This is a genomic window from Janthinobacterium sp. 1L-D-8-B-C4, from assembly GCF_057291295.1.
Genome location: NZ_JBXAVX010000011.1, coordinates 56,596 through 171,938 on the forward strand (window position 1 = coordinate 56,596; position 115,343 = coordinate 171,938).

Consider the following 115,343-nt stretch of genomic DNA (forward strand, 5'->3'; position numbering starts at 1 on the left):
TCATGCAACCATTCCATGCGGACCGCCTTTCGTTTTGAAGGAATTGTTTTTGCGCGCGCACCGGGCCGACCGGGGACACGCTGAGCGGTCCCGGCAACGCCGGCTTTCCGGCATGGGCTGCCGCGCGGAGGGAGTGAAAAAATCTGGCGGGTGGCGATGGCGATCAGGCCAACGACGGACATGATGCGACAGGCGGTGACGACGGTGACCTTCTGTCCTGCGATGCTCGCCACAGCGCGCTGGTCGATATCCGGGAAGGGCCTGGCGCGCAGCACCAGCGCCAGGCACGAGGCGAACGACGGCGCCTGGCGCAACGCCAACGCGATTCTGATCGAGCATGAGCAAACTTTCGAAAAGAATCGGATGGCGACGCGTTCCGGGGCCGGCTGGCGCTGGCGTTAGAACAGGCGTACAGGGTCCCCTGACGCGCCTGCCTGATAGGGCGACGCTGGGGAAAAGTTGTTTCGTGGAATCATATTCGGTGATAATTTTATAACTGTCAACAGCTGTTTATTGAACTCGCTTTGCGTTCAGGCAAATATCCCTCGCACGATTAGATCAGCCGTTTGACAGCGATCAATAAAACCATTAGTAATTTTTTTAACGCTACCAAAATGCCTTGTTCACCAGCAGGATATGCTCGGGCCGGTCACTGGCACAGGTCATCGCAAGGGAACATGTGCCCGGAATAACAGCAGCTACTGGCCAAGCAGGACAGACCAAATTTAATCTGGATCAAGAAAACCGACAATAGAAAAGAAATCCTGCGTGCGGCTCTGGACGGCATGCGGGCGCCTCGCCTACGCTGTTTTTTTATCCGAAAAGCAAGAGGCAAGCGATGCAGACAGCGCGACTGACTATTACCGGCATGGACCACGAGGGCTGTGCCGATGCACTGACGCAGGTTTTGGAAAGCATCAAGGGGGTCGAAACGGTGTGCGTGTCACTGGCCCGCAACGACGCCACGGTACAATTCGACGAAACCGTGGCCACGCAGGAACGCCTGCTCGCTGCCGTGATCGACGCCGTCAATGGCGCCGGGTTTATCGGCGAAATGGAAGCGGCGCAGGCAGCGATTCCCTGCACCGGCGCCTGCGGCCACTGCCACCGCAGCTAGGTCTGGTCCGCTCGTCCGCACAGCTGCGCCAGCACGCGGCGCGGATGCAGCGACTGCATATCGAAGGGCGGCAATTCCAGCGCATCGAGGGTGTTCTTGAACAGCAGGCCCAGTTCCGTATCGCCCTCCAGCAGCAGGCGGCGGCTGAAGAACAAGGTATCCGGATCTTCCTGGCGCCGCGCCAGCAGCAGCAAATCATGCGCGCTGGCGCCGATGGTCAAATCAGGCGCCTGGGCATGGCGGGCCGGCGCAAACGCCGCCCCCTGCCAGCAAAAATCGACCGCCACACCCGCGTCAAGCACGCGCAGGCGCAGGCTGCGTCCGGCCAGCAGCGCGCGCACATCGTCGGGCAGTTGCGGCGCCAGCAGGCGGTTCAGGCCTTGCACGAAGGCCCAGGAAGCGGGGTACGGCGGCAGCCTGGCCAGCAGCGCGGCCAGGGACGGCGGCAGCCGGAATGGCGGCAGTGTTTCAATATGATTGAGCATGGTGATTCCTGTGGGGTTCAATGGCGTGCTTCGTGGAGCACATTCGCCTGGCTGTGCATGCCAGGCCGGCCATGCCAGTAGCCGTCGCACGTGCCCGCCGCATGGCAGGCGGCCAGCTGCGCCTGGGCCTCGCCGGCAGAGAGCAGTCCGCGGCGGGCCTGGTCGAAGATGCCGATCACTTCCAGCGTATTGTGTTCTTGCGGACTGAGGCGGACCACGCCCACGCCCTGCGCGGCCATCGCGTCCAGCTCACCGACCAGGTTGTAGACCAGCGCCGACTGCGTCTGCGTGCCGTTCAATACCAGGAAAGGCGCGCCATCGCGCGTGCGCAGCAACAGGCCATCGGGCTCTTGCAGGCAGCTGTACCCGCAATCGTCTTTCGGCAGGTTGCGGTTACGCGCCGTAAAGCAGCGCGCGGAAAACGCCAGCGGCATGCGGCCATACGAGAACACTTCCGTCTCGATGCCCTCGGGTATCTGGCGCCGCAGCTCGGCCAGCGCTTCCCGGCTCATTTCCAGCGGCATCACCCAGCGCCGCGCACCGAGCTGCGCCAGCAGCTGCAGGCTGGGGCCATTGAACAGATTCAGGTGCGGGCCGGCGATAAAGGCCGTGCCCTTTTCCAGGCAATGCACGGCGCCAAAATCGTTCGCCTCCACCGCGTAGCGGCCGTTGCCGGCGATACGGCGCAAGGTCGCCAGTTCCGCACCGGACTCGATCAGCGCCTGGGTCGACAGCACCACCTCCTTGCCGGCAGCCGCCAGCAGGTCGGCGATGTCGAGCCAATCGGTCAGGCGCAGCTCATGGCGGCGCGAGCAGACCGTCTCGCCCAGGTAGACGATATCGACGGCGGAGTCGGCGACCTGCTGGTAGAACTCGAAGACGGTGACGCGCGGCCAGTAGTACAGCAAGGGCCCCAATGAAAGCTTCAGCATGATTTTCCTTATTTCCATGACCTGTGATAGGCGCCTAATGTGTGCTGCTGCCCTTCCGCCAGTTTGTCCATCGCCGCCATCCAGCCCGGCTTGACGGCGTAGCGCTGCTGGCCGTCGCGGCAGGCGTCGATCGTGTCGATGGCCTCGCGCCATACGCGCGTGACCTGCGCCACATAGGCCGGGCTGCGCTGGCGCCCTTCGATTTTCACGGCTTTCACGCCCATGGCGACCAGCTGCGGCAGCAGCGCCAGGGTATTCAGGCTGGCCGGTTCCTCGATGGCGTAATACTGTTCGCCGTCGACGTCGAAGCGGCCCTTGCACAGGGTCGGGTAGCTGGCGTTTTCGCCGGGGCCGTAGCGGTCGATCAGCACGCCATTCAGGCGCGACTCCAGGCCGGCCGGCGTTTCCACCCAGCGCACGGCCTTGGCCGGCGAACATACGCCATGGGTGTTGGGCGCTTCGCCGGTCGCATACGATGACAGCGCGCAGCGCCCTTCGACCATCACGCACAGGCTGCCGAAACCGAACACTTCGATCTCGACCGGCGTGCTGGCGATCAGTTGCTCGACCTGCGTCATCGACAGCACGCGCGGCAGCACGGCACGCGAGATGCCGAAGTGTTCATGGTAAAAATTGATCGCTTCGTAGTTGGTGGCCGAGCCTTGTACCGACAGGTGCAAACGCAGTTGCGGATGATGCTTGCATGCATAGGCCATCAGACCCGGGTCGGCGACGATGATGGCGTCCAGCCCCGCATCGACGGCGCGGTCGATGGCGCTGCGCCACACGCTCCAGTTGTGCGGCTGGGGGTAGGTATTCAATGCCAGCAGCACCTTGCGGCCGTGCTGGTGGGCGTAGCGCACACCTTCGGCAATCGCCTTTTCGTCGAAATTGAGTCCGGCGAAATTGCGTGCGTTGGTGGCGTCGCGAAAGCCCAGGTAGACAGTGTCGGCGCCATTGTCGACGGCCGCTTTCAGGGCCGGCAAACTGCCTGCCGGGCAGACCAGTTCCAGCGGTCCGGCCGCGCGGTAGACGGTGGGGTTTTCAAGCTTCATGATGAATCGCTTTCTGTATCGGCTCAGGGTCGAGACTATAGCCCCGCGCCATGTGGCCAGTCCTTGACGCAGGTGAAGGAATGCATGCATGGCACCCCCTCCTTGCGCTGTAGAATGCGCCACTGCCATCGTGCCTAACTCGTATTCATTCCAGCCACCACCATGACCCGCAAACCACTGCTGATACTGCTACTGACCCTGTTCCTCACCGCGCTGCAAGTGCAATGGGCCTCGCCCGTCGAAGGCCATGACATCAACAGCACGCACATGTTTTCGCCCGAAATACTGGGCGTGTATCCGGGCGTGGTGCTGCTGTTCCTGCTGGCCGTGTTTGCCCGCCGCCAGGTGCCGCTGCTGCGCCAGAGCGCCATCTGCACGGCCCTGCTGGCCGTGTACTGGCTGCTGGCCAACTACATCACGTTTGATATTCGCGTGGCCAGCTGGAGCACGTTTTCGCCGATGGAAATCTGGACGCATGTGCTGCCCGCGTCGGTCATCAGCATCGTCGCCTGCGGCGGCGCATTCTTTGGCACCACCTGGATGATCCTGCGCGAGACGCGCTGGAACAAAAAGTGAAAGCAGCGCGATTTTCACCTGGATCAAGCTTCCGGCAATCGCTTGTACGCACCCTTTGACGGCACTACATTTAGTCGCTAACCTTTAATAAAACACCGCATGTTGTGGTTATTGGAGGTTTCATGTCAACTAGCGCACTACCCTTGGCGCCATCTAAAAATAGCGGCCAGGTCGATGTCGCCGCATCCATCAACGAGTACCTGGAGCGGCGCGACTGGCGGGTCAACGCCAACGCCAACCAGGGCTATTCGCTGGGCGGCCTGATACTTAATGTGTCGGGCAAGGTGATCGCCAACTACTGGCTCGACCAGGTCTATCCGCCGGCAGTGGGCGCGGCCCACCGCGAGGCGGCGCTGCATATCCACGACCTCGACATGCTGGCCGGCTATTGCGCCGGCTGGTCGCTGCGCACCCTGCTGCACGAAGGCCTGAACGGCGTGCCGGGCAAGGTCGAATCAAGCCCGCCGAAACACATGTCGTCGGCCATCGGCCAGATCGTCAATTTCCTCGGCACCCTGCAAAACGAATGGGCCGGCGCGCAGGCCTTCAGCTCTTTCGACACCTATATGGCGCCCTTTATCCGCAAGGACAGCCTGGCCTACACCGACGTGCTGCAGTATATGCAGGAGTTGATCTACAACCTCAACGTACCATCGCGCTGGGGCACGCAGACGCCATTTACCAACCTGACTTTCGACTGGGTCTGCCCGGAAGACCTGCGCGAACAGATACCCGTGATCGCCGGCGTGGAAATGCCGTTTGCCTACGGCGAGCTGCAGGCCGAGATGGACATGATCAACCGCGCCTATATCGAAATCATGATGGCCGGCGACGCCAAGGGCCGCGTGTTTACCTTCCCGATCCCGACCTATAACATCACCGAAGACTTCGACTGGCACAGCGAAAACGCCGAGCGCCTGTTCGAAATGACGGCGCGCTACGGCCTGCCCTACTTCCAGAACTTCATCAATTCGGAACTGAAGCCGAACATGATACGGTCGATGTGCTGCCGCCTGCAGCTGGACCTGCGCGAGCTGCTCAAGCGCGGCAATGGTCTCTTCGGCTCAGCCGAGCAGACCGGGTCGCTGGGCGTGGTGACGATCAACTGCGCGCGCCTCGGTTACCTGTGGCGCGGCGACGAAGCGGCCTTGCTGGCCGACCTGGACCGCCTGCTGGAACTGGGCAAGACCAGCCTGGAAATCAAGCGCGCCACCATTGAAAAGCTGATGCAAGAGGGGCTTTTCCCGTACACGAAACGCTATCTGGGCACCTTGCGCAACCACTTTTCCACCCTGGGCGTCAACGGCATCAACGAAATGATCCGCAATTTCAGCGGCAACGCATACGACATCACCAGCCTGGATGGCCATGCGCTGGCAATCCGTTTGCTTGACCATGTGCGCGCACGCATGATCGAATTCCAGGAACAGACCGGCCATATGTACAACCTGGAAGCGACGCCGGCCGAAGGCACCACCTACCGCTTCGCGCGCGAAGACCGCAAGCGCTATCCGGCCATCCTGCAGGCCGGCACGGTGGACAATCCGTATTACACCAATTCCTCGCAACTGCCGGTCGGCCATACGGACGACCCGTTCGAGGCACTGGAGTTGCAGGATGCGCTGCAGCGCAAATACACGGGCGGCACGGTGCTGCACCTGTATATGACCGAAGCGCTGTCGGACGCCAACGCCTGCCGCGCACTGGTGAAACGCGCGCTGTCGCGCTTCTCGCTGCCCTACATCACCGTCACGCCCACCTTTTCGATCTGTCCGCGCCATGGCTACCTGGCCGGAAAACACGAGTTTTGCCCCACCTGCGACGCGGAGCTGATCGCCCGCAAGCAGGCCAACTTGAACGCCATACTGGAGGAAACACCATGAACGCACGTCCCCAACTGAATCCGGTCATCACGCTTGACGACAGCGAACGCCAGCGCTGCGAAATCTGGACCCGCGTGATGGGCTACCATCGCCCCGTCGCCTCGTTCAATATCGGCAAGCAGGGTGAATTCCACGAGCGCCAGTACTTCAGCGAAGCGTGCGCCTCGGTGTCGGGACCGCTCGCTTGCCGCTGATGGCAAAGGAACTGCGGGTGGGCGGCGTCACGCCGTTTTCCGCCACCGACTACCCCGGCCAGCTGGCGGCCGTGGTGTTCGTGCAGGGCTGCCCCTGGCGCTGCGGCTATTGCCACAATCCGCATCTGCAGCCGCGCTCGAGCGACGCCCTGGTGCCGTGGGCCGATGTGCTGGCGCTGCTGCGCCGCCGCGTCGGCCTGATCGACGCGGTGGTCTTCAGTGGCGGCGAAGCATGCATGGACCCGGCCCTGGAAAACGCCATGCTCGATGTAAAAGCGCTGGGCTTTGGCGTGGGCCTGCACACGGCCTGCATCTACCCGCAGCGCTTGACGCAAGTGCTGCCGCTGGTCGACTGGGTGGGTTTCGATATCAAAGCCGCATTCACGGATTATCGGGCGATTACCGGCGTGGCCAACAGCGGCGACCCGGCGCGCGCCTGCCTGGACGCCATCCTGGCCAGCGGCGTGGCCCATGAATGCCGCACCACCATCCACCCCGCCCTGCTGCCCGACGCGGCGCTGCTGGAACTGGCCGCCATGCTGGCGAAAAAAGGCGTCACCAACTATGTTCTGCAGCAGTTCAGCGCCGATGGCTGCACCAACGGCAGCCTGCTCAACGCCACCTTGCATGGCTACCCGGCGGCGACCACGCTGGCACAGCTTGCCGCCCTATTTCCGCGTTTTACCTTCCGACATCCTCAGAACTGAACCGCTGCCTGCGCCACGCAGTTGTCGACCATGGCCCGCACCTGCTCGCGTGACACGGGAGTGGCGTTGAACAGAGCGCGATAGATGATGGGCGCCACGACGGCGTCCATCACCGCGTCCACCTCCGGCACCGGCTGTTGGCGGGCGATGCCACGCTCGAGTATGGTCCTGATTTGCGCGGCAACGTACAGGCTGCACTGACAACTCATGTCCGCTCGATTGCTGGCCAGCACATCGTGCATCATCGCCAGGCCGACCGGCGACGTCATTTCATCGAGGTATTGCTCGGCCCACGCCTGCAGATCATCGCGCACGCTACCGGTTTCCAGCGGTGCGGCGTCGGCGCGCAAACGGTCCAGCGCGACGTCGGACAATACGTCGGCAAGGCTGCCCCAGCGTCGATAGATGGTCGATGGCGTTACGCCGGCGCGCTCCGCAATGAGCGGCACCGTGAGGTCGGCCCGCCCGATTTCAGCGTCCAGTTCTTGCACGGCCCGGTGCACTGCCGCCTGCACGCGGGCGCTGCGCCCGCCCGGACGGGGAGTTATTCGTGAGTTCATGCCCACATTTTAAAGCAAACCATTTGCTTTAGCGGCCGATTTGGTGTCTACTCCCACAAAAGCTAATTTTTAGCTTTTGCATTGCATCGGATTGCCATGAACCCTATTTCTTCCCTCGGCCCTGCCTCGCCGGCGCGCCGGGAACTGAGTCCGCACGCCTCGCTGTGGCTGCTGGCCAGCATCCTGGTCGGCTTTCTGGCCGCGTCCAGCGCACCGTCGCCGCTGTATGCCATCTATCGCCAGGCGTGGGGTTTTTCCGCGCTGACCCTGACGATCGTGTTTGCCACCTACGCCGTCGCGCTGCTGGGTGCACTGCTGGTCTTCGGCGCACTGTCGGACTACCGCGGCAGGCGCGAAGTGATACTGCTGGCACTGGGCCTGGAGCTCGGCTCACTGCTGCTGTTCCTGGATGCCGATTCGGTCGCCGCGCTGATTGGCGCGCGCGCCCTGCAAGGCCTTGCCACGGGCCTGGTCACCAGCGCGCTCAGCGCAGCGCTGATCGACATCGATCGCGTGCATGGCGCACTGGTCAATAGTGTCGCGCCGATGGTCGGCATGGGTGTCGGCGCACTGGGTGCCAGCCTGCTGGCGCAGTTTGCGCCGGCGCCGACCAGGACGGTGTTCGTATTGCTGCTGCTGGTCTTTATGGTGCAGGTGGCCGCCGTCCGGTTCCTGCCAGAGACGGTCCTGCGCCGGCCGGGCGCATGGCGCTCGCTGTGGCCGCGGATCGCGATTCCCCACCAGGCCCGCGCCACGCTGTGGCAGGTGTTGCCAGTCAATACGGCGCTGTGGGCAGTCGGCGGGTTTTACCTGTCGCTCGGCCCTACGCTGGCGCGTATCGTCACCGGCGACCACTCCGCTCTGATGGGCGGCGCTGTGATCGCCACGCTGGTATTTACCAGCGCCGCAGCCATCCTGGCTGTGCGCACACATGCGCCGCGTTCGGTGCTGATCGGCGGTAGCGCGACGCTTGCTGCCGGCATGGTTGTCACGCTGGCCGGCATTGCCAGCTACTCGGCTGCGCTATATTTTATTGGCACGGCGATCATGGGCGCCGGTTTTGGCGCCGGCTTTAACGGCTCGCTACGCAGCCTGGTCGGGCTGGCGCGGCCCGAAGAGCGTGGCGAGCTGATGTCCGGCTTTTTCGCATTCAGTTATTTTGCGCTCAGCCTGCCGGCGATTCTGGCAGGGCTGGCAGCCGGTTACTTCGGCCTGTATGCCACCGCGCTGGGATTTTTGGCCGGCATACTGCTGCTGGTGCTGGCCGCGCTGGCGTGCATGTTCCGGCAAACCCGGCACACCGCCCTTGCACCGTGAGCGGATAACGCAAGGCAGCCATAAATGACCGCCATGTTTCCACGTTTTACATTCCGTAATCATGGCAATTGCCGCCAAACTCACGTAATTGCTTAAAAACTATTTAAATTCACCGTTCTGCAACGCTGAAATGTCTTGCTTGCTGTAATGTATCAAACTGCGCCACGCACCAAATTGGCGCAAGTTTGATCCCTCACCGAGCATCACAGATAAGCGTCATCATGAACGATTTCACCGCAGACAGCCCCACCCTCCATCCCGACATTCTGTATGGCCCGCCGCGAGCGGATTTGCTGCAAACCGAGGTGCTGGCCGACCTGCTGGAGGCGACCGCGCGGCGCTGCCCGTCACAGATCGCGCTGATCGACGGCGCACGGCGCATCAGCTATGCCGAACTCGATGCGATGGCCGGCCTGGCCGCCTCGCGCCTGGTGGCAGCCGGCGTGCGCCCTGGCGATATTGTCGGCCTGTGGCTGCCGCGCGGCGCGAACCTGCTGCTGATGCAGGCAGCGATCGCCAAGGCGGGCGCCGCCTGGCTGCCGGTCGACGAAGATACCCCCGTCGAGCGCTTGCAGGTGTGCCTCGATGACGCCAACGGCGCCGGCATTGTCAGCTGCGCTCAGTTTGCGCCGCGCCTGGTCGATGCCGGCGTGTCCCGCCCGGTCTGGACGGCGGAAAGCCTGCTGGCGCCGGCTGCCGCCGGCGAAGTGCTCAATGCCCGTCACGCCACACTGCCCGCACACCCCGCCTATGTGATCTACACCTCGGGTTCGACCGGCAAGCCGAAAGGCATATTGATCAACCAGCGCAGCATCTGCCACTTCCTGCGCAGCGAAAATGCGGTCCTGGGGGTGACGCAAAGCGACACCGTCTACCAGGGCTTTTCGGTCGCCTTCGACATGTCGTTCGAGGAAATCTGGATCGCCTACCTGGTCGGCGCCACCCTGTGGCTGGGACCGAAAGAGATCTCGGGCGACCCGGAAGCGCTGCCGCGCGCACTAGCCCTTAATCAGGTCACCGTGCTGCACGCCGTGCCGACCCTGCTGGCGCTGTTTGCCGAAGAAGTGCCGAGCCTGCGCCTGATCAACCTGGGCGGCGAGATGTGCCCGGAGTCGCTGGTCGAGCGCTGGTCGCGCCCGGGCCGCGCCATGTTCAATACCTATGGGCCGACCGAGGCGACCGTCTCGTGCAGCCTGGCGCGCCTGCTGCCGGGGCAGCCGGTCACCATCGGCACGCCGCTGCCCAACTATGGCCTGCTGGTGCTGCAGGTGGCGGAAGCGGGAGAAAACCGTCCGCTGGCCCTGCTTGCGCGCGGCGAAACGGGCGAATTGTGCATTATCGGCCCCGGCCTGGCCGAGGGCTACCTGGGCCGGCCCGACCTGACGGTGGAAAAATTCCTGCCCAACCCCTGGAGCACCGGGCACGATGATGCGCGCCTGTACCGTACCGGCGACCTGGCCCGCATTGATGCCGACGGCCAGGTGCTGTGCCTGGGCCGCGCCGACGACCAGGTGAAAATTCGCGGCTTTCGCGTCGAACTGGGCGAAATCGAAGCCGTGCTGGCGCAGCAGGCCGGCGTGGGTACGGTGGCCGTCCTGCTGCGCAAGGACGATGGCATCGACCAGCTGGTGGCGTATATCGTCGGCAGCGACGAGGCGCCGGACGACGCCCTGACAGCCAAAACACTGCGCGCCGCGCTGAACCTGCATTTGCCACCGTATATGGTGCCGGGCAGGTTCGAGCTGCTGCCGCTGATGCCGCGCCTCACTTCCGGCAAGATCGACAGGAAGGCCCTGAAAGCCATGCCTTTATCCGCGCCGCCGGCCGGTGAAGCGGGCGAATCGGATTTGCCCGAGACGCCAGCCGAAGCGGCGCTGTTCGCGGCGCTGGCGCAGCTGTTCCCGGGCCAGCCGATATTGCGCAAGGCGGACTTTTTCACTGACCTGGGTGGCCATTCTTTCCTGGCCGCGCGCCTGGCGTCGACCCTGCGCGCCGATCCCCGTTACGCGCATATGACGGTGCGCGACATCTACCACAACCGTGAAATCGGCAAGATCGCCGCCGTGCTGGCCGAAGCACCGGCGCTGGCCGTGCCGGAAGCCGAGTGGACGCCACCGTCGCGTATCAAGCGCTGGGCCTGCGGCGCGGCGCAAGCGGCCGCCGTGCCGGTACTGGTCACCCTGCGCATGGCGCAGTGGCTGGCGCCCTTCTTCACCTACCATTACTTTACGGGCGACCCGGGCGACACCGTGGCGCGCGCGGTGGCCGCCTCGATCGGCGTGTTCCTGCTTGCCACCCTGGGCGAATTTGCGATTGCGATTGGCGGCAAATGGCTGATCGCCGGACGCCTGAAAGCGGGCAGCTATCCGCTGTGGGGCGTGACCTATTACCGCTGGTGGCTGGCCGACCGCCTGGTCGAATCGGCGCCCACCTATCTGCTCAGTGGCTCGTCGCTCAATAGCTGGTGGCTGCGCGCGCTGGGCGCGAAAGTGGGCAAGGAAGTGGTAATCGGCTCGATGACCCTGCGTGCGCCCGAGCTGCTGGCCATCGGCGACAACGTCAGCGTCGGCAATGCCGTCAACTTTGAAAACGCCCGCGTCGAACGGGGCCGCCTGCTGCTGGGGCAGATCAGCATCGGCAACGACGCCTGCATCAGCTCTTACGCGATTTTGGAAGGCAATACCAGCGTGGGCGCGTTTGGCCACCTGGAAGGCCAGTCGGCGCTGGCCGATGGCGCGCAAGTGCCGGCCGGCCGCATCTGGACCGGGTCGCCGGCGCGCGACATAGGCGCTTTCGACCCGGCCAGCCAGCCGGCGCGGCCAAGCGTCAGCAAAGCCCGATTGAGCGGCGAGATGCTGTTCTTCTGCTTTGGCATGGTGCTGATCGCGGTGCTGTTCTTTATGCCCGTGTTCCCCAGCTTCGTGCTGATCGACTGGTTTGACGAGCGCGAAATGATGCCGTGGCTGCAGGGGCGCGACGCCACCACCCAGCTGGCGCGTTATTTCATTCTCGCCTTCCCCGCCAGCGCCGTGCTGATCGTGTTGACGGCCCTGCTGTCGGCCGCCATCCGCTGGGGCGCGCTGCCGCGCCTGAAACCGGGCACCTCGGCCGTGCACAGCAATATATACTGCGCCAAGTGGCTGGTCAGCCACATCCAGGAGTCGAGCCTGAACGTATTGCACGGCATTTACGCCACCGTGTTCGCGCCGTACTGGTATCGCCTGCTGGGAGCCAAGGTCGGCAAGGGCGCCGAGATTTCCACCGCGCTCGGCGTGGTACCCGACATGCTGACCCTGGGCGACGACACCTTTATCGCCGACGCCGTGATGCTGGGCGACGAGCAGATCGACGGCGGCTGGATGACCATGCGCCCCACCGTCATTTCGCATCGCAGCTTTGTCGGCAACGGCAGCTATGTCCCGGACGGCACCATCCTGCCCGAGCACGTGCTGATCGGCGTGCATACGCATGCGCCGCGCAATGAACAGATGCATGGCGGCGATACCTGGCTGGGATCTCCGCCGATGCACCTGCCGGCGCGCGAACAGGTCAGCGGCTTTGCCGAGCATCTGACGTTCAAGCCGTCGGCGGCGCGCCGCCTGGGCCGCACCCTGATCGAGGCGTTCCGCATCGTCGCGCCGCATGCGCTGGTGATCGCGGTCGGCTATACGCTGGTGCTGGACGTGATGCCGCTGGCCGGCGCCGGGCGCTGGGGCGAAGTGGTGGCCGACCTGGCCATGGCCGGCATCGCTTACGGCATCGGCAACTTCCTGCTGGTGGTGCTGCTCAAATGGCTGCTGCTGGGACGCTACCGCAAGCACGCGGCGCCGATGTGGACGCCGTTCGTGTGGCTGTCCGAAGGCGTGACGAACCTGTACGAAGGCATCGCCGTGCCCAACTTCATGCGCTACCTGCGCGGCACGCCGTGGCTGCCAATGGCTTTTCGCCTGTTCGGCTGCAAGATCGGCCGCGGCGTCTACATGGACACTACCGACATCACCGAATTCGACTGCGTGCATATCGGCGACCATAGCGAATTGAACGCGCTGACCTGCCCGCAGACGCATTTGTTCGAAGACCGCGTGATGAAGATCGACCACGTGGAAATCGGCGCGCGCGTCTACATGGGCCCGCGCAGTTCGGTGCTGTACAGCGCCAAGGTCGGCGACAACGCGCGCCTGGGCCCTTTGACCCTGGTGATGAAGGGAGAGCATATCCCGGCCGGCAGCAACTGGGCCGGCTGCCCGGCGGCGCCTTTGCGTACATGAGTTTTACCCAGCACCTGAAAGAGGACGGCTTGCTGGTAATCGGCATCGACGCGGCCATGACGCGTACCGAAGCGCGCTTGCGCATCCGCAGCGCCATCGTCGAGGCGGCGGCGCAGTGGATGAATATCGCCATCGATGGCATCAAAGTGGACTCGCAGCCTGGCCATGCGCCGCGCCTGCTGCTGGCTGGCCGCGAGGCCGGCCTGGCGATCAGCCATGACGACGGCATCTCGCTGGCCGCCATCCACCTGCATGGGCCGGTCGGTATCGATGTGATGCGGGTGCAGGAGATTGATGACTGGTTTGCCGTGGCGACGGATTACCTGGGCCCCCAAGTGGCGCAGGCGTTGGCTGCCTGTCCTGCCGGGCAACGGCCGCTGGCCCTGGCGCAGGCATGGACGGCACGCGAGGCGACACTCAAGTGTTTGGGGCGCGAACTGTCTGAATGGGATGGAAAAGTAGCAGAATGTTGTTTGCAAGCGGTGGCCGTACCGGCAGGCTACACCGCGACATTGGCATATTAATCCTCCGCTATGCCAGCGTGACACCCTAGCTGGACAAAAATCAGCTTGACGATAATACTGACGAGCACTCCCAGCACTCCGATAAATTCCAGCATGGCGTTTTCCTTGCAGTGATGGCGACCGGATCACTGTAACGTTTGCAGGCGGCGCTGGCCAATATCAAATAAGGCGCCCGGCGATCTCGAAAAGGCATCCATGATTTCCATCAAGCAGTTTCGCTACTTTGTCGAAGTGGTCGATGCGGGCAGCTATTCGCGCGCGGCGGAAAAGCTGTATATCGCGCAGTCGGCCCTGAGCCGGCAGATCAAGGAGCTGGAAAACGAGGTGCAGGCGCTGCTGCTCACGCGCGACGCGCGCCATGTCGAACTGACTGCCGCCGGCCAGGTCTTCTATGACCGCGCCAAGCGCATCCTCGACGATATCGAAGAAACCGTGCGCCAGACACGCCATGTAGGCCAGGGTTCGACCGGCATCATTCGCCTGCTCCATTCCAGTTCCGTGACGCTGACGCCGGCCATCGGCGCGGTACTCAAGCGCCTGCTGGCGCAATTTCCGGGCGTGTCGCTCGATGTCTCGAAAGGCTCATCGGAAAACCAGGCGTTTGACATCGAAGAAGGCCGCGCCGACCTGGGCCTGGTGCGCCTGCCTACCCTGCGCAAGCACGCCAATATCGTCGTGCGCGAACTGTTCCGTGAAAAGCTGGTGGTGGCGGTATCAAAGAATTCCCCGCTGGCGGCGCAATCGCACACCACCATCGCCGCCCTGCGCGACGAAGCGTTCGTGTCGATTCCGCACAAGGATCGCGGCGGCCTGAGCTACCTGGTGGCGGGCCTGTGCCTGGCCCAGGGTTATTTCCCGAAAGCGGCGCGCGCGCTGTCGCGCAAGACCTCGCAATTGAACCTGATCGAAGCGAACCTCGGCATTGCGATTGTCCCCGACAGCATGCGCCTGGCGGCACCACCGGGCGTGCATTTTCTCGGCTTGCCTGATGAAGAATCACAGTCCGTCGTCGGCCTGATCTCGCCGCGCGCCGCCAGCGGCATGGTGGCGGCGTTTGCGCAGGCGCTGGTGCGCGAGATGGCGGCGCTGTCTCAGCCTCAGCCTTCGGCGTAAAGCAGCGCATCGGCGTCGCGCACGGCCGACGTCAGGAGCGCCAGCTTGATGATATCGAGCCGGCCGTCGCTGCGCACGCTCGAACACAGGTCGATGCCGTAGGGGCGCACCTGGCGCAGCACGCTGGCCACATTGCTTTCATCGAGGCCACCGGCAAGAAATACCGGCACCGGGCTGGCGCGCACGAAGCGCGCGCAGGCGGCCCAGTCCTGGCTGCTGCCGGCGCTACCTGAATCAAGCAGGAAGGCATGCACATGGGGAGCATGGAGAAGGATCAGCTGCAGCGCCTGTTCGCCTTGCGCATCGATCACTTGCACGCGCCGCACTGACGGCAGCAATCGCGCCAGGCGCGCCACTTCCTGCGGCTCGACATGATGGGCAATCTGCACCGTGGTGGCCTGGGTGGCGGCAAGCTGTTCGGCGATGCGTTGCGCCGTGGTCTCGGCCGCAAGCAGGAAAGTGGAGACCGGCGGCGGCGCCCAGGCGGCGATTCGGGCGCCGGCCACCGCCAGGCCCAGCGCGTCGGCGCCGGCTGCAATGGCCAGTTGGGCTTCGTCGATGGAAGCGATGCAGCAGATCTTGATACGGGTTCGCATGATGGCCAACATTACAACACGCTGCGCGCCGCCAGGCCAGTCACGCGGTCAAGCCTGCGCAAGATCGTGCGCCCGATTGACAGGCGGCGGGCGGCGGCAGATACTGGTTCGCTCCATCTTGCACAGACAGGAAGCAGGCTCATGGCAGATTTCGAACTACGCAAGGAGTGCCCGCCACAGCTGTGCGACTGCGCGCGCGAACAGCTGCTGGACGATGCGCAGGCCAACCTGGCCATCCTGCGCCTGAACCTGACGGAAGAAAAACGGCTGCTGGCCCATATCGAAACCATCAGCACCCTGGAAGGCCTGCGCAAGCTGGAAAACAACCTGCAGAAAAACCTGGGCGTGGTGCTGCGCATCGCGCCGGGCAGCGGCGAAGTGCGCACCATGCGCGGCTTCCAGATTCAACTGCTGGAGCAGCCGGGCCTGTGCCGCAAGACGCGCGCGGCAATCCCGGCGGCAGTGCGGCGCTGCCTGGCCGCGCATCCGGAAATCGCGTTTGCGATTCTTGATGAAAATGATTTGCTGGGCGGGATTTAAACCAACAGCAACTGCCGGTGCTGCTCCACAAGCACACCCGCAGAATGTGTTAAAGCCCTGGTCGCCCGCACAGGCTCTCCGGGCCAAGCGAGCCTGAAAAATGTCGAGGGCAAGGCGCAGCGACGAAGACAGTACGACTAGTACGGCGAGGAGCTGCAACGCCGCCATCGGCATTTTCTCGGGCTCGCGACTCCGGTCCGCTTTACGTTTTTACTCTTTAAGCGGCCTTGATGGGAATTACCCTGCCCCTGGCGGCACGTGCCCGCAATTGCCCACACCCGCCCTCCACATCCTGCCCCGCCGAGTCGCGCAGCTTGGTCAGCACGCCACGTTCATGCAATCTGGCGGCGATGGCGCGCGCCTGCTCCCAGCTGGGGCGTTTGAACGGCAGGTCGTCGATGGTGTTATACGGGATCATGTTCAGCACCGCGTACTTGCCCTTCAACAGCGCCACGATGCCGTCCAGTTCATCGTCGCCATCGTTGACGCCTTCCATCAGCGTCCATTGATACTGCACCGGGTAGCCGGTCAGGCGTGCATACGATTCGCCGAACTCGACCAGTTCGCGCGGCGTGAGCTTGGGTGCACGCGGCAGCAGTTGCTCGCGCAGGTCCGGCTTGGTGGTATGCAGGGACAGCGCCAGCGCCGGTTTCACGCGGCCCTGCGGCAATCGCTCGAAGGCGCGCGGGTCGCCGACGGTGGAAAACACCAAGTTCTTGTGGCCGATATTGCCTTCCGTGCCCAGCAGCTCGATCGCTTCCATCACGTTATTCAGGTTATGCGCCGGCTCGCCCATGCCCATGAAGACGACTTTTTTCACCGGCCGCATGGTACGCGCCAGTACCACCTGCGCGACGATTTCGCCGCTGGTGACCTGCCGTACCAGGCCGTCGCGCCCCGTCATGCAGAACTGGCAGCCGACGGCGCAACCAACCTGGCTTGACACGCACAGGCCATCGCGCGGCAGCAGCACGCTTTCCACCGTCTGGCCGTCGTGCAGGCCGACCAGCAGGCGCGCCGAACCGTCCGCGCCCGGGTGCGTGCTGAGCAGCTTGAGCATGCCCTGCAATTGTGCGTCCAGCGCCGGCAAGGCCTCGCGCACCGGCAGTGGCAGAAAATCCTCGGCGCGGCGCCGGCCCTGGTCGTGCGGCTGCGCCTGTATCCAGTCGCGCAGTACGCGCTGTTCATGCAAGGGCTTGGCGCCCAGCGCGCGCAGGCGCTGGCGGATGGTCTCGATTTGCATGGTGGAGGAAACGGGCCGTCTTATACCTTCTTGACGAACTCGGTCTTCAGGCTCATCTGGCCGAAACCTTCGATCTTGCAGTCGATATCATGGTCGCTGTCGACCAGGCGGATGTTCTTGACCTTGGTGCCCATCTTGACGACGCCGCCGCCACCTTTCAGTTTCAGGTCCTTGATGACACTGACGGTGTCGCCGTCCTGCAGGATATTGCCGGCCGAGTCACGATATACCTTGGCGCCCTCTTCCACCGCTTCGCCGGCCGTGGCCGACCATTCATGCGCGCATTCAGGGCAGACGAGATTGCTGCCATCTTCGTACGTGTATTCGGATTGGCATTGCGGGCATGGTGGAAGTGTGCTCATTCGTTTCTCTGTCTGGTGAACGGCGCCTGGCCGTAAAAGCCGACATTATAAGGGCTACGCCCGCCATCGGCGGGCTTTTTCGCACAGCCCCTTCCAACCTTACTTGATATTTTTATCCAGGAAGGCGCGGATCACCGGCCCGATCTCGCGGGCATGCGTTTCAAGGGCGAAGTGGCCGGTGTCGTAGAACCGGATATCGGCGTTGGGCAAATCGCGTTTCCATGCCTGCGCACCGGCCGGCAGGAAAAACGGATCGTTCTTGCCCCAGACGGCCAGCAGTGGCGGCTGCTGCTGGCGGAAATAGGCGTGGAATTGCGGGTACATGCGCACGTTGGACGCGTAATCGAGGAGCAGGTCGAGCTGGATGTCGGCGTTGCCCGGACGCGCTACCCGCATGCCTTCCAGGGTATAGCCGTCGGGAGAAACGCTGCTCGGATCGGGCACGCCTTCCAGATACTGCCATTTCATCCCGGCCGGCGTCGGAAAGTCGGCCAGTGCCGCACGGTTTTGCGCCGTCGGCGCCTGCCAGTATTGCTTGATGCCGTCCCAGCCCTTGGACAGCCCCTCTTCATAGGCGTTGCCGTTCTGCGAGATGATGGCCGTGATGCGCGCAGGATGGGCCAGCGCCAGGCGCCAGCCAACTGGCGCGCCATAGTCGTGCACCATGATGGCGTAGCGGTCCAGCTTCAACTGCTCGGTAAAACGGTCCATGGTCCGGGTGATGTTGTCGAAGGTGTAGGCGTAGTGTTCGCGCGCCGGCGCTTCGGTGTAGCCGAAGGAAGGCAGGTCCGGCGCCACCACGTGATAGCGGTCGCTGAGTGCCGGGATCACGTCGCGGTACATGAAAGAAGACCCGGCAAAGCCATGCAGCAGCACGATGGTCGGCGCGGCAGGGTCGCCCGCCTCGCGGTAAAACACGTTCACGTCGCCGACCTTTTCAAACCGGTAATGTACTTGCGCCTTGTCGGCGGCCGACATGGGGACGGTGGCGGGAGCGGGAGCGGCGGCGGCGCTGGCGGCGATGGCCAGGGTGGTCGCTGCGGCGAGGGCTGTGGCTTTGCTGTTCATGGTTTTTCCTTGTAACCGTTAAATTGCGTATTTGAAGGTTACAGGCGTTTATGGTAACCTGTCAATATTATTTTCAAAGGTTACAAAAAGGTGACAACATGACGCAGCATCCTGAGCACGCCCCACATTTCATCGGCAACGACCTGGCGCTCGATTTCATCAACAGCGCCTTTGGCATGGGAAATGACAGCTGGGATTGTCTGGCCGACGACGCCGGCGCGCTGGCCTGGCTCAAGGCAGCTGGACTGCTGGCGCCCGATTTCAATGCTCCGGTGGCCGGACTGGCGACGCTGGCACAGGCGCTGCGCACGGCGGCGGGACGGCTGATCGATCTGAACAAGCCGCGTGAGCCAACCGACTTCGCGGTGGTGAACCGGATACTGGAGGCTGGCCGCCCTGTGCGCACGCTGGCGCAGGGCGAAGGCGACAACGTCGTATTATTGGAACGGCGCCGCGACGACAGCGCGGCCAGCTTGCTCGAACCGGTGGCAACGGCGCTGGTCCAACTGCTGGTGCAGGGCGACCTGGCGCAAGTGCGCCAGTGCGAGGCGCACGATTGCACGCTGCGTTTTCTCGACGTTACCAAGTCGGGCCGCCGGCGCTGGTGCAGCATGGCCGTGTGCGGCAACCGCATGAAGGTCGCCGCTTTCCGGGCGCGCAAGGACGCCAGATAGCGCCTGCCGGGCAAAGCGCCGGGCAGGCAACACCATGTATTTACACTGACAGGAGTTACCGCAATGACGACATCAAGCTACCCCGACACCCGCCTTCTGATCGCCAATGAATGGGTGGACGCCACCGGCGGCAAATCGATCCCCGTGCAGAACCCCGCCACCGGCCAGACCATCGGCACGGTGGCCCATGCCAGCATCGCCGACCTCGATCGCGCGCTCGCCGCCGCCCAGCAAGGCTTCGAAACATGGCGCGACGTGCCGGCCGCCGAACGCGCCGCCATCATGCGCCGCGCCGCCTCGCTGCTGCGCGAACGCGCCGTCGATATTGCCCACCAGATGACCCGGGAACAGGGCAAGCCGCTGGCCGAGGCGAAAGTTGAAATAATGGCCGGCGCCGACATCATCGACTGGTTTGCCGCCGAAGGCATGCGCGTGTATGGCCGCATCGTGCCGTCGCGCAACCCGGCCGCTCAGCAGCTGGTGCTCAAGGAACCGGTCGGACCGGTCGCCGCCTTCACGCCGTGGAACTTCCCGATCAACCAGATCGTGCGCAAGCTGTCGGCCGCACTGGCCACCGGCTGCTCGTTCCTGTGCAAGGCGCCGGAAGAAACGCCGGCCTCGCCGGCGGCGCTGATGCAGTGCTTCGTCGATGCCGGCCTGCCGCCGGGCGTGCTGGGCCTTGTATTCGGCGACCCGGCCGAAATCTCCGGCTACCTGATCCCGCATCCGATCATCCGCAAGGTGACGTTTACCGGCTCGACGCCGGTGGGCAAGCAACTGGCCGCGCTGGCCGGCGCCCACATGAAACGCGTGACGATGGAGCTGGGCGGCCACGCGCCGGTGATCATCGCCGAAGACGCCGATGTGGCGCTGGCCGTCAAGGCCGCCGGCGGTGCCAAGTTCCGCAATGCGGGCCAGGTCTGCATTTCACCAACCCGCTTCCTGGTGCACAACGCGGTCAAGGCTGAATTCACGCGCGCGCTGGTCGCGCACGCCGAAAAACTGAAGCTGGGCGACGGCCTGCAAGCCGGCACCACCTTGGGGCCGCTGGCCAATGCGCGGCGCCTGAGCGCCATGGCAAAGGTAGTCGAAGACGCCCAGGCCAAGGGTGCGACACTGGCCACCGGCGGCAGCCGCGTCGGCGATGCCGGCAACTTTTTTGCCCCGACCGTGATCTCCGACGTGCCGCTCGACGCGAGCATCTTCAACGACGAACCGTTCGGCCCGATCGCCGGCATCCGCGGCTTCGACCGTCTTGAAGAGGCCATCGCCGAAGCGAACCGCCTGCCGTACGGCCTGGCCGGCTATGCCTTCACGCGCTCGATCAAAAATGCCCACCTGCTGATGAACCGCATGGAAGTCGGCATGTTATGGATCAACCAGCCCGCCACCCCGAGCGCTGAAATGCCGTTCGGCGGCATCAAGGATTCGGGCTATGGCACCGAAGGCGGGCCCGAGGCGCTCGAATCGTACCTGAATACCAAGGCAGTATCGCTGGTCGGCGTGTAGGCTGGCAGTGCGGCAGCGGACTTTTCAGGTCCGCTGCACTATTTCAATGGTGCTGTGGACGATTTCCTCGTGGATGCCGATGCGTGCCCGCAGCCTGGCTGGCGTCAGTGCCGGGTCGCGGCTGACCACCGACAGCGCGCACGAATACAGCTGCTTGCCGACGCGCCAGACGTGCAGGTCGACGATGCGCGGCGTGTCGCCACCCTCCTCCACCTCGACCGCCTCGCGGATTTCCTGCACCACCGGATGATCCATCTCGCGGTCCAGCAAGACCTTGCCGGTCTCCTGCATCAATTTTTTCGCCCACAACGCCACCAGCACGGCGCCGGCCACGCCCATCACCGGGTCGAGCCAGTTCCAGCCTGCCAGCCAGGCGCCCACCAGCGCCAGCATGGCCAGCATCGAGGTGGCGGCGTCGGCCAGCACATGGATATAGGCGGCCTTCATGTTCAGGTCTTCGCCATGGCCATGGTGATGGTGTCCATGATGATCGTGGCCGTGATGGTCGTGCCCATGATCGTGATCGTGGTGGCCGCCCAGTATCAGCGCGCACACCAGGTTGACCGCCAGGCCGATGCCGGCCACCGCCAGCGCCTGCGGATAGTGAATTGCCTGCGGCGAGAACAGCCGCTCGACCGAGGCGACCACCATCAGCACGGCCACGCCGAGCAGCAGTATGGCGCTGGTATAGCCGGCCAGGATTTCGATCTTCCAGGTGCCGAAGGCAAAGCGCGGATCGCGCGCATAGCGGCGCGAGGCGGCATAGGCAAACGCGGCCAGGCCGATCGCCAGCGCGTGCGAACTCATATGCCAGCCGTCGGCCAGCAGCGCCATCGAGTTGTACCACCAGCCGGCCACGATCTCGAGCACCATGGTGGCCAGGGTGATCAACATGACGACGCGCGCGCGGCGCTCGGCCTTGCCGTCGCTGGTATCGAAGACATGTTCATGGGTCCAGGCCGACAGGTCGTCGGCGGCGTGCACTTGCGTCATGGTGGCTCTTTCGTTTATTTGAGGTAGGTGCGCAGGATGGCGACGATTTCATCGGCCCCCTGCGCCCGTTCGGCATCGCTGGCGATATCGGGGCTGGCCACGTGTTCGCGCAGATGCTCTTCGATCACTTCGGCCATCAGGCCATTGACGGCGCCGCGCACGGCAGCGATCAGCTGCAGCACGTCATTGCAATCACGCCCTTCCTGCAGGCCCCGTTCAATACCTTCGACCTGCCCCCTGATGCGCTTGACGCGGTTCAGCAACTTGTCCTTGTTCTTCGATGTATGTCCCATGCCGGCTCCGGATAAATACCATAGGGGGGTATACTATCAGACGCACATTACGTTAGCAAAGCGTGTTTTTCCGACACATATCGAAATTGATATTAAGCAATAAGAATTATTGATTGGATAAATATTCCGGCGCGCTCTACCATCAGCCAACTGCACGGGCATTGCCACCGCGCGGACCATAAAAATATCAGGAGACACGTCACATGAAATTCAATGATTTGAAAATCGGCCGCCGGCTGGGCGTCAGCTTTGGCGCCATTATCGCCCTGCTCCTGATCCTGGCACTTGTGGCAATTACCCGGGTCAGTGAGCTGGGCGGCGAAATTCGCCGCATGAACGACGACCATTATCCAAAAACCGTACTGGTGCACGCGATCAAGGACGATGTCAACGAAACCATGCTCGCCATGCGGAATATCTTCCTGACCGTCGACGTGGACCTGGCCGCCAAAGAGGTGCAGCATGTCGAGCAGATCGCGCGGCGCATCGATACGGTTGCCGGCAAGCTGGAACGGCTGCCGGCGTCCGCCGAGGGCCGCAGCCGCCTCGCCCGCCTGAACACGGCGCGCCAGCAATTTGACGCCGTCAGGAAGGACGTGATCAAGCTGATAGCGGAAGAGCGCAAATTTGAAGCCAAGTCCCTGATGCTCAAGCAGTTGCAGCCGCGCCAGCAAGCCTATTTTGCCGCACTCGAACAACTGGTCAGCTACCAGACCGGCCTGATGGAGTCTGCCGGCCAGGCCTCGGCACAACAGGCCGAGCAGACCCGTTTGATCATCCTGCTGCTGTCTGGCGCCGCGGCGCTGGCCGGCATTTTGCTGGCGGTCCAGGCCAGCAACAGCATCACGCGCCCGCTGCAGCAGGCGCTGGGGGTGGCGCGGCAGGTGGCGGCAGGCGACCTGACCAGCAAGGTGGTGGTTGGCACGCGCGACGAAACGGGCCAGCTGCTGCAAGCTCTCAACAGCATGAACACCAGCCTGCAGGACATCGTCGGCCAGGTACGCGGCGGCACCGACACCATCGCCGACGCCTCGCAGCGCATTGCCAGCGGCAATCTGGACCTGTCGGCCCGCACCGGCCAGCAGGCGGGGTCCTTGCGCCATACGGCCGACTCGATGGCGCAACTGACGTCCACCGTGAAACAGAACGCCGGCCACGCGCGCCAGGCCAACCAGATGGCGGCGCTGGCGTCGGAAGTGGCCGTGCGCGGCGGCGCCGTGGTGGCGCAAGTAGTCGGCACCATGGGTGCGATCAACACGTCTTCGAAAAAGATCGTCGACATCATCGCCGTGATCGACGGCATCGCCTTCCAGACCAATATCCTGGCGCTCAATGCGGCGGTGGAAGCGGCGCGCGCCGGTGAACAGGGGCGCGGCTTCGCGGTGGTGGCGTCCGAAGTGCGCAACCTGGCGCAGCGTTCCAGCCAGGCCGCGCGCGAAGTCAAGGCGCTGATCGACGATTCGGTCAGCCAGGTGGCGGCCGGCAGCAAACTGGTCAACGAGGCCGGCGCGACGATGGACCAGATCGTCGACAGCGTGCGCAGCGTAACCGACATCATGGGCGACATCAACGGCGCCAGCCAGGCCCAGGAAGCGGGCATCGAACAGATCAACCTGGCGATCGCCGAAATGGACAAGGTGACGCGCCAGAACGCCGCACTGGTCGAGCAGGCGGCGTCCGGCGCCGAGTCCTTGCAGGATGAAGCGAGCCGGCTGGCGCAGGTGGTCAGCCGCTTCCGGCTGGAACGCGGTGCGGTGATGCTGCGCGGCTGAGTCCATGCGACAATGCGATCTTACTTAATCAGAAAACAAGCATGCCCTGCCTGTCCGTTGAACTCGATGGAAACCACGTCACCATGATCAGCCTGGCGGGCATGGACGTGATCGATGTATCGGTCCATGGTGCGCTCGACCGCAATCCGAAAGCGACATTGCACGCCATGGGCGGCGACTACAAGGCAGGTGGATGCGGCAGCCTGATCTGGATAGTCGAACAGCCACTGCTGGCCGGGCAGGTGGTGCGCGTGACCTTGCTGGACGCTTGCGAGCAGCCTGACCGGGGCAAGACAATGGAAGAACTTTTTCCTGATGAGGAGCCTTGTACCCAAACCGACTTCACCATTAACAATGCGATGGCGGCGGAAATACGCTCCCGGCCACGGCTGCATCAGTCATTTTCCGTGCAGGCAAGCACCTCGCAAGGCCAGCAAGCAATGACCACAAGCGACGAGCAAAGCACGAGTTTCACGTTTGGTGTCGTGTGGGATTTTGCCGGCCCGAACCAGGCGCGCGTGCGCCTGACAACCCACTGCCTGGACGACGTGCTGGCACGACGGGCTGGTCCCTCTCACTTGGAGGTCATGCTGGCATTGGGCGACAGCGCGTCGTTCATGCTGGTCGCCTGAAAGGAGCTGGCCGCCAGCGTGCTTACAACTGGCCGGCCAGCGCTTCCTTGCGCACAAAATACATCGCCTGCGGCTGGTCGACCAGCACGCACTGCTTGCCGGTGCGCTTGCAATGGTCGTGCACGCGCCAGTAGGCGTCGTGGCTGACGCAGCCGGTCTGGCAGATCACCAGGTCGGCCGCCAGCAGGCTCGCTTCGAGTGCGGCCACATCGTCGACGCCATCGTCGCCACCCGCATGGTGCAGGAAGCGCCCGCCGGCCTGCTCGATGGCCTGGCCCGGAGCCCGACCCGCGACATGGCCGACATACAGCACGGATTTTTCGTGCACGCCGGCCAGCAGATCGGGCTGCAGCACCGGCCCAGGCACCGGTCGCCACTGCAGCCGCAGCAATTCACGCATCAGGTCCTGCACCCGTTCGCCGAGCCACTCGACCCGGCGCGCCAGTTTCACGCGTGTCGGCAAGCCGGGCGCCGCTGCAGCCAGTTCCGCCAGCTCCTCGCGCGCCAGCGCCAGCTTCGTGTCGCGGATGATCACCTGCGCCTGGGTGCGCATCAGCTGCGATTCGAGCTGCATGATGCGTGCCGCCTGCCCGGCCAGCTGTGCGCTGCAGCGCGCCTGCGCGCGTGCATAGGCGCCCAGCAGCACGCGATGCTCTTGCGCGATCATGTCTTCGGTACCCGCCTTATTCCCCATCATGCCTCCTTTACCATGCGCACCCTGCCACATTCCAGTGCATTATAAATGAGAATCATTACTATCCATGCATGGGCCGTGCTCGCGATAGGGGTATAGTGTGGCCTTCGCCATTCCGCGAGCACGTCCGATGCGATACTTTCCGCGCTTATTGTTCACCACCATGCTGGCACTGCCCTTGCAAGGAAACGCCATGTCCGACCAGCCACTGCAGGTCAGCGCCCGCTGTACTGACAACCCCGGGTGCATATTTACGGGCGAAGATCTGCGGATCACCATCCTGATCACCAATACCAGCGAACAGATGGCCGGCTATCCGCTGGCCTATATGAAAAAACGCGGCCCGACCATCATGCTGCGCGACCAGGCTAGCGGACGCAGCCAGCCGCAGCGCATCTCGCTGGCCGACCATGCTCTGCGCAGCGTATTGACGCCCATCGCGCCGGGCCAGTCGATCGCGCTGGGCGATGTAATCCGGGCCAGCCAGTTGCAACAGTTTGGCGAGCATATTGATGTGATGGCCGAGATCGGTGTGTCGGCCACCATCGCCGTGGGTGCGGACGGGGCAATACAGCCGTTCAAAGGGACGGTGAGCTTGCATATTGCCAGTCAGCCAGCCAGCCGCCCGCAAACCCCGCCTTGACCAATCCATCGCGCAAGTACAGGTTGCGCCGCATCAGCCGCCACGGAAAATCGTGCAGGTGGTTGTCGAGCATCAGCAGCACCGGCCCGTCATTGATGCCGAAGCGGTAAGGCGAGACCCAGCGCACGCCCTGCTCCGTGACAAACACCGTTGAACGGGCATGGAACACGTCATGCTGCTGCGCCAGGGCTGGCAGCACGACGTCGGGGGCGAACGGCAAGGACGCGGCCACCGCCCACGGCGCCAGCGTGCCATCGTCAAAGCCCCAGGGCGCGCCGCGGCCCACGTAGTCGCGAAAGCCGCGCCGCACGCCGTGCGCCTGCTGGATGGCGGGGCCGGGGCCATCGCTGGCGCTGATGCCCCAGCAGTGTTCGCCATAGCCGGGAAAGCCCAGCGGATTATCGATCGCATAGCGCTGCTGCACCAGGGTCGCGCGCCGGCTGTTTTCAACGTAATCGAGGCCGTGCGCGCGCATGAAGTCGTCCTGGATGCCGCGCAGGTCCAGCCAGCAGTGCGACATCTGGTGGATGAACAGCGAACCGGCGTACAGGTAGTCGATGCCGTAGATGGATTTCCATTCGAAGCTCGCGGTCCAGGCATCGTAGCTGGCGCGCTCGATGGGAAAGGTGGGCGAACCGAGCGCCAGTACATACAGGATCAGCGCCTCGTCATAGCCACGCCAGCATTTGCGCAGGAAACCCGTTTCCGGTTTCCAGCCATGGCGCAGCAACTGGCAGCGCGCGCGCATCCATTGCCAGTCGATCCGGCGGTACAGGAAGCCGGCCAGCGCGCCGATCTCCTGCTCGTCATCGCTATCGCCATCGAAATATTCGCCGGCGGCCAGCACGCCGGCGATCAGCAACGCCGTGTCGATGCTCGACAGCTCGCAATCCCAGGCGCGCCGGCCATTGTCCATGTCGAGGAAGTGATAGTAAAAACCCTTGTGACCGGTGGCGGCGGGCGAATCGCCCTGCTCGCTGGCGGCAAAAAAACGCAATGTCACCAGCGTGCGTTCGATCGCCTCGTTGCGCGCCAACCAGCCGCGTTCGACACCGACGCAATAGCTGGTGAGCGCCAGGCCGACAGCGGCGATGCTGGCCGGCCAGCCCTGTTTGTCCTTGTCGCGCACCAGGCCATTGGCGGGGTTGACCTGCGCCAGGAAATAGGCGAAAGCCTCGCGCTGCAGGGCCAGCAGCATGGTTTGCTCGTCAATGAGGCCGGAGGGGAGCGGAAAGCCGGGAGGTTTCATGGAAGCGCATGTGCAGCGGTTGGTGGTGACAAGGAACAGTATGGCAGCGGCGGCAAAAAAGCGCTTGGCGCCAGCCGAACAATTTATATCACGTTGTGATATATTTGCCGTCTTTCCATTTTCAGGAATCCTGCAATGCCCCTCTCCTCTGCCGCCTTGGGCAAGTCCGACTTCACGACCTTGTCGGAATTTCGTTACCAGATGCGCCGCTTCGAGCGCTTTTCCGACGATGTGATCCAGACCCACGGCATCACGCCGCTGCAATACCTGCTGCTGCTGCACATCAAGGGCTATCCGGGCCGCGACTGGGCTACCGTGGGCGAACTGGCCGAGCGCCTGCAAGCCAAGCCGCACGGCGTGGTCGCGCTGATCACGCGCTGCGAAGCGTCGCATCTGGTAGAGCGCCGCCACAGCAGCGCCGACCGGCGCCGCGTGGAGATTCATCTGCTGCCCGAGGGCGAGGCGCTGCTGGCCAAGCTGGCCCAACTGCACCGCACCGAACTGCTGTCGCTCGAAGGCATATTCACGATTCCCAAACTGGGCGCAGACAGCCATGAGTAAGCCCCATTACGACAGCCGGCGCGATTTCGACGGCCAGGCGCGGTTGATGCTGATCTCCAGTCTGGCCGCCGTGGTCGGCGCCCTGAGCACCGCCACCGCCTGGGCGCTTCTGCACGCCATCCATTTTTTCACCAACCTGTTTTTCTTCCAGAAGTTCTCGACTGCCTTCATGTCGCCGGCCGGCCACACGCTGGGCGCCTGGGTGATCGGCATCCCGGTGCTGGGCGGCCTGCTGATCGGCCTGATCGCGCGCTACGGCACCGAGCAGATACGCGGCCACGGCATTCCCGAAGCGATCGAAGCGATCCTGTTCAAGAAAAGCATGATGTCGCCCAAGGTGGCCGTGCTCAAGCCACTCGCTTCGGCCATCGCCATCGGCAGCGGCGGCCCGTTCGGCGCCGAAGGCCCGATCATCATGACCGGTGGCGCGGTCGGCTCCTTGCTGGCGCAGCATTTTCACCTGAGCGCGGGCGAGCGCAAGACCTTGCTGGTGGCCGGCGCCGTGGCCGGCATGACGGCCGTATTCGGCACGCCGGTGGCCGCATTGCTGCTGGCGGTGGAGCTGCTGCTGTTCGAACTGCGTCCGCGCAGCCTGGCGCCGGTGGCGATCGCCTGCGTGATCGCCGGCTTCTTGCGCCCCGCACTGATCGACAGCGGCCCCTTGTTCCCGCTGCACACGGCCGTGCTGCCGCCGTCGGCACTGCTGTCGTGCCTGGTCGCCGGCCTGCTGTGCGGCGCGATGGCGTGGATATTATCGACCTTGCTGTACAAGGTCGAAGACCTGTTCCACCGCCTGCCCGTGCACCGGATGTGGTGGCCGGCGATTGGCGGGCTGGCGGTCGGCATCGGCGGCTATTTGCAGCCGCGCGCGCTGGGCGTGGGCTATGACGTGATCGCCGACCTGCTGAACAACCATCTGGCCGCCGGCGCGCTGCTGGCGCTGTTGGCCGTGAAAGCCGTGATCTGGCTGCTGGCGCTCGGTTCGGGCACCTCGGGCGGGGTGCTGGCGCCCTTGCTGATGCTGGGCGCGGGCCTGGGCGCCCTGCTCGGCCCTTATTTGCCCGGCAACCAGCCGGCCATCTGGCCGCTGGTGTTCATGGCCGCCACCCTGGGCGGCATGATGCGCGCGCCGATCATGGCGGTGGCCTTTGCGTTCGAACTGACCCATGACGTCAATGCGCTGCTGCCCGTGATGGCCGCCTCGGCGGTGGCCTACGCGTTCACGGTGATGTTCATGCACCGCTCGATCCTGACCGAAAAAATCGCCCGCCGCGGCTATCACATCTACCGCGAATACGGCATCGACCCGCTGGAGCGCCACAGCGTGGCCGAAGTGATGACGGCGCAGCCGGCCAGCATCGACGCCGATACCACTGTCGCCGCCGCCATGGACAGCCACTTCGGCAGCAGCCAGCGCCACCGCGCCTTTCCCGTCACGCGCGACGGCGCGCTGGTCGGCATGCTGGATCGACCTGTCCTGGAACAGCAGCTGGCATCGCATCCCGGCATGACGGTGGGCCAGCTGTTCGGCGCGAACATGCCGGTGGTGGCGCTGGCTGACGAAACCTGCCGCACCCTGGCCACCCGCTTGGCCGTGCATGCGCTGGAACGGCTGCCGGTGGTGAGCGACGCAAAAACGCTGCGCCTGATCGGCATCGTCAGCCGCAGCGACCTGGTCAAGCCGGCGCTTGGCTTGCAGGCGGAGGAGTGGCAGCGGCAGACGGTGCGCAGTGTGTGGCCATTTACTGCACGCTGAACCTGCGGCTCAGGACTGCGCCCCGCATTTGGGGTTCATGTCCTGCATCGCCCCATCATTTTTTCTGCGTCAGGTCCTTGAGATTGACTGGGACTGGGCTGTTGGGGCTGGGGCTGGGGTTGCGTATGTGCTGGCCGCTACTGCCTGAAGTGAGGGGAGGCGTTGGCTGCTGCGCGGCCAACGGCCGCGCGAAGCGCGGTGGATGGGCGATTCGGGGAGCCTGCGCGGCCCTTAAGGGCGCGCAGTCTTCGAATCCCACCGGCTCCGTCCTCCACAAATAAAAAAGCCTCCCGCAGGGGAGGCTTTTTTATTTGATTCTGGCGGAGACGGTGTCCGTATAACATCCCTATGAAAAACCAAGCATACGTCGGCGCTACCCCCCTGCCTACCCCCATAGAACGACTGGGGTGGAAAGGTTGTTAGTCAATGGCAAAGTGAATCGCCAGGAGTCTGCCAGACAACCGCGAACCGTTCAAAATTGCTTCGTTAAAGCTCTGCTAGCGAGAGCCAGTCATCAGAACCGTGGCGGCAAATGGGATGTAGCACATTTCGATTTAGTCGACGATATCCAGCCTGGCGTCCTTCCTGTTTGGAGAGGTCTTCTGCGCGAAGGTTCTGTCTCACTGACCGAACGGCAGGCTGCTCGTGACGATCAGGCGGCTACGTTCGTACAGCGTCGCGATCACCGGGAAAAACAAGTTCGCCTGCAGGAGGTTCATCTGCAGATACCGACTGGATCGGAAGTCACGCGTTTCCTAATGATCCAATGTGGTATGCCAATTTGTGTGCAAGATGCGCAGTAGCAGGCTCCCCGTTCGGGACGCAGAGGCCGGAGGTTCGAATCTTCTCACCCCGACAAAAAAAACCTTTATAAATCAAGGAAATTTCAATTTTCGGCGCCTATGGTTTGACATTTTTTGCCGCATTAGTGACAAATTAGTGGCAAAGCTTGCGGTTTGACCGCAAAAAATATAAGCCGAAGTCATTAGACCTTGCTCCATAACTTAGGAGCATAGCCTCATGGCATCTATTGAAAGCCGCTCCCGCTTCATCGTCACTGTGAGTTGCCACGGGAGCTGGTGGTCAAGAGTTCCATCAAACACTATCGCGATTCGGACTAGAAAACCTGAAGGATGCTCCTGCCACCAAGCCATAGCTGACGTGGTGACGACTAAAGATTATTGAGGAGGCGCCTAAGGTCTTGGTTAGAGCCGAAATCAGATAATGCTTCGGTAACGAGACTCCGAATGGAGATGTCGGCCCCACCACCACCTTGGCTCAATAGGCGCAGAGCAGAATGCCAGGCCGCGCGGCCATTACTACCAAGTTTTAAGGTAGCAACGTTACCACCTGCCCGAGACCATATTTCCTGCTCCAAAGGTCCCTGCGGATACAGCGAAGCTAACAAGTCTTCGAGTTCACGTGGATTTGTCGAGATGGCAGGCGAAGATTCTGGTAATGGGTTTTCCGCAGACTTCAGCAGACCACCTTTGCGCAGCGAGACAGGAAAATTATCGTGCGTTCGCGTCGTCAATATAGGGTTCTGCTTAGGGTAAGCAGCAGGAACAGTTTCTGATAAATAGTGAAATAGGTCCAAGACTCGAATTAGCCCATCAGAACGGTCATCCACGGCTCCTTGAAGACCTTTGAGAAGGACTTCCGTAAAAAGGCTATTGCGATGATTTTGAAGGATAACGGAGCTTTCCTCAGATGCGCTAGCTGAGATGATGACTCTGCCTTTCCCTTGCGCCAGAGCGTCCAACCTTGGTCCGCCGAAGGCCCACTTAGTGATGTTTTCGGTGTCACCCTTGAGTCGCGCTGCGGCTCCCGAGTGGCAGGCGTCAACCAGGACCAAAAGGCGCTCTGCAGGAATTTGGTTCAGCAGCTCGGAAAGTTCCTCAGCTTCTATGCCGGTCTCGCGTGGCCGAAAAATGTCGAACTCAGGAGGGCACAGATACGTTCCTGGGTCTGCTCCAGTCGTCCATTGCGCACCGTGACCGGAGAAGTAGACGACAACTGTGTCACCAACCTGTGAACTTGCTGCTAGTTGTTTGAGTCCATCTAGGATGGCCGTACGAGTTGCTTCAGCGTTGCGAAGAACTTGCACGTTAGCGACCGGATAGCCGCAGTGCCTAGGACTATTCAGTAATTTCGCAACATCGTCTGCGTCAGATACAGGGGCAGAACCGAGCGGAGAAAGCAAGTCGTATTTACCAACCCCGATAACGAGGGCTCTACCATATTGAAATGTTTTGTTCATGATTTTATTCTAGCACGCAACTAACTTGCAGCATTTTCAGAACAAGGTTTCCACTGAAGTCCCGCAGGGCTGTACGCAGGAGGTCAGATGCTGACGGACCGAATCCCGCACGTACTTGCTTAATGCAGCGATGCCACTGTGCGAGTCCATTGCCTTCTGTAATTAGCTGATTATCTCTGCCTCCGCTGCGACTCCAAAATTCTTGGTCAGTGGGGCCATGGGGGTAAAGCTCTGCCAAGGAGTCTTCAAACATTTTCCAGGCATCGTCTGTGGGAATTTTAGCCGGCCGGCCGGTTCGAAAACGCACCGCCCAACTGTCCAAGACACCCATAACACCCACGCACTCTTTAGCGATTATTAAGAAGTCGTCGCGGAAGGAGCTATGGGTAGCCGCTCGCGATGCCGCCGATGTCCACTTCCTGGACTGAATCAGCTGTCCTATGGCAGCAGCAGGAGCTGATGGCAATCTATACGCGGGTGTATTCGCGAGTGAGTCCAGAAGGTTTGCGCATTCATTGTCATTTGCAGGATAAAGCGTATCGATGATTTTAATGAAATTTAAATGCGCATTTTTCGCAAGAGACGCCATGAAAGGCCCCGCCTTAAGAGCGGACCTGACTTCGCTGTGCAGTGGCTCCTCGATGGCCGCTGTGCTGACTTGGCCGTCTAACACTGCTGCAAGCCAAGCTTTGGCGGTTTGACCGACAACTTTTGCAACCAGCGAGTCGGGTATTAGCGTCCAGGCATGCTCTCTGTTGGGAACAATCAACAGGTCCGCAAGTGCAGCTCTAACTAATGGCCCCCAGATTCGTGCCGACCGCTCGCCGCGCTGGATGATGGTTTGAAGGCCCTGTGTTCTGTTTTCTATCTCGTTACCTGCATTCACGTTACTCGCAACTACTTTGTCCAAGATGTCAAACCACACCGGAAAATTCCATTTAAAGTTACGCAGAAGTCTCGGTTCGTTTTTTACGACGTCCGCTGCGAGGCTTGTAACCTCTTCAATATCTTCACGGATTGCAATTTCTATGCGCTCACTCGGCGCAGCCCTTGAGAGGGCGGACTCTACAGCGGTATGCCGAGCTGCCTTGGGTGGGCAGTATTTCAATACATCTAGCAGAGCCCGAGAAGCGTCGTAGCGGGTGGCTAACGCAGTTCCACATAGCTGCCACGCTCCACGCTTCGCGCTTTCTTCAGCGACCGCGTCTATTGTGACGGTGGATAGGCCTAAGAAAACAGTATTCGTCAATCCATTGAGATACCCTCTGGCATCAAAGAGATTTAGCACTGGCAAAAGGCTCTCTGGGTGCTTCTCGATAGTCTCCCATGCCAGACAGCCGATGCCTAAACTATCGGGTTTAATCGTGTCGGTGTAGGCGGCAAGTACGTCGGTACTCCACCACGCTTGTTGCGCTGCTCCGCGGACTGCCTGGTCAAAGAGCTTGCAATCGTCCTCAGTAACACTCACTTCGTCAACGCGGTTACGAATCCAGTCTTTCACGGTATTGCTCAGGCTATTTGCGTCAAAGCGCTCTAACTGTAAGTTACGCATTGAGAGGATGTCGGTCGGCTGCCATTTGAAAGACGTATTAATGAGCCTTTCTAAAGCAGACTGGCGCACTTCACTCGCTTGTTGCGAATCGCCCGACTTGGCAGCTAATAGACGGACCAGGCCTATAGCATCACTGACTCCGGACGGATTTTCCCAGAGGCGAAAGGCTTGCTCCAGCAAGATAAGGGAGGACGAAGACGGCAAATCGAAGGCAGCCGCTTCACCGAAGTCCAACAATGGGCGGCCTTCAGGCATATTTAAAAGCGCAGCAACGCCTGTGCTCAGAGGGTTGTCTGACGCTGAAAGTAACTGATTTTGAGGGTATCGCGAGACCAGCTCTGTCGGAATGGCGACTGCGGCACATGCCACCGAGTCTTCTACGGTGAAGCTCAAACTGAAAAGAATTTCGCGTCGCAGCAGACGAGGAACAACCTGCAGCAAGCTGAGCATGATGTCGTCGAACCCCGACTGCCCGACATGGATGGCTGGCCGTGACCTACTGGAGATTAGCGCACCTGCCAATTCTAGCAACAGCGGCTTCTTTATGTTCACTGACGGCTCGGAAGCTTCGGCAGTTGCCACAAAGGGTGTACGCTCGACAGAATCCTGGGATTCACGCAGATTGTTAGCCAACGCGGCAAAGTCAGGCAAAAGCGGCAGCTCGCTTAAAAGGATAAATGCAGCGACCGAATCGACCATCCCGGCTCTTGTCGTGTCGCGGCTGCTCCTGGTATGAATAAGGACAAAGTAACCCTCATGGATGGCTGTGCGAAAGTAAGGCTGCCATTGCAAACCTGTCGGAACAGTGCCAGGGAGGTCTGTGAGCCAAGCTGCTTGTCGAAAGACGGTTTGCAAACCAGGGTCCGTTGAGGAGAGGAGTGAGTGTCCGCCTTTGGGGCCATACCAAGCTTTATGGATAAGCATTAGTTGTGCACAGCATTTGCAAGTTCGGCGATAGGCATAGTGAGGTCTGTCGTTTGTGTTCCCTCATTAGAAATTGCCCACCCCATATGTTCCGCCCCCTTGTAAATGAAGTCTTTGTTTGGAGATTCTTTGGTAAGGGCGACTCCCGTTGCGGAGAGACCGAAGACTAGAATGTCGCTTTTCTCCCAATTGTTTTCCAAAAAACTTGCAAAGAGCGGTAGTTTTTCGCGTAGCACTTCTGCAGGCTTTGTTCCTTCTGGGAGTTTGAGCTCATCCCAGCACGTCAGAAGCACCGCAAGTGCTGGTTTCTCTTTGCCTGTCCGTGAGCGGCGTGTGTAAAGCAGCATTTGCAGCAGTTCGACAAGACGCGCTTGCGAAGAACGTTCAATCGAAAACCCTTCTGGACGAGAAGATTTCAGGTCACCGAGCGGTCTCGAGAATATGTCATCTGCTAACGGCGCACTCTTGGGCCGAACCAGCAATACCCATCCATCTGCAGCCTCGACGCGCTGATGCCATGAGGCCGGAACAAGCCGTTCGTCCAGGAGTGAGCTTACCTGCTCGCCTGCATAGTCTGGCCAGCTCAAGTCGATCGCCACATGCGCTTCGGTTACTACAGGCAGAATGGTTTCAGTGTAGCTTCCTGCCGCTGTGTGCGCTCCCGGAACTCCTCCGCTGAGTGACTGAACAACATCATCAAACGCTGTCAAATCAAGCGCTGCACCGCGCATCCGTAACATCCCTGTTTCGGCGTTCAAACGACCTATAAGTTGTGCCCCGTAGTGGCTCTTGCCAACATTGGATTCGCCAAAAACGGCAATGTTAAGTGGTTTATCAGGCATAGACTCCTCCCAGTTGACGTAACATATCCCGTTCGGGCTGTGCGCCGGACGCGCTTCGGAAACGCGCGTCCGGGACTGTCAGCATCCATTCGAAAAGCTCAACCAATCCCTGCCCGTTGTTGTAGGAGGCCTGTCCAGGAGCGGAATGCATGCTTACCCTGAACGTCTGATAGCTACCGAGGACCAAGTCCGCCGCTTGAGTCACTGCCTGCTGCATTTCTGGTTCGACGTCGACGTCTCCCTTTGTCCATACTAAAGCAACAGGTCGGCCACGCCGCTCAGCAGCTACACGCCGAAGTAGCGAAACCAAGTTAGACCTTGCAACACCTAACTTGGGCCCGGCAAGCGCCAGGGAATCCGCCACAACAATAAGGACATCTGATGCGTCGGAAAGCCAAAGTGCGCCAGTTGCATCATCCGCATCGCGTCGCACTGCCCAACGGCTGAACCATTCGCCAGGCGTGTCAGCGAAGAGGATATCGCGTCGGGTGCCATGAAGGTTCAAGTCCAGATGTAGGAGACCTGGATGCCGGCCCGCTCCACTCGATGTATGCGGTGGAAACGCAGGGCCGTGCGCTGAGTTCCAACGAAGGCTCCCTGCAATATTCTCCCAACCCTCCAAGGTTAATGAGCCGGCGAACGAGATGCCATCAGGGCAGATGCCACGCCCGACTAGCAGATACCAAGCTCCTAGCAGGGAAGTTTTCCCGCTATCAGAGGCACCAAATATACCTACAAGCCGTGTTCTGGCTCTACCTGCCAAGAACGCGGTGTCCATAGAGCCTAAAGCGTTACCAGTCCACGGCAACCTTGCTCCATCCTCCACCGCACCGGATGCTTCGCGCACTTCTGCGTCACTTTTCTTCTGCCAGTGCTTGCAAAGGTGAGGCGCGGATTCACCCTCGAGGCATCCAACCTCGTCTGGAGCGATACAGGCTAATTGAGCACAGAGCCCGTTCACGCTTCCTCCGAGGTTTCAGAAATCTCGTCTGGTATATTCAAAGACTCCAATACTTTGACTTCCCGTAAGAGCCAGATTGACCACTCAGCGAGTGTCATGCTCATTTCCGGTGCGACGCTCATCTGGGATAGCTCTGCTCTCCCAGATAGAGATGAGTTCGCTAGCGCTTGAATGAACAGACTTCTGGTCCCCAAAGGGATGCGCTGTTCTTGAAGCCATTCATGTCCACGAACGGCTGTAGACCTCATCATAGCTTCCAGCAAGTCCTTAGTATTGATTTGTTCTTCGTTTTTGCTGCCAGCAACTGCGAGCACTGCTTCTGTGACAAGCGATTCGACTGCCGGCGGATAGACCTCCGGCAGCAGGTCCGCAACGTCAAATGCCGCATAAAGTGCAACAAGCGGCAACTGCAATTGGCGATACGGTGTATCTGCGGTCTCAGAGTAAAGCGCCTGCCGCCACCATAGCAGCTTGTTTGAAATGTTCAGTTGATTGCTGCGGGATTGTTCCGAGCGGACGAACTCGTTTAGTTTCGCGACGACTGCTTCACCGAGAGCCTTAAATGCTTGGGCACTTGCCTTCAGCGCAGCGTTGGCTGCCTTATCATGGACATCGACAAGAATTGGGGCCATCCGGTCCGCGAAATCATACGACCAATTCGCCGGCTGATTAGTCCAGTGAGGATTAGGGTTTTGAAGAGATGTGCCGTCTCTCTGCTGTGGCCCGGCTGAAGCGGCCACTTCTTTGTGCCAGGCGGTGGAGTCCGTAGCTTTTATAGCAGGGATTGTCGGCGCCTTCAAGGCAGCGCTGGGTGCAGAGGTTGACTGCGTTGGCCACACGCGCGCTAAGCGTTCCGTTTTGATTTGACGCGCGCGGTCCAAAATCTTAGACAAAATCTTCTCTTCCAGACCCACATTCAAGTACGGTAACACGTTGGCGCCAATTAAGTCCACAGCAACCGCCAATGTACCTTGCTGCTCCATGGCTCCCTTAACCGCTTCGAGAATAATGGCGCGGTACAGAGTAAGTGGTTCGTCTTGGAACGCCGCCCGAAAAGTAGGCCAGTGTTTTTGCAGGAGCTCACCTATATCGAGAAGAGATTGATGGGAGCCCGCAGCGGGGTCCCACGCGGCAAGGAGTGATGCTACGGCGGCTTTAGGATTTCGCGCATACTGTTGAGCCAGTTCATGGGCTGCGTCAACCAATTTTTCAAGGCGAGAGTCTTCTGCTCCGATATTCAATAATCGCAGGGTTAGAAAGTCCTGCAGTATGCTTATTTGCATTTTTTGCTCCGAGTTCATAGCTGGCAATGTCATTGGTTTAGTATCATACAGGCAACTTCAATTTCTGTACGAGTTTTAGCACCGTTTCCCCTTGTTATCGAAGGGCGTAATATGCTTTGCATAGCGTCTGTTGGGGGCAACCGCCACAAGTGGTGTATTTTCCGCCTATCAAGGTGTTCTCGACGATTAGACCCCAGCACCCAACCGCTGTCGGGATTGTGTCCCTTCAGGCATCCTTCACACGTTGAGCACGAAGTGCGAATAAGCAGGTGTGAAGTTAGCTAACCGGCCCGCCGGTTAGCTAACTTCACCTATCCTGCCCCGCTTCGCGCAGCGACTGAACCACTAAAATCGTCGGACGCAACGTCAACCAAACCCCTTTTTTGGCACGGCTGAAAGCAAATAAGGCCTTATAAGGCCTTATTTGTGCCATATCTGCTTCAACCGTGTCAGATTTGTGATTCAACCGTGGCAGATTTGTGGTTTAACCGTGCATGTTCCGCACGACATGAGGGCGATTAAATACCATGAAGAATCCTGTGCAGAACAACTGCGTGCCTGGCTCAAACGCCACCACCAGCGAAGGGCGGCCAGAATTTCGTCGCATTTCTGGCCTTCAGCGACGATACCCGCAGCAACAATCAACTGGCTATGCAAGGATGGCGATCCGGTCTGCGCCATTGCCGTCGTGCTGGCACCGATCCCGCATCACCGCTGAAGAGAAGGGCCTCCCAAGTGACACCGCCCTCCACGCCACAGTACCTTGGCGCGCCAACGCTCAACGAGGCGCGCTTCAGCCGCCTGCCTGAAGTGTCGGCAAGCAGCGGAAAATAGGGTAGCAGGATCTAAGCAAGCGCCAAGGAAGACACCTTCCTGGCCTCCGTAAGACTCCAGGGCCGCTTGCAGGCCTGGTTCAGGAACGCGTGCCAGCACGGGATGCGGACAGTGGCTGCAAGGCGCCTGAACACGCATGCCAGTCCTCAGCCTGCGCAAGGATACTCCATGGGATATCCCATCACACGACAGGCGGTGCGGGATTGGTGCAAAAGTCAGACCATGCCTGCATCAGCACGATACGCTTGTCGAACAAGTCGCCGCGCCGGTAGGCCGCTTCCACCCTGTCCGGCAAGCGGTGCGCCAGCGCATGCTCGCATACCTCACGTGAAAAGGCGTTGGCTGCCGCCTCGGCGCACCAGTCACGGAAGGAAGAACGGAAACCGTGCACGGTGATATCCTCAAACTGCATGCGGCGCAAGACTGCCGTCAAACTCATGTCCGACAACTGCGCGCCATGCTTGCGACCTGAAAAGATGACGCCCCCCTGACGCGGCACTGCGCGCAGCAGCGCAAGCGCCTCACCAGACAGCGGCACGCGATGCTCCTTGCCGGCCTTCATACGCTGCGCTGGAATCGTCCACAGCGCCGCCTCCAAGTCAATCTCAGGCCACCGCGCCCCCCTGACCTCTCCTGAGCGGGCGGCCGTCAGAATCGCAAACGCCAGCGCCCTGGCAGCAATCCCTTCCTGACCCGCTAAGGCGGCCATGAATCTGCCGATCTCTTGCCACGGCAGGGCCGGCCGGTTCTTCACTGGAGAAACCTTGTTCGGATTGGCCAGCAGATTCTCCAGATGGCCTTTCCAGCGCGCCGGATTTTCCCCCTGACGAAAGCCACTGACCGTTGCCCAGTCGAGTATGCATTCGATTCTGCCGCGTATGCGCGTTGCCGTCTCCGTCTTCGACAACCAGATTGCACCGAGCACCTTGACGACCAGATCGGTGTTGATCGCCGCGACAGGCAGCGCCCCCACCACCGGGAACACATAAGCGGCCAGGGTGCTTTCCCACTGCGCCACATGTTTGGCATTTCTCCAGCCATGCCGGTGCGCAGAGATATAGGACGCCGCGCACTGCTCAAAGGTCATTTGACGCGCACGCGCCAGCATACCTGCCTGTTCTTCTTGGCGGCGCATTGCCAGCGGATCGTGCCCTTCGCTCAGCAGCAAACGGCATTGCCGAGCCTTTTTGCGCGCCTCGGCCAGATCGACTGCCAGACAGGAGCCCAGCCCCATTTCGCGACGCCTGCCAGCGATGCTATAGCGAAACAGCCAGCTCCTGGCGCCAGCGCCGGATACTTGCAGCACCAGGCCGCCGCCATCGCCGTAATACCCTGGCTCCCTGGCGCGACCTACGACCAGCGCCGACAGCTTGTTCATCCTGATTGTCATTACCCCACCCCCGCATTGCGAGAACCCGTACTAAATTTTAGCGCGCGATCAAGCGCGTGCTGGCAACGACACTTGATCCCGCGCAAGGCCAGTTGCGACAACAGGCGGGACATAACAGGACCGGCGACGTACGCTTGAAGGCAGCGCGCACAGCCATTCCTACCCCCCAGCCTACCCCCCAGCAGATGCTGGATTGACGCGGCAGGCAGCGGACGCTGGCGGATGGATTGACGTGGTTTCTCCTATGAGGAGCGGAAATGAAAAAACCCGCCGAAGCGGGTTTTTAAAAATACTGGCGGAGACGGTGGGATTCGAACCCACGATACAGGTATAAGCCGTATGCATCCTTAGCAGGGATGTGCCTTCGGCCACTCGGCCACGTCTCCTAGCTGATTACTCAACTATGTCGTTTCAGCTGACTGCGCTGCAGCGACGAACGTCATAATATCGATTGCACCCCCTTTGGTCAAGGGCGTGCGGTGATATTTTTACTTGTTTAAGCTTTTTCCAGCTCGAACGCCTTGTGCAGGGCGCGTACGGCCAGTTCCATGTATTTTTCGTCGATCAGAACCGAGATCTTGATTTCCGAGGTCGAGATCATCATGATGTTGATGCTCTCTTCCGACAGGGTGCGGAACATTTGCGAAGCGACGCCGACGTGGCTGCGCATGCCCACGCCGACCACTGACAGTTTCGACACCTTGGCGTCGCCGGTGATGCTGGCCGCGCCCAGTTGTTCGCGGTTTGCTTCCAGCACGGCCAGGGCGCGTGCGTATTCGCCGCGCGAGACGGTGAAGGTGAAATCCGTTTTACCGTCGACCGACTGATTCTGTATGATCATGTCGACTTCGATATTGGCCTCGGCCACCGGCCCCAGGATGTGGTAGGCCACGCCCGGGCGGTCAGGCACGCCGAGCACGGTGATTTTGGCTTCGTCGCGGTTGAAGGCGATGCCGGAGATAACTGCTTGTTCCATATTGGTGTCTTCCTCAAACGAAATCAGGGTGCCTGAATTGGCTTCTATTTCCAAAGGCAGCATCGGGTCGGTCAGCGACGACAGCACGCGCGTCGGCACGCGGTAGTTGCCGGCAAATTCCACCGAACGCGTTTGCAGCACTTTGGAGCCCAGCGAAGCCAGTTCCAGCATTTCTTCAAAGGTGATGGTCTTCAGGCGGCGCGCCTCGGAGACCACGCGCGGATCGGTCGTGTAGACGCCGTCCACATCGGTAAAGATCAGGCATTCCTGCGCCTTCATGGCGGCGGCGATCGCCACGGCCGAGGTGTCGGAACCGCCGCGGCCCAGGGTCGCGATATTGTCGTTCTCGTCGACGCCCTGGAAGCCGGTAATGATGACAATCTTGCCGGCATCGAGGTCGCGTTTGACTTTTTCGTCATCGATCGACTGGATGCGGGCCTTGGTAAAGGCGGAATCGGTTTTGATCGCGACTTGCCAGCCGGCGTAGGATACGGCTTGTTTGCCGATCGCCAGCAGTGCCATCGACAATAGGCCGACGGACACTTGTTCGCCTGTCGAGGCGATCATGTCAAGTTCACGCGGATCGGGTTGATCCATGATTTCCCTGGCCAGTCCAATCAGGCGGTTGGTCTCGCCCGACATGGCGGATGGCACCACCACGATTTGATGCCCAGCGTCGTGCCACTTGGCAACGCGCTTGGCGACATTCTTGATACGGTCAGTCGAGCCCATCGACGTACCGCCATATTTGTGGACGATTAAAGCCATAAGAGTGAAGTTTCCGCTCAAGAAGAATAAAAAAGAGGGCTTTACTCTACATGCCGCAATGCAAAATAACAAGCTATTAAGCGCATTAGCTCATACCGATTACGCATATGGAAATAACCGATCCATGCAGTGTGCACGCCAGTCCACACCGCATGGCAGGCCGCTCAGGCAGCGGCCCAGCGCAAGGTGACGCGTGGCGCATCGTCGGCGCCGAGGCAATGGCAATCGAGGCCGATGCCGGCGGCAAACAGCAATTGTTGCGCCGCACAGACAAGCGGCAGGCGCTCGCGCTCCCAGGCCGGCACGTCAAACGCCTGGTAATGGTATTTCAGGCTCTTGGTCGGGCGGTTCAGCGCCAGCTTCAAGCGCTCGCCACCCTGGCGGAAATCGATGGTCAGCAACTGCGACTTGAGCCAGCCGATATCGATGCCCTGCCCGCCCTGGCCCACCGGATCGAAATGCAGCACGCCGCCATAGGCGGGGAACGCCAGGCTCGCTTCGCCCTGCCAGTGAAAATCCTGGCCGGCTTTTTCCAGGCCCGGAATATTCGCGTCATCACGCTCGCGCATGCCGGCCAGGTCTTCCAGTTTCGGCGTCAGGTACAGCCGGTCGCGGTGGCGCCGCACATGGCATTCCGGATGCGTCACCAGCAACTGCGCATCGGGCCGCGCTTCGAGCAGCTGCGCCAGCATTTCCGCCAGCCACGCCGTCGACGGCATGCGCAGGTTGCGCGTGCCGAACCAATGGCGCAGCAGGTTGTAGCAGCGGTCCTGGCTCAATTCACGCAATTTCGCCAGCTCGATGCACTCGCCATCGAGGCAGTTGGCGAGATCCTGCGTCGCCAGTTCCGTCAGCAGGCGCTGCGCCGACTGCGCATGCTGGGCGCTGCGCGCAAAGCGTTCCTGGAAGCCGGGAAAGGCCTGCGCCAGCACCGGCATCACCTGGTGCCGCAGGGCATTGCGGGCAAAGCGCGCATCGTCGTTCGACTCGTCGTGGATATGCGCGATGCCATGTTTCGCCACGTAGCTTTCCAGCTGCTTGCGCGACACCGGCAGCAGCGGGCGCGCCATCACCAGGTCCGGATTGGCCAGCAGTTCGGGCGCGCTGTTGGCGCCATCCATGCCCGACAAGCCGGCCGTGCCCGAACCGCGCAGCAGCTGCAGCAGCACGGTTTCGGCCTGGTCGTCCTGGTGGTGGGCGGTCAGCAGCAAACGCACGCCGTGTTGCGCACACAAGGCACCCAGGGCAGCATAGCGGCGCTTGCGGGCCGCCTCTTCGGTACCCGTCTTCGGGTTGATCTCGATGCTGACGCGGGCGGCCTCGAACTGCACGTCCAGGCTGGCGCACAGCTGCTCGCAATGCACCAGCCAGGCGTCGGCGTTCGGACTGAGGCCATGGTGCACGTGGAAGGCGCGCAGCGCCACGCCGTGCTCCTGCGCCCAGGCATGGGCCAGGTGCAGCAGGGCCGAGGAGTCGAGGCCGCCACTGAGGGCGATACCGATCGTCTGGCCGGCTTGCGGCGCGCAGTCTTGCAAGGCGCGCGCAAAGATATCGGCGACGCTGGCGGTTTGTTGCTTTTTCATATGGGTTCCGGGAATGCAAAGAGGGACAGGCAGGTAGTCGAAGATGTTCGGCTACCTGCCTGTCCCTGGTGTTTTATGCTTGCTTTAGCCCAAGACCTTGAAGAGCTGGGGTCAGTCCCTGCGGGATTGGAATGCGCGCCATTGGCGCTCATTCCCCCTAAGGGTCTGACCCCGGATTCTGCCGTTGGGTTAAATAAATCTTACTCGCTCGGCGTGGTTTCCTTGAACTTGCCATAGCTCAGCAGCTTTTCATGGCGCGCTTGCAGCAGGTCCTTGGTTTTCATGCCGTGGAACTGGCGCAGGGTGTCGGCCAGGGCGCGTTTCAGCAAGGTCGCCATCTGTTTCGGATCGCGGTGGGCGCCGCCCAGCGGTTCGTTGATGATCTTGTCGATCAGGCCCATGGCTTTCAGGCGGTGCGCGGTCAGGCCCAGCGCTTCGGCCGCATCGGCGGCGCGCTCGGCGCTCTTCCACAGGATCGAGGCGCAGCCTTCCGGCGAGATCACGGCGTAGGTCGAGTATTGCAGCATCAGCACGGCGTCGCCGACGGCAATCGCCAGCGCGCCGCCGGAGCCGCCTTCACCGATGATGGTGGCGATCAAAGGCACTTTCAGTTCGGCCATCACGTACAGGTTGTGGCCGATGGCCTCGGACTGGCCGCGCTCTTCGGCGTCGATGCCGGGGAAAGCGCCTGGCGTGTCGACAAAGGTGAAGATCGGCAGGTTGAACTTTTCAGCCACTTTCATCAGGCGCATGGCCTTGCGGTAGCCTTCCGGTTTCGGCATGCCGAAGTTGCGCATCGCGCGCTCTTTCGTGTCGCGGCCTTTCTGGTGGCCGATGACCATGCAGGGCTGGCCGTTGAAGCGGGCCAGGCCGCCGACCACGGACAAGTCGTCGGCATAGCTGCGGTCGCCATGCAGTTCGTGGAAATCGGTAAAGATTTCGTTCACATAATCCATGGTGTAGGGGCGCTGCGGGTGGCGCGCGATCTGCGCCACTTGCCAGGGCGTCAGCTTGGCGTAGATATCCTTGGTCAGCTGCTGGCTCTTCTTGGCCAGGCGGTCGATCTCTTCCGAGATGTCGACGGCCGAATCGTCTTGCACGAAGCGCAACTCTTCGATCTTGGAATCGAGTTCCGCGATCGGCTGTTCAAAATTGAGGAAAGTCGTTTTAGTCATTGTACCTCCAGGGTTTTACCAGCCGCGTCGCCAGGGCGCGCGGCGTTATTGATGGTTATTTTACCGTACCGGCTCAGGCGCGGGGGCCTGTATCGCTGGCAGAAGCGGCCACGACGGCAGCGGCAGGATCAAGACTGCGCCATAAATACCAGGTTGCCACGGTGCGCCACGGTTCCCAATTGGCGGACACCTCGCGCGCATCGCTGCGTGAAACAGGTTCGCCGGAAAAGTAATTGACGCTGATGCCCTGGATCAAGCCGGGGTCATCGAGCGGCAGCACATTCGGCCGCAACAGGTTAAAGATCAGGAACATTTCGGCGGTCCAGCGGCCGATGCCGCGGATTTGCACCAGTTCGGCGATGACGGCTTCGTCGTCCATTTCGCCCCACTGGCTGGCGTGCACGCGCTTGGCCTTGAAATGGTCGGCCAGGTCCAGCAGGTATTCGGTCTTGCGCTTGGACAAACCACAGGCCGACAATTGCTCGGCGCCCGCCTTGAGCACTTGCGACGGCGTGCATTTCGGGCAGGCCAGCAGCAGCTTTTTCCAGGCCAGGTCGGCGGCCTTGGGCGTGATCTGCTGGCCCACCAGCGAGCGGGCCAGGGTGGTAAACGGGTCGCTATGGCCGACCAGGTGCAGGTCGCCAAATTGCGGGATCAGCTTTTTCATGATGCGGTCGCGCTTCATCAGCTCGATCTTCGCCTCTTCCCAGTAGGCCGGCACCTGTATTTGCGCCGGCGCCACGGCTTCGCCGTTTTCCCTGGTGTTGGACATCATGCGCGGCGCCAGTTGGTCGAGCCGTCAGGCTTGTCTTCCAGGATGATGCCGGCCTGCAGCAATTCGGCGCGGATCTTGTCGGACTCGGCAAAGTCACGCGCTTTTTTCGCGGCGCTGCGCGCGGCGATCGCGTGTTCGATGGCGGCTGTCTCGTCATTGCCGCCGGCGGCAGTGCCCACGGTGGCCTGCAGGAATTGCTGCGGCGTGCGTTCCAGCAAGCCCAATACGCCTGCCAGGCCCTTCAACTGACGCGCCAGCGCTGGTGACTTGCTCTTGTTCACTTCCGTGGCCAGGTCGAACAGGGCCGCCACCGCCAGCGGCGTGTTGAAGTCGTCGTCCATTGCCTCGCTGAAACGCACGGCGTGGGCTTCGCTCCAGTCGATTGCGCCCTCTTCCACGGCAACTTCGGCCAGCGCCGTGTACAAACGCGTCAGCGCCAGGCGCGCGTCGTCCAGGTGCACGTCGGAATAATTGAGCGGGCTGCGGTAGTGCGCGCGCAGGATGAAGAAGCGGATCACTTCGGCATCGAACTTTTGCAGCACTTCGCGGATGGTGAAGAAATTGCCCAGGGACTTGGACATTTTTTCATTATCCAGGCGCACGAAGCCGTTATGGATCCAGTAATTGACGCTGGCATGGCCAAACGCGCCTTCGGATTGGGCGATCTCGTTTTCATGGTGCGGGAACTGCAAGTCGGCGCCGCCGCCATGGATGTCGAACTGTTCGCCCAGCAAGGCGCAGGCCATGGCCGAGCATTCGATATGCCAGCCCGGGCGGCCCTTGCCCCATTTCGAATCCCATTTGACTTCTTCGGGTTCGGATTCCTTCGACGACTTCCACAGCACGAAGTCGAGCGGATCGCGCTTGCCGGTGTTCACATCGACGCGCTCGCCGGCGCGCAGGTCGTCGAGCGACTTGCCCGACAATTTGCCGTAGCCGGGGAAGTTGCGCACGGCGTAATTGACGTCGCCATCCTCGCCCTGGTAGGCCAGGCTATTCGTTTCCAGGCGCTCGATCAGGCGCAGCATGTGCGGCACGTAGTCGGTGGCGCGCGGCGAATGATCGGGCGCCAGGATGCCCAGCGCGGCCGTGTCTTCGTTCATGTACTGCGTAAAACGCGTGGTCAGCTGCGATATCGTTTCGCCATTTTCCACCGCGCGGCGGATGATCTTGTCATCGATATCGGTAATATTGCGCACATACGTGACGTCCAGCCCGGACGCCTTCAGCCAGCGATAGATCACGTCGAACGCCATCATCATGCGCGCATGGCCGATATGGCAGTAGTCGTAGATGGTCATGCCGCATACATACATGCGGACCTTGCCCGCTTCCATTGGAACGAAGACCTGCTTTTCGCGTGCCAGGGTGTTGTAAATCTTTAGATTGCTCATCGTGCTTTACTGGTAGAGCGGCAGCCAGCCCGGGGAAAACGACAGACAGGCGCGGACACCGTGGGTGCCGCGCCACTCTACTGCCGTGTGCGCCGAGACTGACCTACCCGCTGTATTGTTGTTCTTGTTTGTTAGAATTGGGCGTTAGCGGGCAAGTATAACATTGATAAAAACCAGACTGGCCCGATATGAATCAGGTTTTTACGAAGTTCAACCGAAGTTCAACACCTAGTTGATTTTTTTGCCATTCAAGCAAGTTTAAAGAAAAATAACGATCAAGGACACCTTATGCAAGCAACAAAATCCCCGCGCCTGCCGTTCCTGGCCCGCTTTTTCACGCTGTTTGCCGGCCTGGCCCTGGGTGGCGCGGTGGTGGCGGCTACCCCGGCGGCGCTCGATCCAACCCCGCACGTGGCCCTGAAAACCAGCATGGGCGAGATCGTGCTGGAACTGGACCAGGAAAAAGCGCCGAAAAGCGTGGCCAACTTTCTGCAGTATGTCAAAAGCGGCTACTACAAGGGCACCGTGTTCCACCGCGTGATCGACGGCTTCATGATACAGGGCGGCGGCTTCGACAAGAACATGAAGCAGAAAGCCACCAAGGCGCCGATCCAGAACGAAGCGCAGAACGGCTTGCAGAACGTCACCTACAGCATCGCCATGGCGCGCACCGGCGACCCGCATTCGGCCACCTCGCAATTTTTCATCAACGTCGGCAATAATGGCGCCCTCGACTATCTGGGCCGCGATGGCTTCGGCTATACGGTGTTCGGCAAGGTCGTCAGTGGCATGGATGTGGTCGACAAGATCAAGGCGGTGCCGGTAGCCGACAAGGGGCCGCACCAGAACGTGCCCGTTACGCCGGTGGTGATCGAATCGGCTACCTTGCTCAAACAAGCGCCCGCAAAACTGTAAAATAGCGTTTTTGCCGCCCCGGCCAGCCGCGCCGGCTAGCCGGGGCACGAAATATTTCACCTAATGTAAAGGACTATCATGACTTCCGTAATCATCACCACCAACCTGGGCAAGATCACCGCTGAACTGGACGCTGAAAAAGCGCCGAAAACGGTTGCCAACTTCCTGGCCTACATGGAAGCCGGCCACTACAACAACACGATTTTCCACCGCGTGATCGACGGCTTCATGATCCAGGGCGGCGGCTTCGAGCCAGGCATGAAACAAAAGCCGGCCGACACCACCGTTGAAAACGAAGCCAAGAACGGCCTGAAAAACGATACCTACACCCTGGCCATGGCCCGTACCTCGGATCCGCACTCGGCGTCGGCCCAGTTCTTCATCAACATCAAGAACAACAGTTTCCTCGACTACCCGGGCCAGGACGGCTGGGGCTACGCCGTGTTCGGTAAAGTTACCGATGGCAAGGAAGTGGTTGACGCCATCCGCGCCGTGAAAACCACGCGCGCCGGCATGTTTGCCGATGTGCCAGCGACGGACGTCATCATCGAAAAAGTCGAAGCAGCGTAATCCACGCAACATGAATCACAGGCATTGCCACGTTCTTCTTACTTCCATGCACAATCTTGATCAGGGGAGCGTTGAACGATGACAATGCCTGCCGCACTCTTTATTTCCGACCTGCATCTGCAGCGCTCGCACCCGCGCACCAGCGCCGCCTTTCTTTCCTTTCTTGAGCACCATGCGCAGCATGCGCACGCCCTGTACCTGCTGGGCGACCTGTTCGAATATTGGGCCGGCGACGATGATTTGGAAGACCCGTTCAATGCGCGCATGACGGCAGCCCTGCGCGCCCTCAGCGATGCGGGCGTGCATGTCTACTGGATCGCCGGCAACCGCGACTTCCTGGTCGGCTCAGGCTTTGCCGCCGCCGCCGGCGCCACCTTGCTGAGCGAACCGCACGTCACCACCATTGCCGGCCAGCGCATCGTGCTGCTGCATGGCGACGCCGAATGCACCAGGGATGTGGCCTATATGGATTTTCGTGCCATGGTGCGCCAACCGGCCTGGCAGCAGCAGTTCCTGGCCACGCCTTTGACGCAGCGCAAGGCCATTATCGACGGCTTGCGCAAGAACAGCCGCGAGCACAACGGCGAGAAGGCGATGGACATCATGGACGTAACGCCAGAAGCCGTCGCGCAGGTGTTTGCCGAACAGGCCGCAACCATCATGATCCACGGCCACACGCACCGCCCCGCCCTGCATGAAGTGAACGGCACCTTGCGCTACGTCCTGCCCGACTGGGAATGCGATGTGCAAGCCGGAGAAACGGCGCGCGGCGGCTGGATCGCCATCGCTGGCGACGGCAGCATTACGCGCCACGCGCTGGACGGCGCCATCATCGACTAGCCTGGCGCCGACGCCGCCACAAGGCGCTGTCTGACAAGCCTGCCTGTCTGGCTCTGCTGTAATGGTGGCATGTCCACACTGTATATCGGCACGGCCGGCTGGGGCATTTCCAGCGCGGCCTCGGCACATTTCCCCTCTGACGGCAGCCATCTGCAACGCTATGGCCGGGTGCTCGGCTGCGCCGAAATCAATACCTCGTTCTACCGACCTCATCAACCCACGACCTATGCGCGCTGGGCCGACAGCGTGCCCGAAGATTTTCGCTTCAGCGTCAAGCTGCCGCGCACCATCACGCACGAGCTGCGCCTGAAAGATTACGCGGAGCAACTGCAGCGCTTTGCCGGCGAGGTGGCGCACCTGAAGGAAAAACTGGGCTGCGTGCTGGTGCAACTGCCGCCCAACCTGCGTTTCGATACTGCCGTCGCCGAGGCATTTTTTGACAGCCTGCGTGGCTATTTCGCCGGCATGCTGGCCTTCGAAGCACGCCACGCCAGCTGGTTCGGCGAGGCCGCCACCGCCCTGCTGCGCGAACGCCAGATCACCCGCGTGCGCGCCGACCCGCCCGCCGGACAGCCGGGGCCGCATGAAGCGACCACCGAAGTGGCGTACATTCGCCTGCACGGCAGCCCGAAGATTTATTACTCGGATTATTCGGCCGAATTTCTGGACGCCCTCGCCACCGAGCTGCGCACACAGGTGGCGGCTGGCAGCTGGTGCATCTTCGACAATACGGCCTCCGGCGCGGCGCTGCTCAATGCGCTGGACTTGCAACAACGCCTGAAAGCATGAAGTTGTTGATTTTTTAAATCCTGGTGTTATAGTTAACTACAACACCAATTCATTAAATCACCCCAAGGAGCTTCGATGCCAGCCGCATGGTCCTCACGTCCCTCCCTGTCAACCTTGCCGGAGCGCATTCCATGAGCGCCGACTGGAACGACAACAGCCCGATCTACCGTCAGCTCAAGGCGAAAGTGGTCGGCATGATGCTCGATGGCGCGCTGCAGTCCGGCGACGCCCTGCCGTCGGTGCGCCAGGTGGCGGCCGACTATCAACTCAATCCCATTACCGTCTCGCGCGCCTACCAGGAACTGGTGGACGAGGCGCTGGTGGAAAAACGCAGAGGACTCGGTATGTATGTATTGCAAGGCGCCCGCGACAAATTGCTGGCCAGCGAACGCGAACGCTTCCTGCGCGAAGAATGGCCGGCCATGCTGGAACGCATCGCGCGCCTGGGCCTCGACGTGGAACAACTGCTGCAAACCCATAAAGGAGCGACCCCATGAGCGAACAACTCGACAAGGGCAGCGTGATCAGCGCGCGCGGCCTGCGCAAGCAATATGGCAGACAGGCGGCGCTCGACGGCCTCAGCTTCGATATCGCGCCGGGCCGCATCGTCGGCCTGATCGGGCCGAACGGCTCGGGCAAGACCACCACCCTGAAAGCCATCCTGGGCCTGACGGGCTTCGACGGTGAACTGTCGGTGCTGGGGCGCGATCCACGGCTTGCGCGCGACGCCCTGATGGAAGACGTGTGCTTTATCGCCGACGTGGCAATCTTGCCGGGCTGGCTGCGCGTGGCCGATGCGGTCGACTTCGTGGCGGGCGTGCATCCGCGCTTTGACCGCAGCAAGGCCGAGCGCTACCTGGCGCTGACCAAGCTGTCGCCGAAGATGAAGGTGAAAGCCATGTCCAAGGGCATGGTGGTGCAGTTGCACCTGGCGCTGGTGATGGCGATCGACGCGAAACTGCTGGTGCTCGACGAGCCGACCCTGGGCCTGGACATTCTTTACCGCAAGCAGTTTTACCAGAACCTGCTGGAAGACTATTTTGACGAAAACAAGACCATCGTCATCACCACCCACCAGATCGAGGAAGTCGAGCATATCCTCAGCGACCTGATGTTCATCCGCGACGGCAAGATCGTGCTGGCCGCCACCATGGAAGAAGTGGGCGAACGCTATATCGAGGTGATGGTCGGGCCGCAGCAGGTCAATGCCGCGCGCGCCCTGCAGCCGATCAGCGAACGCAGCGTGTTCGGCAAATCCGTGATGCTGTTCGACGGCGTCAACCGCGCGCAATTGGCCGTGCTGGGAGAACTGCACACGCCCAGCCTGGCCGACCTGTTTGTCGCCACCATGAAAGGAGCACAGCAATGAGCATCTCGCCTGTCAACAAGATGAAATGGCTGCTCCGGCGCGAACTGTGGGAGCACAAGGGCATGCTGCTGTGGACGCCTGCCGTGATCGGCATCGTATTGACGGTGCTCGGTACGCTGCTGACCATGACCACCATCGCCAGAACCAGGACGCGCACCGCGCTGACCATCAACGGCGAAGACGTGTCCTGGAGCGCCGTCTTCAACGCGCCGTCCTTCGCGCGGCAAAAGAACGAGGTCATCGATGCCGTCGCCAACAATTACGCCTACCTGGCCGCGCCGCTGTTTCTGGCGCTGGGCTTCCTGGTGTTTTTCTATTGCCTGAGCGCTTTGCACGATGACCGCCGCGACCGCAGCATCCTGTTCTGGAAGTCGCTGCCCGTATCGGACGGGCTGACAGTGCTTTCCAAGGCTGCCATCGCGCTGCTGGTGGCGCCGATGATCGTGCTGGCCGCAGCTTGCCTGACTTCGCTGGCATTGTTGCTGGGCCTGGCGGGGGTGCTGGAGCTGAACGGCATCCATGTGTTCGGCGAACTGGCCGCCAGGCCAGGCCTGTACTTCGCTCCGCTGCGCCTGTTCGGGCTGCTGCCCGTGTATTGCCTGTGGGCCTTGCCGACGGTCGGCTGGCTGCTGATGGTGTCGAGCTGGGCCCGCAGCAAGGTCTTCCTGTGGGCTGTCGGCGTGCCACTGCTGCTGGCCGTGCTGCTGGTGTGGGGCGGCGAACTGGCGCAATTGCAGGCGCAGGCCAACTGGATACAGTCGAAGGTAATCGCGCGCACCTTGCTCGGTACCTTGCCGGGCAGCTGGTACCTGTTCGAACCGGAGCTGCTGCCACAGTTGCGCGCCGCCGCAGGTGGTTCGCACATGGCGCAGATCGACGTATTCGGTAATTCCTGGTCCAGCCTGGGCCTGCCGGCCGCCTGGCTGGGTGCGGTAGCGGGCGCGGCCATGATCTGGGTTGCCATCCGGTTGCGCCGCTGGCGCGAGGAAGGCTGACAAACGGCTGACAAAGGGCTGAACCTGTTTGTTCCCGAATTGCCCAACGCCCCGCCAGCCGGGGCGTTTTTCATGGAAAATTGCCTTTTATTTTCACGCCCCGATAATAACTATTTTATCGATAGTTATTCACTCCAGACCATTTCACCAATCAGGCTATTAAATCAATACCCTGAATTGAATATCAAAATAATAAATAATTATTTCTATCGCACAGCCACTGCAATTAAATTAATCAATAACAAGACTGAAAAGCCACAACTACATTTTCGATAGTCGAATATTTTCATCCCGAAATACATGAAAATAGCTTCGTTAAGGCAAAAACGCATGACATTCTATTCATTCGGTGAGTATTGGTGCCTATTCCCGTGAAAGAACTTTGTCAGAATATAGTTATTGATTGTGATTAAAATGAAATTGAAAGTTTCAGATTTGAAACTACCATCATAGGGAAGACGGCGCCGCCAAGTGCGCGAAACCGCAGCTTCCCTGCGGCATGTGGCCCAAAAAACGCCCGTGCTTTCCGATCAGAATCGGCATACAAACAAACCAGGAACGGCATCGATCTTATAGATCGCACGCCTGATTCTTTTCAGTCAGCAACGCTTAAATAAATATGCTTTACTTGCACCACCCACAGCAGGGATACATCAGCATAAAAACACGGCCCAAGCCACGCCGGAGAAACCAGGGATGACGACTTACTCATCCATCAATGAATTCTGAGAAACAAGCAACACTCATAACCTATTCGGAGATCTTCAAATGGCCACCACCCCCACCCCAGCCCAAGTTCCTGCCAGCACCAGCGGTGCAGCAAACATTCTCGCCGCGCAAGCGGGCAATAGCGCTGCGGTGGCGCCTGCCAAAAATGCCGCCAGGGCGCAAAACAACAATCGCAAGCTGCTCGACGAAGACGAACTGGAGCAAGGCGCCGATGTGGCACAGTCCATGCCACCTGAAAGCGTGGTCGAAGTGCTCGGCGAAACGGGCATGGGCACGTCAGGCGCTGCGCTGGCGGGTACGGCCGCGGCCACTGCGGTCGCTGCCGGCGCCGGTGCGGGCGGTGCTGGCGAAGCCGGCGGCCAGGCAGGCGTCGATGGCGCGGGAGCAGGAGTGGGAGCAGGAGCAGCAGCAGGCAATAGCGGCGGCGCGGCGGCCATTCCCGGCGGAAGCGTGGTCGATGTCGCCGGCAGCACTCTGACCGGCGCCGGAACGGGCACTTTTGGCTCCCTCAGCGGCCTGGGCGCATTGGGCGCGCTGGGCGGCATCGGCCTGGTCGCCGCTGCGGCAACCGGCGGCAGCAGCGCCGCCCCAGCCGGCATCGGCGGCGGCACGGGCGGCACGGGTACGGGTGGCACTGGCGGCACGGGTACGGGTGGCACTGGCGGCACCGGTACGGGTGGTACCGGCGGCACTGGCGGCTCGACTGGCGGCCAGGGCGATGGCAGCTCCACCTTCATCATCACCGGCGCCGCCATCGCCGCCGCCACGACAGCACAGGCCGCCGCTAACACCGCGCAGGCCGCAGACGTTGCAGCGGCAACTGCCGCCAGCAATGCCGCTGCAACACAGGCCACGGCCAATGCGGCCACCCTGGCAGATCAGCAAGCTGCGCAGGCACAGGTTGCGGCAACGCAAGCGCAAGCAGCCGCCACCGCAGCAGCGGCAGCCGACGCGGCGGTGCCAGTCGCCGCTGCTACCGCAGCCGCCTCGCAAGCGGCCGCACAAAACGCGGTCGCCGCCGACAATGCCGCCGCCGCCGCCAATGCCACTGCCGCCGCCGCCAACGCCGCCGCCAGCGCCGCGCAAAACGCCGATGCTGCAGCCACCACCACCACGCAGGCGGCAAACGCCGCAGCAGCCGCACAGGCGGCAGCCGCTGCGCAGGCCAACCTCAGCGATACGCCAGCGCTGCAGGCAGCGTCCGATAGCGCCGCCGCGACTGCCGCCGCCGCCAATCAGCAGGCCAGCCTGACTGATGCGCAGGCGCTGGCCACCGCTGCCAACAATGACGCGGCCAATGCCGCCAACACGGCCGCGCTGGCCAACGCTTCGGACGCCGATGCGCTGGCCACGGCGGCCGCCGCTGCCACCGCACAGGCAGTCAACGCCGCCACGATTGCCGGCCAGACCGATGCCGTCGCCCTCGGTGCGGCCGCCAACACGGCCACCGCGCAAGCGGGCGCCGCCCAGGCGCAAGCCAACACCACCGATGCCGGCGCACTGCAGCAGGCCGCAAGCGCCGCGCAAGCCGCCGCCCAGGCGGCAGCCACGCAAGCGGCCGCCACCGACACCGCCGCCCTGAACGCCGCCGCCGCCGCCGCCGCGCAAAATGCCGCCAACGCCTCCGCTGTTGCCAACCAGACCGATGCAGCGGCGCTGGGACAAACCTCCAGCAACGCCGCCGCGCAAGCGGCCGCCGCCCAGGCGCAAGCCGACGCCAGCGATGCGCCGGCACTGGCCGTGGCGGCCAACACCGCCGCCGCGAATGCCGCCAATGCCGCCAATGTTGCGGCACAAACCGACGCCGACGCCCTCGGCGCGGCAGCGGCAGCGGCCGCCGCGCAAGCTGCCAGCGCCAACGCCGTTGCCAACCAGACTGATGCCGCCGCCCTGCAAACGGCGTCCGACAACGCCCAGGCCGCATCAAACGCCGCCGCGGCGCAAGCTGCCGCCAGCGACGCCAGCGCGCTGGCGCAAGCCGCCGACGCCGCCAATGCCGCAGCCCAGACCGCCGCCAATGTTGCCAACCAGACCGATGCCGCAGCGCTGGGCGCCGCCTCGGCCAGCGCCAACCAGGCAGCCAGCGACGCCGCAGCCATCGCCAACCAGACCGATGCCGCCGCACTGCAAACAGCGTTTGACAATGCCCAGGCCGCATCCGACACTGCCGCCGCGCAAGCCGCCGCCACCGACGCTACCGTACTGGGCCAGGCCGCCAACGCCGCCACGCAAGCAGCCCAGGCCGCCGCCACCCAGGCCAACCAGACCGACGCCGCCGCGCTGGGCGCAGCCTCCGCCGCCGCCACGCAAGCGGCCAACAACGCTACCACCATCGCCAACCAGACCGACGCGGCAGCGCTGCAAACGGCCTCCGACGCCGCCCAGGCCGCAGCAGCCGCAGCGGCCGCGCAAGCCGCCGCCACCGACGCGACCATACTGGGCCAGGCCGCCAACGCCGCCACGCAAGCAGCCCAGGCCGCTGCCACCCTGGCCAGCCAGACCGATGCCGCCGCACTGGGCGCCGCTTCCACTGCCGCCACGCAGGCGGCCAACAATGCAGCCGCCGTGGCCAACCAGACCGACGCCGCTGCACTGCAGCTTGCCTCCGACGCCGCGCAAGCGGCAGCTGCTGCCGCCGCTGCGCAAGCTGGCGCCACCGACGCCACCGTGCTGGGGCAAGCCGCCACGGCAGCCGATGCGGCAGCCCAGGCCGCCACCAGCGTGGCCAACGCCACCGACGCCACCGCACTGGGCGCAGCGTCTGCCACCGCCACGCAAGCAGCCAATAACGCCGCGACCCTGGCCGCCGCCACGGATGCTGGCGCGCTGCAGATTGCCTCCGACGCCGCCCAGGCGGCAGCTGCCGCCGCCGCGACGCAAGCGGCGGCCACCGACGCCACCGTGCTGGGCCAGGCGTCGAATGTTGCCGCTAGCGCTGCACTCGCCGCCGCCACCCTGGCCAACGCCACCGACGCCGCCGTGCTGACAGGTCTCGCCAACGCCGACGCGCAACTGGCTGGCAATGCCGCCACCCTGGCCGCCGCCACCGATGCGGCTGCCTTGCAAATCGTCTCTGATGCGGCCCAGGCCGCAGCGGCGGCGGCCGCCACGCAAGCGGGCAATACCGACGCCACCGCACTGGTCCAGGCGTTTGACGCCGCCAATGCGCTGGCCGCCAACGCCGTCACCCTGGCCAACGCCACTGATGCCGGCCTGCTGGCTACCGCCGCCACGACGGCGGCGCAAACGGCCACCAATGCCGCCGCCCTGGCCGCCGCCACCGACGCCACCGCGCTGGGCCTGGCCTCCGACGCGGCGCAGGCAGCCGCCAGCGCCGCGCAAACGCAAGCGGACCTGACTGATGCCGCCGCGCTGACAGCCGCGTCGACTGCCGCCGCATCGGCGGCCGCCGCCGCGCAAACCTTGGCCGACGCCACCGACGCCGCAGTACTGGGCACGGCAGCGGCCACCGCAGCCACTGCCGCCACTGCCGCGCAAACGCTGGCCGACGCCACCGACGCGGCCGCCCTGCAGATCACTTCCGACGCCGCCACCGCCGTCTCGCAGGCAGCCGCCGCCCAGGCCGCACTGACGGATGCCGCCGCGCTGGCCGTGGTGTCCAACAACGATGCCGCCGCCGCCCTGGCCGCGCAAACCCTGGCCAACGCCACCGACGCCAATGCCCTTCAAGGGGCATCGAACACGGCTGCTCAAGTGGCGGCCAATACGCAATCGGTTGCCAACCTGACCGATGCCGTCGCGCTGCAGGCGGCCTACGATGCGGCGGCCGCCAATGCCGCCAATGCCAATGCGAACGCCGCCGGGATCAACCTGACCGCGCTGGTCAATGCAGCCGACGCCAGCGCCTTGCTGGCCGCCGCCGCCAATCTGACGGCGGGCCAGACCAGCGTGCTCGACCTGACCGCCATCGTCAATAACCTGCAGGGCAGCGCCGATGCCGCCAACCTGCTGGCCGCGCTCACCGATGCCGACGCCCTGGGCCTGGTCTCGACCGCCGATGCGATCGCTGCGGGCTTGCTGCAAACAACGGCCGACCTGACCGATGCCGCCGGCCTGGCCGCTACCGCAGCCGCCGCAGTCCAGGCAGCCGAAAGCGCCGCCGCGCTTGGCGGTATCGATGCGAGCGCCGTGAGCGCCGCTGCCGCTGCCGCTGCCGCATCGGCCGCCGCCGCCGCCACCGCCGCCCTGACCGACGCCGATGCGCTGGGCGTGATTTCCACCGCCGCTGCCGTTGCGGATGCCGCCGCGCAACTGCTGGCCTCGCAAAGCGACGCCACCGCGCTGGGCGTGCTGTCGAGCGCAGCGGCAGCCGCCGCCACCGCCGCACAAAGCACCGCCGACCTGACCGACGCCGTCGCCCTGGGCCTGGTCTCCACCGCAGCGGCCGCTACCGCCACCACCGCGCAAACGGCCGCCAACGCCACCGATGCCGTCGCCCTGGGCCTGGTGTCGACCGCCAATGCCGCCACCGCCGGCGCGCTGGCCACCATCGCCAACCTGACCGACGCCGCCGCCCTGGGCCTGGTCTCGACGGCCAACGCCACCGCCGCCACCACCTTGCAGGCGACCGCCAACCTGACCGATGCCGTTGCGCTGGGCGTCATTTCGACAGCCGCTGCCACCGCCTCGACGGCAGCGGCCAACCTGGCCAACCTGACCGATGCGGTCGCCCTGGGCAATGCCTCGACCGCCGCCACCGCCGCCGCCAATGCCGCGCAGGCAACCGCCAACCTGACCGACGCCGCCGCACTGGGCCTGGTCGCCACCGCCGATGCGGCGCTGGCCGCCACCGCGCAAACAACGGCCAACCTGACCGATGCCGTTGCGCTGAACCTGGTCTCGACCGCCGCCAATACGGCTGCCGCCGCCGCCCAAGCCACCGCCAACCTGACCGACGTGGTGGCGCTGGGCACGGTATCGACCGCCGCCACGCAGGCCGCCAATGCGGCCGCCGCCACCGCCAACCTGACCGACGCCGTTGCGCTCGGTCTGGTGTCGACAGTCGACGCGGCTGCTGCCGCCACCTTGCAAAATACCGCCAACCTGACCGACGCTGTCGCGCTGGGACTGGTCGCAACTGCCGATGCGGCCGCCGTGACCACCGCCAATGCGCTGGCCGGCGTGCTCGACGCCGTCGTGCTGGGCCTGGCCCATACGGTCGATGCCACCGCCGCCACGCTGGCCGCCACCGTTGCCGCGCTGACCGATGCGCCTGCGCTGACCATTATCGCCAATAACGACGCCGCCACCGCTGCTGCTGCCGCCGCGTATTCGGCTTCGCGGCCGCTTGACCTGGTGGCGGCGCTGGCCGCCACCACCACCGCCACGGCTGCCACGCTGTCGCGCGCAGCAGCCAATGGCGCCATCGCCGACGACGCCAATGCCGTCACGGCGGCGGCCAATTCCGCCGCCTCGCTGGCCAGGCTCAATGAAGCGATTGCGGCCGACAACGCCGCCACCGCCGCCGCCACCCGCGCCGCGCTGTCGCAAGTGGCGGCGCAAACGGCACTGGCTGACGACGCCGCCGCAGCGGCTGCCGCCACTGTGGCAGCAACCTCGCTGGCCGCCACCCAGGCCGCGCAAGCGGCCGATGCCGCCGCCGCATCGACCGCCGCCACCGCCGCCAATGCGCTGTCCGCATTGAACGCGGCGCTGGCCGCCGATGCCGCAGCCGTCACCGCAGCCGCCAACGCCGTGCTGGCCAATGCCGCCACCGCCGCCGCTGTCGCCGACGATGTGGCCGCCGCGCTGGCCGCCACCACCGCCACTGCCTCGCAGGCCGCCGCCAATGCCGCGCAAGCGGCCGACGCCGCCGCCGCCAGCGCCGTCACCATCGCCAACAATGCCATCGCCGCCCTCAACAGCGCCCTGGCCGACGATGCCGCCGCCGTCAATGCCGCACTGAATGCGACCAATACCCTGGCCGCCACCAATGCGGCAATCGCCGCCGACACGGCTGCCAGCGTCGCCGCCAACGTCGCCGCCATCTCGGCAGCTGCCACAGCCGCTGCCCAGGCCGACGACCTGGCCGCCGCCACGGCCGCCACGGTTGCCGCCGCATCACTGGCCGCCACCCAAGCGGCGCAAGCGCTGGACAACACGGCCGCCACAGCGGTTGCGACCGCCAACGCCGCCCTGGCCGCCTTGAACAGCGCGCTGGCCGACGATGCCGCAGCGGTAGCGGCGGCGACCGCCGCCAACAATGCGCTGGCTGTCCTCAACGCGGCGATTGCCGCCGATACCAACGCCGTCAATACCGCCGCTGCGGCGGCACTGTCGCTGGCCGCCACCACGGCGGCCCAGGCCGACGACGCCGCCGCCGCCACCGCCGCTGCCGTGGCCGCTGCGGCGCAAGCCGTGGCCGACACCGCGCTGCTCAACGATGGTGCCCTGCAAGCTATCGCCACTTTTGCCGCGGGCGCCCTGGCCGCCGCCAATGCGGCCCTCAATGACGATAACGCCGCCGCCAACGCGGCTCACATCGCCGGCATTTCGGCTGCAGCCACGCTCGCAGCACTCAACGACGACGCTGCCGCCGTCGCCGCCAACCTGGCCCTGAATGTGGCGATCGGCGACCTGAACGTCGCCGTCGGCGCCGATGCCGATGCGCTCAGTGCGCAAAGCCTGGCCGACGCCGATGCGCTGGTAGTGATCAACTCGCGTTCGGCGGTGGCCGCCGCCGACCAGGCCAATGCTGACGCCGCTGCAGCGCTGGCCGCGCTGAACGCCGCGCTGGCCGACGACGCCGCAGCAGCCGCTGCAGCCGCAGCCGCTGCCACCGCGCTGGCCGCCGCCAACGCGGCGCAATCGGATGACCTGGCCGCCGCAGCCGCAGCCGCCCAGGCAGCCATCTCGGCCGCCGCCACGGCTGCCGCGCAAAGCGACGATACCGCCGCCGCCACCGCCGCCACGGCGGCAGCGGCAGCGCTGGCCGCGCTGAATACGGCGCTGGCCGACGACGCCGCTGCCGTTGCCGCACAAACAGCCGCCGCCACCGCGCAAGCGGCGGCGACAACTGCGCAAAATGACGACACGGCCGCACTGGCCGCCGCCACCGCCGCAGCACTCGCGCTGGCCGCCGCCACCGCCGCGCAAGCGGACGACACCTCGGCCGCCACGGCTGCCGCCAACGCCGCCAGCGCGCTGGCAGCCTACAACGCTGCGCTGGCCGACGATGCGGCGTCCGCCGCCGCCGCCGCCGCCAACGCCGTGGCCCAGGCCGCGCTGCAAGAGGCGCAGGCTGACGATGCGGCAGCCGCCGCCGCACTGGCGGCTGCCGCGATTGCACAAGCAGCCGCCACCGCCGCGCAAAATGACGATACGGCCGCCGCCAGTGCCGCCAATGCGGCCGCCAGCGCTCTGGCCGCCCTGAACAGCGCACTGGCCGACGATGCGGCAGCAGCCAGCACGGCTGCCGCTGCCGCAGTGGCCGCCACCGCCGCCCAGGCAGCGACCGCCGACGACGCGGCAGCCGCTGCGGCCGACGCAGCAGCAGCCGTCGCGCTGGCCGCAGCCACCGCTGCGCAAAACGACGATGCCGCTGCGGCCCAGGCGTCGGTGGACGCCGCCGCCGCCCTGGCTGCGCTGAACGCCGCCCTGGCAGCGGATGCCGCCGCCGCCACCACGGCAACGGCAGCAGTCGCTGCTGCGGCAGCCGCGCAAGCGGCCTTGAATGACGACGCCGCCGCATTGGCGGCCGCCACGGCGGCAGCCAATGCGCTGGCCGCTGCCACGGCTGCGCAAAACGACGATGCCGCCGCCGCCCAGGCAGCGCTGGCCGCAGCCACTGCGCTGGCCGCGCTCAATGCAGCCCTGGCCGACGATGCCACCGCCGCCACCGCCGCCACCAATGCGGCGCTGGCCGCCGCTGCCGCTCAGGCGGCGCAGGCCGACGACACGGCCGCCCTGGCCGCAGCCGCCAATGCCGCCGCTGCCGTGGCCGCCGCCACCGCCGCGCAAAACGACGATGCCGCAGCCGCCCAAGCCGCCGCCAGCGCCGCCGCCGCACTGGCAGCATTGAATGCGGCACTGGCCGACGACGCCACTGCCGCGCAAGCGACAGCTGCCGCCGCCGTGGCCGCCGCCGCCGCACAAGCGGCGCAAAACGACGACGCGGCCGCCCTCGCCGCCGCCACGGCAGCGGCCAATGCGGTGGCCGCCGCTACCGCCGCGCAAAACGACGATGCGGCAGCCGCCCAGGCCGCAGCCAATGCGAGCAGCGCCCTGGCCGCCCTGAATGCGGCGCTGGCCGCCGACACTGCCGCCGCCAATGCGGCCCAGGCTGCGCTGGTGGCCGCCAGCGCGGCGCAGGCGGCGCAAGCCGCCGATACGGCCGCCCTGGCCGCTGCCGCCCAGGCCGCGCAGGCTGCCGCCACGCTCGCCGCCGCACAAAACGACGACGCTGCTGCCGCCACCGCCGCTGCCAATGCCGCCACCGCCCTGGCCGCGCTGAACGCCGCACTGCTTGATGATGCAGCAGCGGCCGCCGCCACGCAAAACGCCGCCACCGCCCTGGCAGCGGCGCAGGCTGCGCAAAGCGACGATACGGCCGCCCTGGCCGCCGCTGCCCAGGCTTCGGCCGCGCTGGCCGCCGCCAATGCCGCACAAAACGACGACGCCGCAGCGCAGGCGGCCGCCGCCAATGCTGCCGCCGCCCTGGCCGCCTACAATGCGGCGCTGGCCGACGACGCCAGCGCCGCCGCCGCCGTGCAATTCGCCGCACAAGCGCAGGCCAGCGCCCAGGCCGCGCAAGCGGACGACGACGCTGCAGCGCAAGCGGCCGCCCAGGCCGTGATTGCGCAGGCCGCCGCCACGGCGGCGCAAAACGACGACGCCGCCGCACAGGCCGCCGCCGTCATTGCGGCGGCCGCCGTAGCCGCGCGCGACGCGGCCCTGGCCGACGATGCCAATGCAGCCGCCACCGCCAATGCCGCCAGCACCGCGCTGGCGGCGGCTACTGCCGCCCAGGCAGCGGACGCCGCAGCAGCATCGGCAGCGATCCAGGCGGCCAACTCGCAGGCGTCGCTGCAGGCAGCGCTGGCCGACGATGCGGCGGCCGCCGTCGCCAGTCAGAACGCGGCAGCCGCCCTGGCTGCCTACAACGCGGCGCAGTTCGATGATGCCGCCGCCGTGCAGGCGCTGGCGGCCTACGACGCGGCGCAGGCCGCCGCGCTGCAAGCGATCGCCGTGGCCGCGCAAACCGACGCCGGCGCACTCGGCGCCATCGCCGCCACCGATGCGCAAGCGGCGGCCGGCCTGCAATCGATCGCCGACCAGACCGACGCCAGTGCCTTGACCCTGCAAGCGCAGGTCGATGCGGCAGCGGCCACCGCCGCCGCCAACGCGGCGGCAGCGACCGATGCGCAAGCCTTGAGCGTGGCGGCCGATGCGGCCGTCGCCAGCGCACTGCAGGTGCAGGCACAAGCCGACCTGACCGATGCGGCATCGCTGACGGTGGCCGCGAATGCCGATGTGGCGACGGCGGCCGCGGCGCAAGCCCAGGCCGACCTGACCGACGCGGCGCAGCTGTTTACCCTGAGCCAGCTGGCCCAGCACAGCCCGCAGACCCTGGCCGACTTCCAGGGTGGCCTGCCGGCCGCTGGCGGCGACGTGATCGACATGTCGGCGATTGCCGACCTGACGGCGTCGGTGGCGGTCGGCGTGTCGCTGGGTACCGACTTCGGCAACGACAACATCTTCATTTTCAATGAAACGGCGGTGTCGATCGGGGCGGCGGCCAGCGCGATTGCGGCCGACGACAGCGTGCTGTCGGGCCAGGGCTATATCGTGATCCGCGATATCGACAATGCGGGCGCGGTGACGGTCTACCACTCGACCGACCTGAGTTCGGCGCAGTCGCTCGATACGGCGCTGGTATTGCTCAGCAACGTCAATATCACGCAACTGACGGCGGCCAACTTTATCGTTTGATGGCGGGCAGCACGGCGGGAGGCATGCCAGGCTCCCGCCGACCTTGAACCTTCAGGCTTCTGGTGCCAGAAAAGACAGGATGAACTTGACCGATTTTCCAGTATTGACTGCACGGCGCGCCCTTGCCGTGTTGATAGCCGCGAGCCTGGCAACCCTCACGCCTTCGGTGCTGGCGCAAAGCGCCACCGCCTGGAGTTTCGACCAGGTACTACAGCAAGCGCTGCAAAGCCACCCCGCCGTCCAGGGAAAGCGCTCGGTGCAGGCAGCCGCGCGCGCCGACCTCGAAGGCGCGCAGTGGCAGCGCTTTCCCAGCCTGTCGGCCGAAGTGCCCACCGGCTCGCAGGAAACCGGCGGCGTGGTGCGCATCGACCAGCCGCTGTGGAGCGGCGGGCGGATCGACGCCGGCATCGATGCGGCCGGCAGCCGGGTCGACGCGGCCGGCGCCGGCATCGAGGAAGAACGCCTGACCTTGTCGCTGCGGGTGATCGCCGCGTACACCGAAGCGCTGCGCCAGACGGCGCGGGTGCAGGTGGCTGAAACCGGCATGGCCGAACATGACCGCCTGCTCGACATGATACGGCGCCGCGTGGCGCAGTCAGTCAGCTCGCAAACCGACCAGCGCCTGGCCGAATCGCGCGCCTACCAGGCCGCCAATGATGTGTCGAACGCGCGCCAGGCGCTGGCCAATGCGCTGGCGCAGCTGTCGCAGCTGGCCGGCAAGCCGGTGCGCCTGGTGACCCCCACCGGCATCGGCGTGGGCGAGCCGCTGCCCGACGCCAGCCTGGAACGGGTGATGCGCCAGGCCATCGCCTATTCCCCCACCCTGCGCCGGCTCGATTTCGAGGCGCAGGCGGCCGACTCCGAGATCGCCCTGCAGCGTTCGGCCTATATGCCGAAAGTGCTGCTGCGGGTGGAAAAACCGACTGGCGGCATCAACGCCGACAACCGCACGCGCGCCATGCTGGTGCTGCAGGCGCAGCCGGGCGCGGGCCTGTCGGCCAAGGCTGGCGTGGACGCTGCCGTGGCGCGGCGCGAAGGCGCCCGCTCGGCGCACGACGCGGCCGAACGCGACGTGCGCGAACGCTTCAGCATCGACTGGAACGAGGCCGAGGCCAGCCGCGAACGGCTGGGCAACGCGGGCGAATCGAGCACCACCTCGACCCAGGTGTTCGAATCGTATGCACGCCAGTACGTGATCGGGCGCAAGAGCTGGAACGATGTGCTCAACGCCGTGCGAGAGGCCACGCAAGCGCAGTTCGTGCTGGAAGACACGCGCGCCCAGGCGATCGCCGCCAGCCTGCGCCTGGCGGCCCAGACGGGCACCCTGGCCGGGCGCACCGCGCCAACCAATTAAAAGCTTCAAGGAGACAGCATGGAACCCTCCATCAAACACGGCCTGCTGCCAATGGTCGACCAGGCGGCCAAGCTCACCGGCCAGCACCTGGCTGCGGCCCGCCTGGCCGACCTGCAGCGCCAACTCGACAACCTCGACGAGGACGGCGGCGCGGCAGCGGTACTGAGCCAGGTCTGGCAGGCGGCCGGGCTGGAAGGCGCGGCGCGCCTGCTGCACGATCCGACACCGGGCGAACTGCCGTTTGCCATCTACAGCGACAGCACCGGCTGGGGCCTGCTGCAAGCGCGCGCCGGCGACGGCGCCTGGCGCGGCGAGGGCATGGATGGCCGCCCCTTGCAACTGGCGTCGCTGGCGGGCCTGGCCTGCATCGGCCTGCCACGGCGCAGCGCACAAAGTACCGGCAAGCTCGGTGCGCTGGGCCTGGTGCGGCGCGCGCTGTGGCTGAAAAAAAGCGTGTTTGTCGACGCCGTGCTGGCCACCGCCATCGTCACCCTGCTGACCATGGCCACTTCATTGTTTTCGATGCAGGTGTATGACCGCGTGATTCCAAACCAGAGCTTTGCCACCTTGTGGGTGCTGGTGGTAGGCGTGGCGCTGTCGATCGGCCTGGAATTCATCCTCAAGCAGGTGCGCAGCCGCATCGTCGACCACTCGTGCAACGAGGTCGATCATGAACTGTCGGAGTGGTTTTTCCAGCGCATGCTGGGCATCCGCATGGAAGCGCGGCCAGCCTCGGTCGGCACCCTGGCGGCGCAGGTAAAAGGCTTTGAAATGGTGCGCGGCGTACTGACGTCGACCTCGCTGTTCGTGCTGACCGACGTGCCGTTCGCGGTGCTGTTCCTGATCATGATCACGATTATTGGCGGCTGGCTGGTGGTGGTGCCGCTGGTGGCGCTGCCGCTGGCCCTGGTGTGCGGCCTGATGTTCCAGCGCGCGATCCAGGCCCACACCCGCAACAACCTGAACGCCAGCAACCGCAAGGCCGGGCTGCTGGTCGAAGCGGTCGATGGCGTCGAAACCCTGAAAGGCAGCAGCGCCGAATGGATGATGCAGGCGCGCTGGGGCGAGCTGGTGGCCGAAACCAGCCACGCGGAACAGAATATCCGCGACTACGCGGCGCTGTCGCAAAACATCACGGCCGGCTTCCAGCAACTGACCAACGTGGCCCTGATTTCCATGGGCGCCTGGTTCGTGGCCGAAAACCAGATGACCATGGGCGCCCTGATGGCCTGCACCATCATCAGCAACCGCGCCCTGATGCCGATCGTGCAGCTGCCTGCCGTGATGGTGCAGTGGGCCCATGCGCGCGCCGCCATCGACGGCCTGGAACAGGTAATCAGCCTGCCCAATGAAGCCGACAACGCGGCCCACGCGCTGACGCCGCGCGGGCTGGACAAGGGCCTGCGCTTCGAGCGCATCCGCTTCAGCTACGGCGGCGCGCAGAAGGTGGCGCTGGAGGTCGATGCGCTGGCGATCCGCCCCGGCGAAAAAGTCGGCTTGGTGGGCGCCATCGGCTCGGGCAAGAGCACCCTGCTGAAACTCGCTTCCGGCCTGTTCCAGCCCTCCGAAGGCAAGGTCTACCTGGGCGATGTCGACATGGCGCTGCTGGCGCCGCCGGTGGTACGCGAAATGGTCGGCTACCTGCCGCAGGATACGCGGCTGTTCAGCGGCACCCTGCGCGACAATCTGCTGTTGGGCCTGGCCGATCCGGGCGAGGAAGCGATCCTGGCGGCGGCGCGCCGCACCGGCCTGATCGACCTGATCACCGGCCAGCCACGCGGCCTGGCGCTGGCGATTACCGAAGGCGGGCGCGGCGTGTCGGGCGGCCAGCGCCAGTTGATCGCGGTGACGCGCATGCTGCTGGCGAAACCGAAGATATGGCTGCTGGACGAACCGACCGGCGCGATGGACGCCAAGACCGAAGCGCGCATCGTGGCGCTGCTCGGGGAATTGTCGGCCGAAGGCGTGACGATGGTCGCCACCACCCACAAGAACGCCCTGCTGCCGCTGCTGGACCGGCTGGTGGTGCTGCAGGCCGGGCGCGTGCTGCTCGACGGCCCGCGCGACGCGGTGCTGGCGAAATTATCGGGCCGGCCACAAACCGTGCAGGCGGTACCGGCCGCGCCCGCCCCTACCCCCATCGTTGCCCAGGGAGCCGTGGCATGAACAATCTCAACCGCGTGACGAAAATAGAAGTCAGGAAGGAAGCCAAACGTGGCCGCATGCTGATCTGGACCTGCAGCATCGCCCTGCTGGGCGTGATCGGCTGGGCCTCGTGGGCCGAGCTGGACCAGGTGACGCGCGCCAACGGCCAGGTGATCGCCAGCTCGCGCAACCAGATCATCCAGGTAGCCGACGGCGGCGTGCTGGCCGAGTTGCGCGTGCATGAAGGCAGCATCGTCAAGCGCGGCGCCCTGCTGGCCCGCTTCGACCGCACGCGCGCCGAATCGAGCTACCTGGAAAGCACCGCCAAGGCGGCCGGCCTGAAGGCGGCCGTGGCGCGATTGCAGGCCGAAGTGTTCGGCGGCACGCCGAAATTCCCGCCCGAGCTGCAAGGATTTCCGGAATTTCGCGCCAACCAGTTGGCCTTGTTCAGCAAACGCCAGGGCGCGGTGCAGGCCGAAGTCAGCGCCCTGACCAGCAGCATGCAGCTGATCAAGGAAGAACTGGAGATGAACTTGCCGCTGCTGGAAACCGGCGACGTCAGCCGCGCCGAAATCCTCAAACTCCGACGCCAGGTGGTCGACATCCAGGCTCAGATCACCAACCGCCGCAACAAATACCTGCAAGAATCCCAGACCGACCTGGTGAAAGCCCAGGAAGACCTGGCCGGCGTGCTGCAGACGGTGACCCAGCGCAAGGAGCAGCTGGGCTCGACCGATATCTACGCGCCCACCGACGGCATCGTGCGCAATGTGCGCCTGACTACCCTGGGCGGCGTGGCCAAGCCCGGCGAAGAAATCCTGCAGATCGTGCCCACCGACGACGACCTGATCATCGAAGCGAAGGTAAAACCGGCCGATATCGCCTTTATCAAGCCGGGCCTGCCCACCGCCGTGAAACTCGATGCCTACGACTACGCCATCTACGGGCGCCTGCGCGGCACCGTCAGCTACATCAGCGCCGATACCCTGAGCGAAGACAACAAGGGCAACGAACAGCCGTACTATCGCGTCCAGATCAAGACCAGCGGGCGCAATCTTGTCGGCAAGAACGGCGAGCCGATCCTGATCCAGCCCGGCATGACGGCCACGGTGGAAATCAACACCGGCCGCAAGACGGTCTTGCGTTATTTGACCAAGCCGATCACCAAGACGTTTTCGGAGTCGATGGGCGAGCGGTGATGACGCTTTTTATCGAGACAGCTGTCGAGCGCGCAGTTGCGCGACGGCGAGTAGAACTGCCGTACGCCTACAGGCAGGAAGACTTCATCGGACAAGCCGTCGAAGACGCTGACCAACCGGCCATCTCGCATGTCGAACGCCCCCAGCACGTTATTGGATAACTCATAGCGTCCGGCGTAACGCATGAGTGCGTCGGCATCGGTCTTGATGATGGTGCGCTGTTGGCGGGTTTCTCACCGTTCAGCACCTCGATCACGGCAGGCAGCGGCACATTGCTGGCGTAGCCGTAAAAGCCATGCACGGTCAGCCCGGCGTTGTGGCTCAACAGCCTGCGCAGCGTTATCTTGCTGCCGGCCGACAGTTCGCTGTCCGGCAGTTTCCAGCTCGACAGCCCGGTGTTGACGTCGTCGTCCAGCGCCAGCTTGCCTTGCTCTTTCGGCGTCGATTGAGGAGCGCTGGCGGCACTTCGCTGCCAGGCAGCGAAATTGGCAGATACGCCACAATAACAAAAAATAATTATCAATAATGATTACCAAATAGCTAATTTCTAATTGGAAATGTTATGCTTCAAGTCAACTCCCGGACTTGTTGAGCATGCATGTCACCCGCCAGTCCGGCGAGCGCAGCGGCAGCACGCCGCTGTCGTCATTCTCCATTCGATGTCCGTTTCGCGTTACGTCACGCAGGCCTTGCCTTGCGGGTCCTGGCGCATCCATTTGAAGGGTCTTTCATGCAATCCATTTCCCATTTTTTTCACCGCCTGCCCGGACTGGCGCGGCACCGTGCCGGGCTGCTGGCCATCGCCGGCACCCTGCTGTGCCCGGCATCCCAGGCGGCGCCCGCAGCGGCCGGCACTTATACGCTGTTCAAGAATGCCAATATCGTCGACATGGAAGACGGCGGCAGCACTGCGCCGCGCGCCGGGCAAGTGCTGGTGCGAGACGGCGACATCGTTGCCATCAATACCGAGGCCGGCATGGTGAGCTGGCTGCGCGAGCACCAGATCGGTCAGGTCAGCAATACCATCGACCTGAACGGCGATATCCTGATGCCGGGTTTTATCGAACCACACGCCCATCTGGCGACCATGGCGCAGATGGCGCAAATGGCCGACATTTCTCCATGCTGGCCAAGCAGGTTTGAAACGCGCAAGCCTTATGACAGCACGGCCACAGACAATTCGGACGCCTGTCCGCTGTACATCAACGATGCCGTGACGATGCTGTATTCCGGACAGAACGCCAAAAGCAGCAAAGGGAAGTGGATCGTCGGTAACGGCATCGATCCATCGCGCATGACAACGGTTGCGGCACCCGGCAAGGATCAGACGCGCGATTTCGTGAACGATCCAGCGCGTTACCTTGCGACACAGTTCCGCGATACAAAAAACCAGCCTCTATTCCTGCTCGATCAGTCCGGGCACGTGGCCTACGTCAACCAGGAGGCGATGCAACGCGTCCTGAAGAATTGCAAAGCTGACAAGCAATGCCCGAACGTCTCCAGATCTGCCATTCAATCAAAAAAATACCAGCCGGATGATCCTTCAGCTCGATACGAATTCCACTGTACCAAGGTCACTCGTGGCTGCAATTACACCGGTCGCCTGCTTGAAACGGGCGCATATAAGGTTTTCCTTGAGCACATTATTCTGCAATTGGCGCAAGGAGAGTATCTGTTCAATGAATCGCCTTCGCGCTTTGTCGAGGAAGCACAGCCGATTACCAATGCATTGGCCAAGGCCGGCGTAACCACCCTGGCCAATGGCGGAGCGATGAATCACAAGGAAGTCAGCGATTTGCAAGCCTTGCTGGCCCCCACATCGCAAGGCCTGGATGACAAAACCCCGCTTGCACCATTGCGCGTGGTCACTTTGCTGGCGTGGAATGCAGACATGCAGGCCAAAAAAGGCAGCAAGGATGAAATAGTCTTGCCCCTGAGCGCCCAAGGCCTCGATATCTGGCAACAGCCGGGCCAGCGCTTCGGCATCCAGGGAGTCAAGCTTTGGGCCGATGGTTCGACCCAGGGCTGTTCAGCGGCACTGACCAAGGATTACGCTAAAAAAGGCCTGTGTGCCAAAGCGCGCAAAGGCCATGCCAACTACACCGCGGAGGATATCCAGACAAATCTGCAGCCATTCTGGGATGCCGGCTGGTATATCAACGTGCATGCCAATGGCGACCACGCGATAAGCAACACCATCAGCGCGCTCAAGGCGCTAGGCAAAGGATGCGCATCGGCAAACGCTGGCGCATGCGGCAAGACGCATACCCTGATTCACTTTACGGTCAGCGGCAATGGCGCTGCAAATAACCAGGTTGTGCCGGACGAAGTCAAAAACGTCCTGGCAGCGCGCGCCAACCATATTGACCTCACAACCAGCTTGCTGATCGGTCACGTCGCCTATTGGGGCGCCGCTTTCCAGAACATCCTCGATGGCGTACCGAAGAACCAGCAGAACGATTCTTCCGATCCGCATCAGCGCGTATCTCAGCTCGACGCGGCACGCTCGCTGCGTGACAACAATATCCCGTTTTCGCTGCACAGCGATGGACCGGTATCGCCCACGGTTCCACTGTGGCTGGCCGAGCAGGCCGTCACGCGCCAGAGCTGGGTCTACCCCAACCTGGGCACGGCCGGCAAGTCGCAGGCGATTACCATGCCCGGCGAGCAAGGCATCTCGTTTCACGATGCGCTGCGCGCCATCACCGTGGTGCCGGCCAAGCAGCACCAGTTGTTCGACCGCATCGGCTCCATCCGCGTCGGCAAGAAAGCGGACTTCGTGCGGCTGGCAAAGAACGACTATGAAGCCGCGCTGCTGGACCCGGGCAAGATCAGCGCCATCAAGGTGATCGGCACGTATCTTGACGGCACGCCCGTCGATTACTTCCCGACAGCGCAGTAATTGCGGCCCGGCTGGCAGCAAGATATATACCCTTTTGCGCCAGCACAAACAAGCGGCAATCGGCCCCTGACAGCGGCCGCCATCGCCCTACACTGTGTTTCCCAGCAGCATGGAATACAGGCGCGGCGATGGCATATCCGAAGATTCCCTATGTGACCGGCAGCGAGCAGGCGCTGCTGCAGTGCGGCCGTCCGCCGGAGCAACTGGTGCATGTGCGCGTGCGACGCGAGCTGCCCGGCAACGTGATCGTGATCCACGGCGTCAACGACGTCGGTACCAGCTTTGGCGCGGTGGAAAAAGGCTTGTGTCAGGGCCTCGATGCGCGCCTGTACGGCCTGCGTGAAGGCGGGCCGGGGATCTTGCGCCCCGCAGCCTGGCGCATGCCGCAGCCAGATGACAAGGACAAGCTGGAGCCGGACCCGGATGCGATTTTCTTCAAGCGCCAGCTGGTCGACACCACCAACAGCCCGGTGATCCCGTTTTACTGGGGTTTCCGCGAGCGCAGCAATGCGGCCAAGGTCGTCAACGGCCAGAACACCGACCGCCACGGCAACCGGCTCGACAAGGACATGTCGAAAAATGGCGGCCCCTTCGGCAACGCCACCAATACCCTGCCCGACATGTGGAACAAGGGCCTGTATTCGCCGCTCGATGTCGGCGGCGATCCGGTACGGCCATTGATGACGGCGCCGGGACGCATGTACATGGTGCTGGCCGCCAAGCGCCTGGCGGCCCTGATCGCCATGATCCGCGACTACGACAGCAACGACGTGGTCTCCATCGTCGCGCACAGCCAGGGCTGCCTGATTTCGCTGCTGGCGCAAGCCTTTCTGCTGGACGAAGGCAAGCGCCCGGCCGACAACCTCATTCTCACGCATCCGCCCTACAGCCTGGTGGAAGAGACCAGCATGTTTTTCGGCACCATCGAAACGAGCCGCATCTTCGGCGGCGGCAAGGATGCCGCGATGGATGGACAGTACGAGGCCATCAACAACCGCCAGACCTTCCATGCGCGATTGCAAACCCTGGTGCAGATCGTGCAGGCAGTGGTCGCAAAAAAACATGGCGTGCCCGCCTTCGGCCAGCTCAAGGATGACGCGCTGTGCCACGGCATGACCGGCGTACCCTGGCGAGCCGAGGCGGACCGCGACAACCGCGGCAAGGTGTATCTGTACTTCTGCCCGGAAGACATGACGGTCGCGCTGGACAATATGCAGGGCATCGGCTGGCAGGGCGTGCCCGATCACCTGGAGGGCAACTGCCTGTCGACGACGAAAGGCAAGAAGGAAAAAAGCACCTGGGGCAACGGCCCCACCTACTGGGAGAAGGAAGACCAGCAGCGCCTGCCCTTGCGCGAGCTGGGCGCGGGATTTTACCAGCGCGTATTTACCGGCAAGCAGCGGCTTGATCCGGCGAAAAAGACCAGCGGACCGGTGCTGGTCGGTTTGCCGCCGCACGATTTTGCGCTGCGTCTCGATGGCGAAGACGACCACGCGCATGTGGCCGGCGCCAATCGCGGCCATCGCGCCAGCCACGACGAGGCGCAGTGGCCACCCGTCAAACCGAGCAAATGGAATATATTTTCGACCGAAGCGGGCCGGCGTAAAGGCCTGCGTACCATCAATGGCGAAGCACTGCGCGTACCCAAAGCGGCCGTGCTCGATGGCGGGGAAATAGCCCCGGGCCACCTCCCCTCCACATCCAGCCAGGCCACGCTGCCGCGCAAGGAGCAAGGCCCGTGCGAAGAGGTTGACCCGATCGACGCGGCGATTGCCATTACCAGCAGCAAGGGACTGCGGCAACTTCCGCAGGAAATCGTTGCTGATCCGCGACCTGTGACGCCCCGGATTCCCGGCGAAGGCAATGGCTTCTTTGGCTCCGGCCCGCATCATCAGGTACAGCAGGCCTGGAACCTGAACAAGCATGTGAACGACCAGTGCAGGCTGATGCGTATCAGCCGCCATCCGGGCGGCGGCGATCTGCTGTTCGTAATACGCGAAGAAACCCCGAACGAGGCGCGCAAGCGCTGGCAGCAGGAAGTTAGCCCCAAGTCCTTTCACGGCGCAATTATCGGCAATGCAGAAAATCACCGGCATGTGACGGCGTATGACGTGGCCATTGGTGGCGGCAAGGCGAGCAGTGATCCGAGGTTTTACCGGTATTTGTGTGCGGTGGCCGATTGGCGGTTGCAGAAGCACATAAAAGCACCTGAACGCCAATCAATATTGCGATGGAAACAATTCCTTGAAAAATTTTCCCTTTTTTGGGCTGCAGAATCCGCATCTCGCAAGGAGCTCATCGAAGGCAACGCTGAGTATTACAGCTCGGGAGTGCTACCAGCTTCCATTCCTGCATTGCAAGCAGGACTGCCTTCAACTGTTGTGTGTGAAACAGTCAGCGGGCGACGTACCGAATCTTCCTCTCCATCCTTGAGCCGTCGGGCCATCAACGATACCCAAAAATGAAAAATACGACATTCTTCGAGGAGCAAGCAATGACCAGCCCAATAGGAAAGTACCTCCAATTGCTTTTGTTGATACCGCCCATCATCGCCGCAAGCTTGCTCGGCTCGCGCTGGTTCAACCAGCCCAAGCCTGCACCTGCACCCGCAGCCAAGCCGATCACGCAAACAGCACCGGTCACCGAACAGTCCCGGCGCGAATATGTGCTGGAAGTCATCGGCTTGGGCGTAACGCTGGACAAATATCGCCAGGGCAAACTATGGGAAGCCCTGCAAAAAGGAAACGCGCATGCCACCATACGCGAACAGGATATCCAGAAATATACGTGGGACGAAATGGAAAGATCCGGCATCGCAGGTGGCCGTGGTGGAGATACGCTGGAAAATGGCGCGAGCAAAACGCCGATGTACTTCGGCGTACCTGTATTTAACGCCGAGCCGCCCATTCATGATACCGATATGCTGGATACTCCGGACTCTCCATCAATAGGCTTGGCCGCTGGTGCCGCCCCTTCTGGCATGCACTGGCATCTGTTTCTCGCGGGCGCACGCCGCTTCGGTGAGTATCCTGACCGTATCCTGGAAGACGTCTTTGCGTTTTTTGACGCTAACCCCGATGTGCCTTACATCGTGCTCAACACCGAAGACAGCATGTCCACTCGCGATCTGTACCGTCCCGACGGCATGCCATCGCTGGTCAGGGACGGTTACTACATCCCCGAAATGCCCGACGCCTCCGCCCTGTTCGTGCTGGCCCGGCGCGAGCGCATCGATGTCGTGCGCAAGTTTGCTTTTGACGATGCCCCGCCCGAGGACAGTGTCGACGACCTCAACAACTATGGCGTGGCGCGGCGGCTGTATCTTGCTTATGATGAATTGACGCGCAAGGTTCCCAGGCCGGAACCGGATTCACCGGTTGGAAGAGTACCTCTGATAGAAGAATGGCTGCCCGTAGCCGCCCAATTCGCCCGCCGTACCGATATTCGCGGCACCGGCAGCTTCAGCATGCTCGACAAGCTCCACGGCCGCAACTACCATCCGCCAAAAGACTGGCAGCCGACGCCATGGTTTCCCGTGCCCTTCAACCGGGAGCAGCTGGCGCAGCTGGACCGCCTGCCCACCCTGGGCCTTATCCACCGCCCCACTTTCGTGAAAATGGTCGACGAGCACGGCAAGCCCCTGATTCGCCGCGACCAGCGCGAACGGGCCTTGCAGGCGGGCTGGCAGGAAGCGCTGCGCACCTTGCCCGAGACAGAACGGCCAGCGGCGCCGGCACGCCTGGTGGCGGCCACCGGCGGCGATACGCAACAGTTAATCACGCTGCACAAGACCTTGATGAAGCACGCGGAAGACGGTGGCACCGAACTCGACAGCGGCAACCCCGCGCAATGGATCGACACCGACCGGCGCCTCGGCAATACGGGCGCGGCGACCTGGTTCGTGCAGATGGCGATCGCCGTGATGGGCAGCTACCGCGATGGCGGCGTCAGCGCGGCGGTCAACCTGCGCAACCCGCAGGAAGCCTCGATCGTGCTGGTCAGCCCGCCGTCGGAGGAAAAGCGTCGCACGCAGAAACATCCGAATGGCGGCGACGTATTTGCGCACCACGGCACGCCGGCGATCGATCCGGCAAATTATCCGGCGAATTAGCCAGTTTAAAAGATGGCGCAGCAGCAGTAGCAGCAAAACGGACACGTCGCATGCCTGCCATCTGATCTGCTTCAGCCATGGCCGCATGCGTTTCCACGTTGGGCACCTTTGAGCGTGAATGGCATCAGCCCGCCCTTGCCGCCCTGATGCCCTCGCGCTGCGCTGCAACCAACGAGTGATGCATCGTCTCCAGTTTGATACTTGTGGTCGATAAAGATGGGCTACACTTGTCTTGAAGAGCGCTAAAATAGCGTCCTTCGCTTCATCCGCTTATCCGGGCAATATCACGCTCCCCTGACTCATGGCACTCGATCCCTCCACCATCCTCATCCTCTCGACCGCGCTAGCCGCCGCCGCCGCGCTTTACCTGGCCGTGGAGTGGCGCAGCGTGCGGGAAAAATCGCTGCTGTTCTGGAGCGCGGGGTTCGCCGTCATCACCGTCGGCTGCATCCTGGCCCTGCTGCGCACCAGCGGCTACTTGCTGATCGGGATCTGGTTTGCCAACGGCTTGCTGATCGCCGCCCACTGGCTGTTCCTGGCTGGCGTCGCCAGGTTCACCAACATGCGCCTGTCGCGCGCGTGGTACCTGCTTGCCCTTGCCTGGCTGGCCGTGCTGCTGCTGCCCGGTGCGGCATGGTGGTCCAAGGCAATGTTCGTTATCCAATCGCTGCTCATTGCGGGCGTCAGCCTGCGCGCCAGCTTCCTGCTGCGCCCCCATGGCGTGTCCCTGAGTGTGGGCGCGGTGCAGCTGCGCTACGTCCTGCTGCTGCATGGCCTGTTTTATTTTGCCAAGGCCGCATCGATTGTTGCGCTCGATACCTTCGTCGACCTGGCTGTCTTCCGTGGCGAGGTGATCCAGATTTCTCTGGTGGAGGGCGCCATGGCGATCATGCTGATCGCCTTGTCCATGACTGGCACGGAGCGCCACCGCCGCGAAGAACGCATCGAGCAGCTGGCCGCGCGCGACCCGCTCACGGCCCTGTACAACCGCCGCGCCCTGGACCAGCGCGCGCCCGCGCTGCTGGCACAGGCTTCGCCGCACAGCCCCGGCGCCCTGCTGCTGATCGATATCGACAATTTCAAGCAGGTCAACGACCTGCACGGCCATAGCGCCGGCGACAAATTGCTGGTGGCCCTCAGTGAAATGATCTGCAATACGCTGCCACAGGGCGCGCTTGCCGCCAGGCTGGGCGGGGATGAGTTCCTGATCCTGCTGCGCGGGGCCAGCAGCGACAGCGTGATCACGCTGGGGAATGCCTTGCGCGGCATGTTCGCACAGATGGCGCAGCAGGCATTTGCCACGCCCAAGGCAGTGACGCTGAGCATGGGCGCCACGCTGTTCGAACGGCCGCCGGCAAGTTTATCCGCGCTGCTCGAACTTGGCGACGCCGCCTTGTACTCGTCAAAACGCGAGGGGCGTGACAGCGTGCGGGTGGTGCGGGCAGCCTGATGCCAGGCCGGTGCCGCGAAATCAGGCAGACACTGAAAAAGCGAAAGAACTGGCGCTATCGCTCGCCGCCGTGCACCAGCCGCGCGTATAGCTCGGCCACGCGCTCGGGCGTGATGCCCTCGTGCTGTTCCACGGCCAGCGGATGGTCTGTCGGCTCCAGTTCAACATACGGACGCACGCCGTCGTCGCGCAGGTGCACGCGGGTTTTCAGGTTCAGGGTTTCGGGATACACGAAGAGCTGCGTGCTGAGCCAGCCAAAGAAGGGGCCGATGTGGGCGCGCTTCGCATCGTTGAAGCAGGCGTCCCAGGCGTCGAAACTGTCGCCGCCGAGCGATACCCATACACCCCAGCTGAACGGTTCATCCGCGCCATGCACGGGAATGTCGATGGTGGCGCGCACGAAGCAGTGTTCTCCATCTACGATGCAGGCGTCGCTGTCGAGCTGGCAGCGCGCCGTCCGTTCGGCCGGCGCCATCTGTTCATACAGCCACGGCGCATCGGCGCCAAAGGTGGGCATGCCCGTGTGAGTTTCGCCGCAGGAGCGGCACAGGAAGGAAAAGCTCACGCGTAAGGACGCTTATTCAAACTGCTTGCGAAACGCCTCGAACTGCGCCGCCAGGCCATCGAAATCGCTGCGCAGCTGCAGCACTTCCTGTTCCAGTTGGGCCACCCTGCTGCCCTGCTGCGGCGCGCTGACGGCGCCGGCGTAGCCTGCCGCCGTCTCGAACTGCGCCAGCGCTTCGGCGCCGCCGAGCAGGTGGCCGTAGCGTGGTTCCTTGGCGCCGGGGGCGACGGCCAGCTTGGCCACCAGCGGCGGGTATTTGTCGATCAGGAATTGCAGGCCCGATTCCACTTCGGCCACCGATTTGAATTCGTGCACGCGACCGCTGCGGCTGCGGATTTCGCCGGCTGTCTGCAGGCCGCGCAGCATCAGGATCGCCAGGATGGCCAGCTTGTCCTGTTCCAGCGACCATTTGATGCGCATGCGGTGTTCGTACTTGGCGACGCGCGCGCCGGCCTGGGTGATGCCGTTGACGAACTTGCGCTGCATCAGGCGCTGCAGCACGTCGTATACGGTTTCTTCGGACAGGGCCATCACCGGGTCGCGGCTGGACAGCTGGTTGCAGCCGTTGGTCAGGGCATTGAGCGACAGCGGGTAACTGTCCGGCGTCAGTGCTTCCTTTTCGGCCAGCACGGCCAGTACGCGGATCTCGAACGGGTCGAGCAGGTTGGGATTATCGGTGCTTGCTGCGCTTGCTTCAGTACTCATGCGTCATCCTCTTTCACTAGTCCACCAGCTTGTTCATCTGTTCCGTATCCAATTTATCACACTCGGGCACGCCCTGGCAGCAAATGCCGGCGCGCTTCAGGGTCGCCAGGATGGTTTCGATGCGCTGTTCCTGCGCCACCGCGTGCGTGATCAGGCCCTGCAGCGCTTTCGACAGCGGATCGTCGCCGTTCGGCGTGACGCCATAGGCGGCGAACAGATGGGCGGTGCTGCCTTCGCGCAGCGTGTTGAGGTCTTTTTGCACGATATGCGCGGGGTTGCCGACGGCGGTGGCGCCGGACGGCAAGGGTTTGAGCAGCACGGCGTTCGAGCCGACCTTGGCGTAGGCACCGACCGTGAAACTGCCCAGCACCTGGGCGCCGGCGCCGACGATCACGCCGCGCTCCAATGTAGGGTGGCGCTTGCTGCCGGTATGCAGCGAGGTGCCGCCCAGAGTCACGCCCTGGTAGATGGTGCAGTCGTCGCCGACCACCGCCGTCTCGCCGATCACCACGCCGAAGCCATGGTCGATGAAGACGCGCCGGCCAATGACGGCGCCGGGATGGATTTCGATGCCGGTGATGATGCGCGCGAGATACGAGATAAAGCGGCCCAGCCACTTCATGTGGCGCAGCCAGCACCAGTGCGCCCAGCCGTGCATGACGATGGCGTGCAGGCCCGCATAACAAGTCAGCACCTCCCAGCCGTTGCGGGCGGCCGGATCACGTTCGATGATGCTGTTGATGTCTTCGCGCAGGTGGTGGAACATGGGACGTGTTTCTTAATCGGTGACAGGATGCAAATGGTAGCGTATTGCGCGGGGGCTTGCTTGGGGGGCAGATAAACAACCGCCGCCTCAAGGGCGGCGGCTAAATATCTGGAAGCGCTAAAAAATGCTCAGGGCAAGGCGCATTGTCGAAGACAGTACGAATAGTACGGCAAGACAATGCAACGCCGCCATGGGCGTTTTTTATGCTTCCAGTGCGATGCGCTGGCGGCGGGCTTCGTATAGGCAGACACCCGACGCCACCGACACGTTCAAACTCTCGACCGAACCGAACATCGGGATATTGACGAGGATGTCGCAGGTGTCGCGCGTCAAACGGCGCATGCCTTCGCCTTCGGAACCCATCACCAGCGCGGTCGGGCCGGTGAAGTCGGCTTCGTACAGGCCTTTTTCGCCATCGTCCGAGGTGCCGATCAGCCAGATGCCGCGCTCTTTCAGTTCGCGCATGGTGCGCGCCAGGTTGGTCACGGTGATGTACGGCACGGTCTCGGCGGCGCCGCTGGCGACCTTGGCGGCGGTGGCGTTCAGGCCCACGGCGCGGTCTTTCGGCACGATCACGGCATGCGCACCGACACCGTCGGCCACGCGCAGGCAGGCGCCCAGATTGTGCGGGTCGGTGATGCCGTCGAGGATCAACAGCAGCGGCGGGCCGTCGACGGCGTCGAGCAGTTCGTCCAGGTTGCGCGCCAGCGACAGCTGCGAGGCAAACGCGATCACGCCCTGGTGGCGGCGGGTGCCGACGATCTTGTCCAGGCGTGCCGAATCGACGGGCATGACGCGCACGCCGGCTGCCTTGGCGGCGGCGATCATGTCCTTCATGCGGCCGTCGACGCGGCTGGCGTCGACAAAAATTTCTTCCACTGACGACGCTTCATGACGCAGGCGCGAGGTCACGGCGTGGAAGCCGAAAATCATTTTATTCTTCATTGTTTATCGTTTCTTCTTGCTTGTTTTCGAACCGGTTCTTGCTGCGCGTGGCGCCGCCGCGGCAGATGCCGCGACCGGGGTGTTGCTGTTACTGCTGGTGGACTTGCCACGTTTCGGCTTGGAAGTGCCATTGCCGCCATTGCTGCCATTGGCGACGCCGGCCTTGATTTCATGGCGCTGCTCGGTCGCGGGACCTGGCTTGACCATGGATTTCTTGTTGCGCTTGCCACCGGCAGGCTTGTCGCTGGCGTCTTCGCCAGCCACTTCGCCTTCCGTCACCAGACGCAAATCGATCTTGCGCGTTTCCAGGTCGACGCGGGCGACCTGCACCGTCAAACGGTCGGTCAACTGATAACGCTTGCCGGTGCGCTCGCCGCGCAGTTCATGGCGCGCATCGTCGTACTGGAAGTAGTCGGTGCCCAGCTCGGTGACGTGCACCAGGCCTTCGACAAACAGGGTATCCAATTGCACGAACACGCCGAAGGTGGTCACGCCGGTGATGGTGCCGGTGAATTCTTCGCCAAGTTTATCCTGCATGAAGTAGCACTTGAGCCAGGCTTCGACGTCGCGCGACGCTTCGTCGGCGCGGCGTTCGTTGGCCGAGCAATGCACGCCGAGCGCATCCCAGATGGTGAGATCGGTTTTCTTCGGCTTGCCATCGGCCTTGTCCTTCGCCTGCTGCTTGCGCGTGGCGTTCGAGACGTTGGTGTTGAGCACGGTCTTGTCGGACAATTTCGGCTCGTACTTCTTGCCTTGCAAGATGGCCTTGATGGCGCGGTGCGTCAGCAGGTCGGGATAGCGGCGGATCGGGCTGGTGAAGTGGGCATACGCTTCGTACGCCAGGCCGAAGTGGCCGATATTGTCCGGGCTGTAGACGGCTTGCTGCATCGAGCGCAGCAGCATGGTCTGCAGCAGGGCCGCGTCGGGACGCGCCTTGATCTGCTGCATCAGGGTCTGGTAATCGGTGGCCGTTGGCGTGTCGCCGCCGGTCAGGTTCAGGCCGACCTGCTTCAGGAAGGTACGCACTTGCGTGAGCTTTTCCTTGGTCGGGCTGGCGTGGATGCGATAGGTGCCCGGATGCTTGTTGCGCAGCAGCAAGTCCGCCGCACACACATTGGCCGCCAGCATGCACTCTTCGATGATCTTGTGCGCCTCGTTACGGGTGCGCGGGATGATCTTTTCGATCTTGCCGGCACTGTTGCAGACGATATAGGTTTCGGTGGTCTCGAAATCGATGGCGCCGCGCGCGGTACGCGCTTTCAGCAAGGCGCGATACACCAGTTCCAGGTTCTGCAGGTGCGGCAGGATGTCGGCGCGGCGCGCAGCTTCCGGGCCTTTGGTGTTGCCCAGTACGGCGGCCACTTCGTCATACGTCAGGCGCGCGGCCGAATGGATCACGGCCGGGTAGAACTGGTAAGCCTTGATCTCGCCCTTGTCGGTGACGACGGCGTCGCACACCAGGGTCAGGCGGTCGACCGCCGGGTTCAGCGAGCACAGGCCATTCGACAGTTTTTCCGGCAGCATCGGGATCACGCGGCGCGGGAAGTACACCGAGGTGCTGCGTTCGAGCGCGTCGGTGTCGAGCGCGTCGTTCGGCTTCACGTAATGGCTGACGTCGGCGATCGCCACGATCAGGCGGAAGCAGTTGGCGCGGCCGACTTTCACCGGTTCGCAGTAGACGGCATCGTCGAAGTCGCGCGCGTCTTCGCCATCGATGGTGACCATCGGCACGTCGCGCAGGTCGACGCGGTCTTTCAGGTCGGCGGCGCGTACTTCGAACGGCAGCTTTTCAGCCTGCTTCAGGGCGGCGGCGGAAAAGATATGCGGCACATTGAATTTGCGCACGGCGATTTCGATTTCCATGCCCGGGTCGTCCAGCGCGCCCAGCACTTCGACGATCTTGCCGACTGGCTGCTTGAAGCGCATCGGCTGCTCGGTCAGTTCAACGCTGACGATCTGGCCGGCTTTCGCCTTGCCCACCGATCCGGTCACCAGGATGTCCTGGCCGATGCGCTGGTCTTCCGGCGCCACCACCCAGGTGCCGTTTTCCTGGATCAGACGGCCGATCACATGGGTATTGGCGCGGTAAGTGACTTCCACGATGGTGCCTTCCGGACGGCCGCGGCGGTCGGTGCCGACGATGCGGGCCATGACCTTGTCGCCATGCAGTACTTTCTGCATTTCTTTCTCGGGCAGGAACAGGTCGGCGCTGGCGTCGTCGGGAATCACAAAGCCGAAGCCGTCGCGGTGGCTGGTCACGCGACCGGCCACCAGCGCGCTCTGGTCAGCCAGGCTGAATACGCCGCTGGCGTCAGACTTGAGCTGGCCGTCGCGCTCCATCGCCTTCAGGCGACGTACGAGGACGTCCATGGAGTCGGCATGCACTTGCAGCGTTTTCCCGAGTGACTGCGGATCGAGAGGCGCGTTGACGCTGCGGAATATGCCGAGAATGTCCTCCCGGCTGGGGATGGTGTGGGTATTTTGGCTCAAAAGTATTTCTATAGTTGTATTGACAGTGATCAAACGGAAAACAGGCCGATGACATCACCGTCAATCGACACGGTGATAGGCCATAGTGTACCGGAGGACGCCCAGGTTTGCCTAACAGACAGCGTACCGGGAACAGGCCTGGCCCGTCCCCTGATGAAAATGTGCGGAAAAGTGCACCAGGCATTTGACATCGGCAAATATTGCTCTATAATCCTTGTCTCTTGCAGCGAAACACCTTCACTGGTGCGACGCTACCAAGAAAGCGGTACAGGGTTGATGTGCAGTATGGAGCGAAAGCTCATCTGGCGCAAAACTCTTCAAGTCGCTATAATAGCAGCATCAGTGCCCACGTGGCGGAATTGGTAGACGCGCATGGTTCAGGTCCATGTGCCTTTGGGTGTGGGGGTTCGAGTCCCTCCGTGGGCACCATTACCGAATTCGCAAAAAGCCGCAAACTCTCACGAGTTTTCGGCTTTTTTCATTTCTTCCCGGCATATTCTGGCTGTCGGACTTTCTGACAATGCATGGCGACCAACATCCTGTCTTCAACGCAAGTCCCTGATTATTAAAGACGAGCATGCTTTTTGCGTGGTGATGACATTCCCCTCACTCCGTGGAGCCACCATGAACATCCGCTCGCTTCTTCTCTGCCTGGCCGCCAGCCTGCCCCTGAGTTGTTTGGCCGCACCCATCTTCAACCTGCAGTACGTACCCGGCACCTCGCTTCAGGCGCAGCAAGGCTTTCAGGCCGCCGCTGCACAATGGTCGCGCGTGCTGAAAGACAACGTCACCATCGAACTGACGGTCGGCTTCAATTCGCTGGGCAACAGCATCCTGGGGCAGACCGGGTCGAGCGAAGCCTTTTACCGTTACGCCGACGTGCGCAATGCGCTGGCGCAGAACGTCACCTCGGCCTACGACCGGCAGGCAGTGTCAAACTTGCCCGGCGGCGACAGTTTCGGCGTACTGATCAACCGCACGGCGAATAACCCGAACGGCGCCGGCAGTGACGTGCCATATGTCGACAACAATGGCGACGACAATAACCAGTACCTGTTCATGAGCAATGCTGTCGCCAAGGCCCTGAACCTGGCGCCACCAGGCCAGTCACTGCCCGGCTGCCTGGGCGACTGCGACGGCTTTATCCAGTTCAATAGCGATTTCAGGTTTGACTTCGATCCCGGCAACGGCATCGCGCGCAACGCGATCGACTTTATCGGCGTGGCCATGCACGAGATCGGCCATGCGCTGGGCTTTCTTAGCGGCGTCGACATCCTCGACTACAACGCGCCACCGAACGCTGGCCCGTACGACGATATCGAATTTAGCTATGTCTCGCCGCTGGACCTGTTCCGCTACTCTGCCGAGAGCACGGCGGCCGGCGTCATCGACTGGACAGCCGACAACCGCGACAAGTATTTTTCGCTCGATGGCGGCGTGACGCGCGGACCGCTGTTTGCCAACGGCGTCTACCACGGCGAAGGCGACCAGGCCAGCCACTGGCGCGACCAACTTGGCCTGGGCATCATGGATCCGACCGTGGCCTATGGGCAACGAATGGTACTGCAGCCCAATGACCTGATCGCCCTCGACGCCATCGGCTGGGACGTCGCCCTGTTTGCCGTCCCGCTGCCCGGCACCCTGCCTCTGCTGGGCCTGGGATTGGCGCTGATGGCCTTGCTGCGCCATAAAAACAGGCAGTTTTCATAGGGGCGGCGCTTTTTTCACGCGAAAACCGTCTTTCTTGAAGAAAACAGCAAATGTTGATTGACCGAATGCACGCCAACCCTTATGATTTTGTCCGTCGCTGCAGAACACGCAGCGATGAGCAAGATGGCAGCAAACAAGCAGCACAATGCCCACGTGGCGGAATTGGTAGACGCGCATGGTTCAGGTCCATGTGCCTTCGGGTGTGGGGGTTCGAGTCCCTCCGTGGGCACCAGCAACGGGCAGTTTTCGTTGTTATCCGCAGCAAAGCAGTAGCAGTAATGGCAGTCGGTAGTACATAGCCCACGTGGCGGAATTGGTAGACGCGCATGGTTCAGGTCCATGTGCCTTCGGGTGTGGGGGTTCGAGTCCCTCCGTGGGCACCAGCAACGAGTTTTTCATCGTTGTCTTCCGCAGTAAAGTAGCAAGGTAAAAGCAATACAGCAGCATAAGTGCCCACGTGGCGGAATTGGTAGACGCGCATGGTTCAGGTCCATGTGCCTTCGGGTGTAGGGGTTCGAGTCCCTTCGTGGGCACCATTACCTAATTCGCAAAAAAGCCGCAGACTTTCATGAGTCTGCGGCTTTTTTCATTGTGCCTGTGCTTTTATTTCACCAAGGCTGCCTTCACGGCATCGGCCAGGCTGGTGGTCGGACGGCCAATCAGGGCACTCAGTTGCTTGCCATGCTCTTCCAGGCCACCCTTGGCCACGCCCGCGTCGGAGTCGGCCAGCATGTCGGCAAAGCCTTCCGGCACGCCCACGCCCACCAATGCCGCCTTGAAGTCAGCCTGCGGCAAGTCCTTGTAGACGATCTGCTTGCCCGACTGGCGCGCCACTTCGGCCGCGTACTCGCTCAGGGTAAAGCTGTCGTCGCCGGCCAGCTCGTATATCTCTTTCGGCGAAGCCGCCGTCAATACGGCTGCGGCTGCGGCTGCATAGTCGGCACGCGCGGCCGACGAGAAACGGCCGTCCTGCGCCGCGCCCAGCACCACGCCGTGTTCCAGCACCGGCGCCAGGTGTTCGGTGTGATTTTCCAGGTACCAGCCGTTGCGCAGGAAGCTGAACGGCACGCTTGAGGCGCGGATCGCCGCTTCGGTGATTACATGTTCGGCCGCCAGGCCCAGCGGCGTGGTGTCGGCGCGCAAGACGCTGGTATAGGCCAGCAGCGCCACGTCGGCGCGCTTGGCCGCATCGATCACGTTCTGGTGCTGCTGCGCGCGTTGACCCACTTCGCTCGACGAGATCAACAGGATCTTGGTCGCGCCCTGGAGTGCCGCGTCCAGGCTGGCGCCGTCGTTATAGTCGGCCTGGCGCACTTGCACGCCTTGCGCGGCCAGGCTGGCGGCCTTGGCCGGATTGCGCACGGCGGCGATGATGGTATTGGCAGGAACGGTTTTCAGCAGGCTGGCGATAACGTGCTGGCCCAGCTTGCCTGTGGCGCCGGTGATGACGATCATGATAAATCCTTTGTTGTTGGGTAAGAAAAATCTATAATAGCCTCACCACTTACGAAATGTAAGTACGTACCTTTTGGTAAGTATGGAGTTTCTTTTTTCAAGGCCGACTATCATGACCGAAGACATACCGGGCGCCAGCATGCGCGCTGCGCTGGCCAAACAGAACCAGAGCGCCCATCTGATGGCGGCCGCCTGCCCTTCGCGCGGCGTGCTCAGCCACCTCACCAGCCGCTGGGCGGTGCTGGTGCTGGTCTTGCTGCTGAGCGGCACGCGGCGCTTCAGCGAACTGCGCCGCGAAGTGGGCGGCGTCAGTGAAAAAATGCTGGCGCAAACCCTCGACGCCCTGTGCAGCGACGGCTTCGTGCTGCGCCAGGCCTATCTGGTGATACCGCCCAAGGTGGAATACAGCTTGACGCCATTAGGGCGCGAGGCAGCCGAAAGGCTGGCCGTGCTGGTCGACTGGATCGAAGACAATTACCCGCGCATCGAACAGGCGCGCGCCGACCTGGCGCAGGCCGCGCCAGCGGAACAAGCGGCTTGACGCGCCAGCGAGTATTGCTTTTTGTTACCAGTGGAACATTTACAGTGACTAGCCTTGATGTAATACTAGGCCCACGAACAGGCGTCATGATTGCCACACCATGAATCAGTTGATTTCCTCCATCGCCGGCCGGGCCAGGGTCTTGCTGGTCAGCAGCGCCACCAGCGATATGCGCGAACTGCTGTATGTGCTGGACCGGCATAACCTGGGCACGGGCGTAGCCGGCGATATCGATGCGGGCGTGGAACTGGCCGCCGGCGGCACCGACCTGATCCTGCTTGACGCGGCGCTGGCCGGCGGCAATATCGGCGCCACCTGCCTGCGCCTGCGCAATGCGGCCGAGCGCCATGGCGTGCCGCTGCTGCTGATGTCGTCTTCGCCCAGCGCCGAAGAACAGGGCCGCAGCGTGGGCGCCGGCGCCAGCGACTACATCAAGATGCCCTTCAATGCGCGCGACGTGGCAGAAAAAATCCTGATGGAACTGGCGCTGCACAAGGCGCATAAAAATGACGCCGTCAGCGAGCCTGCCGCCGCGCCGCCGCGCCCCGTGCATCCGCAAACCCTGGAAGTCAATTACCACTCGATCCTGGCCGGCTCGCCCGATGCGGTGCTGCTGTTCGACATCGACAATGCCCTGCTGATCGATGCCAACCACCTGGCCGAAAAGCTGTTCGGCATGCCGCTGGCAACCTTGCTGCAAGGCGGTATGGAACACGTCTTTCCCAGCCGGCAGGCCGATGGACAAGCCTCGACAGCGCTGCTGCAGGAAAAAATGCGCGACACCCTGCAAGGCAAGATTGTGGTCTTTCGCGCCGATTGCTGCCACCGCGACGGCCACGCCATCGCCTGTGAAATCCGGCTGATGCGCCTGTCGGTGCCGGGCCGCCAGTTGGTGCATGCGCGCATTATCGACCTGACCGAACGCAACCTGGCCGAAGCGCTGCGCGCGGGCCAGAACGCGCTGCTGGAAATGATCGCCAAGGGTGCGCCGCTGGTGCCGACGCTCGATCGCCTGCTGCTGCTGATCGAAGCCCAGTCGCGCGGCGTGTATTGCTCCGTCATGCTGCTCGATGAAGACGGCCGGCGCATGCACAGCGTGGCCGGCCCCAGCCTGCCGCGCGAGTACCTGGAGCTGCTCGACGGGGTGGAGATCGGCGCCGGCGTCGGCTCCTGCGGCACCGCCATGTTCCTCGGCGAGGCGGTGGTCGTCAGCGACATCGAGCACGATCCCCTGTGGGCGCCCTACTGCGGCATGGCCGCCGCATTCGGCCTGCGCGCCTGCTGGTCGCAGCCGATCTTCGGCCCGGACGACAAGGTACTGGGTTCGTTCGCCATGTATTACCGAGAGGTGCGCAGCCCCGTGCCGCAGGAACTGGTACTGATCGATGTTGCCGCCGACCTGGCCGGCATCGCGATCGCCCGCATGCGCCACGAACAGGAATTGCAGCGCCACCGGGTCCACCTGGAAGACCTGGTGGCCCGGCGCACGGCCGCGCTGACACTGGCCAATGAACAATCGGAACAGGTCAACCGGGAACTGGCGGCCGCCCTCGAACACCTGTCGATTACCCAGCATGAACTGGTGCGGCGCGACAAGCTGGCCGCCCTCGGCGCGCTGGTGGCCGGCATTGCGCATGAACTCAATACGCCGATCGGCAACGGCCTGGTGGTGGCCACCACCATGGCCGAACGCACGCAGGCCCTGCAAGCGGGCCTGCAGGACGGCTTGCGCCGCTCGGAGCTGGAAGCCTACCTGGCACAGGCCGGCGAAGCGGACGCCATCGTGCTGCGCAACCTGCAGCGCGCGGCCGACCTGGTGTCGAGCTTCAAGCAGATCGCCGTCGACCGCGCCAGTTCGCAGCGCCGCCACTTCCTGCTGCGCCAGTTCATCGCCGAACTGATGCTGCCGCTGTCGGCCACGCTGAAGGGCGCCGGCCACATGCTGGCGCAGGATGTGGCGCCGGAGCTGGCGATGGACAGCTACCCCGGGCCGCTGGGCCAGGTGCTGAGCAACCTGGTGGAAAACTGCGTGCGCCACGCCTTCGAAGGACGCAGCGGCGGCGCCATCGGCATCACGGCGCGCGCCAGCCCTGACGGCGAAATGATCAGCATCGCAATTGCCGACAATGGCGCGGGAATTGCCGCCGGCGACCTGGCGCGCATCTACGACCCTTTCTTTACCACCCGGCTCGGTTCGGGCGGTTCGGGCCTGGGCCTGCATGTGGCGCACAATATCGTCACCGGCGTGCTTGGCGGCCATATCGATGTCGCCAGCAGCGCAGCCGGCACCACCTTTACGCTGCACCTGCCGGCTGTCGCGCCGCAGGCCGGCCCTGTCGCTGGAGAATGAAATGAGCACGATGAAGCACCTGATCGCGGCAGGCCTGCTGGCGGCCTGCACGGTGGCCACGGCCGCGCCGGCACCCTGGTACAAATGGCGCAGCAAGGTCGACGGCACCTTGTCGTGCGCCCAGTCGACCCTGGGTTTCGGCTGGGAACGGGCCTCGGGACCGTACAAAGATAGCCGTTGCGAAAAACCGGCGCTTGTTAAATAATGGGTGCATAACAACACGGGGCAACCGGCTTGACAACAAGCGATGGCAATGCAGTGCCGAAGAGTATTGGAAGATAAAACGTATCTATTCAAACCGAGGAGACCACATGTTTACCAATCCCGAACAATTCGCATCGGCCACCAAGGCCCTGTTTGAATTCCAGCTGATGACCTTCAATACCCTCACCACCAAGGCGGTGCAGGGCGTGGAGCAGGTGCTGGCATTGAACATGGCCACCGCCAGAGCCGGCGTCGAAGACAGTATCGCGGCCGGCAAGGAAATCAGCCAGGCCAAGGATCCGAAAGCGGCCATGGCAGCCGCCGCCGCACAGCTGCAACCGGGTGTGGCAGGCGCCAAGGCCTACAAGCAGCAGCTCGATGACATCATCAAGGATATCCACACCGAGTTCACCACCGCCGCCGAAGCCCACGTGGCCGAAGCGAAAAGCAATCTGAGCGCACTGATCTACGACGTGACGAAAAACGTGCCGCCCGGCTCGGAAAACGCCGTCGCCATCGTCAAGGCCGCCATCGACAACGCCTTTCTCGGCTACGAGCAAGTCACCAAGGCCACCAAACAGGCCGTGAAAACCGTGGAAGAACAGATCGCCAAGGCCTCGGCGCAGGTAGCGCAGGCGTCGGACAAGGCAACGGCAGGCGTACAGGAAGCGGCTGAAAAAGTGGCGCCGAAAGCGGCCAAGGCAGCAAAGAAATAAGCGTAGGTCGGATTAGCGGCGAAGCCGCGTAATCCGACAACATCGTTGACCATGACCGTGGTGTTGTCGGATTACGCGCAAGCGCTAATCCGACCTACGCCACCCTTACCGGGGTTATGCGGTACACACACCTTCTTCCCCCCTCCAGCAGATACTCGCTGCGCTCCACCGTGCAATCGTCGCCGAGCACGCGCTGGAAGACCGCTAGTTCCGAGCGGCAGAATTTCTGGCACGACGTCGCCGCCGCGCAGATCGGGCAATGGTTTTCCACCAGCAGCACGCTGCCGTCCGGCTGCGGTTCGGCATCGGCCATATAGCCTTCGCCATCGCGGGCGACGGCCAGGCTGGCCACGCGGTCCGACAACTGCGCGGCGTCATCGATTAACGCGCGATACGCCGCCTCGCTACTCGCTTCACGCGCGGCGATCAGCTTGTCCATGCCTTCGTCGCCGAACAGCTGTTGCACCTGGGTGATCAGTTCCAGGGTCAGGTCGGCGTGGCGGTCGGGAAAGCGCGCATGGCCGGCGTCCGTCAGCGACCAGCGCCGCGACGGCCGGCCCACCTTGTCGGCCACGTCCTCGAACGCCACCAGGCCCTTGCCATGCGCCGCTTCGAGCTGGCGCCGCGCCCCCATCGAGGTGATATCGAGCAAGGCCGCCAGTTGCTGCGCCGTCTGCGGGCCGCGCATTTTCAGCAGGAACAGCGTCTGCTCCGAGGTAGCCACGGTGACACTCATGCGGCCGCCTTCAGCTGCGGCGCATCGGTGGCATTTAGGTGACGGCGCCAGCGGTTCATGCGCCAGGCCGACCAGGCCGCGCACAGGGCGCCTACGATCAGCACCAGCCGCGTGTCGATCAGGATCAGCAGCGAGCCGCCCAGCGCAACGACGATATTGGCGATGCAGAAGGTGGTCGACAGCAAGCCCATCACGGCGCCCTGGCCGTGGGCGCTGAAGCGCTCGGCGCACCAGCCCTGGACCACCGTGTTGTACAGCGCGTTCGGGATGCCGAACAGGACGATGGCGGCTATGCCGACCCAGATATTGCCGACTGCCAGTACCAGGATGGCCAGCGCGATACCGCAGCCATACCAGCCTGCGCGCTGCAAGGGCGCATGGCGGCTGGGTCCGCCCGCCAGCAGCGAAGTAATCGTCATGGTGCCGCACAGGCCCACATTGACCCAGGCAATCGCCTGCGCGTTGTAGTGGGCCGTCTCGACCAGCCACAGCGGATAAAACTCATAGAAACTGGCCACGCCGCAAGTCAATGCCAGTTGCACGATGAACAGCGTGCGCAATTCCTCGTGGCGCAGCAGGTTGAGCGAATGGCGGTCGCGCGCCACCTGCCACCATGAGGTGGTCAGCAGCGACGGCGTTTCGCGCGGCAAGCCGATGGCCACCAGCACGGCCACCAGCATCAGTGCGCCGGCGGCAATCCAGAACGGTACCGTCACGCCCCACACCAAGGTGGCGCCGGCCAGGATCGGCCCCACCAGCCAGCCCAGATAAAAGGCGCCGTTCAGCCACGACATGGCGCGCAGGCGCAGCGGCCCTTGCAACTGGTCGGCCAGCATGGCGCGCGCCACGGCGCCATTGCCTTCGAGCAGGCCGGTAATAAAGCGCGCGACGATAAACAACGGATAGGACTGGATCACCAGAGCCCAGGCCGTGATCGCATGGCCGATGGCGGCGCCGACAGCGGTGCGCATCAGCAGGGGGCGGCGGCCATAGCGGTCCGACAGCGGCCCCAGCAAAGCTGAACCGATCAGCAGGCCCAGCGGATTGATGGTCAGCGCCAGGCCGAACAGCAGCTTGGACGGCAGGCCCATGAAGTTGTTGAAGGCGTTCGGTGCTTCGGCGGCGAACAGCGGCGGCAATATTGGATACGGCAAGGACGCGCCGATGGTCGACAGCAGGGCCAGCATGCAGGCGGCGGTGATCAGGATAGCATTTTTCATACGCCAGAATATACGGCCCTCCCGACAATAAGTAAACATTTTTGATTATTTATAATGACTGGCGCAACGCCGGTGCTGCGCGGTACGGAAAACGCTGGGCAAGCAGGCCGCCAGGGTTTAAACTGTATATAAACACAGTAAAACCATATCTAAGTAACATCAAAGAGCCTGCCTGCCCCACCATGTTGAGAGTCCTGGACAATCCCTTGTACTATCTGGAAAACTTCCAGGGCGTGCTGAACTGGATCAGCGAGCGCTATGCCGATCTGCTGAGCGAGGAAGAAACGCAGTTCATCGCGCAGTTCGCGCCCCTGCCGCAAGCATCGCGCGCGCTGTTCGTGCGGCTGGTGATGCGCAAGGGTTGTCTGTTTCGCGCCAGCAAGCTCAACTATGCCGAGATCGGCGACACGCGCGCAGCCGCCCTGCCCCTGCTGGCCGCCGGCTGGGTGGTGGCGGACCCGGCCATCGATATCGACACCCTGTTCGAGCTGCTGCTGAAACCCGAACTGCAGCAGGTGTTCTGCATGGCCGGGCCCTTGAAAACCGCGCGCAAGACGGAACAGCTGGCAGCACTGCGCGAGCAGCATGCCGGCGAACAGCCGTTTTCCGCCTGGTATCCGGCCTCGAACGATGTGCTCTACAGCATCTGCAACCAGCCCCTGTGCGACCGGCTGCGCCTGATTTACTTCGGCAATTATCACCAGGACTGGTCGGAATTCGTGCTGTCCGACCTGGGCGTGTATCAATATGAAAAAGTCGAGTTTTCACTCGCTTCGCGTGGCTTTCGCACGCGCCAGGATATTGCCCACTATGAAGTACTGCACCAGTGCCGCGAGCGCTTCAACGACGAGGCTGCGCCCGCACCTGCCGACGAAGTGCTGCAGGAACTGGCCGCGCTGGCCTGTGACCCCGGCAACGCCTGGCTGGCCAGCCGCCGCGACAAGCTGCAATTCCAGATCGCCCAGCAGCTGGAAAAATCGCAGGACTGGCCCGCCGCCTACCGCGCCTATGCCGATTGCCGCTATCCGGGCGCGCGCGGACGGGCCATACGCGTACTGGAAAAAGATGAACAGCCGGGCGCCGCCTACGAGCGCCTGACGATCGCCCTGCAGGCGCCGGAAAGCGAAGCCGAGCGCCAGTTGCTGCTGCGCATGGCGCCCCGCTTGCGGCGCAAACTGGGCCACGCGAAACAGGCGGCCACGCCAGCGGCGCCGGTCGAGCGCATCGATCTGCTGCTGCCCTTCCCGCAAGAAAGCTGCCATGTGGAAGGCGTGGTGCAGCAGCACCTGATGCAGGACGACGCGCCGGTCTATTACGTGGAAAACACGCTGATCAATTCCCTGTTTGGCCTGCTTTGCTGGCATGCCATTTTCAAGGCGATACCGGGCGCCTTTTTCCACCCGTTCCACCGTGGCCCGGCCGACCTGCACAGCGCCGACTTCCATGCGCGCCGCCTCGACGACTTTACGGCCTGCCTGGGGCAGCTCGACAATGGCGACTACCGCGCCAGCATGCGCGCCACATACGACGCCAAGCACGGCATCGTGTCGCCATTCGTCAGCTGGCAGGTGTTTGATGGCGAGCTGCTGGAACTGGCGCTGGCCTGCATTCCGGCCGCGCACCTGAAAAAGGCGTTTGAACGCATCTTGCTCGACATTAAAAGCAACCGCACGGGCTTTCCCGACCTGATCCAGTTCTGGCCGGCCGAACAGCGCTACCGCATGATCGAAGTAAAGGGACCGGGCGACCGCCTGCAGGACAACCAGCAGCGCTGGATCGCTTATTGCGCCCAGCATGCGATGCCGGTTTCCGTGTGCTATCTGCAATGGTCGCAGGCGGTGGCGGCGTGAAAAAATACACCATTGCCGTACGCGCGCTGTGCGAGTTTACCGCCAAGGTGGGCGACCTGGACCTGCGCTTTACGCCCTCGCCCACGGCGCAGGAAGGCATCGCCGGCCACGCCACCGTCACAGGGCGGCGCGACGACGATTACCAGCGTGAAATCAGCCTGGCCGGCGACTTCGGTCCGCTGCATGTGCGCGGCCGCGCCGACGGCTACGATCCGGCCCGGCGCCAGCTGGAAGAAATCAAGACCTACCGCGGCGACCTTTCCATCATGCCGGCCAACCACCGGCAGCTGCACTGGGCGCAGGCGCGCATCTATGGCCATTTGCTGTGTCAGCAACTGAACCTGCCGATGCTGCGCGTGGCGCTGGTGTATTTCGATATTGCCAGCCAGAAGGAAACCATTTTGCATGAAGAGTGCACCAGCGAAGCGCTGCGCCTCTTCTTCGAGCAGCATTGCACCTTGTTCCTGGAGTGGGCCGAGCAGGAACTGGCGCACCGCGACAGCCGCGACCGGCAACTGACGGCGATGGCGTTTCCCCATGCCGGCTTTCGCCCGGGCCAGCGCCAGCTGGCCGAAGCCATGTACAAGGCCAGCAACCGCGGCTGCTGCCTGCTGGCGCAAGCGCCGACCGGCATCGGCAAGACCGTCGGCAGCCTGTTTCCGATGCTGAAAGCCACGGCAGCGCATGGCCTCGACAAGCTGTTTTTCCTGGCCGCCAAGGTGCCGGGCCGGCAGATGGCGCTCGACGCCTGCGCCATCCTGAAAAACAGCGCGCCGTTGCTGCCGCTGCGGGTGCTGGAGCTGAGCGCGAAAACCAGCGCCTGCGAGCATCCGGACAAGGCCTGCCATGGCGACTCGTGCCCATTGGCGCGCGGCTTCTACGACCGGCTGCCGCTGGCGCGCGAAGTGGCGCTGGCCAGCGGCCTGATACTCGACAAGGAAGCGGTGCGCGCCATCGCCCTGCAGCAAGGCGTGTGCCCCTACTACCTGGGCATGGAACTGGCGCGCTGGAGCGATGTCGTGATCGGCGACTACAACTATTATTTCGACCTCAGCGCCATGCTGTACGGCATGACCCTGGCGCACGACTGGAAGGTCAATGTGCTGGTCGACGAAGCGCACAATATGGTGTCGCGCGCGCGCGGCATGTACACTGCCGAACTCGAACACATCCAGCTGAAAGGCCTGCGCAAGTTCGCGCCCGAGCCCTTGAAAAAGCCGCTGGACCGGCTCAACCGCCAGTGGAACGCCCTGTTCAAGGAGCAAACCGACGACTACCTGGTGCATGCCGCCTTGCCGGAAAAATTCTTCGGCGCGCTGCAGGGCTTAGCCACCGCCATCGGCGACCATATGGCCGAGCATGCGGCCTCGCTGGACGAAGACTTGCAGCGCTTTTATTTCGACGTGCTGCTGATCAACCGTCTGGCAGAAAGCTTTGGCGACCATTCCCTGTTCGATGTGAGCAAGACGGCGACTGGCTCGACCATCTGCATCCGCAATATCGTGCCGGCGCCCTTCCTCAAGCCGCGCTTCGAGGCCAGCCACAGCACGGCACTGTTTTCCGCTACCTTGAGCCCCTGGAATTACTACAACGATACGCTCGGCATGCCGCCCGGCACGGCCTGGGTCGACGTCGAGTCGCCGTTCCTGGCCGAGCAGCTGGCCGTGCGCGTGGCCGACAATATTTCCACGCGCTACCAGCACCGCGCCGCATCCCTGTTGCCCATCGTCCAGCTGATGGCCACGCAATATGCGGCAGCACCGGGCAACTACCTGGCGTTTTTCAGCAGCTTCGACTACATGGAAAAAACCGCCACCCTGTTTGCTCAGCACTTTCCCCAAGTTCCCATCTGGCAGCAACCGCGCCGCATGGACGACGCGGCGCGCACGCAGTTCCTGGGCCGCTTCGGTCTGGAAACACGCGGCATCGGCTTTGCCGTGCTCGGCGGCGCCTTTGGCGAAGGCATCGACTTGCCCGGCGCGCGCCTGATCGGCGCCTTTATCGCCACCCTGGGCCTGCCGCAGATCAACCCGGTCAACGAACAGATACGCCAGCGCATGGGCGACATCTTTGGCGCCGGCTACGATTACACGTATCTGTATCCCGGCATGCAAAAGGTGGTGCAGGCGGCCGGCCGCGTGATTCGCACGCAAACCGACAAGGGCGTGGTCTACCTGATCGACGACCGCTTTGCGCGGCCCGAAGTACGCCAGTTGCTGCCCACCTGGTGGGACGTTCAGCTGACAGACAAGCTCAACCGACCAGCAGCCTGAGTTTTTGATAGCCTGACTTACTCACGGGAATGCGCGTGCCGTCGCGCAGGATCGCCACATGGCTGTCTCTCGTGGCCGGTTCGATGCGGCTGATGCCATCGATATTGAGCAGATACGACCTGTGCACGCGCATAAACTTTTCCGGGTCGAGCTGGGCTTCCAGCTCGCTCAGGCGCTGGCTTTTCAGCCAGCATCTGCCATCGGCGCAGATGCTGACGTAGTCGTCCTGCGCTTCGACATAAGCGATGCTGGCCACCGGTATCACATGTACCGTGGCGCCATCGCGTATCAACACGCGCGACAGGGGCGCGGCGCGCGTGGCGGCCTGGTGCACCACCGTTTGCAAGGCAGCAGCCGGCATGCGATGTGCGCGCGCATGGGCCAGCGCCTGTTCGAAGCGCTGCTCGCTGTACGGTTTCAGCAAATAATCAAGGGCATGGCATTCGAAGGCCTTCAGCGCGTACTGGTCGTAGGCGGTGACAAACACCAGCCGGGTTTTCGCGCCGATCAGCTCGGCCACTTCGAAGCCGTCCAGGCGCGGCATCTGTATGTCGAGAAACACCAGCTCCGGCGCCAGTTCGGCGATGGCCTTCACGACTTCAAAGCCATTGGCGCATTCGGCCACGATCTCGATATCGTCATGGCGCGCCAGGTATTCGCGCAACACGGCGCGCGCCAGCATTTCATCGTCGACGATGGCTACCCGCATCTTGCCTTGCATTATTCCTCCTCTGTGGCACCGGTCTGTGCCGGCATGGATATGCTCACCTCAAAACCGCCGTCCTGGCGCGCCCAGTGCACACTGGCTTCGTGGCCGTAGGCGCCCAGCAGGCGCTGGCGCACGTTGTCGAGCCCGACACCATTGCCGCGCGGCGACAGTTGCTCCTGGTCGACCGGATTATTCACCTGTATCCGCAGCAGGCTGCCCGTGCGCCGCACGGTGATCGCGATCACGCCTCCCTCGGTCAGGCCGCAGATACCATGCTTGACGGCATTTTCCACCAGCGGCTGTATCAGCATGGGCGGCAACAAACAGTCCAGCGCTGCCTCGTCGATGGTTTCTTCCACCTGCAGGCGCTGGCCGAAGCGCACTTGCTCGATTGCCAGGAAATGGCGGATCTGCACCAGCTCCTGCGCCACGCTGATGTGCTTGTGCGCTTCCAGGCTCAGGCTTTGCCGGAAAAAGCTGGCCAGCTCCACCGTCATGGTGCGGGCGCCCGCCGGATCGATCGAGGTCAGCGCACTGATCGAATTCAAGCTGTTGAACAGGAAGTGTGGATCGATCTGCGTGCGCAGCATGCGCAGCTGGGCTTGCTGCGCCGACAGCCGCGCTTCCAGCCCGCGCTGCTCGGCAGTCCTGGCGCGCACGAATTCAAGCAGCAGATAATGCACGGCGCCAGCCAGGCAGTACAGCAGCACGCCGAGGCCAAAAAACAGCACCACCAGATTCTGGCTCAGTGGCACGCCCAGCCATGGCAGTTCGATCAGCAGGCTGAGGCTATTGATGAATTGCAGCAAGGTCGCCCACAGCAAGCCCGCAAACAGAGCCGCCACCAGCATTACGCCGAGGATGGCCCCAGGGTGGCGGCGATTGAGCGGATAGGCGCGGCACAGGTAAAAAGTGGAAAACCCCGTGCCGATGGCGTACACCAGGGTGGCCGGCACCACCAGCAGCACGGCGTTGAGCCAGCGCACCGGCGCCGAGCGCGACAGCACGAACGCCAGCGCCAGGCCCAGCGCCAGGCAGACCAGGAAAGCCACCACGGCGACGCGCCGTCTCGACAGGGCTGCACTCATCCGGATGCCGGGCCTAGTTGCGGATTTCCAGGCCGCCCATAATGGCGTAGCCACTCACATACAGGCGCTTGTGCTGGTGCGGCGGCACGATGGTTTTTTCTTCAAAGCCACCGAGGATGGGCGTGCCTTGCAGGATCACGCTCCAGTCGGGCGGTACCTTGATGGTGATGCCGCCGCACAGGGCAAACACATTGAGCACGGCTTCGCCGTCGATCGAGGCCTGGCGCAGGTCGATTTCGCAGCCGGCCATGATCACATTGATGTCGCCGCCACGAAAACGCTGCGACGACACACGCCGCACGAAACCACCGAGTATGGCCGACACTTCGATGATGCTGTCATCGTCGTGCCCGGAAGCGGCCGTATCTTTATCGAGGTTGATGCCGCTCGCGGCACTCATGCCAGCCATCGGTGCGGCCGCCGGTGGCACCGGCTGGACCGGTTCGGCCCGGTTGAAACGGCGTTGGCGCTGGCGTTGACGGCCACCAGGCAGCGACTTGGTCACGACGGCAATACCGATGCCGATAATAACCAGCGGCCACAGCATGTTCCAGCTGACATAAAACAGACCCATGGCGCGGAAAGTCCAGGTCACGCCCAGCAAGACCAGCACGCCGCCCAGTACATAGCCGGAACGGGTGCGGCTTTGCGAGATCTTCAGCAGGCCGAAGATGATCAGAATGGTTGGCCAGAAACGGAAGGTATAGCGCACGCTGATAAAACCGAGGTTATCGAGCAGGAATACCAGCCCCAGGCCGATCACCAGCACGCCCAAGATGATCTGCGATGGCGAATTGAGTGGCGTGTTATTTTTCATGCTCTGACTCCCGGTAAGCCATGAAGTGTTTGTTCAGCAGTGGTTCGAGCACCAGCCCCACGCCCCAGGCGATCAGCAAGGCGGGCCAGCTGCTGTAGAAACTCAGGTTCCACAGTTCCTCGTACGACACATACCACCAGGCAGCGAAAAAAATCAGCCACAGCCCGCTCAGAACCTGCTTGGCCGAGACCGGCGCCACCAGTTTGTTGATGCCGAAAAGCACCATGATTACCGGCCAATAGTGCCATAGCTGGCGATAGTCGCGCAGGTAGATGATGTCGAGCCGGTCGAGCAGGAAGACGGCGCCGACCACGATCAGCAGCACGCCCCACAGCAGCTGGGTACGGCGCCAATAAGCTTGTTCATGTTTCACGAGACCCCCCGGTTGTTGGTTGATCGTAAAGATACGCGCTGGCACGCAAAAAGGAAACGCCTGTTCGGCGAATGGCGCACGGGTATCGGTGAATGGCGGAGAAGACGAAAAAAAAGGCCGGCTGAGCCGGCCCTGAAGGGGTCATTACCAAACTAACGCCGGAGAAAAAATGTACCGCGAGCGGTGTCGCGCGTGGCGTTTGATCACAAACTCCACGCGCTGGAAACTGGTGCCGATCCTTGAGGCGACCGGCTGACCTGCTGGAAGATCGAACATGCCGCCAACTTCACGGCAGTGCGCCTCAACCGAAGCGAGACCATCATAACCGCTATGGCCCGCGTGCACCGTTCGCCAGCACACATAGCGCTCGCTTTCTGACCTGTATCAATGCGGCGGCTGCAACATATCGTGCTTGATCCAGTCCAGCACGGCCGGGCCACCTGGGTGCCAGCCCAAGGCGCGCGCCCGTTCGCCACGTACGCGGCTGTTCGAACCGAGGCCATACGAGGCCATTTCATAGCCCCATTCGGCGATGGCGTCGGCCAATGGCCAGTCCTGCGCCGCCCCCAGTCCCATTGCCTCGGCGATTGCTGCCGTCATGTCGCGAAACGCCGCTTCGCCGGTCTCGACAAAGTAAAAGCTGCCAGCCGGCGACTTTTCCAGCGCCAGCAGATACAGCGCCACCACGTCGTCGATATGCACGTTGGACCAGATGTTGCGGCCCGGCCCCACGTGGCGCACGATGCCGCTCTTGCGTGCCTGCTTGAGCAAACGCGGCAGCTGCACGCTGTCGCGCGGCAAGGCGCCGTGGCCGTAGATCAGGGTATTGCACAGTACGCTGGCGCGCACGCCTTGCTTTGCGCTGGCCAATACCAGGTCGTCGATGGCGACGCGGGCCGCCTTGTCGGCGGTGGGCGCCGGCAGCTTGTCTTCGTAATAAATGTGTTCGCTGCCCTCGCCGCCCGAGGCGTCGCCAACGATGGACGAGCCGCTGGTGTGCAGATAGGGTTTGTTGCTGCCGGCCAGCGCTTCGATAATGGCCTCCACCGCGCCGCGATGGTCGCTGCTGGCGGCATTGATGACGGCGTCGGCCGCCCTCGCCTGTTCAATGATCAGTTCGCGGTCGTTCAGGCTACCGAGCACGCCGTGTACGCCGATGCCGGCCAGCTCGGCTATTTGCTCCGGTTTGCGCACCAGGCCGGTCACACTGTGGCCGGCGGCGACCAGCCCTTTTGCGATGGAACTGCCGATAAAACCTGCCGCACCTGTCAGAAATACTTTCATGGCTTGCTCCTTGTTTGCTGTGAATTACAGCCAACAAGTATGCGCCGTATGCTGCCGCGCAAACAGCGGTGGTGCGGCAAATGATTTATGCAGGCACAGCAACAATCAGCGGTTGGCCTTGCCAGGCGGCAGCACGGCGATATAGCGGCTTTGATACGCAGGGTCTTGCGGCGTCAATATCGTCAGGCGGTCGCGCGCGCGGGTGGCGGCCACGTAAAAACGGTTTTCTTCTTCCAGCGGATCGGACTTGCTGCGCGGGAATTCATCGACCGCCAGATACGGCAGGATCACGTGGTTGTATTCCAGGCCCTTGATCTGGTCGATGCAGGCAATCACCAGTTTGGCCTTGCCGGTCGATACCGTCACGGCCTCTTCCATTTCACCGAGCCAGCCGGCAAAGCCGCCAAGGGCTACACCGGCTTCGGTGCAGACGGCAATAAAGCCGTGCAGCGAGCGCGCCACCACGCGCGCCTGGGTCGGGTCGACATAGATGCGGCGCGCCGTCTGCTCCAGCTGCAGCATGGCAAACACATGCTGCAAGGCGGGCCCGGCCGGCGCGTCGGCGGGCTGCGCGCGCAGGTACTCGACGGCGGCCAGGGTCAGGGCCGCCTTGTCCTGGTTGACGGACTTGGCCAGCTGGTTGGTCAAAAAACCTTCCAGCAGTTCCGGGTAGTTGGCCACGTCGGCCTTGGCTTGCTGCAGTTCGGCGCGCGTAAACGGGATTTCCGCGAACGCCACCAGCGCTTCGAGGATCTCGCCACGGCGCGGGCCGCTCTTGATTGCGTGCAAATCCTGGCGGGCAATCGCGACCATGCCGCGCAGCATCAGCACTTCCTGGGCAAGCAGGTAGCTGTGCATGTCGACCAGGTCATAGGCGATGCCGTTCTGGAACAGCGCCGTTTCCACACGGATCGCCTGGTCGCGGTCGCGCAGCAAAATCGCAGTGGTGCCGGCATGCGCATGCTCGAGCGCGGCGATCAGCTGGGCGCTGCACGCTTGCGGCTGGGTATGGTCGTAATGCAGCACCTCAACCGGCGTGCTGCGGCTCAGCGCCGACACGCTGGGCTTGTTCTTCAGCGCTCCCACGGCCTGGGCCAGTTGCGTGCCGTAGCGGTAGGAGGCCGTCAGCGGCATGCGCTGCAAGGCGGGAAATTCCTGGTCGAAACGCTGGCGCAGGAAGCGGTGGTCGGCACCCGACCAGGTATAAATCACCTGGTCCTTGTCGCCGGCGCCGCAGAAAAACGCATTGCCGCGCCGTATCAGCATGGTCAAGAGGCGAAATGACGCTTCGTTCAGGTCGTGCAGTTCATCGGCAACGATAATTTGATAGGCAGGCAATTGCTGGCACAGCGGCTCGTCGTCGCCCAGCATGCGCACCAGGTCGTAGGTGGCGTCGAACGGCGCGCGGAACTGGATCTCGCCCGTATCGGCTCCGCGCAAGGCTTCGTATTCGCGCAGCCACAGATAATGCGTGCGCGACATGCCCAGTAGTTCAAGATTGTCTTCCAGCGTATTGCTGTCAAAATCGGGCGCTTGAAAATCCAGCCTGGCCTTGGTGCGCAGCTGCAGTTTCAGGAACTCGGCAATGGCCGCATTGGTGGTATTGATTTCCAGCGGATAGCGGTGGGCATATTTCTCGGACACCACTTCCAGTGCCTCCCAGGCGATGGGCCGCAGTTCTTCGTCGCTGCGCATGAAGGCCATTTGCACGCCCTCGAGCTGGCGCAGCACCTGGGCGGCAAACGCGTCAAAGGTGTCGATGGTCAACCGCTTGAGAACGCCAAGCGGCACGCCGATATCGAGCAGGCGCTGGCGCAGGGCCACGCGTGCCGCTTCCGTAAATACCAGCGCCAGCATGCGTTCGGGCGGGCGGCCCCGGTGCAGCGCTTCGGCCAGGCGCAGCGCCAGGGTGGTGGTTTTGGCGGCGCCCGCGTTGGCGTCGATCAGCACGACTTTCTTTTGCGCCGTCTGGATCGCCAGCTGTTCTGGCGTGGGCGTGATGCGCTTGGGAACAAATTGTGCGGTGTTATCTATACTCAAGGGAAATCCTGTGTGATGGTGTCCTGGCGCGATCTTTACCAGGAGCAGGTGCGCAGGCCGGTAAAACCAGCGCCGCGTTCCGGCGCCTGGAAGGCGCGCATGCGCGGCGAGACCAGCCGCAGCGGCGTGGCAAACGAGGCGCCGCGCAATACCTGGTGGTGCATGAAGTACGGCGCCGAATATTCGCGCCAGGCATCGGGCACGAAACCCGGATACGGCTCGAACGGCGTCGCCGTCCATTCCCACACCTGGCCCCAGCGAAACAGCGGATGGCCGGACGCCGCAGCATACTCCCATTCGGCCTCGGTCGCCAGGCGGCGCCCGATCCAGGCGCAATACGCTTGCGCCTCGTACAGATTGACATGGCGCACGGCTTCCTGTGGCGCCAGCATGGCCGGCTTGCCGAAACGCCGCGTGCGCCACTGCATCGCCTCGCGTTGCCAGTACAAAGGGGAAGAACGCTCCTGGCGCATCAGCCAGGCGCTGCCGGCCGCGCTCCAGAACTGACGATTCTGGTAGCCGCCGTCAGCGACGAACTCGGCAAACCGGGCGTTCGTCACGGGCGCGCTGTCGATGACAAACGGCGGCACGTAACAGGTTTGCGGCGGGCATTCGTTGTCAAACGCGAAGCCGGCACCGCGCCTGGAACCCAGTTCGATGGTACCGCCTGGAAAGGCGATCTCGCCAACGTTCGACGGCATGGCGCCGCTTGCCGGCACGATAGCGGGCGCGGCCACACCCAGCCACTGCAAGCCGGCCAGCATGGCTTCGCCGCACTGGTCTTCATGCGCCAGCGCCAGGCGGTACGGATACAAGGTGCTGTCGAGATTGGCCACGCGCGACAGTTTGTCGAGCACACGGTCCAGCACTTCATGGGCATACATCCTGACCGCGCCAGTACCCGGCAGCTCCAGGTTCCAGCGTGCGCGATGCGCCACCATGTTGGCGTCGAACAGGTCGTCGCCACGGGTCAGCAAGCCGTTGTAGACGGCGTCGGCCGGGTGGCTGGAAGGCGCTTCGCGCAGGATGAACCATTCCGCAAACCAGGCGATATTGCCCAGTTGCCACAGCGGCGGCGTGATTTCAGGTGCTTGCGGCACGCGGGAAACGAGGTCGTAGCCGGCCTCGGCATAGCAGTCGAACAGCGCCAGCGTATGCCGGCGCGCTGCCGTCAAGGCTTGCGCCAGCTGCTGCGCACTGGCGTGGCGAAAGGAAACGTTGGATAAAGTCATGTACTGATTGTAACGACTTTCCCCGCATTGCACGGGGCGCGGTGGTTGCGCGCTTACTTGACCAGCAATTCGCCCTGCACCGGACTGACGACCGATTTTGGCATGCTGACGATAAAGCTGCTGCCCTTGTCGGTGTCGGACTGGATCGCCAGCGTGCCGCCGTGGCGCAGCAGCACATGCTTGACGATGGCCAGGCCCAGGCCCGTGCCTTGCGTTTCGCGCGAGCGGCTCTTGTCGACGCGGTAGAAACGCTCGGTCAGGCGCGAAATATGCTCCTGGCTGATGCCGATGCCGGTATCTTGCGCGATGAATTGCGGGCCGGCCGGGCCATCCTGCCAGCGCAAGGTGATGCTGCCGCCCGCTGGCGTATAGCGCACGGCGTTCGAGGCCAGGTTGCCGAAGGCGCTGTACAGCTCGTCGTAACTGCCCAGTACGTCAGGACCCTTGTATTCGAGCTTGATGTCATGCTTGCCACCCGACAAAGCCCTGGCGTCGCGCGCCACCTGCTGCATCAGTTTCTTCACGTCCACCGCTTCGGGCCGCAGCGGATAGTCGACCGATTCCAGGCGCGACAACGTCAGCATGTCCTCGATCAGGTGCTGCATGCGGTGGCCCTGCTCGGTCATCAGCTTGATATGGGCGGCGCGCGTGGTGGCGTCGAGGTCCAGTTCGGTGGCAATTTCCAGAAAACCCACGATCACGGTCAGCGGCGTGCGCAGTTCGTGCGAGGCATTGGCGATGAAGTCGCGCCGCATGCGTTCGAGGCGCTCGGTTTCCGTCACGTCGTGCGTCACCAGAATCTGGCGGCGGTTTTCAAACGGGATGATCTGCACGATCAGCTTGCGGTTGCGGAAGGTGATCGTCAAAGGCTGGTCGTAGCGGCCCAGGATGATGTAATCCATGAACTCGGGGCTGCGGATCAGGTTGGTCACGCGCATGCCCTTGTCGCGCTCGTGCGTCAGGCCCAGGTGTTTCTCGGCGGCCGGGTTGCACCATTCGAGGAACAGCACGTCGTCCATGATCACCACGCCGTCCGGCAACAGATGCATGGCCTGGCGAAAACGCGCCAGCCATTCGGTCAGCTCGGCCTGGTTTTTTTCGTCGTCGCGGCGCATGCGGTACAGGCGCGCGAAAATGCTGGTCCAGGCGCCCCAGCCATCGGGCAGCCTGGCGCTTTCGGGGTTGTCCAGCCAGTTACTGAGCTGGAACAGATACGACAGTTGCACGAACACCATCATCGTCATCAGCGCAAAAGCGATGCCCAGCGCATAGATGGCGCCAAACAGATACCACACCACCGCCACACCCACCAGCGAGAGCGCCATGCGCAGTGCGGCGGGCACCCAGAACAGCAATTTCGGATTCATATGAGGCAGGCTTTATTTTTCAGACAACATGTAGCCAACGCTGCGCACCGTCTTGATCAGGCTTTCGGCCTCCTTCAAGGCTTTGCGCAAGCGCAATACGTGGACGTCGACCGTGCGTTCCTCGATCACCACATGGTCGCCCCACACCTTGTCGAGCAGCTGGCTGCGCGAAAACACGCGCTCGGGGTGGGCCAGCAGGAATTTCAGCAGCTTGTATTCGGCATGGCCGATATCGATCTTCTGTTCATCCATCATCACGGTGCAGCTGACCGGGTCCAGCGCCACGTTGCCGGCGCGCATGGGCGCCTGCGCGTGTTCCGGGCTCTTGCGCCGCAAGAGAGCCTTGGCGCGCGCCAGCAGCTCGCGCGGCGAAAACGGCTTGGTGACGTAATCGTCGGCGCCGCTGTTGAGGCCGGCCAGCTTGTCCTCTTCCATGCTCTTGGCCGTCAGCATGATCACCGGGATGGCGGCAAAGTTGCGGTCGGCGCGGATGCGCGACAGCAGGCGCAGCCCGGTCTGGTCCGGCAACATCCAGTCGAGCAGGATCAAATGCGGGGTGCGGTGCTGGATGAATTCCCAGGCATCGGCGACATTTTGTACAGAACAGCAATTCCAGCCGGACTCGCGCAGCGAATAGGTCACCAGTTCAACGATGGCCGGCTCATCTTCAACAATCAATACCGTGGTTTTATCAGATGCCATAAATCTTACTCAGGGAGCTCCTCGGAAATGGCAGGGGCAGACGATTTGGTGTGGCGGATATCCTTGCCGTCCACCACGTAAATCACGTACTCGGCGATGTTTTTCGCATGGTCGCCGATCCGTTCGATGGCCTTGGCCACCCACAGGGTGTCGAGCGCCGCCGAGATCGTGCGCGGGTCTTCCATCATAAACGTAATCAGGTTGCGCATGATAGAGCGAAATTCATGATCGATGATGGCGTCCTGGGCAATCAGGGCCAGCGCCTGCTGGCCATCGTTGCGCGCAAACGCGTCAAGCGCGTCGTGCAGCATGTCGGTGGCCGTGTTGGCAATGCCGCGCACCATTTCATAATGGTTGACGACGCCGTTGCCGCGCTGGTGCAGATTCTTTGCCACGCGGGCGATTTTTGTCGCTTCGTCACCCACGCGTTCGAGATCGGTAATGATCTTGATGGTGGCCATGATGGTGCGCAAATCGTTGGCGGTAGGCTGGCGGCGCACGATCAGGTGGCTGCAGGCGTCGTCGAGCGACACTTCGAGCTGGTTGACAACGTCGTCTTCGCGCATCACGCGGTCGGCGCGCTCCGGGTTGCCGATGCGAAAGCAGGTCATCGCATCGAGGAACTGGGTTTCAACGATGCCGCCCATCAGGAGCACTTTCGAGCGGATCGCTTCGAGTTCGTTGTCGTATTGTTTGGATGAGTGTTCGCCTAGCATGCTGTCTGTCTCCGTATTCAGTAATGGGGGCCGCTTGCGGGGCGGATCAGCCGAAGCGGCCGGTAATGTAATCCTGGGTTTCCTTGCGCGCCGGATTCATGAAGATCTGGTCGGTCTCGCCGAATTCCACCAGTTCGCCCAGGTACATATAGGCCGTGTAGTCGGAGCAGCGCGCCGCCTGCTGCATATTGTGCGTCACGATGGCGATCGTGTAGTCCTGTTTCAGTTCGCTGATCAACTCTTCCACTTTCGCGGTCGAAATCGGGTCCAGCGCCGAGGTTGGCTCATCCAACAGCAGCACGTCCGGTTTCACCGCCACGCCGCGCGCGATGCACAGGCGCTGCTGCTGGCCGCCCGACAGCGACAGGCCGCTCTTGGACAGCTTGTCTTTCACTTCGCCCCAAAGCGCGGCTTTTTTCAGCGCCCATTCGACGCGTTCGTCCATCTCGCCCTTCGACAGGTCTTCATACAAGCGCACGCCGAAGGCGATATTGTCGTAGACCGACATCGGGAACGGCGTCGGCTTCTGGAACACCATGCCGACCTTGGCGCGCAGCATGTTGACGTCCTGGTCGGCGTCAAGCACGTTGCGGCCGCGATACAGGATCGAGCCTTCGGCGCGCTGCCCCGGATACAGGTCATACATGCGGTTCAGGGTGCGCAGCAGGGTCGACTTGCCGCAGCCCGACGGGCCGATAAAGGCCGTGACCTTCTTTTCATGGATGTCGAGATTGACATTGTGCAGGCTTTGGGTCTTGCCGTAGAAAAAGTTCAGGCCCGAAATCTCGATGGTTTTTTTCTTTGGTGCCAGTTCTTGGGCAGGATTCATTTGGGTATTCATGATTTCGCTTTGCTTTTTGAGCTGCAAGGATTAATTAGGGACTTTTTGGCTGAACACGGTACGCGACAGGATGTTCAGGGCCAATACGCTAAAGGTGATCAACAATGCGCCACCCCAGGCCAGCGAGCGCCAGTTGTCGTACGGGCTCATGGCAAACGAGGCGATCACGGACGGCAGGTTGGCCATCGGCGCGTTCATGTTGAAGCTCTGGAACTGGTTGTTCAGGGCCGTGAACAGCAGCGGCGCAGTTTCGCCGGCGATACGGGCCAGGGCCAGCAGCACGCCGGTGATCACGCCCGCTTTCACGGCGCGCAGACGCACCAGGGTGGCGACCTTCCAGCGCGGCGCGCCGAGGGCAAACGCGGCTTCGAGCAGGCTGTTCGGCACCAGGCGCAGCATGTTGTCGGTGGTGCGCACCACCACCGGCACGGCGATCAGCGACAGCGCGATGGCGCCGGCGTAACCCGAGAAATGTTTCACATGCGCCACATACAAGGCATATACGAACAGGCCGATCACGATCGAAGGGGCCGACAGCATGATGTCGGTGACGAAACGCGTCACTTGCGCCAGCTTGTTTTCTTCGCCGTATTCGGCCAGGTAGATGCCGGCAAAGATGCCGATCGGGGTGCTGACCAGGGTTGCCAGGCCGACCATCAGGCCACTGCCGACGATGGCATTGATCAGGCCGCCGCCTTCGCTGCCGGGGGCCGGCGTGGTATTGGTGAACATGTCGATCGACAGCGCGCCGAAACCCTTGATGATCAGGGTGAGCAGTATCCATACCAGTACCGTCAGGCCCAGCACCATGGCGCCGACCGACAGGGCGATGCCGATGCGGTGCATCAGCAAACGCTTGCGGTAGACAGGATTCATGGCCGGCTTGGCCGGAACGTCGAGGGTGCTAACTTGGCTCATTTTGTGCCTTCTTTGCGGGACATGCCAGCCAGCATCAGCTTGGCGGCGGACAGGACGATAAAGGTGATGACAAACAGGATCAGTGCCAGCGAGAACAGCGACGACACATGCAGTTCCGATTGCGCTTCGCCAAATTCATTGGCCAGCAGGGAAGTGATGCTGTTACCGGCGGCAAACAGCGACCACGACAGCTTGTTGGCATTACCGATCACGAAGGTCACGGCCATGGTCTCGCCCAGTGCGCGACCCAGGCCCAGCATGACGCCGCCAACCACGCCGGTCTTGGTGTAAGGCAGCACGATCTTGCGCACCACTTCCCAGCGCGTGCAGCCCAGGCCGTAGGCCGATTCTTTCAGCACGGCCGGCACGATCTCGAACACGTCGCGCATCACCGAAGCGATAAAGGGGATGATCATGATGGCCAGCACCAGGCCGGCCGTCAGCAGGCCGATGCCCATCATCGGGCCGCTGAACAGCGGGCCGATCAGCGGCACATTGCCCAAGGTGGCTTTCAGCACCGGCTGCACGTAGTCGGCAAACAGCGGCGCGAACACGAACAGGCCCCAGATGCCGTAGATAATCGATGGCACGCCGGCCAGCAGCTCGACGGCCGTGCCCAGCGGGCGGCGCAGCCAGGCCGGGCAGATCTCGGTCAGGAACAGGGCGATGCCGAAGCTGACGGGAAAGGCGATCAGCAAGGCGATGACGGAGGTAACCAGGGTGCCGATAATGGGAATCAGGGCGCCGTACTGGTCATTGACCGGGTCCCATTCGGCGGACACGATAAAGTGCAGGCCGAAGGTCTTGAAAGCCGGTATCGATTCGAGGATCAGGGAAATGATGATGCCGACCAGCACCACCAGCACCGAAAAGGCGAACAGCATCGTCACCTTGTGGAACAGGAAGTCCTGGATGCGCTGTTTGCGCATCACCGACATCATGGCTGTGTGGCTGATGGAGTCGGTCATGGAGCCGCCTGGCATGGGGATCGTGGAAGAGGTAGATTGTGCGCTCATATGGGACCAAGTTTGGTGGTACTGACGGTACAGCTGGATGACTGTTTTTTACTCGTTTAGCCGGGACCGCCTGCCAGGGTGGCGGGCGGTCCTGGCTAACTCCCTGCCCCGCCGCTGGCGCGGCGAAGCAAGGAAGGGACCTTATGGTGACGCCATGTACTTAGTAGATCGCCTTGCCGGAAGCATCTTTCAGGTTGGCTTTCCACGATTCCTGCACCAGCTTCACGACCGATGCCGGCATCGGCACGTAGTCCAGTTCAACCGCAGCGGCGCCACCGTTCTTGTAGGCCCAGTCGAAGAATTTCAGCACTTCCTTGCCCTTGGCTGCGTCAGCCTGGGCTTTGTACATCAGGATGAACGACACGCCGGTGATCGGCCAGCTGTTCTTGCCAGCCTGGTCGGTCAGTACCACGCCGAAGCCAGGGGTCTGGGTCCAAGGCGCCGAAGCAGCAGCTGCCTTGAAGTTTTCATCGTCAGGCTGCAGGAAGTTGCCGTCCTTGTTTTGCAGCTGGGTGTGCGACATATTGTTTTTCTTGGCATACGCCCACTCGACGTAACCGATTGCGCCCTTGATGCGCTGCACGTTGGCGGCAACGCCTTCGTTACCCTTGCCGCCCACGCCCACGGCCCATTTCACGGCCGAGCCAGCACCGATCTTCGATTTGAATTCCGGGTTGGTTTTCGACAGGAAATCGGTGAACAGGAACGAGGTGCCCGAACCGTCGGCGCGGTGCACCACGGTGATTTCGGTGTCCGGCAGCTTGACGCCGGTGTTCAGTGCGGCGATTTCCGGCGCGCTCCATTTGGTGATCTTGCCCAGGTAGATATCGGCAACGACCTTGCCGGTCATTTTCAGCTGGCCAGGTTTCACGCCGTCGAGGTTGACGATGGTGACCACGCCGCCCATGATGGCCGGGAACTGCATCAGGCCCGCTTCTTCCAGTTCTGCTGCCGTCAGCGGCATGTCGGACGCGCCGAAGTCAACGGTCTTGGCCTTGATTTGCTTGATGCCTGCGCCGGAACCCACGGATTGATAGTTGAGGCCATTGCCGGTATTGGCTTTGTAGGTCTCGGCCCATTTGGCGTAGATCGGGTACGGGAAGGTTGCACCAGCACCTGTCATATCTGCCGCCATGACGGAAGCGGAAGAAAATGCCATCGCTGCCGAAGCACCCACGACGATAAATTTGAACATTTGCTTCATTTGCATATCAAGTCCTCAGGTTATTACAAGGTTGTTGGAGCGTCATGCCCCGGTGAATGCTGTGCAGTCTAGCAAGCGAATGTGACAGCTTTATGACATGCCTTGAAATTGTTGAAATATTTGCCTACGCCCCGCAAACACGCTTTTTGAGGGCGCTTCATGACAGGCCGCACGGCCATTTATGACAGCCGATGTCACAGGCGCGTCATATTTCATCGTTACACTATTGACACGTCACAACCACGCCTACGCGCCCGAATACGGCTAGAATTAACTATCTGTAAAGTTAAAAGAATATGAAACCTGAACTGCACACGGAAGTGACCAAATCGGGCATCCTGCTTGACCGGGAATTGTCGCAACTGACCTTTAACCGGCGCGTGATGGCGCAGGCGGAAGATCCGAATATTCCCCTGCTCGAACGCTTGCGCTATCTGTGCATCGTCAGCAGTAACATGGATGAGTTCTTTGAAGTGCGCGTGGCCAGCCTGCTGGCGGCCGGCAGCATCGGCGGCACCCTGGCCGGCCACCCTGCCCTGGCGGCCAATCTGCAGCGCATCGACAAGGAATGCCATGCGCTGGTGGAACAGCAATACGAGATATTGAATAACGACGTGCTGCCGGCGCTGCGCGCGGCAGGCGTGCATTTGCTGCGCGACCATGACCGCAACGAGGCGCAGCGCGCCTGGGTCAAGGATTATTTCGACCGCGAAGTGCGCCCGCTGCTGACGCCAATCGGCCTCGACCCGGCCCACCCGTTCCCGCAGGTGGTCAACAAGAGTCTCAATTTCATCGTCTCATTGAGCGGCAAGGATGCCTTTGGCCGCGGCACGGCGATCGCCATCGTCAAGGCGCCGCGCGTGTTGCCGCGCGTGATCAAGCTGCCGGACGAGATTTCCGACGGCGTCTCCTTCTGTTTGCTGTCTTCGGTGATCCACGCGCATATCTCGGATCTGTTTGCCGGGCGCGAAGTGATTGCCTATTCGCAGTTCCGCGTCACGCGCGACAGCGACCTGTGGGTCGACGAGGACGAAGTCAAGAACCTGCGCCAGGCCCTGAAGGGCGAACTGGTAGGCCGCCAGTTCGGCACCTCGGTGCGCCTGGAAGTGGCGCGCAACTGCCCGCAGGAACTGTCGCAATTCCTGCTCGACCAGTTCAACCTGGACCAGAGCCGCCTGTACCGGGTCAACGGCCCCGTCAACCTGGTGCGCCTGTCGGAAATGATCGACCATGTGCAGCAGCCGGCCTTGCGCTTTGCGCCGTTCATCCCGGGCCAGGCCCATAAAGCCATCGGCACCGATATCTTTGCCACCCTGGCCAAACACGACATCCTGCTGCACCACCCGTTCCAGTCGTTCCAGACCGTGATCGACTTCATCCGCAGTGCCGCGTATGACCCGGCAGTGGTGGCCATCAAGCAGACGATTTACCGCACCGGCATGAATTCGGACCTGATGGAATCCCTGATCATGGCCGCCAAGCTGGGCAAGGAAGTGACGGTCATCGTCGAGCTGATGGCGCGCTTCGACGAGGAAGCCAATATCAACTGGGCCGACAAGCTGGAACAGGCCGGCGCGCAAGTGGTCTACGGCGTGGTGGGCCTGAAAACCCACGCCAAGGTGGCGCTGGTGATACGCCGCGAAGAAGGCGCGCTGCGCTTCTATGCCCACCTGGGCACCGGCAACTACCACCCCACCACCACCAAGCTCTACACCGACTTTGGCCTGTTGACGGCCAAGCAGGACCTGGCAGTGGAAGTCAATGAGGTGTTCATCCACCTGACCAGCCTGACCAAGCCGCACAACCTCAATCACTTGTGGCTGGCGCCGTTCGGTCTGCAAAGCGAAATCATCAAGGCGATTCGCAACGAAGCAAAGATCGCCCGCTCGGGCAAGCGCGGCCGCATTATCGTCAAGATCAATGCGCTGGTCGATGAATCGGTGATCCGCGCCCTGTATGCAGCCTCGACCGACGGCGTGAAGATCGACCTGATCGTGCGCGGCGCCTGCACCCTGAAGCCGGGTGTGCCGGGCTTGTCGGAAAACATCAAGGTACGCTCGGTGATCGGCCGCTTCCTGGAGCACAGCCGCATCTATTACTTCCGCAACGACCTGGCGCACGATGTTTACCTGGCCAGTGCCGACTGGATGAGCCGCAACCTGTTCCGTCGCGTCGAAGTGGCATTCCCGATACTGGACCGTGCCTTGAAACGCCGCGTGATTGCCGAAGGCCTGAACCCGTATTTGAAGGATAATACGAATGCCTGGGAACTGGAACCGAGCGGCCAGTACACGCGCCGCAAGCCGCGTGCCAAGCAGACGCCGTTCAGCGCCCAGCAGTACCTGATGCACAACCTGGGCACGCCCGCCCCTGACGTGGGCGAGTAAGCCCACCGCCAACCGCACCGACCAGGAGGAACACATCATGGATCTTATCTTGTGGCGCCATGCCGAAGCCGAACCGGGCGTGCCCGACCTGGAGCGCGCACTGACCGTCAAGGGCCAGAAACAGGCGCGCCGCATGGCCGAATGGCTCGCTTCGCAACTGCCCGACAATTGCCGCATCCTCGTCAGCCCGGCCGTGCGCACCTTGCAAACGGCCGAGGCGCTGGGCCGCAAGTTCAAGCTGATGCCGGAACTGGCGCCCGGCGCCGAAGCCGAAGATATCTTGAAAGCGGCCAACTGGCCCGGCAACAAGGAAACCGTGCTGATCGTCGGCCACCAGCCCACCTTGGGCCAGGCTGCCGCGCTGCTGCTGACCGGCGAAGAGCAGGACTGGGACATGCGCAAGGCCAGCGCCTGGTGGTTTTCGCAAAGGGAACCGGGCGACGCCCTGAGTGTTTATCTGAAGGCGGTAATGGCGCACGACCTGGTGAAGTAAAGATCAAGCAGACGCAAGACGCCTGTGCCGTTTGCTTGTAAAGCGCCGGCTATCTGCTAGAGTTTAATTGCATCAACTACGCGTCGTGGCAACGCTGCGGCGCATTGAGCAACCCAGCGGACAGCCGTCCAACGGCGGCTGAAACATCATGTTGACCTTTCTTGTCTTTCTCTTTATCGCCATCTTCGCTGCCATCATCGGCTTTGTTGCCTTTGAGCTGGTCGAAGAAATGCGCGGCAGCCACCACAAACTGATGGACCGCTATCACGAGTAGCGCACCACAGCTCCAATCAATGGCGCCAGTGACGGCATCACCGTCCCTCGCGCCATTGCTGTTTTCAGACGCCCGTTTTGAACTTGGTATAAATGCGCGTCATCAGGCGGCGAATGTCGGCCGTGATCGCTTCAGGTGCTGCCATGCGCTGCTTGTCGGCGTCCGGCAGGAAGATCGCCTTGTTCTCGGCAATATCCTTGCGCACATATTTCAGGCTCGGCACGTTCGGGTTGGCATAGAACACCTTGTTGGTCAGGCTGGCATGCACTTGCGGACGCAGGATGTAGTTGATAAAGGCGTGCGCATTGTTCGGATGCGGCGCGTCAGCAGGAATAGCCATCGTGTCGAACATCAGCGCCGCCGTTTTCGGCACCAGCACCTGGATCACATTGCCGTTCTTGGCGTCAATTGCGCGCTGGCGCGCGATATTGATGTCGCCCGACCAGCCAAGCGCCACGCAGACCGAACCGTTGGCCATGTCGTTGATATAGCCAGACGAGCTGAACAGGGTCACGTACGGACGGATCGCCTGCAGCACCTTGCCTGCTTCCTGGTAGTCGGCCGCCGTTTTCGAATACGCCGGCTTGTTCAGGTACTGCAGCGCGGCCGGCAGCACTTCGGACGGCGAATCGAGGAAGGAGACGCCGCACGATTTCAATTTCGACACATACTTGGGGTCGAAGATCAGGTCCCAGGCGTTGTCCGGCATCGGCATGGTGCCGAGCGCGGCCTTGACCTTGCTGACGTTGATGCCCACCGTGGTGTAGCCCCACAGCCAGTCGACCAGGTAGTCATTGTTCGGATCGATCTTCGACAGCTTGGCCTGCAGGCTGGCGTCCAGGTTGCCGATGTTGTTCAGCTTGCTCTTGTCGAGCTTGCGCAACAGGCCCGCATCGATCTGCAGCCGCGCCCACTGGGCCGTCGGCACCACGATGTCATAGCCCGACTTGCCGGCCACCAGTTTCGCGTTGAGGATTTCGTTATTGTCGAAAACATCGTAGCGCACCTTGATGCCGGTCTCCTTCTCAAAGTTCTTGATCGTCTCGTCGCCGATATAATCGGACCAGTTGTAGATATTCAGGACTTTTTCTTCCTGCGCATGCGCGGGCACCGCCAGCACGGCCGCCGCCAGGCTCATTCCAAGTACGATGCGTCGTCCTGCCTGCCATTTGCTTGCCATATCCCAACCTCCAGAGTCATCGAAAAATAGTGCTGATGATAGCAACAAGGGCGCGGTCAGGTCCAGCCTGATCGCGCCCCCGCAGCGGTGCTGTCTTGCAGCTTATACTTTATCGAGCCCCACCTGCGCGCCCGTAAACACCAGGTTGCCGCCCTGGGCATCGATATGGATCTCGTCCTTCGGACCAAAACGGCCTTCGAGGATCAATTTGGACAGCGGATTTTCGATCTGCTGCTGGATCGCCCGTTTCAATGGCCGCGCGCCATATACCGGATCGTAGCCCGCCTCGGCGATCTTCTGCAGCGCCGCGTCCGTCATCGACAGGCTCATGTCCATGCGCGCCAGACGTTCTTCGAGGATTTTCAGCTGGATCTTGGCGATCGCGCCGATATTTTTCTCGTCGAGGCCATGGAACACCACGATCTCGTCGATACGGTTGACAAACTCGGGACGGAAGTGCGAACGTACCTCGGCCATCACCGCCAGTTTCACCACCCCGGGATCGTCGCTTTCCATCGCCTGGATTTTATGCGAGCCCAGGTTAGAAGTCATGATGATGACGGTATTCTTGAAGTCCACCGTGCGGCCCTGGCCGTCCGTCATGCGGCCGTCATCGAGCACCTGCAGCAGCACGTTGAACACGTCGGCATGGGCCTTTTCCACTTCGTCGAGCAGGATCACGCTGTACGGCTTGCGGCGCACGGCTTCGGTCAGGTAGCCGCCCTCGTCGTAGCCCACATAGCCGGGTGGCGCACCGATCAGGCGGGCCACCGAGTGCTTCTCCATGAACTCGCTCATGTCGATGCGTATCATCGATTCTTCCGTATCGAACAGGAAGGTCGCCAGGGCCTTGCTCAGCTCGGTCTTGCCGACCCCGGTCGGCCCCAGGAACATGAAGGAACCATACGGCCGGTTCGGGTCCGACAGGCCCGCGCGCGAGCGGCGGATCGCATCGGCCACGGCCGTGATCGCCTCATCCTGGCCCACCACGCGTTCATGCAGCTTCTCTTCGATATGCAGCAGCTTGTCGCGCTCGCCCTGCATCATGCGCGAGACGGGAATCCCGGTCGCGCGCGACACCACTTCGGCGATCTCTTCGGCGCCCACCTGGGTGCGCAGCAGCTTCGGCTGGTCGGACGGTACTTTCGCCAGCCCGCTGTCAGCCTGCTTGAGCTGGGCTTCCAGCTGCGGCAGTTTGCCGTACTGCAGCTCGGACACCCTCTGCCAGTTGCTTTCGCGCGTGGCCTGCTCCATCTGCAGCTTGACCTGTTCGATCTCTTCCTTGATATGCGTGCTGCCCTGCACCACCGCTTTTTCCGCCTTCAGGATTTCCTCGAAGTCATTGTATTCACGCTGCAGCTTGACGATCTCTTCGTCGATCAGGCCCAGGCGGCGCAAGGACGCCTCGTCCTTCTCTTTCTTGACGGCTTCTTTCTCGATCTTCAGCTGGATCAAGCGGCGTTCCAGGCGGTCCATCACTTCCGGCTTGGAATCGATCTCGATCTTGATCTTGGCCGCCGCCTCGTCGATCAGGTCGATCGCCTTGTCGGGCAGGAAGCGGTCGGTGATATAGCGGTGCGACAGTTCCGCCGCCGCGATAATGGCCGCGTCGGTGATCTCGACCTTGTGGTGCAGCGCGTATTTGTCCTGCAGGCCGCGCAGGATGGCGATCGTCGCCTCCACCGTCGGCTCGTCGACCAGCACCTTCTGGAAGCGGCGTTCCAGCGCGGCGTCCTTCTCGATATATTTGCGGTACTCGTCGAGGGTGGTGGCGCCCACGCAGTGCAGCTCGCCACGCGCCAGGGCGGGTTTGAGCATATTGCCGGCGTCCATCGCGCCTTCGGCCTTGCCGGCGCCGACCATGGTGTGCATCTCGTCGATAAAGACGATGCTCTGGCCCTCATCCATCGCCAGTTCTTTCAGTACCGATTTCAAGCGCTCTTCGAACTCGCCGCGATACTTGGCGCCAGCCAGCAGGGCCGCCATGTCCAGCGACAGCACGCGCTTGCCTTTGAGCGACTCCGGCACTTCGCCATTAACGATGCGCTGCGCCAGGCCTTCGACGATGGCCGTCTTGCCGACACCGGGTTCGCCGATCAGCACGGGGTTGTTCTTGGTGCGGCGCTGCAGGATCTGGATGGTGCGGCGGATCTCGTCGTCGCGGCCGATCACCGGGTCGAGTTTACCCTTGCGGGCGCGCTCGGTCAGGTCCAGCGTGTATTTTTTGAGCGCCTCGCGCTGGCCTTCGGCTTCCTGCGAGTCGACTTTATTGCCGCCGCGCACGGCCTCGATGGCGGACTCCAGCGACTTGCGGCTCAAGCCGTTTTCGCGCGCGAGCTTGCCCGCGTCGGACTTGTCGTCGGCCATCGCCAGCAGCACCATTTCGCTGGAAATGAACTGGTCGCCGGCTTTTTGCGCTTCCTTGTCAGCCAGGTTCAGCAGCGCCGCAAATTCGCGGCTGATCTGCACGTTGCCGTCGGTGCCCGACACTTTCGGCAGGCGTTCCAGCGAGGAGGTCAGCGCCTTGGACAGGCCACCGACATTCGCGCCGGCGCGCTGCAACAGCGAGCGCGCGCCGCCGTCGTCCTGGTTCAGCAGGGCGGTCAGCAGGTGCACCGGTTCGATATACGGATTGTCGTTGCCGACGGCAAGGCTTTGCGCGTCGGCCAGGGCTTCTTGCAGTTTGGTGGTGAGTTTATCTTGTCGCATGATGAAAAGTGCTCCCGGTTAATTCGTTGTGAATCAAATTGGGGTGTGGCAGAACTTTTCAAGCATACACATTGCAACAAAATAATGCAGTGGCGCTGCGCCGGCGTCTATCGCA

The 115,343-nt window shown here is 62.8% G+C and carries 92 protein-coding genes and 5 tRNA genes (1 of these 97 running past the window's edge); 47 read left to right on the top strand and 50 right to left on the bottom strand.

Features of this window, described 5'->3' with window-relative positions; all coding sequences use genetic code 11:
- Positions 1-17: the beginning of an aspartate-alanine antiporter gene (aspT, locus tag AC0Z42_RS18880; protein WP_485469731.1), read on the bottom strand. It extends 1,672 nt beyond the left edge of the window; only the first 17 of its 1,689 coding nucleotides appear in the window; its start codon is at positions 15-17; the stop codon falls past the left edge of the window.
- Between the two features lie 139 nt (positions 18-156).
- On the opposite strand from aspT, the gene AC0Z42_RS18885 reads away from it, so the two are divergent.
- Positions 157-402, top strand: coding sequence for a hypothetical protein (locus AC0Z42_RS18885; protein ID WP_485469732.1), 246 nt, complete (start codon positions 157-159; stop codon positions 400-402).
- Positions 403-838: 436 nt separating this feature from the next.
- The gene (locus AC0Z42_RS18890; protein ID WP_485469733.1) at positions 839-1,117 is read left to right on the top strand and encodes a heavy-metal-associated domain-containing protein; all 279 of its coding nucleotides are present in this window, start codon (positions 839-841) and stop codon (positions 1,115-1,117) included.
- Here the strand turns inward: AC0Z42_RS18890 and ubiT are convergent.
- The 3 genes from ubiT to ubiU are packed head-to-tail and all read right to left on the bottom strand — an operon-like array spanning position 1,114 to position 3,589.
- Positions 1,114-1,602 carry a ubiquinone anaerobic biosynthesis accessory factor UbiT gene (ubiT, locus tag AC0Z42_RS18895; RefSeq protein WP_485469734.1) on the bottom strand — a complete coding sequence of 163 codons (489 nt, stop codon included), beginning with the start codon at positions 1,600-1,602 and terminating at the stop codon, positions 1,114-1,116. The two genes, AC0Z42_RS18890 and ubiT, sit on opposite strands and share 4 nt — an antisense overlap.
- A gap of 17 nt (positions 1,603-1,619) precedes the next feature.
- Positions 1,620-2,534, bottom strand: a complete 915-nt coding sequence (locus AC0Z42_RS18900; protein ID WP_485469735.1) for a U32 family peptidase — start codon at positions 2,532-2,534, stop codon at positions 1,620-1,622.
- An 8-nt stretch (positions 2,535-2,542) separates the two neighbouring features.
- Positions 2,543-3,589, bottom strand: a complete 1,047-nt coding sequence (gene ubiU, locus AC0Z42_RS18905; protein WP_485469736.1) for a ubiquinone anaerobic biosynthesis protein UbiU — start codon at positions 3,587-3,589, stop codon at positions 2,543-2,545.
- 162 nt (positions 3,590-3,751) lie between these two features.
- On the opposite strand from ubiU, the gene AC0Z42_RS18910 reads away from it, so the two are divergent.
- From AC0Z42_RS18910 to AC0Z42_RS18925, 4 genes are all read left to right on the top strand, one after another.
- Positions 3,752-4,165: a hypothetical protein gene (locus AC0Z42_RS18910; protein ID WP_485469737.1), complete on the top strand. Its 414-nt coding sequence runs from the start codon at positions 3,752-3,754 to the stop codon at positions 4,163-4,165.
- A gap of 122 nt (positions 4,166-4,287) precedes the next feature.
- Complete coding sequence (locus AC0Z42_RS18915; protein ID WP_485469738.1) at positions 4,288-6,048, top strand: ribonucleoside triphosphate reductase; 1,761 nt, start codon at positions 4,288-4,290, stop codon at positions 6,046-6,048.
- Positions 6,045-6,242, top strand: coding sequence for an anaerobic ribonucleoside-triphosphate reductase (nrdD, locus tag AC0Z42_RS18920; RefSeq protein ID WP_485469739.1), 198 nt, complete (start codon positions 6,045-6,047; stop codon positions 6,240-6,242). Before AC0Z42_RS18915 ends, nrdD begins: the two co-directional genes overlap by 4 nt.
- Complete coding sequence (locus AC0Z42_RS18925; protein WP_485469740.1) at positions 6,242-6,949, top strand: anaerobic ribonucleoside-triphosphate reductase activating protein; 708 nt, start codon at positions 6,242-6,244, stop codon at positions 6,947-6,949. The genes nrdD and AC0Z42_RS18925 overlap by 1 nt, the downstream gene beginning before the upstream one ends.
- Here the strand turns inward: AC0Z42_RS18925 and AC0Z42_RS18930 are convergent.
- Complete coding sequence (locus AC0Z42_RS18930) at positions 6,940-7,509, bottom strand: TetR/AcrR family transcriptional regulator (RefSeq protein ID WP_485469741.1); 570 nt, start codon at positions 7,507-7,509, stop codon at positions 6,940-6,942. The two genes, AC0Z42_RS18925 and AC0Z42_RS18930, sit on opposite strands and share 10 nt — an antisense overlap.
- Before the next feature lie 96 nt (positions 7,510-7,605).
- On the opposite strand from AC0Z42_RS18930, the gene AC0Z42_RS18935 reads away from it, so the two are divergent.
- The 4 genes from AC0Z42_RS18935 (at position 7,606) to AC0Z42_RS18950 (ending at position 14,731) form a co-directional block, all read left to right on the top strand.
- Complete coding sequence (locus tag AC0Z42_RS18935) at positions 7,606-8,826, top strand: MFS transporter (RefSeq protein ID WP_485469742.1); 1,221 nt, start codon at positions 7,606-7,608, stop codon at positions 8,824-8,826.
- 221 nt (positions 8,827-9,047) lie between these two features.
- On the top strand, positions 9,048-13,094 hold the full coding sequence (locus tag AC0Z42_RS18940; RefSeq protein ID WP_485469743.1) for a Pls/PosA family non-ribosomal peptide synthetase: 4,047 nt from the start codon (positions 9,048-9,050) through the stop codon (positions 13,092-13,094).
- A complete protein-coding gene (locus AC0Z42_RS18945) occupies positions 13,091-13,618 on the top strand; it encodes a 4'-phosphopantetheinyl transferase family protein (protein WP_485469744.1) in 528 nt (175 codons plus the stop codon). The genes AC0Z42_RS18940 and AC0Z42_RS18945 overlap by 4 nt, the downstream gene beginning before the upstream one ends.
- Before the next feature lie 195 nt (positions 13,619-13,813).
- A complete protein-coding gene (locus AC0Z42_RS18950; protein WP_485469745.1) occupies positions 13,814-14,731 on the top strand; it encodes a LysR family transcriptional regulator in 918 nt (305 codons plus the stop codon).
- Here AC0Z42_RS18950 and AC0Z42_RS18955 read toward each other — a convergent pair.
- Positions 14,716-15,327, bottom strand: a complete 612-nt coding sequence (locus AC0Z42_RS18955) for a phosphoribosylanthranilate isomerase (protein WP_485469746.1) — start codon at positions 15,325-15,327, stop codon at positions 14,716-14,718. The genes AC0Z42_RS18950 and AC0Z42_RS18955 overlap by 16 nt on opposite strands.
- A gap of 141 nt (positions 15,328-15,468) precedes the next feature.
- Between AC0Z42_RS18955 and AC0Z42_RS18960 the strand changes: the two genes are divergently transcribed.
- Positions 15,469-15,867: a hypothetical protein gene (locus AC0Z42_RS18960; RefSeq protein ID WP_485469747.1), complete on the top strand. Its 399-nt coding sequence runs from the start codon at positions 15,469-15,471 to the stop codon at positions 15,865-15,867.
- Positions 15,868-16,084: 217 nt separating this feature from the next.
- Here the strand turns inward: AC0Z42_RS18960 and AC0Z42_RS18965 are convergent, their stop codons facing one another.
- From AC0Z42_RS18965 to AC0Z42_RS18975, 3 genes are all read right to left on the bottom strand, one after another.
- On the bottom strand, positions 16,085-17,110 hold the full coding sequence (locus AC0Z42_RS18965) for an RNA methyltransferase (protein WP_485469748.1): 1,026 nt from the start codon (positions 17,108-17,110) through the stop codon (positions 16,085-16,087).
- 20 nt (positions 17,111-17,130) lie between these two features.
- Positions 17,131-17,472 carry a zinc ribbon domain-containing protein YjdM gene (locus AC0Z42_RS18970; RefSeq protein ID WP_485469749.1) on the bottom strand — a complete coding sequence of 114 codons (342 nt, stop codon included), beginning with the start codon at positions 17,470-17,472 and terminating at the stop codon, positions 17,131-17,133.
- 99 nt (positions 17,473-17,571) lie between these two features.
- Positions 17,572-18,450, bottom strand: coding sequence for an alpha/beta fold hydrolase (locus AC0Z42_RS18975; RefSeq protein ID WP_485469855.1), 879 nt, complete (start codon positions 18,448-18,450; stop codon positions 17,572-17,574).
- Positions 18,451-18,638: 188 nt separating this feature from the next.
- Between AC0Z42_RS18975 and AC0Z42_RS18980 the strand changes: the two genes are divergently transcribed.
- Both AC0Z42_RS18980 and AC0Z42_RS18985 read left to right on the top strand, forming a co-directional pair.
- Complete coding sequence (locus AC0Z42_RS18980; RefSeq protein WP_485469750.1) at positions 18,639-19,214, top strand: CGNR zinc finger domain-containing protein; 576 nt, start codon at positions 18,639-18,641, stop codon at positions 19,212-19,214.
- A gap of 63 nt (positions 19,215-19,277) precedes the next feature.
- Entirely contained in the window at positions 19,278-20,723 is a 1,446-nt protein-coding gene (locus tag AC0Z42_RS18985; protein ID WP_485469751.1) for an NAD-dependent succinate-semialdehyde dehydrogenase, read from the top strand.
- Between the two features lie 24 nt (positions 20,724-20,747).
- Here the strand turns inward: AC0Z42_RS18985 and dmeF are convergent, their stop codons facing one another.
- On the bottom strand, positions 20,748-21,716 hold the full coding sequence (dmeF, locus tag AC0Z42_RS18990; RefSeq protein WP_485469752.1) for a CDF family Co(II)/Ni(II) efflux transporter DmeF: 969 nt from the start codon (positions 21,714-21,716) through the stop codon (positions 20,748-20,750).
- A 14-nt stretch (positions 21,717-21,730) separates the two neighbouring features.
- Positions 21,731-22,009, bottom strand: a complete 279-nt coding sequence (locus AC0Z42_RS18995) for a metal/formaldehyde-sensitive transcriptional repressor (protein ID WP_485469753.1) — start codon at positions 22,007-22,009, stop codon at positions 21,731-21,733.
- Between the two features lie 203 nt (positions 22,010-22,212).
- On the opposite strand from AC0Z42_RS18995, the gene AC0Z42_RS19000 reads away from it, so the two are divergent.
- The gene (locus tag AC0Z42_RS19000; protein ID WP_485469754.1) at positions 22,213-23,781 is read left to right on the top strand and encodes a methyl-accepting chemotaxis protein; all 1,569 of its coding nucleotides are present in this window, start codon (positions 22,213-22,215) and stop codon (positions 23,779-23,781) included.
- A 41-nt stretch (positions 23,782-23,822) separates the two neighbouring features.
- A complete protein-coding gene (locus AC0Z42_RS19005; RefSeq protein WP_485469755.1) occupies positions 23,823-24,413 on the top strand; it encodes a hypothetical protein in 591 nt (196 codons plus the stop codon).
- A 22-nt stretch (positions 24,414-24,435) separates the two neighbouring features.
- Here the strand turns inward: AC0Z42_RS19005 and AC0Z42_RS19010 are convergent, their stop codons facing one another.
- Positions 24,436-24,966, bottom strand: coding sequence for a DUF2325 domain-containing protein (locus AC0Z42_RS19010; protein WP_485469856.1), 531 nt, complete (start codon positions 24,964-24,966; stop codon positions 24,436-24,438).
- A gap of 334 nt (positions 24,967-25,300) precedes the next feature.
- Between AC0Z42_RS19010 and AC0Z42_RS19015 the strand changes: the two genes are divergently transcribed.
- Positions 25,301-25,750 (top strand): hypothetical protein, encoded by a 450-nt coding sequence (locus AC0Z42_RS19015; RefSeq protein WP_485469756.1) that lies wholly within the window; start codon positions 25,301-25,303, stop codon positions 25,748-25,750.
- On the opposite strand, the gene AC0Z42_RS19020 is transcribed toward AC0Z42_RS19015, so the two are convergent.
- Complete coding sequence (locus AC0Z42_RS19020) at positions 25,686-26,999, bottom strand: glucoamylase family protein (protein WP_485469757.1); 1,314 nt, start codon at positions 26,997-26,999, stop codon at positions 25,686-25,688. The two genes, AC0Z42_RS19015 and AC0Z42_RS19020, sit on opposite strands and share 65 nt — an antisense overlap.
- Positions 27,000-27,134: 135 nt before the next feature.
- Here AC0Z42_RS19020 and AC0Z42_RS19025 point away from each other — a divergent pair, with 135 nt between their 5' ends.
- Positions 27,135-27,560: a MarR family winged helix-turn-helix transcriptional regulator gene (locus AC0Z42_RS19025; RefSeq protein WP_485469758.1), complete on the top strand. Its 426-nt coding sequence runs from the start codon at positions 27,135-27,137 to the stop codon at positions 27,558-27,560.
- Positions 27,553-29,316 carry a chloride channel protein gene (locus tag AC0Z42_RS19030; protein ID WP_485469759.1) on the top strand — a complete coding sequence of 588 codons (1,764 nt, stop codon included), beginning with the start codon at positions 27,553-27,555 and terminating at the stop codon, positions 29,314-29,316. Before AC0Z42_RS19025 ends, AC0Z42_RS19030 begins: the two co-directional genes overlap by 8 nt.
- A gap of 1,171 nt (positions 29,317-30,487) precedes the next feature.
- On the opposite strand, the gene AC0Z42_RS19035 is transcribed toward AC0Z42_RS19030, so the two are convergent.
- The 12 genes from AC0Z42_RS19035 to cysS all read right to left on the bottom strand — a co-directional run bounded on the left by AC0Z42_RS19035 (position 30,488) and on the right by cysS (position 46,033).
- Entirely contained in the window at positions 30,488-31,576 is a 1,089-nt protein-coding gene (locus AC0Z42_RS19035) for a caspase family protein (RefSeq protein WP_485469760.1), read from the bottom strand.
- A gap of 4 nt (positions 31,577-31,580) precedes the next feature.
- Entirely contained in the window at positions 31,581-34,052 is a 2,472-nt protein-coding gene (locus AC0Z42_RS19040; protein ID WP_485469761.1) for a GAP1-N1 domain-containing protein, read from the bottom strand.
- On the bottom strand, positions 34,052-34,894 hold the full coding sequence (locus AC0Z42_RS19045) for a TRAFAC clade GTPase domain-containing protein (RefSeq protein WP_485469762.1): 843 nt from the start codon (positions 34,892-34,894) through the stop codon (positions 34,052-34,054). The genes AC0Z42_RS19040 and AC0Z42_RS19045 overlap by 1 nt, the downstream gene beginning before the upstream one ends.
- Positions 34,887-35,672, bottom strand: coding sequence for a TRAFAC clade GTPase domain-containing protein (locus AC0Z42_RS19050; RefSeq protein WP_485469857.1), 786 nt, complete (start codon positions 35,670-35,672; stop codon positions 34,887-34,889). The genes AC0Z42_RS19045 and AC0Z42_RS19050 overlap by 8 nt, the downstream gene beginning before the upstream one ends.
- 179 nt (positions 35,673-35,851) lie before the next feature.
- Positions 35,852-37,171 carry a GTPase-associated system all-helical protein GASH gene (locus tag AC0Z42_RS19055; RefSeq protein WP_485469763.1) on the bottom strand — a complete coding sequence of 440 codons (1,320 nt, stop codon included), beginning with the start codon at positions 37,169-37,171 and terminating at the stop codon, positions 35,852-35,854.
- Positions 37,172-38,153: 982 nt separating this feature from the next.
- Positions 38,154-39,350, bottom strand: coding sequence for a tyrosine-type recombinase/integrase (locus AC0Z42_RS19060; RefSeq protein ID WP_485469764.1), 1,197 nt, complete (start codon positions 39,348-39,350; stop codon positions 38,154-38,156).
- 305 nt (positions 39,351-39,655) lie between these two features.
- Positions 39,656-39,748: transfer RNA gene (locus AC0Z42_RS19065), tRNA-Ser, on the bottom strand.
- A gap of 110 nt (positions 39,749-39,858) precedes the next feature.
- Entirely contained in the window at positions 39,859-41,106 is a 1,248-nt protein-coding gene (locus tag AC0Z42_RS19070) for an aspartate kinase (RefSeq protein ID WP_485469765.1), read from the bottom strand.
- A 164-nt stretch (positions 41,107-41,270) separates the two neighbouring features.
- Positions 41,271-42,689, bottom strand: a complete 1,419-nt coding sequence (gene tilS, locus AC0Z42_RS19075; RefSeq protein ID WP_485469766.1) for a tRNA lysidine(34) synthetase TilS — start codon at positions 42,687-42,689, stop codon at positions 41,271-41,273.
- 200 nt (positions 42,690-42,889) lie between these two features.
- The gene (locus tag AC0Z42_RS19080; RefSeq protein WP_308922041.1) at positions 42,890-43,864 is read right to left on the bottom strand and encodes an acetyl-CoA carboxylase carboxyltransferase subunit alpha; all 975 of its coding nucleotides are present in this window, start codon (positions 43,862-43,864) and stop codon (positions 42,890-42,892) included.
- Positions 43,865-43,937: 73 nt separating this feature from the next.
- Positions 43,938-44,639: a DNA-3-methyladenine glycosylase family protein gene (locus AC0Z42_RS19085; protein WP_485469767.1), complete on the bottom strand. Its 702-nt coding sequence runs from the start codon at positions 44,637-44,639 to the stop codon at positions 43,938-43,940.
- Positions 44,636-46,033, bottom strand: coding sequence for a cysteine--tRNA ligase (cysS, locus tag AC0Z42_RS19090; RefSeq protein ID WP_485469768.1), 1,398 nt, complete (start codon positions 46,031-46,033; stop codon positions 44,636-44,638). The genes AC0Z42_RS19085 and cysS overlap by 4 nt, the downstream gene beginning before the upstream one ends.
- A 288-nt stretch (positions 46,034-46,321) precedes the next feature.
- On the opposite strand from cysS, the gene AC0Z42_RS19095 reads away from it, so the two are divergent.
- From AC0Z42_RS19095 to AC0Z42_RS19145, 11 genes are all read left to right on the top strand, one after another.
- A complete protein-coding gene (locus AC0Z42_RS19095) occupies positions 46,322-46,948 on the top strand; it encodes a peptidylprolyl isomerase (RefSeq protein WP_485469769.1) in 627 nt (208 codons plus the stop codon).
- 78 nt (positions 46,949-47,026) lie between these two features.
- Positions 47,027-47,518, top strand: coding sequence for a peptidylprolyl isomerase (locus AC0Z42_RS19100; protein WP_485469770.1), 492 nt, complete (start codon positions 47,027-47,029; stop codon positions 47,516-47,518).
- A gap of 84 nt (positions 47,519-47,602) precedes the next feature.
- A complete protein-coding gene (locus tag AC0Z42_RS19105) occupies positions 47,603-48,358 on the top strand; it encodes a UDP-2,3-diacylglucosamine diphosphatase (RefSeq protein ID WP_485469771.1) in 756 nt (251 codons plus the stop codon).
- A 69-nt stretch (positions 48,359-48,427) separates the two neighbouring features.
- Positions 48,428-49,147, top strand: coding sequence for a DUF72 domain-containing protein (locus AC0Z42_RS19110; RefSeq protein WP_485469772.1), 720 nt, complete (start codon positions 48,428-48,430; stop codon positions 49,145-49,147).
- Between the two features lie 131 nt (positions 49,148-49,278).
- Positions 49,279-49,644, top strand: coding sequence for a GntR family transcriptional regulator (locus AC0Z42_RS19115; RefSeq protein ID WP_485469773.1), 366 nt, complete (start codon positions 49,279-49,281; stop codon positions 49,642-49,644).
- Positions 49,641-50,516 carry an ABC transporter ATP-binding protein gene (locus AC0Z42_RS19120; RefSeq protein ID WP_485469774.1) on the top strand — a complete coding sequence of 292 codons (876 nt, stop codon included), beginning with the start codon at positions 49,641-49,643 and terminating at the stop codon, positions 50,514-50,516. Before AC0Z42_RS19115 ends, AC0Z42_RS19120 begins: the two co-directional genes overlap by 4 nt.
- On the top strand, positions 50,513-51,511 hold the full coding sequence (locus tag AC0Z42_RS19125) for a hypothetical protein (protein ID WP_485469775.1): 999 nt from the start codon (positions 50,513-50,515) through the stop codon (positions 51,509-51,511). The genes AC0Z42_RS19120 and AC0Z42_RS19125 overlap by 4 nt, the downstream gene beginning before the upstream one ends.
- Before the next feature lie 768 nt (positions 51,512-52,279).
- Positions 52,280-62,191: a hypothetical protein gene (locus AC0Z42_RS19130; RefSeq protein WP_485469776.1), complete on the top strand. Its 9,912-nt coding sequence runs from the start codon at positions 52,280-52,282 to the stop codon at positions 62,189-62,191.
- Between the two features lie 85 nt (positions 62,192-62,276).
- On the top strand, positions 62,277-63,545 hold the full coding sequence (locus AC0Z42_RS19135) for a TolC family protein (protein WP_485469777.1): 1,269 nt from the start codon (positions 62,277-62,279) through the stop codon (positions 63,543-63,545).
- An 18-nt stretch (positions 63,546-63,563) separates the two neighbouring features.
- A complete protein-coding gene (locus AC0Z42_RS19140; RefSeq protein WP_485469778.1) occupies positions 63,564-65,711 on the top strand; it encodes an ATP-binding cassette domain-containing protein in 2,148 nt (715 codons plus the stop codon).
- Complete coding sequence (locus AC0Z42_RS19145) at positions 65,708-66,889, top strand: HlyD family type I secretion periplasmic adaptor subunit (protein WP_485469779.1); 1,182 nt, start codon at positions 65,708-65,710, stop codon at positions 66,887-66,889. The genes AC0Z42_RS19140 and AC0Z42_RS19145 overlap by 4 nt, the downstream gene beginning before the upstream one ends.
- Positions 66,890-66,956: 67 nt before the next feature.
- On the opposite strand, the gene AC0Z42_RS19150 is transcribed toward AC0Z42_RS19145, so the two are convergent.
- Positions 66,957-67,412, bottom strand: a complete 456-nt coding sequence (locus AC0Z42_RS19150; protein ID WP_485469780.1) for a hypothetical protein — start codon at positions 67,410-67,412, stop codon at positions 66,957-66,959.
- A 75-nt stretch (positions 67,413-67,487) separates the two neighbouring features.
- Here AC0Z42_RS19150 and AC0Z42_RS19155 point away from each other — a divergent pair, with 75 nt between their 5' ends.
- From AC0Z42_RS19155 to AC0Z42_RS19170, 4 genes are all read left to right on the top strand, one after another.
- Positions 67,488-69,791: an amidohydrolase gene (locus AC0Z42_RS19155; protein WP_485469781.1), complete on the top strand. Its 2,304-nt coding sequence runs from the start codon at positions 67,488-67,490 to the stop codon at positions 69,789-69,791.
- Positions 69,792-69,919: 128 nt separating this feature from the next.
- Positions 69,920-72,256 (top strand): T6SS effector phospholipase Tle3 domain-containing protein, encoded by a 2,337-nt coding sequence (locus AC0Z42_RS19160; RefSeq protein WP_485469782.1) that lies wholly within the window; start codon positions 69,920-69,922, stop codon positions 72,254-72,256.
- A gap of 29 nt (positions 72,257-72,285) precedes the next feature.
- The gene (locus AC0Z42_RS19165; protein ID WP_485469783.1) at positions 72,286-73,902 is read left to right on the top strand and encodes a type VI lipase adapter Tla3 domain-containing protein; all 1,617 of its coding nucleotides are present in this window, start codon (positions 72,286-72,288) and stop codon (positions 73,900-73,902) included.
- Positions 73,903-74,203: 301 nt separating this feature from the next.
- Positions 74,204-75,352 carry a GGDEF domain-containing protein gene (locus AC0Z42_RS19170; RefSeq protein ID WP_485469784.1) on the top strand — a complete coding sequence of 383 codons (1,149 nt, stop codon included), beginning with the start codon at positions 74,204-74,206 and terminating at the stop codon, positions 75,350-75,352.
- Between the two features lie 55 nt (positions 75,353-75,407).
- On the opposite strand, the gene AC0Z42_RS19175 is transcribed toward AC0Z42_RS19170, so the two are convergent.
- The 5 genes from AC0Z42_RS19175 to rnr all read right to left on the bottom strand — a co-directional run bounded on the left by AC0Z42_RS19175 (position 75,408) and on the right by rnr (position 80,823).
- Positions 75,408-75,917, bottom strand: a complete 510-nt coding sequence (locus AC0Z42_RS19175; protein ID WP_485469785.1) for a DUF2199 domain-containing protein — start codon at positions 75,915-75,917, stop codon at positions 75,408-75,410.
- A gap of 12 nt (positions 75,918-75,929) precedes the next feature.
- Positions 75,930-76,622, bottom strand: coding sequence for a YceH family protein (locus AC0Z42_RS19180; protein ID WP_485469786.1), 693 nt, complete (start codon positions 76,620-76,622; stop codon positions 75,930-75,932).
- Between the two features lie 16 nt (positions 76,623-76,638).
- Positions 76,639-77,388, bottom strand: coding sequence for a serine O-acetyltransferase (gene cysE / locus AC0Z42_RS19185; protein WP_485469787.1), 750 nt, complete (start codon positions 77,386-77,388; stop codon positions 76,639-76,641).
- A 201-nt stretch (positions 77,389-77,589) separates the two neighbouring features.
- Positions 77,590-78,333, bottom strand: a complete 744-nt coding sequence (rlmB, locus tag AC0Z42_RS19190; RefSeq protein WP_308922064.1) for a 23S rRNA (guanosine(2251)-2'-O)-methyltransferase RlmB — start codon at positions 78,331-78,333, stop codon at positions 77,590-77,592.
- A gap of 3 nt (positions 78,334-78,336) precedes the next feature.
- Positions 78,337-80,823, bottom strand: coding sequence for a ribonuclease R (gene rnr, locus AC0Z42_RS19195; protein WP_485469788.1), 2,487 nt, complete (start codon positions 80,821-80,823; stop codon positions 78,337-78,339).
- A 344-nt stretch (positions 80,824-81,167) separates the two neighbouring features.
- On the opposite strand from rnr, the gene AC0Z42_RS19200 reads away from it, so the two are divergent.
- The 5 genes from AC0Z42_RS19200 to AC0Z42_RS19220 all read left to right on the top strand — a co-directional run bounded on the left by AC0Z42_RS19200 (position 81,168) and on the right by AC0Z42_RS19220 (position 83,069).
- Positions 81,168-81,252: transfer RNA gene (locus AC0Z42_RS19200), tRNA-Leu, on the top strand.
- 195 nt (positions 81,253-81,447) lie between these two features.
- Complete coding sequence (locus AC0Z42_RS19205; protein WP_485469789.1) at positions 81,448-82,533, top strand: NF038122 family metalloprotease; 1,086 nt, start codon at positions 81,448-81,450, stop codon at positions 82,531-82,533.
- Positions 82,534-82,680: 147 nt separating this feature from the next.
- Positions 82,681-82,765: transfer RNA gene (locus AC0Z42_RS19210), tRNA-Leu, on the top strand.
- Between the two features lie 66 nt (positions 82,766-82,831).
- Positions 82,832-82,916: transfer RNA gene (locus AC0Z42_RS19215), tRNA-Leu, on the top strand.
- Positions 82,917-82,984: 68 nt separating this feature from the next.
- Positions 82,985-83,069: transfer RNA gene (locus tag AC0Z42_RS19220), tRNA-Leu, on the top strand.
- A 67-nt stretch (positions 83,070-83,136) separates the two neighbouring features.
- Here AC0Z42_RS19220 and AC0Z42_RS19225 read toward each other — a convergent pair.
- Positions 83,137-83,988 (bottom strand): SDR family oxidoreductase, encoded by an 852-nt coding sequence (locus AC0Z42_RS19225; protein WP_485469790.1) that lies wholly within the window; start codon positions 83,986-83,988, stop codon positions 83,137-83,139.
- A gap of 112 nt (positions 83,989-84,100) precedes the next feature.
- Here AC0Z42_RS19225 and AC0Z42_RS19230 point away from each other — a divergent pair, with 112 nt between their 5' ends.
- The 4 genes from AC0Z42_RS19230 (at position 84,101) to phaP (ending at position 87,799) form a co-directional block, all read left to right on the top strand.
- Positions 84,101-84,529: a winged helix-turn-helix transcriptional regulator gene (locus AC0Z42_RS19230; protein WP_485469791.1), complete on the top strand. Its 429-nt coding sequence runs from the start codon at positions 84,101-84,103 to the stop codon at positions 84,527-84,529.
- A gap of 100 nt (positions 84,530-84,629) precedes the next feature.
- Positions 84,630-86,879: an ATP-binding protein gene (locus AC0Z42_RS19235; RefSeq protein ID WP_485469792.1), complete on the top strand. Its 2,250-nt coding sequence runs from the start codon at positions 84,630-84,632 to the stop codon at positions 86,877-86,879.
- A gap of 1 nt (position 86,880) precedes the next feature.
- A complete protein-coding gene (locus AC0Z42_RS19240) occupies positions 86,881-87,084 on the top strand; it encodes a hypothetical protein (RefSeq protein WP_485469793.1) in 204 nt (67 codons plus the stop codon).
- 106 nt (positions 87,085-87,190) lie between these two features.
- Positions 87,191-87,799, top strand: coding sequence for a TIGR01841 family phasin (gene phaP, locus AC0Z42_RS19245; RefSeq protein ID WP_485469794.1), 609 nt, complete (start codon positions 87,191-87,193; stop codon positions 87,797-87,799).
- A 94-nt stretch (positions 87,800-87,893) separates the two neighbouring features.
- On the opposite strand, the gene AC0Z42_RS19250 is transcribed toward phaP, so the two are convergent.
- A complete protein-coding gene (locus tag AC0Z42_RS19250; RefSeq protein WP_485469795.1) occupies positions 87,894-88,535 on the bottom strand; it encodes a helix-turn-helix transcriptional regulator in 642 nt (213 codons plus the stop codon).
- Positions 88,532-89,755 carry an MFS transporter gene (locus AC0Z42_RS19255; RefSeq protein WP_485469796.1) on the bottom strand — a complete coding sequence of 408 codons (1,224 nt, stop codon included), beginning with the start codon at positions 89,753-89,755 and terminating at the stop codon, positions 88,532-88,534. The genes AC0Z42_RS19250 and AC0Z42_RS19255 overlap by 4 nt, the downstream gene beginning before the upstream one ends.
- Positions 89,756-89,937: 182 nt before the next feature.
- Between AC0Z42_RS19255 and AC0Z42_RS19260 the strand changes: the two genes are divergently transcribed.
- Positions 89,938-91,605 (top strand): VRR-NUC domain-containing protein, encoded by a 1,668-nt coding sequence (locus AC0Z42_RS19260; protein ID WP_485469797.1) that lies wholly within the window; start codon positions 89,938-89,940, stop codon positions 91,603-91,605.
- Positions 91,581-93,878: an ATP-dependent DNA helicase gene (locus AC0Z42_RS19265; protein ID WP_485469798.1), complete on the top strand. Its 2,298-nt coding sequence runs from the start codon at positions 91,581-91,583 to the stop codon at positions 93,876-93,878. Before AC0Z42_RS19260 ends, AC0Z42_RS19265 begins: the two co-directional genes overlap by 25 nt.
- Here AC0Z42_RS19265 and AC0Z42_RS19270 read toward each other — a convergent pair.
- The 14 genes from AC0Z42_RS19270 to pstS form a co-directional block, all read right to left on the bottom strand.
- Positions 93,859-94,587 (bottom strand): LytR/AlgR family response regulator transcription factor, encoded by a 729-nt coding sequence (locus AC0Z42_RS19270; RefSeq protein WP_485469858.1) that lies wholly within the window; start codon positions 94,585-94,587, stop codon positions 93,859-93,861. The genes AC0Z42_RS19265 and AC0Z42_RS19270 overlap by 20 nt on opposite strands.
- Positions 94,588-94,598: 11 nt before the next feature.
- Positions 94,599-95,675 (bottom strand): sensor histidine kinase, encoded by a 1,077-nt coding sequence (locus AC0Z42_RS19275; RefSeq protein ID WP_485469799.1) that lies wholly within the window; start codon positions 95,673-95,675, stop codon positions 94,599-94,601.
- Positions 95,676-95,688: 13 nt separating this feature from the next.
- Positions 95,689-96,492, bottom strand: a complete 804-nt coding sequence (locus AC0Z42_RS19280) for a LiaI-LiaF-like domain-containing protein (RefSeq protein WP_485469800.1) — start codon at positions 96,490-96,492, stop codon at positions 95,689-95,691.
- Positions 96,482-96,865 (bottom strand): LiaF transmembrane domain-containing protein, encoded by a 384-nt coding sequence (locus AC0Z42_RS19285; protein WP_485469801.1) that lies wholly within the window; start codon positions 96,863-96,865, stop codon positions 96,482-96,484. Before AC0Z42_RS19285 ends, AC0Z42_RS19280 begins: the two co-directional genes overlap by 11 nt.
- Positions 96,866-97,249: 384 nt before the next feature.
- Entirely contained in the window at positions 97,250-98,149 is a 900-nt protein-coding gene (locus AC0Z42_RS19290) for an NAD-dependent epimerase/dehydratase family protein (protein ID WP_485469802.1), read from the bottom strand.
- Positions 98,150-98,254: 105 nt separating this feature from the next.
- Positions 98,255-100,189 (bottom strand): UvrD-helicase domain-containing protein, encoded by a 1,935-nt coding sequence (locus AC0Z42_RS19295; protein ID WP_485469803.1) that lies wholly within the window; start codon positions 100,187-100,189, stop codon positions 98,255-98,257.
- Positions 100,190-100,224: 35 nt separating this feature from the next.
- Positions 100,225-101,421, bottom strand: coding sequence for a selenoneine synthase SenA (senA, locus tag AC0Z42_RS19300; RefSeq protein WP_485469804.1), 1,197 nt, complete (start codon positions 101,419-101,421; stop codon positions 100,225-100,227).
- A 53-nt stretch (positions 101,422-101,474) separates the two neighbouring features.
- Positions 101,475-102,788: a phosphate regulon sensor histidine kinase PhoR gene (gene phoR, locus AC0Z42_RS19305; RefSeq protein ID WP_485469805.1), complete on the bottom strand. Its 1,314-nt coding sequence runs from the start codon at positions 102,786-102,788 to the stop codon at positions 101,475-101,477.
- A 12-nt stretch (positions 102,789-102,800) separates the two neighbouring features.
- The gene (locus AC0Z42_RS19310) at positions 102,801-103,490 is read right to left on the bottom strand and encodes a response regulator (RefSeq protein WP_034755074.1); all 690 of its coding nucleotides are present in this window, start codon (positions 103,488-103,490) and stop codon (positions 102,801-102,803) included.
- Positions 103,491-103,495: 5 nt separating this feature from the next.
- Positions 103,496-104,206, bottom strand: coding sequence for a phosphate signaling complex protein PhoU (gene phoU, locus AC0Z42_RS19315; protein ID WP_485469806.1), 711 nt, complete (start codon positions 104,204-104,206; stop codon positions 103,496-103,498).
- Positions 104,207-104,252: 46 nt separating this feature from the next.
- Positions 104,253-105,035, bottom strand: coding sequence for a phosphate ABC transporter ATP-binding protein PstB (pstB, locus tag AC0Z42_RS19320; RefSeq protein WP_485469807.1), 783 nt, complete (start codon positions 105,033-105,035; stop codon positions 104,253-104,255).
- Positions 105,036-105,077: 42 nt separating this feature from the next.
- Positions 105,078-105,965 carry a phosphate ABC transporter permease PstA gene (gene pstA / locus AC0Z42_RS19325; protein WP_485469808.1) on the bottom strand — a complete coding sequence of 296 codons (888 nt, stop codon included), beginning with the start codon at positions 105,963-105,965 and terminating at the stop codon, positions 105,078-105,080.
- Positions 105,962-106,933: a phosphate ABC transporter permease subunit PstC gene (pstC, locus tag AC0Z42_RS19330; RefSeq protein ID WP_485469809.1), complete on the bottom strand. Its 972-nt coding sequence runs from the start codon at positions 106,931-106,933 to the stop codon at positions 105,962-105,964. Before pstC ends, pstA begins: the two co-directional genes overlap by 4 nt.
- Positions 106,934-107,141: 208 nt before the next feature.
- Positions 107,142-108,191, bottom strand: coding sequence for a phosphate ABC transporter substrate-binding protein PstS (pstS, locus tag AC0Z42_RS19335; RefSeq protein WP_485469810.1), 1,050 nt, complete (start codon positions 108,189-108,191; stop codon positions 107,142-107,144).
- A gap of 290 nt (positions 108,192-108,481) precedes the next feature.
- Here pstS and ppk1 point away from each other — a divergent pair, with 290 nt between their 5' ends.
- The 3 genes from ppk1 (at position 108,482) to AC0Z42_RS19350 (ending at position 111,339) form a co-directional block, all read left to right on the top strand.
- Positions 108,482-110,572, top strand: a complete 2,091-nt coding sequence (gene ppk1, locus AC0Z42_RS19340) for a polyphosphate kinase 1 (protein WP_485469811.1) — start codon at positions 108,482-108,484, stop codon at positions 110,570-110,572.
- A 37-nt stretch (positions 110,573-110,609) separates the two neighbouring features.
- Complete coding sequence (gene sixA, locus AC0Z42_RS19345) at positions 110,610-111,065, top strand: phosphohistidine phosphatase SixA (RefSeq protein ID WP_485469812.1); 456 nt, start codon at positions 110,610-110,612, stop codon at positions 111,063-111,065.
- Positions 111,066-111,213: 148 nt separating this feature from the next.
- Positions 111,214-111,339 carry a hypothetical protein gene (locus tag AC0Z42_RS19350; RefSeq protein WP_255206302.1) on the top strand — a complete coding sequence of 42 codons (126 nt, stop codon included), beginning with the start codon at positions 111,214-111,216 and terminating at the stop codon, positions 111,337-111,339.
- A gap of 64 nt (positions 111,340-111,403) precedes the next feature.
- Here AC0Z42_RS19350 and AC0Z42_RS19355 read toward each other — a convergent pair whose 3' ends face one another.
- Together AC0Z42_RS19355 and clpB are read right to left on the bottom strand one after the other, a co-directional pair.
- A complete protein-coding gene (locus AC0Z42_RS19355) occupies positions 111,404-112,519 on the bottom strand; it encodes a polyamine ABC transporter substrate-binding protein (protein ID WP_485469813.1) in 1,116 nt (371 codons plus the stop codon).
- Between the two features lie 102 nt (positions 112,520-112,621).
- Positions 112,622-115,228 (bottom strand): ATP-dependent chaperone ClpB, encoded by a 2,607-nt coding sequence (gene clpB / locus AC0Z42_RS19360; RefSeq protein ID WP_485469814.1) that lies wholly within the window; start codon positions 115,226-115,228, stop codon positions 112,622-112,624.
- Positions 115,229-115,343: the final 115 nt, after the last annotated feature.

Excerpts from the sequence above, each read along its gene's own strand:
- phaP (WP_485469794.1), top strand. The coding sequence starts at position 87,191 with ATGTTTACCAATCCCGAACAATTCGCATCGGCCACCAAGGCCCTGTTT.
- AC0Z42_RS18975 (WP_485469855.1), bottom strand. The coding sequence starts at position 18,450 with ATGTCGGCCGCCGACAAGGCGCAAGTACATTACCGGTTTGAAAAGGTC.
- ubiU (WP_485469736.1), bottom strand. The coding sequence starts at position 3,589 with ATGAAGCTTGAAAACCCCACCGTCTACCGCGCGGCCGGACCGCTGGAA.
- ppk1 (WP_485469811.1), top strand. The coding sequence starts at position 108,482 with ATGAAACCTGAACTGCACACGGAAGTGACCAAATCGGGCATCCTGCTT.
- AC0Z42_RS18910 (WP_485469737.1), top strand. The coding sequence starts at position 3,752 with ATGACCCGCAAACCACTGCTGATACTGCTACTGACCCTGTTCCTCACC.
- AC0Z42_RS18950 (WP_485469745.1), top strand. The coding sequence starts at position 13,814 with ATGATTTCCATCAAGCAGTTTCGCTACTTTGTCGAAGTGGTCGATGCG.
- pstC (WP_485469809.1), bottom strand. The coding sequence starts at position 106,933 with ATGACCGACTCCATCAGCCACACAGCCATGATGTCGGTGATGCGCAAA.
- AC0Z42_RS19225 (WP_485469790.1), bottom strand. The coding sequence starts at position 83,988 with ATGATCGTCATCACCGGCGCCACAGGCAAGCTGGGCCAGCACGTTATC.
- AC0Z42_RS19155 (WP_485469781.1), top strand. The coding sequence starts at position 67,488 with ATGTCACCCGCCAGTCCGGCGAGCGCAGCGGCAGCACGCCGCTGTCGT.
- AC0Z42_RS19180 (WP_485469786.1), bottom strand. The coding sequence starts at position 76,622 with ATGAGTACTGAAGCAAGCGCAGCAAGCACCGATAATCCCAACCTGCTC.
- AC0Z42_RS19095 (WP_485469769.1), top strand. The coding sequence starts at position 46,322 with ATGCAAGCAACAAAATCCCCGCGCCTGCCGTTCCTGGCCCGCTTTTTC.
- AC0Z42_RS19125 (WP_485469775.1), top strand. The coding sequence starts at position 50,513 with ATGAGCATCTCGCCTGTCAACAAGATGAAATGGCTGCTCCGGCGCGAA.
- senA (WP_485469804.1), bottom strand. The coding sequence starts at position 101,421 with ATGACTTTATCCAACGTTTCCTTTCGCCACGCCAGTGCGCAGCAGCTG.
- ubiT (WP_485469734.1), bottom strand. The coding sequence starts at position 1,602 with ATGCTCAATCATATTGAAACACTGCCGCCATTCCGGCTGCCGCCGTCC.
- cysS (WP_485469768.1), bottom strand. The coding sequence starts at position 46,033 with ATGAGCAATCTAAAGATTTACAACACCCTGGCACGCGAAAAGCAGGTC.
- AC0Z42_RS18885 (WP_485469732.1), top strand. The coding sequence starts at position 157 with ATGGCGATCAGGCCAACGACGGACATGATGCGACAGGCGGTGACGACG.
- pstB (WP_485469807.1), bottom strand. The coding sequence starts at position 105,035 with ATGAATCCTGCCCAAGAACTGGCACCAAAGAAAAAAACCATCGAGATT.
- AC0Z42_RS19350 (WP_255206302.1), top strand. The coding sequence starts at position 111,214 with ATGTTGACCTTTCTTGTCTTTCTCTTTATCGCCATCTTCGCTGCCATC.
- AC0Z42_RS18960 (WP_485469747.1), top strand. The coding sequence starts at position 15,469 with ATGGCAGATTTCGAACTACGCAAGGAGTGCCCGCCACAGCTGTGCGAC.
- AC0Z42_RS19005 (WP_485469755.1), top strand. The coding sequence starts at position 23,823 with ATGCCCTGCCTGTCCGTTGAACTCGATGGAAACCACGTCACCATGATC.
- AC0Z42_RS19110 (WP_485469772.1), top strand. The coding sequence starts at position 48,428 with ATGTCCACACTGTATATCGGCACGGCCGGCTGGGGCATTTCCAGCGCG.
- AC0Z42_RS18935 (WP_485469742.1), top strand. The coding sequence starts at position 7,606 with ATGAACCCTATTTCTTCCCTCGGCCCTGCCTCGCCGGCGCGCCGGGAA.
- phoR (WP_485469805.1), bottom strand. The coding sequence starts at position 102,788 with ATGAATCCGAAATTGCTGTTCTGGGTGCCCGCCGCACTGCGCATGGCG.
- AC0Z42_RS19105 (WP_485469771.1), top strand. The coding sequence starts at position 47,603 with ATGCCTGCCGCACTCTTTATTTCCGACCTGCATCTGCAGCGCTCGCAC.
- AC0Z42_RS18965 (WP_485469748.1), bottom strand. The coding sequence starts at position 17,110 with ATGCAAATCGAGACCATCCGCCAGCGCCTGCGCGCGCTGGGCGCCAAG.
- AC0Z42_RS18970 (WP_485469749.1), bottom strand. The coding sequence starts at position 17,472 with ATGAGCACACTTCCACCATGCCCGCAATGCCAATCCGAATACACGTAC.
- AC0Z42_RS19025 (WP_485469758.1), top strand. The coding sequence starts at position 27,135 with ATGCCCCTCTCCTCTGCCGCCTTGGGCAAGTCCGACTTCACGACCTTG.
- AC0Z42_RS19055 (WP_485469763.1), bottom strand. The coding sequence starts at position 37,171 with ATGACATTGCCAGCTATGAACTCGGAGCAAAAAATGCAAATAAGCATA.
- AC0Z42_RS18890 (WP_485469733.1), top strand. The coding sequence starts at position 839 with ATGCAGACAGCGCGACTGACTATTACCGGCATGGACCACGAGGGCTGT.
- AC0Z42_RS19145 (WP_485469779.1), top strand. The coding sequence starts at position 65,708 with ATGAACAATCTCAACCGCGTGACGAAAATAGAAGTCAGGAAGGAAGCC.
- AC0Z42_RS19290 (WP_485469802.1), bottom strand. The coding sequence starts at position 98,149 with ATGAAAGTATTTCTGACAGGTGCGGCAGGTTTTATCGGCAGTTCCATC.
- pstA (WP_485469808.1), bottom strand. The coding sequence starts at position 105,965 with ATGAGCCAAGTTAGCACCCTCGACGTTCCGGCCAAGCCGGCCATGAAT.
- nrdD (WP_485469739.1), top strand. The coding sequence starts at position 6,045 with ATGAACGCACGTCCCCAACTGAATCCGGTCATCACGCTTGACGACAGC.
- AC0Z42_RS18955 (WP_485469746.1), bottom strand. The coding sequence starts at position 15,327 with ATGCGAACCCGTATCAAGATCTGCTGCATCGCTTCCATCGACGAAGCC.
- pstS (WP_485469810.1), bottom strand. The coding sequence starts at position 108,191 with ATGCAAATGAAGCAAATGTTCAAATTTATCGTCGTGGGTGCTTCGGCA.
- AC0Z42_RS19275 (WP_485469799.1), bottom strand. The coding sequence starts at position 95,675 with ATGAGTGCAGCCCTGTCGAGACGGCGCGTCGCCGTGGTGGCTTTCCTG.
- AC0Z42_RS19250 (WP_485469795.1), bottom strand. The coding sequence starts at position 88,535 with ATGAGTGTCACCGTGGCTACCTCGGAGCAGACGCTGTTCCTGCTGAAA.
- AC0Z42_RS19265 (WP_485469798.1), top strand. The coding sequence starts at position 91,581 with ATGGTCGCAGGCGGTGGCGGCGTGAAAAAATACACCATTGCCGTACGC.
- AC0Z42_RS19235 (WP_485469792.1), top strand. The coding sequence starts at position 84,630 with ATGAATCAGTTGATTTCCTCCATCGCCGGCCGGGCCAGGGTCTTGCTG.
- AC0Z42_RS19010 (WP_485469856.1), bottom strand. The coding sequence starts at position 24,966 with ATGCGCACCCAGGCGCAGGTGATCATCCGCGACACGAAGCTGGCGCTG.
- AC0Z42_RS19070 (WP_485469765.1), bottom strand. The coding sequence starts at position 41,106 with ATGGCTTTAATCGTCCACAAATATGGCGGTACGTCGATGGGCTCGACT.
- AC0Z42_RS18925 (WP_485469740.1), top strand. The coding sequence starts at position 6,242 with ATGGCAAAGGAACTGCGGGTGGGCGGCGTCACGCCGTTTTCCGCCACC.
- AC0Z42_RS19080 (WP_308922041.1), bottom strand. The coding sequence starts at position 43,864 with ATGACTAAAACGACTTTCCTCAATTTTGAACAGCCGATCGCGGAACTC.
- AC0Z42_RS19120 (WP_485469774.1), top strand. The coding sequence starts at position 49,641 with ATGAGCGAACAACTCGACAAGGGCAGCGTGATCAGCGCGCGCGGCCTG.
- clpB (WP_485469814.1), bottom strand. The coding sequence starts at position 115,228 with ATGCGACAAGATAAACTCACCACCAAACTGCAAGAAGCCCTGGCCGAC.
- AC0Z42_RS19040 (WP_485469761.1), bottom strand. The coding sequence starts at position 34,052 with ATGCTTATCCATAAAGCTTGGTATGGCCCCAAAGGCGGACACTCACTC.
- AC0Z42_RS19160 (WP_485469782.1), top strand. The coding sequence starts at position 69,920 with ATGGCATATCCGAAGATTCCCTATGTGACCGGCAGCGAGCAGGCGCTG.
- cysE (WP_485469787.1), bottom strand. The coding sequence starts at position 77,388 with ATGTTCCACCACCTGCGCGAAGACATCAACAGCATCATCGAACGTGAT.
- AC0Z42_RS19020 (WP_485469757.1), bottom strand. The coding sequence starts at position 26,999 with ATGAAACCTCCCGGCTTTCCGCTCCCCTCCGGCCTCATTGACGAGCAA.
- AC0Z42_RS19230 (WP_485469791.1), top strand. The coding sequence starts at position 84,101 with ATGACCGAAGACATACCGGGCGCCAGCATGCGCGCTGCGCTGGCCAAA.
- tilS (WP_485469766.1), bottom strand. The coding sequence starts at position 42,689 with ATGAAAAAGCAACAAACCGCCAGCGTCGCCGATATCTTTGCGCGCGCC.
- AC0Z42_RS19035 (WP_485469760.1), bottom strand. The coding sequence starts at position 31,576 with ATGAACAAAACATTTCAATATGGTAGAGCCCTCGTTATCGGGGTTGGT.
- AC0Z42_RS19165 (WP_485469783.1), top strand. The coding sequence starts at position 72,286 with ATGACCAGCCCAATAGGAAAGTACCTCCAATTGCTTTTGTTGATACCG.
- AC0Z42_RS19355 (WP_485469813.1), bottom strand. The coding sequence starts at position 112,519 with ATGGCAAGCAAATGGCAGGCAGGACGACGCATCGTACTTGGAATGAGC.
- AC0Z42_RS18930 (WP_485469741.1), bottom strand. The coding sequence starts at position 7,509 with ATGAACTCACGAATAACTCCCCGTCCGGGCGGGCGCAGCGCCCGCGTG.
- AC0Z42_RS19130 (WP_485469776.1), top strand. The coding sequence starts at position 52,280 with ATGGCCACCACCCCCACCCCAGCCCAAGTTCCTGCCAGCACCAGCGGT.
- AC0Z42_RS19085 (WP_485469767.1), bottom strand. The coding sequence starts at position 44,639 with ATGATGTCCAACACCAGGGAAAACGGCGAAGCCGTGGCGCCGGCGCAA.
- AC0Z42_RS19240 (WP_485469793.1), top strand. The coding sequence starts at position 86,881 with ATGAGCACGATGAAGCACCTGATCGCGGCAGGCCTGCTGGCGGCCTGC.
- AC0Z42_RS19170 (WP_485469784.1), top strand. The coding sequence starts at position 74,204 with ATGGCACTCGATCCCTCCACCATCCTCATCCTCTCGACCGCGCTAGCC.
- AC0Z42_RS19310 (WP_034755074.1), bottom strand. The coding sequence starts at position 103,490 with ATGGCATCTGATAAAACCACGGTATTGATTGTTGAAGATGAGCCGGCC.
- AC0Z42_RS19270 (WP_485469858.1), bottom strand. The coding sequence starts at position 94,587 with ATGCGGGTAGCCATCGTCGACGATGAAATGCTGGCGCGCGCCGTGTTG.
- AC0Z42_RS19100 (WP_485469770.1), top strand. The coding sequence starts at position 47,027 with ATGACTTCCGTAATCATCACCACCAACCTGGGCAAGATCACCGCTGAA.
- AC0Z42_RS19015 (WP_485469756.1), top strand. The coding sequence starts at position 25,301 with ATGTCCGACCAGCCACTGCAGGTCAGCGCCCGCTGTACTGACAACCCC.
- phoU (WP_485469806.1), bottom strand. The coding sequence starts at position 104,206 with ATGCTAGGCGAACACTCATCCAAACAATACGACAACGAACTCGAAGCG.
- AC0Z42_RS18900 (WP_485469735.1), bottom strand. The coding sequence starts at position 2,534 with ATGCTGAAGCTTTCATTGGGGCCCTTGCTGTACTACTGGCCGCGCGTC.
- AC0Z42_RS18945 (WP_485469744.1), top strand. The coding sequence starts at position 13,091 with ATGAGTTTTACCCAGCACCTGAAAGAGGACGGCTTGCTGGTAATCGGC.
- AC0Z42_RS19030 (WP_485469759.1), top strand. The coding sequence starts at position 27,553 with ATGAGTAAGCCCCATTACGACAGCCGGCGCGATTTCGACGGCCAGGCG.
- AC0Z42_RS19115 (WP_485469773.1), top strand. The coding sequence starts at position 49,279 with ATGAGCGCCGACTGGAACGACAACAGCCCGATCTACCGTCAGCTCAAG.
- AC0Z42_RS18980 (WP_485469750.1), top strand. The coding sequence starts at position 18,639 with ATGACGCAGCATCCTGAGCACGCCCCACATTTCATCGGCAACGACCTG.
- AC0Z42_RS18985 (WP_485469751.1), top strand. The coding sequence starts at position 19,278 with ATGACGACATCAAGCTACCCCGACACCCGCCTTCTGATCGCCAATGAA.
- AC0Z42_RS18940 (WP_485469743.1), top strand. The coding sequence starts at position 9,048 with ATGAACGATTTCACCGCAGACAGCCCCACCCTCCATCCCGACATTCTG.
- AC0Z42_RS18915 (WP_485469738.1), top strand. The coding sequence starts at position 4,288 with ATGTCAACTAGCGCACTACCCTTGGCGCCATCTAAAAATAGCGGCCAG.
- rlmB (WP_308922064.1), bottom strand. The coding sequence starts at position 78,333 with ATGAAGAATAAAATGATTTTCGGCTTCCACGCCGTGACCTCGCGCCTG.
- AC0Z42_RS19280 (WP_485469800.1), bottom strand. The coding sequence starts at position 96,492 with ATGAAAAATAACACGCCACTCAATTCGCCATCGCAGATCATCTTGGGC.
- AC0Z42_RS19000 (WP_485469754.1), top strand. The coding sequence starts at position 22,213 with ATGAAATTCAATGATTTGAAAATCGGCCGCCGGCTGGGCGTCAGCTTT.
- AC0Z42_RS19255 (WP_485469796.1), bottom strand. The coding sequence starts at position 89,755 with ATGAAAAATGCTATCCTGATCACCGCCGCCTGCATGCTGGCCCTGCTG.
- AC0Z42_RS19050 (WP_485469857.1), bottom strand. The coding sequence starts at position 35,672 with ATGGACACCGCGTTCTTGGCAGGTAGAGCCAGAACACGGCTTGTAGGT.
- AC0Z42_RS19205 (WP_485469789.1), top strand. The coding sequence starts at position 81,448 with ATGAACATCCGCTCGCTTCTTCTCTGCCTGGCCGCCAGCCTGCCCCTG.
- AC0Z42_RS19140 (WP_485469778.1), top strand. The coding sequence starts at position 63,564 with ATGGAACCCTCCATCAAACACGGCCTGCTGCCAATGGTCGACCAGGCG.
- AC0Z42_RS19045 (WP_485469762.1), bottom strand. The coding sequence starts at position 34,894 with ATGCCTGATAAACCACTTAACATTGCCGTTTTTGGCGAATCCAATGTT.
- dmeF (WP_485469752.1), bottom strand. The coding sequence starts at position 21,716 with ATGACGCAAGTGCACGCCGCCGACGACCTGTCGGCCTGGACCCATGAA.
- sixA (WP_485469812.1), top strand. The coding sequence starts at position 110,610 with ATGGATCTTATCTTGTGGCGCCATGCCGAAGCCGAACCGGGCGTGCCC.
- AC0Z42_RS19060 (WP_485469764.1), bottom strand. The coding sequence starts at position 39,350 with ATGAACAAGCTGTCGGCGCTGGTCGTAGGTCGCGCCAGGGAGCCAGGG.
- AC0Z42_RS18995 (WP_485469753.1), bottom strand. The coding sequence starts at position 22,009 with ATGGGACATACATCGAAGAACAAGGACAAGTTGCTGAACCGCGTCAAG.
- AC0Z42_RS19260 (WP_485469797.1), top strand. The coding sequence starts at position 89,938 with ATGTTGAGAGTCCTGGACAATCCCTTGTACTATCTGGAAAACTTCCAG.